General features: G+C 48.6%; 97 protein-coding genes and 2 pseudogenes (1 of these 99 only partly in view). 29 read left to right on the forward strand and 70 right to left on the reverse strand.

All coding sequences use genetic code 11. From position 1 onward, the window contains the following. A protein-coding gene (locus ACJJJB_RS13335; RefSeq protein WP_020411375.1) for an NADPH-dependent 2,4-dienoyl-CoA reductase crosses the window boundary here: on the forward strand, window positions 1-1,169 show its 3' portion. 868 nt of this gene lie to the left of the window's left edge; only the last 1,169 of its 2,037 coding nucleotides appear in the window; the start codon falls outside the window, past its left edge; the stop codon is at window positions 1,167-1,169. 153 nt (window positions 1,170-1,322) lie between these two features. On the opposite strand, the gene ACJJJB_RS13340 is transcribed toward ACJJJB_RS13335, so the two are convergent. Both ACJJJB_RS13340 and ACJJJB_RS13345 read right to left on the reverse strand, forming a co-directional pair. Further along, a complete protein-coding gene (locus tag ACJJJB_RS13340; protein WP_445365033.1) occupies window positions 1,323-2,594 on the reverse strand; it encodes an MDR family MFS transporter in 1,272 nt (423 codons plus the stop codon). 440 nt (window positions 2,595-3,034) lie between these two features. Continuing rightward, window positions 3,035-3,172, reverse strand: a complete 138-nt coding sequence (locus ACJJJB_RS13345) for a hypothetical protein (protein ID WP_157533297.1) — start codon at window positions 3,170-3,172, stop codon at window positions 3,035-3,037. Here ACJJJB_RS13345 and ACJJJB_RS13350 point away from each other — a divergent pair. Next, window positions 3,171-7,958: a CapA family protein gene (locus ACJJJB_RS13350; protein WP_445365034.1), complete on the forward strand. Its 4,788-nt coding sequence runs from the start codon at window positions 3,171-3,173 to the stop codon at window positions 7,956-7,958. The genes ACJJJB_RS13345 and ACJJJB_RS13350 overlap by 2 nt on opposite strands. 8 nt (window positions 7,959-7,966) lie before the next feature. On the opposite strand, the gene ACJJJB_RS13355 is transcribed toward ACJJJB_RS13350, so the two are convergent. The 6 genes from ACJJJB_RS13355 to ACJJJB_RS13380 form a co-directional block, all read right to left on the reverse strand. Next, window positions 7,967-8,656 (reverse strand): TIGR02466 family protein, encoded by a 690-nt coding sequence (locus ACJJJB_RS13355; protein ID WP_020411378.1) that lies wholly within the window; start codon window positions 8,654-8,656, stop codon window positions 7,967-7,969. 59 nt (window positions 8,657-8,715) lie between these two features. Next, the gene (locus ACJJJB_RS13360) at window positions 8,716-9,633 is read right to left on the reverse strand and encodes a transglutaminase-like domain-containing protein (RefSeq protein ID WP_445365035.1); all 918 of its coding nucleotides are present in this window, start codon (window positions 9,631-9,633) and stop codon (window positions 8,716-8,718) included. Between the two features lie 11 nt (window positions 9,634-9,644). After that, entirely contained in the window at window positions 9,645-10,865 is a 1,221-nt protein-coding gene (locus ACJJJB_RS13365; protein WP_445365036.1) for a beta-barrel domain-containing protein, read from the reverse strand. Window positions 10,866-10,917: 52 nt separating this feature from the next. Further along, window positions 10,918-13,119: a type I secretion system permease/ATPase gene (locus ACJJJB_RS13370; protein ID WP_445365037.1), complete on the reverse strand. Its 2,202-nt coding sequence runs from the start codon at window positions 13,117-13,119 to the stop codon at window positions 10,918-10,920. Next, on the reverse strand, window positions 13,116-14,543 hold the full coding sequence (locus ACJJJB_RS13375) for a TolC family outer membrane protein (RefSeq protein WP_444946319.1): 1,428 nt from the start codon (window positions 14,541-14,543) through the stop codon (window positions 13,116-13,118). The genes ACJJJB_RS13370 and ACJJJB_RS13375 overlap by 4 nt, the downstream gene beginning before the upstream one ends. A gap of 152 nt (window positions 14,544-14,695) precedes the next feature. Further along, on the reverse strand, window positions 14,696-17,239 hold the full coding sequence (locus tag ACJJJB_RS13380; protein ID WP_445365038.1) for a BapA/Bap/LapF family prefix-like domain-containing protein: 2,544 nt from the start codon (window positions 17,237-17,239) through the stop codon (window positions 14,696-14,698). 272 nt (window positions 17,240-17,511) lie between these two features. On the opposite strand from ACJJJB_RS13380, the gene ACJJJB_RS13385 reads away from it, so the two are divergent. After that, complete coding sequence (locus ACJJJB_RS13385; RefSeq protein WP_444946317.1) at window positions 17,512-19,083, forward strand: carboxylesterase/lipase family protein; 1,572 nt, start codon at window positions 17,512-17,514, stop codon at window positions 19,081-19,083. Between the two features lie 11 nt (window positions 19,084-19,094). Further along, window positions 19,095-19,643 (forward strand): histidine phosphatase family protein, encoded by a 549-nt coding sequence (locus ACJJJB_RS13390; RefSeq protein ID WP_444946316.1) that lies wholly within the window; start codon window positions 19,095-19,097, stop codon window positions 19,641-19,643. 337 nt (window positions 19,644-19,980) lie between these two features. Here ACJJJB_RS13390 and ACJJJB_RS13395 read toward each other — a convergent pair whose 3' ends face one another. The 6 genes and pseudogenes from ACJJJB_RS13395 to ACJJJB_RS13420 all read right to left on the reverse strand — a co-directional run bounded on the left by ACJJJB_RS13395 (window position 19,981) and on the right by ACJJJB_RS13420 (window position 24,994). Beyond that, entirely contained in the window at window positions 19,981-20,913 is a 933-nt protein-coding gene (locus tag ACJJJB_RS13395) for a hypothetical protein (RefSeq protein WP_444946315.1), read from the reverse strand. A 1,080-nt stretch (window positions 20,914-21,993) separates the two neighbouring features. Then, entirely contained in the window at window positions 21,994-22,410 is a 417-nt protein-coding gene (locus tag ACJJJB_RS13400; RefSeq protein WP_444946314.1) for a hypothetical protein, read from the reverse strand. Window positions 22,411-22,547: 137 nt separating this feature from the next. Then, complete coding sequence (locus ACJJJB_RS13405) at window positions 22,548-22,775, reverse strand: glutathione S-transferase N-terminal domain-containing protein (RefSeq protein WP_444946313.1); 228 nt, start codon at window positions 22,773-22,775, stop codon at window positions 22,548-22,550. A 167-nt stretch (window positions 22,776-22,942) separates the two neighbouring features. Continuing rightward, a pseudogene (locus ACJJJB_RS13410) lies at window positions 22,943-24,128 on the reverse strand (IS3 family transposase). 72 nt (window positions 24,129-24,200) lie between these two features. Beyond that, the gene (locus ACJJJB_RS13415; RefSeq protein ID WP_444946312.1) at window positions 24,201-24,524 is read right to left on the reverse strand and encodes a hypothetical protein; all 324 of its coding nucleotides are present in this window, start codon (window positions 24,522-24,524) and stop codon (window positions 24,201-24,203) included. 77 nt (window positions 24,525-24,601) lie between these two features. Continuing rightward, window positions 24,602-24,994, reverse strand: coding sequence for a hypothetical protein (locus ACJJJB_RS13420; protein ID WP_353376676.1), 393 nt, complete (start codon window positions 24,992-24,994; stop codon window positions 24,602-24,604). A 316-nt stretch (window positions 24,995-25,310) separates the two neighbouring features. Between ACJJJB_RS13420 and ACJJJB_RS13425 the strand changes: the two are divergent. After that, window positions 25,311-26,252: pseudogene (locus ACJJJB_RS13425) on the forward strand (IS110 family RNA-guided transposase). A gap of 21 nt (window positions 26,253-26,273) precedes the next feature. Here the strand turns inward: ACJJJB_RS13425 and ACJJJB_RS13430 are convergent. From ACJJJB_RS13430 to ACJJJB_RS13500, 15 genes are all read right to left on the reverse strand, one after another. Next, window positions 26,274-26,807, reverse strand: coding sequence for a CC0125/CC1285 family lipoprotein (locus ACJJJB_RS13430; protein WP_444946311.1), 534 nt, complete (start codon window positions 26,805-26,807; stop codon window positions 26,274-26,276). Between the two features lie 110 nt (window positions 26,808-26,917). Continuing rightward, on the reverse strand, window positions 26,918-27,805 hold the full coding sequence (locus ACJJJB_RS13435; RefSeq protein WP_445365039.1) for an IS3 family transposase: 888 nt from the start codon (window positions 27,803-27,805) through the stop codon (window positions 26,918-26,920). Beyond that, a complete protein-coding gene (locus ACJJJB_RS13440) occupies window positions 27,757-28,110 on the reverse strand; it encodes a transposase (RefSeq protein WP_445365040.1) in 354 nt (117 codons plus the stop codon). The genes ACJJJB_RS13435 and ACJJJB_RS13440 overlap by 49 nt, the downstream gene beginning before the upstream one ends. 618 nt (window positions 28,111-28,728) lie before the next feature. Further along, entirely contained in the window at window positions 28,729-28,899 is a 171-nt protein-coding gene (locus ACJJJB_RS13445; RefSeq protein WP_020411070.1) for a hypothetical protein, read from the reverse strand. Between the two features lie 550 nt (window positions 28,900-29,449). Further along, window positions 29,450-29,854 carry an SMI1/KNR4 family protein gene (locus tag ACJJJB_RS13450; RefSeq protein ID WP_444946308.1) on the reverse strand — a complete coding sequence of 135 codons (405 nt, stop codon included), beginning with the start codon at window positions 29,852-29,854 and terminating at the stop codon, window positions 29,450-29,452. A gap of 105 nt (window positions 29,855-29,959) precedes the next feature. After that, window positions 29,960-30,319 (reverse strand): DUF5992 family protein, encoded by a 360-nt coding sequence (locus ACJJJB_RS13455; RefSeq protein WP_444946307.1) that lies wholly within the window; start codon window positions 30,317-30,319, stop codon window positions 29,960-29,962. 106 nt (window positions 30,320-30,425) lie between these two features. After that, a complete protein-coding gene (locus ACJJJB_RS13460; RefSeq protein WP_444946306.1) occupies window positions 30,426-30,917 on the reverse strand; it encodes an ankyrin repeat domain-containing protein in 492 nt (163 codons plus the stop codon). Window positions 30,918-31,027: 110 nt separating this feature from the next. Continuing rightward, the gene (locus tag ACJJJB_RS13465; protein ID WP_444946305.1) at window positions 31,028-31,189 is read right to left on the reverse strand and encodes a hypothetical protein; all 162 of its coding nucleotides are present in this window, start codon (window positions 31,187-31,189) and stop codon (window positions 31,028-31,030) included. An 813-nt stretch (window positions 31,190-32,002) separates the two neighbouring features. After that, window positions 32,003-32,302, reverse strand: coding sequence for a hypothetical protein (locus tag ACJJJB_RS13470; RefSeq protein ID WP_444946304.1), 300 nt, complete (start codon window positions 32,300-32,302; stop codon window positions 32,003-32,005). 147 nt (window positions 32,303-32,449) lie between these two features. Then, window positions 32,450-32,860 (reverse strand): hypothetical protein, encoded by a 411-nt coding sequence (locus ACJJJB_RS13475; RefSeq protein ID WP_444946303.1) that lies wholly within the window; start codon window positions 32,858-32,860, stop codon window positions 32,450-32,452. A gap of 83 nt (window positions 32,861-32,943) precedes the next feature. Then, a complete protein-coding gene (locus ACJJJB_RS13480) occupies window positions 32,944-33,372 on the reverse strand; it encodes a DMP19 family protein (RefSeq protein ID WP_445365041.1) in 429 nt (142 codons plus the stop codon). Window positions 33,373-33,432: 60 nt separating this feature from the next. Then, entirely contained in the window at window positions 33,433-33,717 is a 285-nt protein-coding gene (locus tag ACJJJB_RS13485; protein ID WP_444946302.1) for a DUF6881 domain-containing protein, read from the reverse strand. A 325-nt stretch (window positions 33,718-34,042) separates the two neighbouring features. Then, window positions 34,043-34,264: a hypothetical protein gene (locus ACJJJB_RS13490; protein ID WP_445365042.1), complete on the reverse strand. Its 222-nt coding sequence runs from the start codon at window positions 34,262-34,264 to the stop codon at window positions 34,043-34,045. 120 nt (window positions 34,265-34,384) lie between these two features. Beyond that, window positions 34,385-34,792, reverse strand: a complete 408-nt coding sequence (locus tag ACJJJB_RS13495) for a hypothetical protein (protein WP_157533421.1) — start codon at window positions 34,790-34,792, stop codon at window positions 34,385-34,387. Window positions 34,793-34,866: 74 nt separating this feature from the next. Next, entirely contained in the window at window positions 34,867-35,370 is a 504-nt protein-coding gene (locus tag ACJJJB_RS13500) for a hypothetical protein (protein ID WP_444946300.1), read from the reverse strand. A 369-nt stretch (window positions 35,371-35,739) separates the two neighbouring features. Here ACJJJB_RS13500 and ACJJJB_RS13505 point away from each other — a divergent pair, with 369 nt between their 5' ends. After that, window positions 35,740-36,738 (forward strand): integron integrase, encoded by a 999-nt coding sequence (locus ACJJJB_RS13505; RefSeq protein ID WP_445365043.1) that lies wholly within the window; start codon window positions 35,740-35,742, stop codon window positions 36,736-36,738. Window positions 36,739-36,837: 99 nt separating this feature from the next. Here ACJJJB_RS13505 and aroC read toward each other — a convergent pair whose 3' ends face one another. Together aroC and prmB are read right to left on the reverse strand one after the other, a co-directional pair. Next, complete coding sequence (gene aroC, locus ACJJJB_RS13510) at window positions 36,838-37,914, reverse strand: chorismate synthase (protein WP_445365044.1); 1,077 nt, start codon at window positions 37,912-37,914, stop codon at window positions 36,838-36,840. Between the two features lie 175 nt (window positions 37,915-38,089). Next, on the reverse strand, window positions 38,090-39,013 hold the full coding sequence (gene prmB / locus ACJJJB_RS13515; protein ID WP_353376082.1) for a 50S ribosomal protein L3 N(5)-glutamine methyltransferase: 924 nt from the start codon (window positions 39,011-39,013) through the stop codon (window positions 38,090-38,092). 307 nt (window positions 39,014-39,320) lie between these two features. On the opposite strand from prmB, the gene folE reads away from it, so the two are divergent. After that, a complete protein-coding gene (folE, locus tag ACJJJB_RS13520) occupies window positions 39,321-39,863 on the forward strand; it encodes a GTP cyclohydrolase I FolE (RefSeq protein ID WP_020412734.1) in 543 nt (180 codons plus the stop codon). A 65-nt stretch (window positions 39,864-39,928) separates the two neighbouring features. Continuing rightward, window positions 39,929-40,273, forward strand: coding sequence for a 5-carboxymethyl-2-hydroxymuconate Delta-isomerase (locus ACJJJB_RS13525; protein WP_020412733.1), 345 nt, complete (start codon window positions 39,929-39,931; stop codon window positions 40,271-40,273). A 4-nt stretch (window positions 40,274-40,277) separates the two neighbouring features. Here ACJJJB_RS13525 and ACJJJB_RS13530 read toward each other — a convergent pair whose 3' ends face one another. From ACJJJB_RS13530 to ACJJJB_RS13560, 7 genes are all read right to left on the reverse strand, one after another. Further along, window positions 40,278-41,147, reverse strand: coding sequence for an alpha/beta fold hydrolase (locus tag ACJJJB_RS13530; protein ID WP_445365045.1), 870 nt, complete (start codon window positions 41,145-41,147; stop codon window positions 40,278-40,280). 133 nt (window positions 41,148-41,280) lie between these two features. Continuing rightward, complete coding sequence (sixA, locus tag ACJJJB_RS13535; protein ID WP_445365046.1) at window positions 41,281-41,733, reverse strand: phosphohistidine phosphatase SixA; 453 nt, start codon at window positions 41,731-41,733, stop codon at window positions 41,281-41,283. Between the two features lie 32 nt (window positions 41,734-41,765). Then, window positions 41,766-42,296, reverse strand: a complete 531-nt coding sequence (locus tag ACJJJB_RS13540; RefSeq protein ID WP_282952721.1) for a DUF4389 domain-containing protein — start codon at window positions 42,294-42,296, stop codon at window positions 41,766-41,768. 12 nt (window positions 42,297-42,308) lie between these two features. Further along, window positions 42,309-43,340, reverse strand: coding sequence for an NAD(P)H-dependent glycerol-3-phosphate dehydrogenase (locus tag ACJJJB_RS13545; RefSeq protein ID WP_026305013.1), 1,032 nt, complete (start codon window positions 43,338-43,340; stop codon window positions 42,309-42,311). A 257-nt stretch (window positions 43,341-43,597) separates the two neighbouring features. Then, the gene (htpG, locus tag ACJJJB_RS13550; protein WP_020412728.1) at window positions 43,598-45,517 is read right to left on the reverse strand and encodes a molecular chaperone HtpG; all 1,920 of its coding nucleotides are present in this window, start codon (window positions 45,515-45,517) and stop codon (window positions 43,598-43,600) included. A 99-nt stretch (window positions 45,518-45,616) separates the two neighbouring features. Further along, the gene (locus ACJJJB_RS13555; RefSeq protein ID WP_020412727.1) at window positions 45,617-46,819 is read right to left on the reverse strand and encodes a serine hydrolase domain-containing protein; all 1,203 of its coding nucleotides are present in this window, start codon (window positions 46,817-46,819) and stop codon (window positions 45,617-45,619) included. 240 nt (window positions 46,820-47,059) lie between these two features. Then, window positions 47,060-47,662 (reverse strand): peroxiredoxin, encoded by a 603-nt coding sequence (locus ACJJJB_RS13560; protein ID WP_282952720.1) that lies wholly within the window; start codon window positions 47,660-47,662, stop codon window positions 47,060-47,062. Window positions 47,663-47,964: 302 nt separating this feature from the next. Here ACJJJB_RS13560 and ACJJJB_RS13565 point away from each other — a divergent pair, with 302 nt between their 5' ends. Beyond that, window positions 47,965-48,207: a bacterioferritin-associated ferredoxin gene (locus ACJJJB_RS13565; RefSeq protein ID WP_342664458.1), complete on the forward strand. Its 243-nt coding sequence runs from the start codon at window positions 47,965-47,967 to the stop codon at window positions 48,205-48,207. 68 nt (window positions 48,208-48,275) lie between these two features. Here the strand turns inward: ACJJJB_RS13565 and ACJJJB_RS13570 are convergent, their stop codons facing one another. The 4 genes from ACJJJB_RS13570 to ACJJJB_RS13585 all read right to left on the reverse strand — a co-directional run bounded on the left by ACJJJB_RS13570 (window position 48,276) and on the right by ACJJJB_RS13585 (window position 52,055). After that, window positions 48,276-49,814 (reverse strand): sensor histidine kinase, encoded by a 1,539-nt coding sequence (locus tag ACJJJB_RS13570; RefSeq protein ID WP_020412724.1) that lies wholly within the window; start codon window positions 49,812-49,814, stop codon window positions 48,276-48,278. Beyond that, complete coding sequence (locus ACJJJB_RS13575) at window positions 49,795-50,502, reverse strand: response regulator transcription factor (protein WP_282952718.1); 708 nt, start codon at window positions 50,500-50,502, stop codon at window positions 49,795-49,797. The genes ACJJJB_RS13570 and ACJJJB_RS13575 overlap by 20 nt, the downstream gene beginning before the upstream one ends. A gap of 99 nt (window positions 50,503-50,601) precedes the next feature. Beyond that, the gene (locus tag ACJJJB_RS13580; protein ID WP_020412722.1) at window positions 50,602-51,336 is read right to left on the reverse strand and encodes a spondin domain-containing protein; all 735 of its coding nucleotides are present in this window, start codon (window positions 51,334-51,336) and stop codon (window positions 50,602-50,604) included. Between the two features lie 23 nt (window positions 51,337-51,359). Further along, on the reverse strand, window positions 51,360-52,055 hold the full coding sequence (locus ACJJJB_RS13585; RefSeq protein ID WP_020412721.1) for a spondin domain-containing protein: 696 nt from the start codon (window positions 52,053-52,055) through the stop codon (window positions 51,360-51,362). 1,143 nt (window positions 52,056-53,198) lie between these two features. On the opposite strand from ACJJJB_RS13585, the gene bfr reads away from it, so the two are divergent. Next, on the forward strand, window positions 53,199-53,690 hold the full coding sequence (gene bfr / locus ACJJJB_RS13590; protein WP_020412720.1) for a bacterioferritin: 492 nt from the start codon (window positions 53,199-53,201) through the stop codon (window positions 53,688-53,690). Between the two features lie 108 nt (window positions 53,691-53,798). On the opposite strand, the gene grxD is transcribed toward bfr, so the two are convergent. After that, a complete protein-coding gene (gene grxD, locus ACJJJB_RS13595; RefSeq protein ID WP_026305012.1) occupies window positions 53,799-54,131 on the reverse strand; it encodes a Grx4 family monothiol glutaredoxin in 333 nt (110 codons plus the stop codon). A gap of 316 nt (window positions 54,132-54,447) precedes the next feature. Between grxD and ACJJJB_RS13600 the strand changes: the two genes are divergently transcribed. From ACJJJB_RS13600 to ACJJJB_RS13615, 4 genes are all read left to right on the forward strand, one after another. Beyond that, complete coding sequence (locus ACJJJB_RS13600; protein WP_020412718.1) at window positions 54,448-55,632, forward strand: aspartate aminotransferase family protein; 1,185 nt, start codon at window positions 54,448-54,450, stop codon at window positions 55,630-55,632. 24 nt (window positions 55,633-55,656) lie between these two features. Then, window positions 55,657-56,571: an ornithine carbamoyltransferase gene (gene argF / locus ACJJJB_RS13605; protein WP_020412717.1), complete on the forward strand. Its 915-nt coding sequence runs from the start codon at window positions 55,657-55,659 to the stop codon at window positions 56,569-56,571. An 853-nt stretch (window positions 56,572-57,424) separates the two neighbouring features. Beyond that, window positions 57,425-60,361 carry a ribonucleoside-diphosphate reductase subunit alpha gene (locus tag ACJJJB_RS13610; protein WP_020412716.1) on the forward strand — a complete coding sequence of 979 codons (2,937 nt, stop codon included), beginning with the start codon at window positions 57,425-57,427 and terminating at the stop codon, window positions 60,359-60,361. Window positions 60,362-60,826: 465 nt separating this feature from the next. Continuing rightward, complete coding sequence (locus ACJJJB_RS13615; protein ID WP_020412714.1) at window positions 60,827-62,092, forward strand: ribonucleotide-diphosphate reductase subunit beta; 1,266 nt, start codon at window positions 60,827-60,829, stop codon at window positions 62,090-62,092. Between the two features lie 156 nt (window positions 62,093-62,248). On the opposite strand, the gene ACJJJB_RS13620 is transcribed toward ACJJJB_RS13615, so the two are convergent. From ACJJJB_RS13620 to ACJJJB_RS13630, 3 genes are read right to left on the reverse strand one after another with little or no spacing between them, the layout of a single operon-like run. Beyond that, entirely contained in the window at window positions 62,249-62,995 is a 747-nt protein-coding gene (locus ACJJJB_RS13620; RefSeq protein ID WP_282952715.1) for a LytR/AlgR family response regulator transcription factor, read from the reverse strand. 12 nt (window positions 62,996-63,007) lie between these two features. Further along, entirely contained in the window at window positions 63,008-64,021 is a 1,014-nt protein-coding gene (locus tag ACJJJB_RS13625; protein ID WP_020412712.1) for a sensor histidine kinase, read from the reverse strand. Window positions 64,022-64,042: 21 nt separating this feature from the next. Then, window positions 64,043-64,759, reverse strand: coding sequence for a hypothetical protein (locus tag ACJJJB_RS13630; protein ID WP_020412711.1), 717 nt, complete (start codon window positions 64,757-64,759; stop codon window positions 64,043-64,045). Window positions 64,760-65,196: 437 nt separating this feature from the next. Here ACJJJB_RS13630 and ACJJJB_RS13635 point away from each other — a divergent pair, with 437 nt between their 5' ends. After that, window positions 65,197-65,583: a DUF2750 domain-containing protein gene (locus ACJJJB_RS13635; protein WP_445365047.1), complete on the forward strand. Its 387-nt coding sequence runs from the start codon at window positions 65,197-65,199 to the stop codon at window positions 65,581-65,583. Window positions 65,584-66,267: 684 nt separating this feature from the next. On the opposite strand, the gene ACJJJB_RS13640 is transcribed toward ACJJJB_RS13635, so the two are convergent. After that, on the reverse strand, window positions 66,268-66,798 hold the full coding sequence (locus ACJJJB_RS13640; protein ID WP_445365048.1) for a redoxin domain-containing protein: 531 nt from the start codon (window positions 66,796-66,798) through the stop codon (window positions 66,268-66,270). Between the two features lie 72 nt (window positions 66,799-66,870). On the opposite strand from ACJJJB_RS13640, the gene ACJJJB_RS13645 reads away from it, so the two are divergent. Beyond that, on the forward strand, window positions 66,871-67,785 hold the full coding sequence (locus tag ACJJJB_RS13645; protein ID WP_444946296.1) for an alpha/beta hydrolase: 915 nt from the start codon (window positions 66,871-66,873) through the stop codon (window positions 67,783-67,785). An 85-nt stretch (window positions 67,786-67,870) separates the two neighbouring features. Here ACJJJB_RS13645 and ACJJJB_RS13650 read toward each other — a convergent pair whose 3' ends face one another. Next, window positions 67,871-69,088, reverse strand: coding sequence for a hypothetical protein (locus tag ACJJJB_RS13650; RefSeq protein ID WP_282952711.1), 1,218 nt, complete (start codon window positions 69,086-69,088; stop codon window positions 67,871-67,873). Between the two features lie 418 nt (window positions 69,089-69,506). Continuing rightward, a complete protein-coding gene (locus ACJJJB_RS13655) occupies window positions 69,507-71,696 on the reverse strand; it encodes a hypothetical protein (RefSeq protein WP_445365049.1) in 2,190 nt (729 codons plus the stop codon). 494 nt (window positions 71,697-72,190) lie between these two features. Here ACJJJB_RS13655 and ACJJJB_RS13660 point away from each other — a divergent pair, with 494 nt between their 5' ends. Beyond that, window positions 72,191-72,958 carry an SIMPL domain-containing protein gene (locus ACJJJB_RS13660; RefSeq protein ID WP_020412704.1) on the forward strand — a complete coding sequence of 256 codons (768 nt, stop codon included), beginning with the start codon at window positions 72,191-72,193 and terminating at the stop codon, window positions 72,956-72,958. An 85-nt stretch (window positions 72,959-73,043) separates the two neighbouring features. On the opposite strand, the gene ACJJJB_RS13665 is transcribed toward ACJJJB_RS13660, so the two are convergent. Beyond that, window positions 73,044-73,712: a DNA-3-methyladenine glycosylase I gene (locus ACJJJB_RS13665; RefSeq protein WP_444946294.1), complete on the reverse strand. Its 669-nt coding sequence runs from the start codon at window positions 73,710-73,712 to the stop codon at window positions 73,044-73,046. Window positions 73,713-73,938: 226 nt separating this feature from the next. Here ACJJJB_RS13665 and ACJJJB_RS13670 point away from each other — a divergent pair, with 226 nt between their 5' ends. Continuing rightward, window positions 73,939-75,396, forward strand: a complete 1,458-nt coding sequence (locus ACJJJB_RS13670; protein ID WP_445365050.1) for an amidohydrolase — start codon at window positions 73,939-73,941, stop codon at window positions 75,394-75,396. 134 nt (window positions 75,397-75,530) lie between these two features. Here ACJJJB_RS13670 and ACJJJB_RS13675 read toward each other — a convergent pair whose 3' ends face one another. Then, on the reverse strand, window positions 75,531-77,714 hold the full coding sequence (locus ACJJJB_RS13675) for a S9 family peptidase (RefSeq protein WP_445365051.1): 2,184 nt from the start codon (window positions 77,712-77,714) through the stop codon (window positions 75,531-75,533). 79 nt (window positions 77,715-77,793) lie between these two features. After that, window positions 77,794-79,170, reverse strand: a complete 1,377-nt coding sequence (locus ACJJJB_RS13680) for an SLC13 family permease (protein ID WP_020412700.1) — start codon at window positions 79,168-79,170, stop codon at window positions 77,794-77,796. Between the two features lie 452 nt (window positions 79,171-79,622). Between ACJJJB_RS13680 and ACJJJB_RS13685 the strand changes: the two genes are divergently transcribed. The 3 genes from ACJJJB_RS13685 (at window position 79,623) to ACJJJB_RS13695 (ending at window position 81,643) form a co-directional block, all read left to right on the forward strand. Then, window positions 79,623-80,297 carry an outer membrane beta-barrel protein gene (locus ACJJJB_RS13685; protein WP_445365052.1) on the forward strand — a complete coding sequence of 225 codons (675 nt, stop codon included), beginning with the start codon at window positions 79,623-79,625 and terminating at the stop codon, window positions 80,295-80,297. Window positions 80,298-80,483: 186 nt separating this feature from the next. Continuing rightward, window positions 80,484-81,083, forward strand: a complete 600-nt coding sequence (locus ACJJJB_RS13690) for an SLATT domain-containing protein (RefSeq protein ID WP_020412698.1) — start codon at window positions 80,484-80,486, stop codon at window positions 81,081-81,083. Window positions 81,084-81,124: 41 nt separating this feature from the next. Further along, window positions 81,125-81,643 (forward strand): TrmH family RNA methyltransferase, encoded by a 519-nt coding sequence (locus ACJJJB_RS13695; RefSeq protein WP_445365053.1) that lies wholly within the window; start codon window positions 81,125-81,127, stop codon window positions 81,641-81,643. An 81-nt stretch (window positions 81,644-81,724) separates the two neighbouring features. Here ACJJJB_RS13695 and ACJJJB_RS13700 read toward each other — a convergent pair whose 3' ends face one another. From ACJJJB_RS13700 to purL, 3 genes are all read right to left on the reverse strand, one after another. Then, window positions 81,725-82,606 (reverse strand): aldo/keto reductase, encoded by an 882-nt coding sequence (locus tag ACJJJB_RS13700; protein ID WP_020412696.1) that lies wholly within the window; start codon window positions 82,604-82,606, stop codon window positions 81,725-81,727. 206 nt (window positions 82,607-82,812) lie between these two features. Further along, entirely contained in the window at window positions 82,813-83,136 is a 324-nt protein-coding gene (locus ACJJJB_RS13705) for a TfoX/Sxy family protein (protein WP_020412695.1), read from the reverse strand. Between the two features lie 394 nt (window positions 83,137-83,530). Further along, on the reverse strand, window positions 83,531-87,397 hold the full coding sequence (purL, locus tag ACJJJB_RS13710; RefSeq protein ID WP_445365054.1) for a phosphoribosylformylglycinamidine synthase: 3,867 nt from the start codon (window positions 87,395-87,397) through the stop codon (window positions 83,531-83,533). 413 nt (window positions 87,398-87,810) lie between these two features. Here purL and mltF point away from each other — a divergent pair, with 413 nt between their 5' ends. Further along, complete coding sequence (gene mltF, locus ACJJJB_RS13715) at window positions 87,811-89,289, forward strand: membrane-bound lytic murein transglycosylase MltF (protein ID WP_020412693.1); 1,479 nt, start codon at window positions 87,811-87,813, stop codon at window positions 89,287-89,289. Here mltF and ACJJJB_RS13720 read toward each other — a convergent pair. The 6 genes from ACJJJB_RS13720 to mtnP are packed head-to-tail and all read right to left on the reverse strand — an operon-like array spanning window position 89,286 to window position 94,654. Then, window positions 89,286-89,930, reverse strand: coding sequence for a TIGR04282 family arsenosugar biosynthesis glycosyltransferase (locus ACJJJB_RS13720; protein ID WP_026305009.1), 645 nt, complete (start codon window positions 89,928-89,930; stop codon window positions 89,286-89,288). The genes mltF and ACJJJB_RS13720 overlap by 4 nt on opposite strands. After that, window positions 89,923-90,597: a TIGR04283 family arsenosugar biosynthesis glycosyltransferase gene (locus ACJJJB_RS13725; protein ID WP_020412691.1), complete on the reverse strand. Its 675-nt coding sequence runs from the start codon at window positions 90,595-90,597 to the stop codon at window positions 89,923-89,925. Before ACJJJB_RS13725 ends, ACJJJB_RS13720 begins: the two co-directional genes overlap by 8 nt. Beyond that, window positions 90,597-92,072 (reverse strand): dihydrolipoyl dehydrogenase family protein, encoded by a 1,476-nt coding sequence (locus ACJJJB_RS13730; protein WP_444901130.1) that lies wholly within the window; start codon window positions 92,070-92,072, stop codon window positions 90,597-90,599. The genes ACJJJB_RS13725 and ACJJJB_RS13730 overlap by 1 nt, the downstream gene beginning before the upstream one ends. A gap of 9 nt (window positions 92,073-92,081) precedes the next feature. Further along, on the reverse strand, window positions 92,082-92,765 hold the full coding sequence (locus tag ACJJJB_RS13735) for a TVP38/TMEM64 family protein (protein WP_020412689.1): 684 nt from the start codon (window positions 92,763-92,765) through the stop codon (window positions 92,082-92,084). A gap of 36 nt (window positions 92,766-92,801) precedes the next feature. Continuing rightward, window positions 92,802-93,749: an arsenosugar biosynthesis radical SAM (seleno)protein ArsS gene (gene arsS / locus ACJJJB_RS13740; RefSeq protein WP_445365055.1), complete on the reverse strand. Its 948-nt coding sequence runs from the start codon at window positions 93,747-93,749 to the stop codon at window positions 92,802-92,804. A gap of 5 nt (window positions 93,750-93,754) precedes the next feature. Then, window positions 93,755-94,654 (reverse strand): S-methyl-5'-thioadenosine phosphorylase, encoded by a 900-nt coding sequence (gene mtnP, locus ACJJJB_RS13745; protein ID WP_282952696.1) that lies wholly within the window; start codon window positions 94,652-94,654, stop codon window positions 93,755-93,757. Window positions 94,655-94,898: 244 nt separating this feature from the next. Between mtnP and ACJJJB_RS13750 the strand changes: the two genes are divergently transcribed. Together ACJJJB_RS13750 and ACJJJB_RS13755 are read left to right on the forward strand one after the other, a co-directional pair. Then, entirely contained in the window at window positions 94,899-95,465 is a 567-nt protein-coding gene (locus ACJJJB_RS13750; RefSeq protein WP_445365056.1) for a DUF2239 family protein, read from the forward strand. Window positions 95,466-95,477: 12 nt separating this feature from the next. Then, window positions 95,478-96,866 (forward strand): MATE family efflux transporter, encoded by a 1,389-nt coding sequence (locus ACJJJB_RS13755; RefSeq protein WP_020412685.1) that lies wholly within the window; start codon window positions 95,478-95,480, stop codon window positions 96,864-96,866. 109 nt (window positions 96,867-96,975) lie between these two features. Here ACJJJB_RS13755 and sucD read toward each other — a convergent pair whose 3' ends face one another. The 9 genes from sucD to sdhC all read right to left on the reverse strand — a co-directional run bounded on the left by sucD (window position 96,976) and on the right by sdhC (window position 108,208). Next, window positions 96,976-97,848 (reverse strand): succinate--CoA ligase subunit alpha, encoded by an 873-nt coding sequence (sucD, locus tag ACJJJB_RS13760; protein WP_226645469.1) that lies wholly within the window; start codon window positions 97,846-97,848, stop codon window positions 96,976-96,978. Window positions 97,849-97,850: 2 nt separating this feature from the next. Continuing rightward, entirely contained in the window at window positions 97,851-99,017 is a 1,167-nt protein-coding gene (gene sucC / locus ACJJJB_RS13765) for an ADP-forming succinate--CoA ligase subunit beta (RefSeq protein ID WP_282952692.1), read from the reverse strand. A 163-nt stretch (window positions 99,018-99,180) separates the two neighbouring features. After that, a complete protein-coding gene (lpdA, locus tag ACJJJB_RS13770; protein WP_353376065.1) occupies window positions 99,181-100,623 on the reverse strand; it encodes a dihydrolipoyl dehydrogenase in 1,443 nt (480 codons plus the stop codon). A gap of 65 nt (window positions 100,624-100,688) precedes the next feature. Further along, complete coding sequence (gene odhB / locus ACJJJB_RS13775) at window positions 100,689-101,882, reverse strand: 2-oxoglutarate dehydrogenase complex dihydrolipoyllysine-residue succinyltransferase (RefSeq protein WP_282952690.1); 1,194 nt, start codon at window positions 101,880-101,882, stop codon at window positions 100,689-100,691. Window positions 101,883-101,928: 46 nt separating this feature from the next. Continuing rightward, complete coding sequence (locus ACJJJB_RS13780) at window positions 101,929-104,763, reverse strand: 2-oxoglutarate dehydrogenase E1 component (RefSeq protein WP_020412680.1); 2,835 nt, start codon at window positions 104,761-104,763, stop codon at window positions 101,929-101,931. Window positions 104,764-104,971: 208 nt separating this feature from the next. Beyond that, window positions 104,972-105,676: a succinate dehydrogenase iron-sulfur subunit gene (locus ACJJJB_RS13785; RefSeq protein ID WP_020412679.1), complete on the reverse strand. Its 705-nt coding sequence runs from the start codon at window positions 105,674-105,676 to the stop codon at window positions 104,972-104,974. Between the two features lie 19 nt (window positions 105,677-105,695). Further along, window positions 105,696-107,468, reverse strand: coding sequence for a succinate dehydrogenase flavoprotein subunit (sdhA, locus tag ACJJJB_RS13790; protein WP_282952689.1), 1,773 nt, complete (start codon window positions 107,466-107,468; stop codon window positions 105,696-105,698). Window positions 107,469-107,471: 3 nt separating this feature from the next. After that, window positions 107,472-107,840 carry a succinate dehydrogenase, hydrophobic membrane anchor protein gene (gene sdhD, locus ACJJJB_RS13795; RefSeq protein WP_026305008.1) on the reverse strand — a complete coding sequence of 123 codons (369 nt, stop codon included), beginning with the start codon at window positions 107,838-107,840 and terminating at the stop codon, window positions 107,472-107,474. Then, the gene (gene sdhC / locus ACJJJB_RS13800; protein ID WP_020412676.1) at window positions 107,834-108,208 is read right to left on the reverse strand and encodes a succinate dehydrogenase, cytochrome b556 subunit; all 375 of its coding nucleotides are present in this window, start codon (window positions 108,206-108,208) and stop codon (window positions 107,834-107,836) included. The genes sdhD and sdhC overlap by 7 nt, the downstream gene beginning before the upstream one ends. 437 nt (window positions 108,209-108,645) lie before the next feature. Here sdhC and gltA point away from each other — a divergent pair, with 437 nt between their 5' ends. The 5 genes from gltA to ACJJJB_RS13825 all read left to right on the forward strand — a co-directional run bounded on the left by gltA (window position 108,646) and on the right by ACJJJB_RS13825 (window position 115,263). Next, window positions 108,646-109,935, forward strand: coding sequence for a citrate synthase (gltA, locus tag ACJJJB_RS13805; protein WP_020412675.1), 1,290 nt, complete (start codon window positions 108,646-108,648; stop codon window positions 109,933-109,935). 308 nt (window positions 109,936-110,243) lie between these two features. Further along, window positions 110,244-110,780 (forward strand): hemerythrin domain-containing protein, encoded by a 537-nt coding sequence (locus ACJJJB_RS13810; RefSeq protein ID WP_282952687.1) that lies wholly within the window; start codon window positions 110,244-110,246, stop codon window positions 110,778-110,780. A gap of 538 nt (window positions 110,781-111,318) precedes the next feature. Next, a complete protein-coding gene (locus ACJJJB_RS13815; protein ID WP_026305007.1) occupies window positions 111,319-113,349 on the forward strand; it encodes an FAD-dependent oxidoreductase in 2,031 nt (676 codons plus the stop codon). Beyond that, window positions 113,350-114,702 (forward strand): cytochrome c3 family protein, encoded by a 1,353-nt coding sequence (locus ACJJJB_RS13820; RefSeq protein ID WP_020412673.1) that lies wholly within the window; start codon window positions 113,350-113,352, stop codon window positions 114,700-114,702. A 12-nt stretch (window positions 114,703-114,714) separates the two neighbouring features. Next, window positions 114,715-115,263, forward strand: a complete 549-nt coding sequence (locus ACJJJB_RS13825; protein ID WP_020412672.1) for a Tll0287-like domain-containing protein — start codon at window positions 114,715-114,717, stop codon at window positions 115,261-115,263. Window positions 115,264-115,343 lie beyond the last annotated feature (80 nt).

The following is a 115,343-nucleotide window of genomic DNA, read 5'->3' on the forward strand; positions in this document are numbered from 1 at the left end:
ACCGTATCAATGTACCGGAAGTGGCCGAAGAAGTTCTGGCCTCCGGACAGGCCGATATGATCTCCATGGCGCGCCCATTCCTGGCAGATTCCGATTTCGTCAACAAGGCCGCAGAGGGCCGCGCCGATGAAATCAACACCTGCATTGGCTGTAACCAGGCCTGCCTGGATCACACCTTCCAGCTGAAGCTCACCTCCTGCCTGGTCAACCCACGCGCTTGTCATGAGACTGAGCTGAACTACCTGCCTGCCGAAAACGTGAAAAAAGTTGCTGTTATCGGTGCCGGCCCCGCCGGTTTGGCTGCCTCCACTGTTGCCGCCGAGCGCGGACACCAGGTAACCCTGTTTGAAGGCAGCGACAAAGTCGGTGGCCAGTTTAATATCGCCAAGCAGATTCCCGGCAAGGCAGAATTCCAGGAGACCCTGCGCTACTTCAAACGCCGCTTGGAAGTGACTGGCGTTGAGGTCAAGCTCAACACTATCGCTACCGAAGAAGACCTGCAGTCTTTTGATGAAGTGATTATCGCCACCGGCATCGAACCACGCACTCCACCGATCCCAGGTATTGAGAGCGACAAGGTGCTGGGATATTTGGATGTACTGAAGCACAAAAAACCAGTCGGCGAAAAAGTGGCCATTATTGGCGCGGGTGGTATCGGTTTCGACGTGGCGGAATACCTGACTCACGACGGGCCCCACTCCACTGAAGAGGAAGTAGTTGCCAGCGATAAAGAAGAGTTCTTTAGTGAATGGGGTGTGGATATTGAGCTGGAACAGCGCTCTGGCCTGAAACCCCGCGAAGCAGTAAGCACTCCGCGCCAGGTTTACCTGCTGCAACGCAAAACTACCAAAGTGGGTGCGGGCCTGGGTAAAACCACTGGCTGGATTCACCGTGGCAGCCTGCAACACCGCAAGGTAGAGATGATTGCCGGTGCTCTTTATGACAAAATTGACGATAAAGGACTGCATGTTCGCATAGGTGAAGAAGAGCGACTGCTGGAAGTGGATAACATTATTATCTGCGCCGGCCAGGAACCCGCTCGTAAACTCTATGAAGCGCTACAGGAGCGCGGTGTGAAGACCCACCTGATCGGTGGGGCCGACGAAGCCGCAGAACTCGATGCCAAACGCGCTATTGACCAGGGCTCACGCCTCGCAGCAGAGATCTAAAAAATTCCCCGGCAATATTCTTGTCGGGGAATTTCTCTATCAAATCAGAACGGGAAACTCCATCTGCTTATTACTGGATTTCCCGTTTTTTATGCCTCACAGATACCTTTCTATTTATATATCCGAAAAACGTTTTATTTAGGGTGCCTTTTACTATCCAGTGGCTTTGGCACTTTCACCTGAAGAGATTGTCGGCTCTTCCCGTTCCGGCCAGTGTGGGCGGGAGAGGTAAGCTGTTGTGCGATAAAGCACGAATACTACACCGCAAAGCGCGAGCAACATCCAATAAAGCGTCGGTCCACCCCACCACTCTAAAACCACCCCTCCAGCCAGTGGGGCCAAGGCCCAACCGAGAGCGTAAAAGGAAGAGGCCCCAAAATAGGTACCGCGTAAATGCTCAGGCGCCAACCGGTCTATCTGTACACTCATAGTTGGAAAGAGAATCGCTTCAGCCAAACTGAGGACAAAGGTCGCCCCCATCCAGCCCCAAAACCAGTGCACCGGATTGAGGGCAAACCACATTTGTGCCGCGGCTAATATCACCAGCCCGATCATAATTCGCCCATTAATATCCAGCTTGCGCATCAACTGCATAAGTGGAAACTGCAATAATACGATGGTCATTGCGTTCACAAAAATCATGCTGGATATCAGCTCAACCAATCGCGGAGCCTCTGCCCGTGTCAGATATTGCACCAGACTGGAATCCATATGGGCATAGATAAACATCGTGAGGATATTGGCAACAATCACAACCATAAACACCTGATCCCTGCGCAATATCGACAGGGTACTGCCTAAATCGACAGAGCCATCACCATTGCTCTTTGCGATCTGTCCCGTCTCTGTTTTTGCAAATCCCCAAATAAACGCCAGTGCCAGGAGCAAATAACTGAGAGAAGTTAAGCCAAAGGTGGACTGCTGCGCACTGAGCCCCGCCCATACACCAACAATAGGCCCTAATGCGGCTCCCGCATTAATAAGGAAATAACGCAGCTGCAGGGCCAACTCACGACTTGCCTGGTTATCCATTAAGTCACCAATCAAGGCGCTTGCTGGCGGCTCCCAAACAGCACGACCGATTGAACAAAGGGTCATTGCCAGAATAAATCCCGGTAATGTCTGGGTTACTGCCAACAGGGCAAAAGAACATAAGTTAATTGCAGAACCCAGTAACAGAATATTTCTACGCCCATAACGGTCAGATAGTGCACCCACATAAAAGCCCAGCAAAGCCGCACCAACTGCTGAAGCACTGAGAATTAAACCTATTTCCGCTGCCCCCAACTCAAACTTATTAAAGAGAAGAATGGCCAGAAAAGGCCAAACCATAAAGTAAGTGCCACGGCTAAAAAAACTGCCTATTAATATTATCCAGACCAGAGGAGGAAAACTCCTGAGGTTCTGCCACCAATTCCAACGCATTACCTAATACTCCACATCAATTTCTTCCTTGTTCTCAAATAGCCCTTTCAGGCTCTTTGAACTCCGCGCCAAACAGCAAGACCTAAGCAAAAACCAGGGAAAACAGCCTTTCTCACAGGCCTAATGCCCATGTATCGCCTTTAAAGTCGACAGGGTAATCAACCGCGAGGGCCAATATCTTATTGGTCGGTTAATAATTTTCTGACAAAAAACCCGAAAGGATCGCCTTTCGGGTTTTAGGGATTGGCAAGCGTATAACCTGCAAAATCATTCAACCTGGATATTAACCCTCCTAAATAGCCTGAGGGTTAATTATGAGAACCTTCGGCACTTTGCGTGCCTTCCATTCTTCAGCGCGGTATCCCCAATACTATCCAAGTTAATTAGTTTTGAAAACCCAATTTTTTTTGTTCATGAAAAATTTATCTGGGAACAACTTATCATTCGATATTTCTCCCATTACCGGCAGGATCTGTACGTAAGTCTATACTCCAGCAGGAAAGTCCTCCCGTAGTTATCACAGAAATAAAAACCGTAATTTCTGCCAACTCGGAATCCAGAGAGAACAATAGCGACATGTCCCTATCCAGCATGCTGATGCAGGCGCGCCCCTTGGTAGAGCGGGCACTGCGTGAGGTCAGTCCACCCTATACGCTTTTTTTTTCAATTAGTAATGCCAAGCATCGTGCTGAAGTACGACATTCTCATGCAAAAGATTTTCCAAGTGCTTGGCAGGAGCTCGCTCAAAATACCCGTAGGGCTGCACAACAGTCAAAAATGGAGCCCTGCTGGCTGCGAATAGATTGGGTGACCCGCAGGAGTACGATGACTCTGGCCGGTTTGCATGAACTTCTACAGGACACCAAGCGCTCCTACTTCCGCTACGGTCTCGCACTGGATGTCAATTGCAAAATTGCTTTCCTCGAACAGGAACTCAATGGAAACGCCATGCTCTATGGCGGCAACAAAATCGACCACGCATTCCTCAACGAAAAGAATTTCCTCTCCTACTATAAAAAACGTTTTCCTCAGCAGGGCGACCTGAATCTATCTGAAGAGCGCAGCGTCGTGCTTCTCTCTACTGAAGGGCTGTTCTGCGAAAAAGATCAGGAACCTGTGTACTTATACGAAGCGGGATTAAATGCCGGGCGACGGATTATCGACAAACTGGGCGACGAGCAGGTAACAAAGCTTATTAGAAGCGGCAGTCATTACCTGGCCAACCAGGTAAAACCCAATGGGCTTTTCCATTATGGATGGCATGCCTGCTTCGACAGGGAGATCAACACCTACAATAACCTGCGCCACGCGAGCAGTACTTATGCAATGATCGAGGCTTGGGAGGTCACCAAAGAGCCATCCCTGATAGCAGCCATTCAACGTTCACTCAAATTACTCACCGATAAATTAATTAAACCAATAGCGCTCAGTGACGGGCAGGTGGGTGCATTCCTGGTTGAGCCGAATAACGAAATCAAGCTTGGTGGCAATGCAGTAAGCCTACTGTCCCTCGTAAAATACTCAGAGGTGGTACAAACCCAAGAATATGCTGAGCTCATGGAACAACTCGCGGTGGGTATTGCATTTATGCAAAACCCCGAAAATGGCCAATTTTGTCATGTTCTTGAATATCCCAGTCTCAAAATAAAGGACCAGCATCGGGTTATCTACTACGACGGGGAAGCCGCGTTTGGTTTAATGCGCCTATATGACTGGAGCAAGGACGAGCGCTGGCTGGCTGTAGTGGAAAAAGCATTTGACTACTTTATCGTATCCGGCCATTGGAGAGCCCATGATCACTGGCTGAGCTACTGTGTCAATGAACTTACCATTTATAGGCCAAAAGAGAAGTACTACCAGTTTGGCATCCGTAACTTTACCAACTACCTGGATTTTGTCGAAAACCGGATTACGACCTTTCCAACCCTTCTTGAGTTAATGATGGCCGCCGAAAAAATGATTGTGCGGCTGGGGCAACAGAGTGAATTCCAGTACTTACTGGACCAGGTTGACCTGGAGCACTTTTACCGAGCGTTACATAAACGAGCGGCTTACTTACTCAACGGTCATTTCTGGCCTGAATTTGCCATGTTCTTCAAGAACCCAGAAAAAATCCTGGGTAGCTTCTTCATCCGACATCACGCTTTCAGGATAAGAATTGATGATGTTGAACACTATTTATCTGGATTCGTTGCATACCGCAAATTCCTTATCGCCCAAAATGCTTCTGAGCAGCCTATCAATCAACCGGCTGAAACAGTAGACAATGTCAATGAAGAAAAAACAGCACAATTAGAAATAGAGAACCTACCAGTACTTGCCTGGGGCGGAGATGTAAATCTAGGCCGACGCCAACACTATCGCACTGCACAATTGGGAGTCGATGAGGTTCTCGGGAAAATTCCCGCACTTAAGAACGCTGATATCAGTGCAGTAAATCTGGAGTGCGTTGTCTCCACCCAAGGAGAACAGGGAATCTCCAAGGGCGAGAGTTCTTCCTACTACTATCGCGCAAGGCCGGAAATGTTGTCAGTGCTTATTGCTGCTGGAGTTGATATCGTAACCACTGCTAATAATCACAGTGGAGATTATGGTCCCGAGGCTCTTTTGGAACAGGAACACTGGCTGGACATCACCGGCATAGGCCATACAGGTTCCGGCGAAAACCTGGATGAAGCTCTACAGCCGGTATTTAGGCCTGCCGGCCCCCTTAATGTGGCCCTATTTTCGATAGATGCGACTCAGCCCCGTTTTGCCGCTGGGCCAACCTCTGCCGGTTGCGCATACTTGCCATTATCCTTGCCCGAGCTCTGGAGAGAGACTTTAGGCCCCCGGATTTCAGCCGCTCGCACACAAGCCCAAGTAGTAATTGTGGCTGTACACTGGGGAGCAAATCGCGAAACCTATCCCAGTAAAGAACAAATTGATGTGGGCCATGCCATTATTGATGCCGGGGCAGACGCCATACTCGGAACCAGTGCTCATAATTTGCAGGGTATCGAGGTTTATCGCAACCGCCCTATTATCCACGACGCGGGAGACTTACTATTTGATGCCGTTCGTAACAGCCTCGCGGATAGCGGCATCTTTCGTCTGCAACTCAGTACACATGGAGTCGAGCAGATTACCTTTGTCCCGGTAGGAGTTGGCTTTGGTTTTAGTACGCAATTGTCGAGGGAAGAAGCGGTGAATCTTAGCCGACAGTTTTCCAACCAGTGCTTACCGCTTGGTACCAAACTGAGCTTATGCGAGGAAGGCACCGCAATCCTAAGACTCACGCCCCCCAGGCGCGATCATGTTAATCTTCCCAGCTTCTCAAAGACTCTCTACCAAATCACTGCGCTCCAGCAGCAACCATCTCTCAATCCGCGCTGGCAGGTAAAAGCTGTTCCCGTGGATGCACAAACCACTTCAATTAAAATAGGCCCGTTGGAATTGTTAGGAGTGCGTTTCTACCCAAGAGAGGTCAAATCCCGGCAGATACTGTGGGTGGAATCCTTCTGGAGAACAGACAATGAAATCCAGGAGGACTTTCGCCTGGATTGTCGTGCAGTTCCAGTGGTGAAAACCACAATGCCCTACTGGGGCAAATCCATGGACCATGATCCATGTGACTGGCAACTGCCTACAAGTCGCTGGAAGCCCGGTACTATCTACCGTGATCTATACGGCTTAAGGCCACCAGCCAGTAGAGACATCACTGATGTGGATCTTCAACTTCATATCGGTCTTGTTTCCAATAGCACTAAGATCAAACCAGTACCTATTGCTGGTATGATCACAAAAATAAATTTTTCCAGGAACGGGGAAAACCGCAAACGGAAAATCCCACAGTATCGATCAGAATTCCCATCCATAATCTACGATCACCCACCAGGACAGACTTGGAATGCGAAGCAAATTACTGCAATTGCCGGTGGTACATGGCTAGTGCCCCCACCCGAGGGATGGTTTGTACGTAGTGTTATTTCCGGTAGTGCGTTTATCGAAGATTCCCTGGATCCAATCTTATTTGTTGCCCATACCAATCTCGACCGTATGTATCACGAGCAAAGCTCAAAAACGTCCGCAAAATTTTGGGATTTCCATCAAAAGTTACCTAGTTTTGCTCACCGTATTGCAGGAGCCATAGTCGCACGACCAGTCGAAGGATTACCAAAGGAGCTCCCGATTCTGAAAGTGGATGACCCGATCAAAGCTATTATTGAGCTGGGTCTCGCAGCAAGAGATCGATTTGACGGAGAGGTAATTGCACTTACAGGCACAGCCGGAAAATCCACCACGTTAAAAATGATCGGGCAAATGCTGGGACCAAGGGACCAAGTATTGACCAGTCTGGGAAACTATAATTCCCGTGTAGGGGCACCTTCTATGCTGGCTAGCCTGAGTAAGGATCACGAGGCAGCGGTTATAGAAGTTGCACAAAGTGCACTGTGGATGAAACGGGGCCCTATCACTCATCGTATTAAACCCACCATATCACTGATCACTGAAATCGGTATTTCCCAAACGGATCGGAAAGTAAAAAATGTGGAGGACACTGCTAGGTGGAAGTCAAGGATATATGATGGTTTGGTGGGATCCGCAATCGCCATCGTCGGTGAACACCTTCAGTGTTTTGACTATGTACTAAACAAAGCCAAGAAACATGCACGAAGAGTAATTATTTTCGGCGAAAGCGCTAATGCCGAAATCCGGATAATAAATACTCGAGCGGACGAATTAGGTAGTTGGGTAAGATTACAATTACCAAGCAGGGAACTTGAATTGCGAGTGCCCATACCCAGCATTGGAATGTTACATAATGCCTTAGCCGCAATCAGTGTCGCTTATGCCCTTGGCAGAGATCTCGATGAAGCCGCTATGCGATTACAAGAACTTCACCTTGATGAAAGTCATTTACAGCGATTAAGCTTGAATATACGGGGCCAGTCTATCACGTTAATTGATGACAGCTGGAACGCCACTGTAAGCTCTATGTTAAATGCCTTCTCTGTATTTTCGCAAAGTATGGTAAAACAAGGGGGTAGAAAGGTTGCCGTTCTGGGAAGAATCGTACACCTCGGTGAAAAATCCAAGGAAATACATGCCAGCCTGGCTAAGCCATTACTACAAAGTAAAGTAGATTGGGTTATTACCCACGGGGAAGACATGCTATATCTACGAGAATGTCTACCACCAGATATTTTGGGCCCTCACTTTTCCGACGCTCCTGCATTAGTGGATCATATTACAGGATTCTGTCAAAACTTTGACCTTATCCTGGTTAAGGGCTCAAGAAGAGACTCGGACTTCGGTAAAATTCCTGCCCTCTTACAAAAAACATCATTAAAAATATCAGATGAAGCCTCTATGGCGAAATAGGCACGAATTTATCCCTGATCCATCACCTGATCTTCAGAGAACATTACATCTCCTAGGGAAAGCATACTTGCACTACGCCGCTTTAATGTACTGGTTTCCAATTTTACATTAAAGGCAATGCAAATTCTTAGTGAGTTATCTTCTACAGGGTTTACATAATGTAATAACCAATTAGGGAACAATACCATTCTCCCAGCTCTCGGCATTACCCTGACTCTACCGCCAAAATTGCTATTAGGTAACTCAGTAGTTATACATAGCATTCTCGGATCAAGAAATTCTATAATGCCGCTACTTTTACTTTTCTCCTGAGATAACACAGAGCGCACATAATAAACACCCGACCATGTGCAAGATTCATGATTATGTATTTTTCGATAGCTATCTGCACGTGAAACATTTGCCCAGGCATGGGCGTACATATCCTGGGCAGCAGGGCTGTATTTCCCCCGAGTGACCTTCATTGTCATCTCCCGGGTAACTGAAACTATACGCTGCTTTACAATAGTTACTTCTTTGTATGGCCATTCGAGTAAGTCTTTTTTAGAGTCCCAACTTCCAATATTAGAACGTTTGGCAGCAGGAATAGATGATTCCTTACCGAGGATAATATCCGTTAACTGCTCATTAACCCTCTCCGAGTCAGGCCAATCTTTGACCAAAATTGGAGTTCCGAAAGCCGACTTGATCTTATACATGGCACTGCACCTCCAGTTTGTCTATGCCTGATAGTAATCTTTTCTCCCCCATTCAATTCTCAAGACCCTCGAATGATTTCAACTTTCCAATTGATTGTTACTTTCGGTCTCTCCTCATGTGGCTGAAACCTTTCAGGCCATACATTAGACCAGACCCAAGTAAAGTCCCTGGTTAAAGTAATCTTACTAACTCTTCCACTTCCAAATCCATATCCAAATTTGCTATCTATTGCTAAATTTGGATCTACCGGTAACCACCTACCATTGAAATAGACCTCTGCAGCATGGTGATTAGGTTGAGAAAACTCATTTCTACTGGCAAATAGAAATTCAGAGGTAACTCTAGCCGGATAACCCATTGACCTCGCCAAAGCCGTAAAAAGAGCAGCGTATTCTGTACAATCACCGGTCTTGTGAATAACTGCATAGTATGCACCTTTGGTTGACTGTACCCGATATTCAATTATATCTTGGGGCGCTTGAAATGCAGCCAATAAGCGTTCTTCATCACTTTTCGAACTGGACTGGATTTTCTGGGAAAGTAACTTAACTGGTGGGGACTCTGACTCTATATATTTCTGCGGCCTGATATAGCGTCCTTTCGGGTAGGGGATTGTACCTTTTGGCAAATTTTTATAATTGTACTCTTTTAGCTCCATTTCAAAAATAACTGATCTCGTTACTGATGATTGCGCAGGCACATCAAATTTAAATTCAACATATCTTGTATCGCCCCTTTTATGCCTTTTATATTTCAGCACTTCTGGGTGCTTGTAGCGAACAGAGAGCAGCCTCTGCTGAACACCATCCTCCACCGGAACAGAAATACGATGAATATATCCCGAAATATCGCGATCCAATTTATTATTTACAGTTACAGATGCTGTAAGCGCTACAACCTTGGATTCATCGGCATAAGCACAAAGTGTGTACTGTATACAGAAAACAAAAATAAACTGTATTGTTAATTTCTTCATCAACATACCTGCTACCGCTCTCGCATTGCCTCCTTGGCACGACTTATTGGTTTCATCAGATAATCAAAAATCGTTTTTGACCCAGTCTTAATATCTACAGAAGCGATCATTCCTGGCACTATTGAGAACTTCTTACCCACAGCATTCTCCAGCGAATCAGAAGTTGTTAAAATAAAAACCTTATAATAAAACTCATTTGGTGCCACCTCATCCTGTATAGTATCGGGTGATATCATCGTAACCTCGCCAGACAAGCCACCATAAATCGCATAGTCATAAGCGGTAATTTTTACTTTGGCAAGCTGTCCAGGATGAATAAATGCTATATCCCTTGGAGATATTTTTGCTTCAATAAGTAACTGGTCATCCAGAGGTACTATTTCCATCAGTTTTCCATTAGGTGGAATAACTCCTCCAATGGTTGTAATTTCAATAGCTTTTACGATACCTCGAACTGGAGATCGATGAGTAAGCCTGACTAACGTATCTGAGCGCCCCTCCAGTACAGAAGCCAAAACTTCCACTTCAGCACTTACTTTCGCAAGTTCCTCCCGAGCTCTCACCATATATTGGGAGTTAAGCTCACGAATTTTCGTTTCCAACTCCGCTTTTTGCCTTCGCAATTTAAGAACATCGACACTACTAGCAGCACCTGAATCTACTAGGCTGCTGGTCATGGCCAGTTCCCTCCTAACCAGATCCAAAGACTCTTTTGATCCTCGCACTGACTCCAGCAATCCCTGCTTCCGAATATCAAATAATTTTCTTTCCTTAGCTTGCAGTTCTTCATGCCCCACCAACTCCTCAGGAAAGCGTAGAGGCGTCTGGTTCACTTCAGCACTTAATCGAGCCACCTTCGCCAAGGCAGCTCGATACCTTGCTGAACTTTCATCCATATTAGAGCGGACTTTTGTCGGGTCTAGCTGGGCCAGAACTTGCCCTTTCTCTACAATATCCCCTTCAGAAACTTTTAGCTGTGCCAGTATGCCACCATCTAGGGATTGAATAATTTGTGCTCGTGAAGTCGGCACAACCTTCCCGCTGCCAGAAGATACCTCATCTACACGCGCCAAGTATGACCATATAAATAAGGCAATGATCAACAAAAAGAACACCCAAACCACGGTCCCCGATCGAATCAAGGAGGATTCATCTACATCATCACCGTACTGTTGCTCATGAATCTGATGATCAATATCCAGCAACGCAACTCGCCGCTTATCAATAGCCAAAATTATTCCTACTGCAGTTAACTATTACCTATATCATTCATTTCTTACATAGTTAGGAGATTTTCTCTCCTTCAGTTGATGTCTTTCTTTGCGACCGGGTTAATACTTCCAATGCCTTCTCTTTTGGCTCGTCAAGGACAACATAACCATTATTAAGAACAATAATTCGCTGAGCAAAGGTCAGGATATTGGTTCTATGTGTCGCGACAACAACAGTCCTTTCAGCGGCCCAGTCTTGTAAATTCCGAATGAATTTTCTCTCTGTTGACTCATCAAGTGCAGCTGTAGGCTCATCTAGCAAGAGAACATTGGGATGTCGCAACAGCATCCTTGATAAAAGTAGTGATTGCTTCTGCCCCCCGGATAAACCAAAACCACCTTCTTGTATTAAATAACCTATACCTTTGGGAAGTTTATTAACAAAGTTGCTCGCGCCGCTCATATTAAGCGCCCAGAGAATTTCCTCATCATTTGCATTGGGAGCTCCCAACGTAAGGTTCTCATGGATGGTCCCATGAAATAAAGTGGCTTCCTGCCTAAGAAGACCAATATCCCTACGGACATCCGCGGGATCAATATGCTTAATACTGACATTATCCAGTTGCAACTGTCCTCGTTGAGTTACAATTGCACCCGCCATTGCATGGAGAAATGTAGATTTCCCTGAACCATTTTTCCCAAGAATTGCAACTCGTTCTCCTGCATATATTTTTAACTCGGGTATGATAAGAGCAGGGTCCTGCCCCTCCTCGCCATATTGAAAAACTGCATTTTTGAAGTGAAAATTCCCAGTTATCGATGTTTTCTTCACTCTTTTTTCTAATTGAGGATTATCCACCGGCAATTGCATTAGATTGTCAATGCCTTGCATTGCAAATTTTGCCTGCTGCCAACGGCTCAAAACTTTTGTGATATTTGCCATGGGAGCCATCATTCTTGAACCCAGGATTGATGCTGCAACCAATGCTCCTGTAGTCATAGTGCCGCTCATAACCATCGGTGCACCAAACAGTACAATGACCGCAAATACTGATGATTGAACATTATGAGTCCAGGCAAGTAGCATCCCCACAAGAGACCTCAGCTTTAGGCTCGCATCTGCGGTTATCGTGTTAAAGTGGTTCCACTGCCCCTGAAAATACTGCTCCGCCTGTAGTGATTTGATATCCTCTACCCCCTGAATCGTCTCTATCAATATGGCGTTACGTAGTGAGGATTCCTTTATCGACTCCTGTGAAAGCTTGGCTAATTTTGGCTGAAGTAATAGACCCGGAATAAGCAAAAGAAAAACAGCCAGTAGAGGTACCAAAGCTAAGGCCCCTGCAATCCACCACATTACAATTAAAAACAACAGAAAAAATGGTAAGTCAGCAATTGCCAAAATTGTAGTGGATGTGAATATTTCTCTCACTTTTTCTAATTCACGAATTTGTGAAATAAAAGTACCAGTAGATTTTGGACGGGCCTGCGCTTGAATTCTTACGGCATGCCCAAAAACCAAATCAGACATTCGGATGTCCGCACGCTTTCCAAGAAGATCTGTAATCTTCACTCTCATTGAACGCATTACAAAATCAAATATAATAGCAACCAAAACGCCACTAAATAGAACATAAAGAGTGGGAATAGATTCCGCTGGAATTACTCTGTCGTACACCTGTTTGGAAAAAATAATGCCCGATAAAGCCAGAGTGTTGGCGACCGTGGTAGCCAACATGATATGTCCATAGGGTTTTATATCCCTAAGTATTATTTTACGAAGCCAATGTTGATTATCTGTTTTAATATAATCATCTATCCTGGTATCTCTTGTTGTTTGCCTCGGCCTAAGGATTATCAGACTAACAATATCTTTGCTGATCTTCTCTAGAGGTAAAGTACTTTTAAGCCCCTGGTCACCACACAGCATAAATCCAACGTTCAAGTCACTGGAAATGGTTTCAATTACCGCTATCTGACCACCACGCAATTGAGCTACGAGTGGTAGGCGCCATGGGTTAATATCAGTATCTTTTAGGGTACAAAACTTTATCGTCAAACCAGCTTGACGTGCCATTCTTCTTAGTGTGTGGTCCACTGGAGAGTTCTGATCCCATTGTCCGGAAATTCGGATACTTTCGGGTGAACACTCCACTCGATAGAGGCGAGCCACATAGGTTACTGCTTCACACCATGGATCAAAATCCATAGTGTCAGTCTTTATTCCTTCACTTTCATCGAGAGATCTTAAAACATTACTACTGTTTTCACTCAAGGAAGGACCTCCACACCCTGTATTTGCCGCCCATCAAGACTGAATGCACTACGTAATCCACCGCGACTATACAGACAATCAATCTTAAGGAGGTGAAGATCAAAAATAGTATTGTTCTTTTCTATACGTGCCAGGTGTAATTCCTGCTCTGCATTGAGCAGGTCAAGTAAAGTACGGGTACCGAGTACTTCATATTGCTGTTTATACAAATCCCGAGTTTCAGCAATCGCACTTTCTCTGGAATTCAAAGCTTTGAGGCTTTGCATCAGCCCGGCAGCCTCTTCCTGGGATTCCTGATACTTTTGTATAGTCAATAACCGTATTGAATCTTTCGCTGCATCTGCCGATAAGAGTGCAAAACCAGCGCCTTCTTTGCCGGCCGAAATTTTACCTCCTTGATAAATCGGCATAGACACATTGAAGAAAACTGCACTTTCATTCGTGTCAAAAGCATTCGCATCAACGTAGTCCTGATCAAGGTACTGGTTAATGTTGGCGTCTAATGAGAAGGTTGGCCATGCATTTGCTTTAGATTCATCCAGGCGCGCCATTGCTTCAGCCCTGTAAGATTCAGCAATAAGCACCTCAGGTACCGCAGATAGGTCAAAAGAATCCAAGTCACAAGCCTGAGTCACATCATCTGGTACTGACATGGAGACACTAAACTTTTCATCTAACCCCGTTAAATTCTGCAGTGTACTTCTCCACCTACGTAAAAGAGCTTGAATTTGTTGCCTGGACGCTTGCGCTGCGTCAATTCGCGACTGGGCCTGGAGAACATCAGATCTGGAGCTAGCACCTTTTTCTTTTCGAATCTTTACAAGATTTGCGATAGCAGACACCCCATCAACCTGCTCATCAGAGCTCTGCAATAGAGCCTGATATCGTTGCACCTCTATAGTTGCTTTAGCAGTTTGTCTAGCTACTTCTTCTATCGATTTTAAAATTTGAGCTTGGGATCGTCGCACGCCCGCTCTAGCCTGTCTTACATTGCTGGAAACTTTCCCAAAGTCAAACAGCATTTGGGTGACGTTTAACTGAATTGCATGTCCGTCACCTTCTCGCTTGTACTCGGTATCTTCACCAGCAACTATCCCAGCACTCAATTGTGGGAAGTAAGCGGATCTCGCTGCTTTAACTCCCTGTCTTTGCTGGTAGAGATAGCCGATCGATTCTGCAATTGATGGATGCCAACCAACCGCTCGGTGAACAGTATCAAATATACTGAGCTCACTTTGTGCTACCTCATCCTTATAAACTCGATAAGTAACATTTTCTGCTCTCTTATCTTGCCCTTCCCCGTGCCCGACAATTGTTTTTTCCGCTGATACAGAGTTGACAAATACTTCCTCTCCGACTACTTCGGATAGAAATAGAGTAGGGATAGAGAGTGCAAAAAATGACAGTTTTTTTAATACATCCATGTTTTCACACTTGTCATTGACAGTTTTGAGATCCCACAACCTGGAATTAAGAAGCCATATAAGCAAGACTTTTCCCAAGCCTCATAAAAGTTTAGCTCAAAAAAAACCGGGCCTTTTAGCCCGGTTTTTTTGCTTAACTTGAACTTCTCACCTCACATATCACTAAATCCATTTTGCTGCCATATATCTCCCATCGGATCTTCAATGACTGCGTAATTTTCAGGACTGGTTAGAGAACCAATATCTGTCACAGTCGTCTGATGCTCTGATTGTCCAGATACATCATAAGAAAGATTGAGCTCTATCAGCTGAATATCCCGATCACCAGAATCTAGTAACTCATCCAGTAAGGACTCTTCTACTGAGTCAAACCGCTGATAGTCATTGGCAAACTCTGCCAACCCGTCTGCAGTCATTACCTGTTGATAGTGGTTATCAACACCACTATCAACAAAGTCCAGCTCAAGCTCAGCCAGTTGCATCATATCCAACCGGGCAGAACCTTCCTGCTCGCTTCCATCACTGACGGACTCCTCAACCTTTGAAGCAGAAGCATATCCAACGGTATCGAGATACTCCTCAAACACACTGGGGATCGCAATAGCTTCCAAGGAAATGATTTCATCAATGTCAAAATCTATTTCCAAATCCGGGAATCCCGGCGGTAGCTCACCACCCTCATAGTCGTAATCGGCATCCGCATCACAATCGGCATCCGCATCGGCATCGGCATCGGCATCGGCATCGGCATCGGCGTCAGCATCACAATCCGCATCGGCGTCGGCATCCGCATCGGCATCCGCATCGGCATCCGCGTCGGCATCGGCATCCGCATCGGCATCGGCATCGGCATCGGCATCGGCATCGGCATCGGCATCGGCATCGGCATCGGCATCCGCATCCGCGTCGGCATCGGCATCGGCATCGGCATCCGCGTCAGCATCCGCATCTGCATCGGCGTCGGCATCGGCATCGGCATCCGCGTCGGCATCCGCATCGGCATCCGCATCTGCGTCGGCATCGGCATCGGCATCTGCGTCGGCATCGGCATCCGCGTCGGCATCCGCGTCAGCATCGGCATCGGCATCCGCGTCGGCATCCGCATCTGCGTCGGCATCGGCATCGGCATCGGCATCGGCGTCAGCATCCGCATCCGCGTCGGCATCAGCATCGGCATCGGCATCGGCATCGGCATCGGCATCGGCATCGGCATCGGCATCGGCATCGGCATCGGCATCGGCATCGGCATCGGCATCGGCATCGGCATCGGCATCAGCATCCGCATCCGCGTCGGCATCCGCATCCGCGTCGGCATCCGCATCCGCGTCGGCATCGGCATCGGCATCGGCATCGGCATCGGCATCGGCATCGGCATCGGCATCGGCATCGGCATCCGCATCTGCATCCGCGTCGGCATCTGCGTCGGCATCCGCGTCGGCATCTGCATCCGCATCTGCATCTGCGTCGGCATCGGCATCCGCATCTGCATCCGCGTCGGCATCCGCATCCGCATCCGCATCCGCGTCGGCATCCGCGTCGGCATCCGCGTCGGCATCCGCATCTGCGTCGGCATCGGCATCGGCGTCAGCATCCGCATCCGCATCCGCATCCGCGTCGGCATCGGCATCGGCATCGGCATCGGCATCGGCATCGGCATCGGCATCCGCGTCAGCATCCGCATCCGCATCCGCATCCGCATCCGCATCTGCATCGGCGTCGGCGTCGGCATCCGCATCCGCATCCGCATCCGCATCCGCATCCGCATCCGCATCCGCATCCGCATCAGCATCAGCATCAGCATCAGCATCAGCGTCGGCATCCGCGTCGGCATCCGCATCCGCATCCGCATCCGCATCCGCATCTGCGTCGGCATCGGCATCGGCATCGGCATCGGCATCGGCATCGGCATCGGCATCGGCGTCAGCATCCGCATCCGCATCCGCATCTGCATCGGCGTCGGCGTCGGCGTCGGCGTCGGCGTCGGCGTCGGCATCCGCATCCGCATCCGCATCCGCATCCGCATCCGCATCCGCATCCGCATCCGCATCCGCATCAGCATCAGCGTCGGCATCCGCGTCGGCATCCGCATCCGCATCCGCATCTGCGTCGGCATCGGCATCGGCGTCAGCATCCGCATCCGCGTCGGCATCGGCATCGGCATCGGCATCGGCATCCGCATCCGCATCCGCATCTGCGTCGGCATCCGCGTCTGCATCGGCATCGGCGTCGGCATCCGAATCTGCGTCCGCATCTGAATCCGGAGGCACAAAGCCGCCCCCACGGTTACTATCGTCATTTGATGCTACAGCGATGACAACAACACCGAGAGCAATCAAAGCAGGGACAAACCACGGAACGGCAGGCGGAGGAGGGGGAGGAGGCTCACCAGCTGGGCCGCCGGCAACGGTAAAAGCTGGTATCAACCCTCCCGAAGCCGCAAGGAATAAGGGCTCTGAACCCCCAGTTACAGTCAACTCACTATGATCTCCATCACTGTCTTCATGATAGAAACCAAATAAAGTGAAGATTTGACCCGTCTTTAAAACTATTACTAGGTCATTTCCTTCCTGAGATAACGAGGCTATCTCGTCTGGATCTACCGGCAATTCAACCAAGCCTGTCGCGGTTAACTTCAAGCTATCCAGTGGCTTCTCAGCAATCAAGCCCGTAGACTTGTCAAAGATTTTTACGATCATGCTCTCACCAACTTCAAACGGTGCAACTTCCTAAATACACTGTTCATGGCCTGAGCTAAAAGACGGAAAATTCCCCACCTTGAGCCCATCCGTGACTAGATTCGTCAATGCATCTCCTTGCCAGGATCCCTCCGGAAAATAACTGTGCCAAATTTTTTCCACACACTCTTTTTGTATGGACGTAAATTAAAATGATTTCAAGGAAAGTCTGAAGAATAACGCCGACTAAATAAGTGCAACGTTAGAGAGAAATACAGTAGGAAAAACTACTCATGACAACGGACCCAAGTATTAGAAAGCTCACAAATAAGAGGTCAACACCTGTCATTGATACACCTGCTGGACCGATTATTGGCAAAGTAGACGAAGCTACAAGAACCTATAAATTTCTAGGTATACCCTATGCTCGTCCCCCAATTAACGACCTCCGCTGGAAAGCACCCGAACCTATGCCAAATTGGAGTGCGCCATTTGATGCAGCGCAATTTGGAACGCCAGCTGCACAAAATCCCTCAAACCTGATGCAGGTCCGGGGAAAAAATGGAGAGATTCCTGATAGAGAAGAATGTCTTTATCTAAATATTTTCTCGCCACCTATAACCCAAGGAAGAAAGCTACCTGTAATGCTCTGGATACATGGTGGAGCTTTCTATATGGGGTCAAGCTGCCAAGATATATATAATGGGTGCCATCTTGCCTCAAACGGCAGAGCAATAATTGTGACATTCAATTATCGTCTTGGCGCTCTAGGCTTTCTACGTTTAAAAGACATTTCTGACATCCCATCTACAGGCAACGAAGGTCTATTGGATCAAATAGCAGCGCTCAAATGGGTGAGAGATAACATTGAAGCCTTTGGCGGAGATCCGAACAATATCACTCTTTTTGGTGAATCTGCCGGCGCAATGAGCATCACCTCTCTATTAGAGGTAACTGAATATCATAATTTATACTCTCGAGCGATTGTACAAAGTGGCCACCCAAGGGCTACTCATTCGATTTCCAGAGCCAATAACATGGCAGCTGCATTCATCGAGCATCTTAATAACATAAGCGGTGGAATACCAATACACAAATGCTCTACAAAGTTACTTCTTCAGGCACAAAGCGAAATTCTTAAAGATCCACGCATGACACAAAACTGGGGGCAACTTCCATTTAAGCCAGTGCTAGACGAAAGCTTATTAAGAAAAAGACGGCCGTCTTTAGTAAATATTAAAACTAATACAGCCCATCCAATTCTTCTTGGCAGTAATTTAGAAGAGTGGAATCTATTTAGTGTTACAAATCCTGAAACTTTCACACTGAATTATCACTCAATCTGCAAAAAGTTGGAATGGCTGCTACCTGAGAGCACACTAAAACCTATTATTGATTACTATTACCAGCAGGCTTTATCTATTAAAAATAATCCCTGGCCAGAATGGAGTAAAACCTGGAATTTGATGTTGACTGATATGGTTTTTACCCTACCAGGGCTTAGGTATCTAACTCAACATAAAGGACAAAGTTTCCATTATCATTTCGCCCAACCATTAGCGGCACAGCCCTTTTTAGGTGCGTGTCATGCTGCAGAACTAGCCTATCTATTTGGTACTCATGGTGAAGCGTCTTTACAGGAATTATATCGCGATGAGCCAGCCCCGCACACCTTAAGTAAAAGTATGCAAGAAGCCTGGCTGAACTTCGCTGAATGTGGCAACCCGGGAAACAACTGGCCAATATTTACAGGAAAGCAAAGCCAGCGCATCGGTAACCATCCACATTTCACGAATTTCAATACAGCAGAACTGCTATCATTATGGCAAAATATACCAGATGAAGTATTAAACCAGTATCTATAATCCCAAATAACATGCCCAGAATTTTACTTGCACGACATGGTGAGGCAGCTAAAGGAGATAATATCCTTGATCCACCCCTCACCAAGTTAGGATTTATACAAGCTGAAGAGTTAGCTCAAAAACTTGCTATTCAAGGAAGATTAAAAATCACGAGTAGTCCTAAGCTGCGAGCCAAGCAGACAGCAGAACCCCTAGCAAGAATATGGGGCGCTTCAATAGAAGTGGTCAACTTAGTCACTGAGATACCAACACCCGAAGGTATTCTATCAAGTCAACGCCTACCATGGATACGCTCTCTTCTGAATAAAGAATGGACTATAAGTGATAAACAGCAAAAAGAGTGGCGCAATGGAATTCAGAGATATTTACTTAGCATTACTGAAGATACTATAGTTTTTTGTCATTTTATGGTAATAAATTCAATCGTTGCTTATATTCATAAAAGCCAAAAAATTCAACAGTTTCGACCAGAGTATACGTCAATAACTGAACTAACAATTCAAAATAATCAGTTATATTTAGTAAGCTTGGGAAAAGAGAAAGACAGCCAAATTCTTTAGCATACGCTATTTAGGTCAGGATGCTAAACTCTCTGATAATAAGTTAAATTCTATTGAATCAAGTAGAACAGCATAGTTTTATAGTCTGTGCCTATGAACAATCACCATCAGCAACCAAGAACACAATAAATATTCAATTCAAATTATAAAAAATGATCTATCCATCTTATTAATTTTCTGCGACAAAAACCAAATAAAGTATAATAAGCAGTTGGCAGCTCACAGCAACTATAGAGGATAGTGTTTGATATTTGCACCACCAGATCCCCTTCAGTGAAGGGAGCAAACTTATAAATGGAAATATAAATCTGTACCTTATTGGGAGTGTTGATACCCCCTAAAGACCTTCACTCATAGTTTCATTACATAGCTCAACATATTTTTCAGCTTTACGCTGAACAAAATCATCATTACTTTCTCTAATAAGAGCACTGAGATCAAGAGATTTATATTTAAACCCGACTGATCGTCCCAAACTTTCTATTAATTCATTACAGAGCACTGCAACACAAGAAAGCCTAACCCAGAGGATTGGAGTTCCTCTAAGACATAGCCCAGACATAACATTAATAAGGGGGGAAATTTTCTCAACAAAATTATATTCTTTTAGGGCATCTGTAAACTCTGAAAAAGACATACACCTCGCTACTGACTCGCCTTCATTAATGGTAAGCGCATTTCCTATACTTGATAAAGTATCAAAGAAAATATGCTCCTTTTGTACTTTCCAATTAGCATTTGGGTGATGACTAGTTATTTTTGAACCGGACAACATCAGAAATAGCGATTTTTTGAACTCAAGCAACTTAACAGAAGACTCATCTACAGCAAAATCAGCATAAGCAACTTTACTCTCTATCAGCTCTGACAAACAGAGCAGTCTTGCTAGCCTGTAAATGGTGCTTTTTCCATAATGGCCATTCAAATCAATTTTATAGGGTTTTTTCGGAATATTCGTAACTCTGGCTTTAAAATCACGGGCAGCCAGAAGAAGCTGGAACTTAAGGGGACCAATAGCTTGATACAACCTGGCCCTCGCCTCAAAATTGTATCTTATATCAGCTTCATTCTCCTTCAAGTATACTTCTACATCCTTTCTAATTAGGCCATCTTGCACACTCTTAAAATCACTTAAAGATCTATCTAGCTCATTTTTATATTTCTGAAGATCCTTTTCCAATCTATGAGCAACTAGTGACTTAGTCAACCATATAGCAGTGAGTGAAGAAACGCCTAAAGAAGAAATAAATGTGGGTATATCTAAATCCATGAACTAATACCTCCTTGCTTAGTCTTCACACTGATAATCAGCCAACTTTATCCGAAATCAGTCAAACAATCTAACCATAAATTTTCCACCTACTCCATACTAAATATAAGCAGCAATCGGATACTTGCAGAATCTTCCAAAGTGAAAGTCGTTACCCATCCTTATTGAATAAAATTCTGATATGGATTTCTATATATTCACACCTCTTCACTTCCCAACAGCGTTGGAAGATTTTACTTCAGCTAATCCATGATAAAAATCTTTTAAACCAGAAAATTTCCTAACTCATAAATTGCAAATTGAATATGTACGGTTCTGTTTGCTTCCAGTATGTCGGCCATACAACATCATCCCAAACTAAAGCCGATGTATAAGCGATTAGACGACGCTGGTAAATCTAAGAAGATCGCTCTGATTGCCTACATGAGAAAGCAGATTACGATCCTGAATACGATGGTGAAAATTAACACTTACTGGGATGCAAGTATGGCTTAAAAACTTGACGAGCAACCATAGTCGCTTGTTAAGTATTTGCCAACACCCCAGCCAACCAAAAAATGGTGCTGTACGTTAAAGCTTTAAAGCTGATTAAAAATATAACTTGTAAAATAGATAGTTTAGAATGTATACCAAAATCAATAAGTTCATAGAGTTTTTTGGGAAAGTACTTTTTTATACTTAGTATAACCATAATTACTGCCATACCTACATAAAGTAACACGACACCCCAAAAAACCGTTCTGGTTCAACATCAATACTGATTGTTTCTGAGAGACCAGCTCGTTTATAGACAGATACCTTGCCACTCACAACAGCAAACACGCAATAGGCTAACGTGAAAATAGTAAACAGCAGATGAATGAATCCAACTTTCCGTGGCATTGCTACCCCATACTCTAGGTACTTAACGCTTTAAACAGCGGAATAAAAACTGGAGGTTTTTGTGCCCACCCGGATTAACTTGTTAATTTCCCAGTATCTAATTTGTAGGGACATCTCATATTTCTTTCGAGATAGAAGACTGGTAGTTACCCTCCATACAAACCCTTAGAGGGAGGGCAGATATTAAAAAGGTTGCAATCAGCTTCCTAGCTTTCTAACTTGAATTTGGCTTGGAACCAAAGGCAATGAAGGGTCGAGTTCACCCTGCACACGTAGTGCCCATTCTCGTATGCGACTACGACGGAAAAGTCCGTCTCCTCCTGTAAGCCCAGCCTCATAACCAAAAGCAAGGAGCGCATAGACAGAGAGGTCTGCAACACTCACTTCACTACGATTACACATAAAAGGACCTCTCTCAAGCGCTTTACTCAAACGTGCACCGACATGACGTGCAGCAGCCATTATGCTGTTTCCTGGAGCATTTTCAGCTTCCCTGCGGACAAAAGGAGCCCACCGAAGGACTAGAGGCCATACAAAACGCCATGCGCCGATTGCGTTATCTGGTACCGTGCGATTCATGGCACAACCGAGGCGCCAAGCGTTGATCAGCTGCACAGGAAGTGCTAGCGATAAAGCCGGTCGCACAAACCTAAAATTTGCAGGAATCATGCAATGCTGGACCCAATCATCAAGTTCGTTAATGCACGGATCACCGTCTACAGGGTACAGGGGACGCTGAGGGAAGCGTTCATCTAGCCAATGAGTATTTCTTGTGAATCATTTTTGCTTTCACCATCAATTGTCAAAACAGGCACGGTATGCCCCATCGGAAGTGTTTCCCTCATATTAAACGGAGATACATAGACAATTTCGTAAGCGATCTTTTTAAAAGCGAGAAAAGCTTGGACTTTAAGACCGTATGGACTGGTAGCGAAAGTGTAGAGCACGACTTTTGGGGTATTGAATTCCATGCTTTCCATAATTAGCTCCTTCTATACCAGTGGTTTAACAGCTCGTTTAAAAAAGAGTGAGCCAAGGTGTCAGTAGAATTAACGCCGGCCACAGTGGCCTGCGGACTTAGCACGTAATTGTACCAGCAATTTGAGTGAAAGGTGATCTTGCCCCGATAAAACGGACACACTACTTTTCATACTGCTATTCGCTCATATTCTATTAATGATTGATAGCCTAAAGCTGAATGCAGCTGCTTACGGTTGTAAAAATCATTAATATATCGAGCCAGAGCATACTTTAAATGGCTCATTGTCTGGAAGCTAGTTTCTCTAATCAGTTCAGCTTTTAAGCTATGGAAGAACGACTCCATATGAGTATTATCCGTATATTTACCCGCTCTACTCAAGCTATGCTGGATTCCATATCTTCCCAACTCTTTTTGATACTCGGACCCTCTGTTCTCTACACCTCTGTCCGTGTGTAATATTAATCCCGGTTGTGATCCTCTTTTCCTTCCAGCATTCATCAGGGTTTTTCGGGTTAATTCTGTTGCTCTCTTCGTGTCTAAACTCCAACCGATTACTCGGCGAGAATACAAATCCATCACCACTGACAAGTACTGCCATTGACCCTTAACCTTAAGGTAAGTTATGTCAGCAACCCAAACTTGATTCTTGCTTTTAGGCACAGCTCCTTCCGGTCTAAGATTCTCCCCAGAGGCTAGGAAACGCATTATTCCTGGTGCCCTACGTGTCACTCTCGTAACTCTGGCTACGACTCCTAATTCCTGCATCAGCCGGGCTACGCGCTTATGGCTAACTTCATAGCCCTTGGTCAGCAGGGCTTTCCAAATTCTTGGAATACCATAGCGCCCTGCAGAGTCATCCGAAATCTTTTGAATCTCTGAACTTTTAGATCATCATCTTGGTGTTTTCGGTGCGATCGCGGCCTCTTCAGCCAATCATAATAGCCACTGCGCGATACTCCTAGCCACTGACAAGTTCTTTTGATACCTAATGCTGATCCGAACCTCTGGATAAATCGATATCTTGCTGATGTTCCTCTGCAAGAAACCGTTGCCACTTTTTTAGCAAATCAAGCTCCTGCTTTAATTTACGATTCTCCGCCTCTAAACGCTTTACCCTAGAAAGTTCCTTTTCTGTTCTAGAGACTACATCAGTAAGCTTTCTTCGTTTATCTGCCACAATCTTCCCTTCCTGAAACTCTTTTCGCCATCGTGACAGCATGAAAGGGTGAATGTCGAGAGTTTCAGCCACTTCCTTAACTTGAATGCCCTCTATCAAGCTAAGCATTACCGCTTTCACTTTGAATTCGTTTGAATACTGCCAAGTCTTTCTAGGTTTGTTGTATTTCGGCATAAGACACCTCGTCTGTTTGACCTTGGTGTCCGTTAAAACGGGGCAAGATCAATGTCCATCTTGATCGCCTTGTTAGGTGCTTTTGCATAAAACCAAAATGCTGACACTGCCGCCTTCACTATAATATGACAGGGTTTCTTTGATAGGCTTACAGGTATTGCTATTCTCTAAATATAAATCGATATACTTTTCAATATCTCGAAAATATACCTCTTGACCTTCTGTATCATTCTTCGAACTAAAAGTATGGTAAGTATATATAAAATAATACGTTCCCTCTCCATACTTTGAAACCTTTCTTTCTTTTGAAAAGTCATCTAGCTCAACGTGGTGTGGCGTTCGTGAGCAAGAGATCAGTAGAAAGGATAAAGCTATCAATAAAACTCCAATTTTCATTGGCCGGTGCACCTAACGCTCAAAGCAGCGGCGCGCGTCAGCGCGTCCAGCCCGCAGGGCGATGCTGCCTTTGCTTGTTATGAGCTTGGTGCAATTGGGAAACCCTCTGGCTGTGCTTCAAATTCAGATTGTGGCCTTTTATCTTTTTCTCTAGTAGCAAAGACTTGGCCACTTTTATTGATTTGCAAATATACAGTGCCGTTGAAGTATTCACCATCTTCGCCGCCATACGTAATCAAATTTCGGCCGTATTTCCATTCTCCGATTTCGGAACTGACAACCAAACTGCTTGAGGTAAATACAATAACTTTTACTTCGCCAGGGGAAATATGAGTGATACTTCCCCCGCTATTTAAAGATATTGATACACCAGTATTGTTATAGATATCTATCTCTGCGATTCGAGGGCAACCACTCAACACTATTGCGAGTAGTGTCATTAGCGCTGAAAGTTTTATTCGTCTTGCCATGCTAGTGCTCATAACGCCCCGCACAGGGGCAGACAAAAAAGCGCAGCGTTTTGGCTGTCCCAGCGACCAACGGGAGCGATTGCTGCGGCTTGTATGGTTGTTCTTGCCCGGTTCTGATGTTGAAAATCCTTTTCCCTAACGGGTAAATTGAGACCCACCTTCGGCGGCCACCGAAGGCCTTGTTTGCCACAGTTCGTTGCTGCGCTGGTTCATAAAGACCGCTAACAAGTAGGAACGTGACAGACACTCATTAGGCATAACTCGAATAGTCATGTGGGCCTCGAGCCCGAATAGCAAGGCGGAGATAGCTTATCTTATGGAACCTCAAGAGATCAATGTCGGTATCGATACTAGCAGCAAACAGCTCGATATTTTTGTGAGACCAACTGGCCAATTCTTTAGTGTTACCAATGATAAAGATGGTATTAAGGACGCCATTAAACGACTGCAACCCCTTAAACCCAAAAGAGTACTTATCGAGTCCACCGGAAGGCTTGAACTGGAGTTTGTCTGTTCTGCCCACAAAGCGGGGGTGCCGATAGTTGTTTGCAATCCTTCGCAGGTAAGAAACTTTGCAAAGTCAGCGGGGCGACTCGCCAAAACTGACAAGCTGGATGCTGTCGACATTGCTCACTTTGGAGAGGCAATGAAGCCAAGATTATCGTAGTTAAAACCTGAAAAATTAACGAATATCAGTGACTTACTCGTTGTAAGAAGCCAGTGCTTGGAGATGAGTACAATGCAAAAGAACCGTCTCAAGCGAATGCCTAAATCTGTACACAAACCTATTCAAGCCATATTGAAAACCATCAAAAAAGAGTTAGAAGGAATCGATAAGCAGCTGGATAAACTCGTCAGCAGTATTGCCGAATGGCGATAAAAACGTGACCTATTGTTAAGCGCTAAAGGGGTAGGAAATGTATTGGCCTACACCCTGATGAGCGAATTACCTGAATTGGGGAAACTGAACCGAAAAGAGATTGCTGCACTTGTTGGTATCGCCCCTATGAACCGAGATAGTGGGAACTTTCAAGGTAAACGCTATATTCGTGGTGGACGGCATCGTGTGCGCACGGTCCTGTTTGTTTCCATAATGTCGGCGATCCAGTGCCACCCTAAATTAAAGCCAATGTATAAACGCTTAGTCGACGCTGGCAAACCTAAAAAAGTGGCCCTCATTGCCTGTATGAGAAAGCAACTTACCATTCTGAATACGATGGTAAAAAACAACACATATTGGGATGAGAATATGGCTTAAAAGCTTGACGAAGAACCATAGTCACTTGTTAGGTGCATCTTGAATACCGTGCTTTTGCTTGAGGCTATTTGCAATAAACTGTGCATTATATGCGAAACCCTCAGGTTTTTCGTTGAAACACACTATTGTATTTGAGGTTCGGGGCTTGGAAATATTGTAAGTTTGGCCACCCGATACAGTAGTTGTTGCAGTGCCGTATGTATTAGCTTTGTAGGTGGTGTTATTGCCGTAATTGTATGCAGAGCCATATGTGTTGGCATTTACATTGGTTGTTGCTGTGGTAGGAGTTGTATAAGTGCTGTTTTTTGAGTACTGCTGTGCATCAACGATAACGAAATATTTATACCCATGCTCCAATGCTAATTCGGCGCTACGAAGCAACGCATAATCATTGGCCTTATCTCTTCCGGTGTAACCATTACCTTTGAAAGTAACGGTAAACACATTTGTGTCTAGTTGTGTTTCTGAGAAGCCACCAGTCATACCCTGCGGTTGGTAGGCGGTTGCACAACCACCAAGGGCCAAAATAATTGATAAAGTTACGATGATTCTCATGTTCTCTCCTTGCACCTAACGTTGCCAGCAAGGGCAGCCGAAGCAGAGCGTAGGCTGTCCAGCCCAGCCGAAGCCTCCCCCCTTAAAGTAGACGCCACCTTATATTCATCTTATGCGGCCATTCTTTCATATTCATCTGGGCTTTTGAACCCAAGTGAACCATGTCTTCTTTTAAAGTTATAGTACCTATCAAGATACCAAGATAAGTTAGTTCTTAGCTCCTCAACGGATTCAAAATTAAACCCTTTGAAACTCTCAGTTTTCAGTGTTTGAAAAAATGATTCTACATACACATTATCATTCATAAATCCTGGACGGTTCATGCTCGGCTCAATACCCAGTTCTTTGAGTCGGTTTTGGTATGCATAAGCACCGTACTCAGAACCTCGGTCGCTGTGAAATATTAGATCTGATTCTATATTTCTGCGACGGACAGCTTTATTTAGCGCTGACAGTGTTAGCTCAACGGATCGAGTATCCGACAGCTCCCAACCCAACACTTTCCGGGAGTAAAGATCGATAATCACAGCTAAATATTGCCATTGCCCATTGATCTTCAGATAGGTTACATCACCAGCCCATTGAGAGTCTGGTTTACTCGGCATACCATTCTCTCTTTGTAAATTTTCAACCTTAATGCAAGGATTTCCAGGCAAAGGGTGTCGACGATAGATCCTTCCAGCTTTCCCCACGATTCCAGCCTCTCTCATAAGGCGTTCAACGCGCTTGTGATTTATTCGTTCACCATTAGCTTTCAGCTCTGCGCTAATTCTTGGACTTCCATAATTACCATCATGCTGCGCATAGATAGCTTCGATACACCCAAGAATTCGTCTATTTTCTATGTCTCGAGTGCTCTCATCACGGTTGAGCCACTTATAAAACCCTTGGGGTGAAACATTCAAGTATCTACATAAGTACCTGACACCAAAGTCCGATCGATTAAGAGCTATGAACGAGAATCTTTCAGCTTTGGATCTTTCAGGTACATTTCCCACTTTTTTAGGAAATCATTCTCCTTTTGCAATTTCTCAACCTGCTTTTTTAGACGTCTTATCTCTTTGTCATCAGTTTGAGACTGAGTTTTCGTTGTCTTGGTCATACTTATTCTACGGCTGGGCTTCTCGACCAGCTTGCCTTCTCTACTTTCCTGTCGCCATCTATACACCATTACTGGATGCAAACCAATAATATTGGCGATAGTGGTCGTATCTACTTTCAGTTGATTAGTGAGAGCTACCACTCTAACTTTGAACTCTGTTGAATATTCAACAACCCGCTCTTCACTCAGTATTTTCGGCATTTTCTCCTACCCTATTCAAAAGGTAGGCGTCTACTCAATGGGGGAAGGTTTCAAAGGCAGTCCAAGCCCCGCAGGGGCGACAGCAGCCTCTTGTTATGTGATGGCAACTACTCCACTCTTTTCTTTCGTTCCCCAAAAGAAGTTGCACCATATATAACGCAGAAGAATACCGATGCAAGAGCATAGTACCTGGCAGACTCATTCCATAGGCTTCGATACAGCTCGACCTCATTTACTTTCTCACAAAGTTCGAGCGATTCAATTATGCAACTCTCTAGTCCTGACATAACTCGTTCTGCATAACTTATTTGATAGCCAAGCATAGAAATACACCACACGGCTACTCCGATGCTAAATACGGAAAGTACCTTTCTGTTACGACTTAATTGCCTGAACATTTTGAGCTTACTCTTTTAGTCACAAATGCCCGCAGTTGCGTCTGGTTGGAGCGCAGCGGAAAACCAGTCCGACAACCTGCGCTTGTTAAATGCTGAACTCACAGCCTACTCAAATACTCAATTTGAACTTCACCACCGATATAAGGACCATCATCACTACAATCGTTCGCTGGTTCATCGAAATTTACCCACACGCTTGTGATAATTCTGTCCTTGCCTTTTATAGTTCTCTGAGTACTTTCCACTGATTCTTCTTTTCCAATAGCTTCCTTACAAATTCTGGCTGAATTGAAACAGTTCCAATCGCCCCATCTGGCCACCAAAAATGTGGTTCAATCTTTACTCTATCACCATCTTCAAATTTCATTATGCTTTCGATTGCTACTGGCATTTAATGCCTCAATAACGGGCAGACAAACCGAAGGTTTGGCTGTCCAACCGAAGGCGACCGTTGATTGATTTGTTAAGTGTAGCTATATCAAAAAACCATCATCTACAAAAAATTTAAAAAATATAGGACAAATTATACCGTAAGATAATAGCCGTTATTAACTATGACAAAATAACAAAGCTGTAAAATTAAGATTATTATTCCAGCTTTTATAAACCTATCTTTAGATTTACTACCTAGGTTTTTTTACAAATACCGAACAATAAAAAAAATATACCTATAGGTATTGTAATAAATACACCCAACATTTGAGGTACTACTATATACATACCCGTAAAAGCCTCAAAATAAGGGCTGTAGAAAGTATATACCCCTATTATGTATAGTAATAGAGACACTATGAATAGGTATAATATGTGAAATGGATTAAATTGTTTCATATGACACCTAACGCCGTTATAACTGGCCGGAACGTAGTTGGTTTATTTGCGCTACCGTAGCGACTAAGAGCAAACGAAGTAACTTAATGACGGTCAGGTTGATAACCTTGTTATACGTTTTTAACCACATCTTCTTGCTCTTCCTTACACAACTGAATGTACTCTTCTATATCTGCTGCAAGCTCTAGATCACTAATATCTCGAGAGTCAAATTCTTCCTCGTGATCAGCAAAATAGATTGTCTCGTCATGCACTTTTAAGTTTAAGAACATGAAATTTCCAAACCCATCATGGCCAATCGCTAAAAAATGGGGCGGCCAAAGATTTCCATAAAAGTGACATTTTCGAAGCTCTAGATTAGTTGTTGTAATCCACTCTAGCTCCTTCACTAAATTATCTTCTACACAATCAATTTCATCCAATGGCTTAAACGGATAGTTCAATAAAGCCGACTTGTAGAACTCTGGTAAAATTAGGCCTAGTTTGTCCTCAATTTCCTTGAAGTAAGTTTCCATCACCATCTCTCTTGAACGTATAACGCCCGCAACACCGGACCGTTTGGAGCGCAGCGAAAAACGGGTCCGCGTGCTTGCGTTTGTTATACCGCCCTCATCACATCTCTATATTGGAGAAAATGCAATGTAGGCCGCGTGCGAGCATGTTTCAACATCTTCGTAGGTATAAATATTAACTTTTTTTCCAGTCGTGAATGCAACCATAGCCATTGAAAAAGCTCGATTATGAATATTTTCATCATTGCCGTTGTTGCCAGCAACCGAGAGCGGAAAACTAATGGTTGTATCTTCACAGGCGTAGTTACCGTCTCCATTAGCTACCGTGACATTGAAACTTTTACCGTTTGCTGCCGTATTGGTGATAGCAACCACATTGACTGATGTTGCTAACCACCTTCCTTCAGCAAAGGAAGGTGTTGAAAATGCGGCTGAAACAGCAATCAATGGAATCAAAAACTTCTTCATTCTTACCTCTATTTTTTACTTTGATAGATATAACGTCTTTAGCAACGGAAAATTGCGGAGCCGAAGGCGGCATAATTTTTCCGATTGCCTAAACTTGTTAGGCGCCTCACCACTTTAACCCTTTTAGGTTAATAAGTTTTGCTGACTGACTCTCTTTATCTAGCAATACTTCATACCCCACATAAGAGAAGTAGTCCTGCAGAGTCTCTGCTGGCTCAACGTAGCCTAGTAAAAGTTCTGCCACGTTATGCTCATTGTTAATTGCAGCCTCACTTAAAGCAGTATCTCCATCTGGAGTCTTCTGCCTAGGATTGGCACTTTCCTTGAGTAGAAATTCACACAGCTCATAATAACCGAGGCTTGCAGCTTCAGACAAAGGATTGTTGCCAAATTCATTAGCCGTATTGATTTCAGATCCACGCGCTAACAACCATGCGACTTCATCTAGATGATCTTCAACTGCTAAATAATGAAGCACAGTCTCTCCAATCCCATTCTTAGCGTGTACTATCTCCGGGTCTTCCGAGATGAGTTTTTCGGCTAGAGACTTGTCCTGCATTACCGCGTTAATGAGTAAATCAAAATTTTCCTTGCTCATCAATATCCTAGTCGCTTAACGCCCGGCTTTGGAGCTGGCTTGGAGCTGCGAAGCAGCGGAAAGGCAGTCCCAACCCCGAAGGGGCGACAACAGCCGCTTGTTATGTGACTTTAGTATGACCACTTGCCTTCCTCGACCAATATGGCTTGGCCGGATTCCTCGTTTATTTCCAATATGCCATCGGAATAGATGATGAAATGCCCTTTATCCCCAGTGAACTGATAGCCCTGAAATTGGCAGGGTGTAACTCCATCTTTGCATAAGGAGTGCATTGTTTCTCCGGTGAAATTTGAAACCGAGTCTGACACCAAATTTTTTACCTTAAACTTTACAGAGCTACAACTTACACGGCCTTCTGGGCATGATCCTATTTCGATTTCGTAGGTTGGTGTAATCAGTGTTTCCGCGAAAGCGGATGAGGATGAAATCAATAGAAATATTACTAAAAGTCGCTTCATACTTATTTCACATAACGCCCGCAACAGGGGCGACCAATGCTGTGCACATTTTGTGTGAAACTGGGAGCGCAGCGACCTGCACAAAATTTGCACTGCGTTGGGCGTCCCGCGGAGGCCCCAAGGGCCGGAGCAACCTGCTTGCGCTTGTTAGTGGCAATCACTGTAAGATGTATCCGTAAATCGCTAACCCTAACACTGCGAGCACCACGACTAAAAACTTTAGCTGGCCATTGTGTACTTCTGCGTTTGTAATTGGTTGAAGCTTTACCGTAAATAGTGTGAATAGAGAGAGTATAACGCTCGCGGAAAAACAGATAAGAAGCGGTAGTACACTTACCATAAACACTGAAATAAACGCAGATAGGCCAGTTATTGCCCACAAAGCCTTTTTTGCTTTTTGCCACTGTGTTGGCTCAACGCTGTGGTAACAGCAGCTTGAACATCGTGCAGGACCAAGTGAATGCGCCCCAATCTTTGAAAAAGCATTGACTCCAAAATTTTTGCAATGTGGGCACTGAAATCTCATTCTTGCTTACCACTAACGCCTAGCACACGGGCGGCCGAAGCAAAGCGTAGGCCGTCCAGCCCACATATTTCGTGGGCAATCGTGCTGCTTTTTGTTATGCATTAGCCTCTCCGCCAGTCTTTAATAGTTGCAATAAGTAGGGCTATGAAAATTACTAGAAGGAAAAAGGCAATACCATAGCCCACAGCACCATCTACTTTTGCTCCTTTGGCCTCCCAATGCCCATAGGTTATAAGCTGGTATAGCATTGCAAAAGATATGAAGCCACTAGTAAATACAGCTAGTAACATATGCCGCAAATTGAAAAGCTTTTTCCCAAAAGCAAGCTCCCCCCATGAAGGAGTCTCGATTTTTCTATCGAGGCCTTTACGACGCCATCGGCGGTCTTTGAGATTAGACATAGTTTTTATTCATAACGCCTCCGGCAGGGGCAGCTTACCTTGTGCACATTTTGCGCAGGTCGCTGTGCTCCCATTTTTGCGCAAAATGTGCACAAGGTAAGCTATCCCGCAGAGGGCCGCAGGCCCAGAGCAAATTGCCCGGCTTTGTTAAGGGCGCTCACTGGCTAATAGCTCCAGTAGCTTCGCATTGTATGCCTGAGCAAAGTATTTATTGTATTCATGGCTGCCTATGTCTAGCGCAAAATTTTTATAGTGGAGCCCGGTGCCACAAATAAGGAAAGTATTGGGCGCAAAATCCTGTAGGCTACCCTTGAGAGCCAACTCCGAAATCCCTGGGACTTTGTACCCTTCGCCGGGAATGTAAACTTCAACAAATTGCTTGTGATCCTGACGATAGTCACTAAGGGCCTCTTCAAAACCACGGTTAGCAGACGCTATAGGATCATTCGCTATTGCGATCAATTCGTTACTTTTCGATATTTCGACCCAAACCCACGAAACTAGTCCAGCTAATAGAGTCACACCTAAGAAAAATACGTTTTTTATGATATTGTTCATTCTGCCCCTTAACGTCACTAGCAAGGGCTGAGGAGCCTAAGCGACGAGGTCCAGCGCGAACTTGCCTAGCTTTGTTAAATGTTTTACAGGAGATTGTTGTTTTTTGCATACGCGTACATCAACTCTTCCAAGTCGTTAGGATATTTATAAAAATCAGAATCTAGTGAATCTAATTTTAGAACTCCACTTTCCTCAAGCGCCTCAAGTTCCTGTTGACGAACTTCTCGGTCTTTAGGTGGACCCATCTCACCAAAATTAGCATTCGCCGCTTCGACAATGCTAGCCGTTTTTGACGCACCAATTTTATGCAAAGACGCAACAGTTTCGATGGAGATATCTCCAGCGGAATTCCAAAAGAACTGATTAAACCCTCCGTTATTCACTTCCGCTTCCAACATCCATACGCAAACCATCACTAGCTCATGCTCATTTAGACTCTCTGATCCAGCCCCCAAATACTTATCAATTATTGGATCAACTAGCCCCATCAACTCGTCAAATCGTTCTGTCATAGCTCTTTGTACATTTAACGCCCCAAGCTGAGGCGCGAAGCGTCCGACAGCCTTGGCTTGTTATGCGATGCCACGCACATACTTTTGCCACAATGTTTCGAACTCGTCTCTGGTTATTGATTGGCCAGAGAGTTCATCTTGTGAGTTTATTACATCTAAGCTTGGCACTTCACAAATACCTAGCTCTGTATCTTTTGTTGATCCTTTGTCAGATGCGTAACCTATACTTCCATCTCTGAAAAACTCTAGCTTACGTGTTTCGAAATTATCATCTGCGATTTCTGATACTAATCGATATGGATAATCTTCAGAATCTTGAATCCAATCAACATCGATGTATCTCACGAAACTCTCCTAAAGCGCATAACGCTTTGCTCAACGGCGCGCGCGGTTTGCGCGTCCGGTGGATGGCCGTAGGCCCGTAACGAATTGCAGCAATTTGTTAGGTGTTTCTAGCACGATCGACTCTCTCGATTAACTCAGTGATAACGGGGTTTTTAGATAATGGGATAAACCTCATTGGAAGGTTAAACGCAAGCTCCTTGCCGATAGCGCCATCTGAACGAACTTGTAACACAACCCTTTCCGGTGAATTCATCTGGGCGTAACTAATATTAATGATATCTTTGAGCAAGACTCTTTGCTCTTTCCCTCCTTTACGGAAGAGCAATCATTCACCCTCGTCATAGACCTCATCAGCTAGATCCCAGAGTAACTTTTTGAAGAAGAAAAAGCCAAAGACAGCCATGAAAACTGGTACAGCTAAGAACATTATGGACTCCTTGGCTGCTCCGGCTGCCAAAGACGTAACTAGAAAGAAAGCAAGAAACCCAAACCATATGCTTAGAAAAAACTTCTTAAAATAGAATGTTGATCCTGATATTTTCTTCATACTAACTCTGACACCTAACGCCCATAGCATGGGCCGTAGCAAAATGGCGCTTTTTTTGCGAAGCAAGAAAAGTGACAGTTTGCGGAGGTCCAGCCCGAAGGGCGAACATGCCTGTGCTGGTTATGTGTTTGCACCTTGAGTCAGCCTTAATGAATTTACTCTTCTAATCATTACTCCAATTAATGTAGCAATTGATATTTCTACAATTGTTATTGGGGCATCGATTATCCATGTTTTAGGGTAATAGATTGTTTCTAATAAAATTGCCAAAGTAGCAGTGCTAAATAACCAACAAATGACACAAGTAATAGTACAATGAAGAAACGTAAAATCTTCCTGTTTCTTAGCTAAAATACTCAATATTACGATAGATAAAAGACTAGATGCACCATAGCTTAATAAAAAGAACTCCTTGGATTTTCCATATTCTAAAGCAGAGATTCCCCAAAAATAGCTTATACAAGTTGAAAGTGTAGTAAGCGAAATAAATAGTAATATCGAAAATTTTAATATTCTAATCCAGTTCAACTTGACTCCTTCTTATTGGCACATAACGTTGCAAGCAGCGGTGCGCTGTAAGCGCATCCGCCTGCCTTGCCTTGTTAGGCATTTTGGTACGCTGCCCAATGCGATTTAAAAATTGAACCATCATGGTCGTTTATGTTCGTCTTGTGCTCAATTTCGAAGTTCTGTGATTTCTTTGTGATGGCCGATATCAATTCAAACAAACCTTCTATTGCATCCTGATTCCATTCCGGCCCCATGCGATAATCTAGCGCGAGGCTGTTAGAGAACACGAACAAGCCAAGTTCCGGTAGCTCTTTGCCGCTCGGACTTTTTACATTTCCGAAACAAAGATGAAAAGGTTCAGCTTCACTGGACACAACCAGTTCCGAAGGGTTATCTTCTAATGAGATCGGAACCTCACATTGCTTCGATACAGACCAATAATAAGTATTTTCCGAAGATATGCATCCCGCGTGATTTCTTAGAATCTCATATCCTAGAATTACTTCCTCAGCCGTAAGATTGGCTATTTCAATATCGGGTAGAGAACCATCATTCTCTCCAAAAATTTCTATCAATTCACTCCAATCTTCAATCATCGCTGATGCCTAACAGTGTATTCAAAAGCAGCTGCATTATATCATTTGACAATATATCCCAAGATAAGAAATTACCAAAGCCAGGAAAGATATTTATAAATCAAGGAGTTGGGCGTCAATGACATAGTAATACTCAAGTGGATATATTGCAGCTGCATCATATTTTGTTATTTTGTTGCTTTTGATCACAGATGTAAATCATTCAAAATCAATAAGTTAACGCTCATATTACTGTGGATATGTGCAGCTGCTTTTGATCTTAGGTATTGACAATCCAGAAAAACACCAAATACTGTATATAAAAACAGATAAAAGAAATTATCATGGATGATATTCGCCCTAAGCTACCCCCCTAAACCAGAACGTTTTATGGATATCTTGCGTCAGCATATTCGCAAGCAGGGACTATCGTACCGAACAGAGCAAACTTACACGCATTGGATAAAGCGGTTTATTCACTTTAATCGATTGAAGCATCCTGCCGGTATGGGGCCGGCTGAAGTTGAGACTTTCCTTACCCATCTCGCTGCTCATGATCTCTGCGCATCCAATGCTCAAAGAGTGGCATTGAATGCTATTGCTTATCTCTACAAGCAGTTCTTAGGTAAGGACATCCCAGACTTGGATTTTACGATTGCCAAGAGGCAACGGCGGCTGCCTGTTGTTTACAGTCGTGAAGAAGTGGCTACGGTTCTTAGTCATTTACAGCGGGTCTTCAGATTACAGATTGAGCTGATGTATGGCTCAGGGCTTCGTAGTGCCGAATTACTATCTCTCCGAATAAAAGATGTGGACTTTGGTAGCAATAATATTTTTGTCCGCGGTGGAAAAGGAAATAAGGATCGAACTACCCTTCTTCCACAGGGAATAATCCAAGATCTACAACGTCAAGTTAAATATGTATCTCTTCTTCATCAGCAGGATTTACTGACCGGCTACGGTTTAGTTTATCTGCCGGATGCACTCGATCGCAAATACCCCAGAGCCGCCAAACAACTTGCTTGGCAATACCTGTTTCCTGCTAACACTATCAGTAAATGTCCCCGTTCAGGCATATACCGAAGACACCATATACACTCATCCACATTGACGCGCCAGGTAAATAGTGCTGTGAGAAAGGCGGGAATCAACAAACCGGCACGCTGCCACGCATTCCGGCATAGCTTTGCCACACATTTACTCAAAGCTGGTTACGATTTACGCACTATCCAGGAATTATTGGGGCACTCTGACATTAACACTACTGAAATTGACACCCATGTAGTGAATCATGGTAACAAAGGCGTATTAAGCCCCTCAGACCGCCTTCGTAGTATTAATAAAATTAAGGAGACCGGAGCTAACTATTTTAATGGGGCCTTGGGTTAAATTAGAGGCTCCTTAATTTCTTTACTGTATGTTAACGGCTAAGGCACTGGATACCGGCTCTTGCGGTATCCCTATAGCTAAAGATCAGGAGCGCTCGAACTACCCAGGTGTTACATCACCATTTTGTGCGCGATGGCGCAGGGCATGGTCGATAAGTGTAAGAGCCATCATGGCTTCCGCAATAGGTGTCGCACGTATTCCCACACAGGGATCGTGGCGGCCCTTGGTAACTACTTTAATAGGGTTGCCAGACCGGTCGACACTGCGCCCTGGAATACGCAGGCTAGAAGTTGGTTTTAGAGCGATATGGGCAATTATATCCTGACCACTGGAAATGCCCCCTAGCACGCCACCAGCATTATTCGATAGGAAGCCATCCTCTGGGGTGATTTCATCCCGGTGCTCGGTGCCTTTCTGCTCCACGCAGTCAAAGCCCGCTCCAATTTCCACGCCTTTTACCGCATTAATACTCATCAGGCCGTGGGCAAGGTCTGCATCCAGGCGGTCAAAAATAGGCTCACCCAAGCCAGCTGGTACACCGCTGGCGTGCACTGAGATGCGCGCACCAATGGAATTTCCCTCTTTGATCAGGTCTTGCATATAGGCTTCCATTTCAGGAACTCGCTCTGCATCCGGGCAGAAAAAGGGATTAAGTTCCACTTGCTCCCAATCCAGTTTTTGTACCTTAATCGGGCCCAGTTGAGAGAGGTAGCCTCGCACTTCAATGCCGTATTTTTGCTTCAGCCATTTTTTGGCGATGGCCCCGGCGGCAACCCGCATAGCAGTTTCCCTGGCGGAAGAACGGCCACCCCCACGGTAATCACGAATGCCGTATTTCTGCCAGTAGGTGAAATCGGCATGGGCCGGTCTTACCTGCTCGGCGATATTACTGTAGTCCTTGGAGCGCTGATCGGTATTTTCAATTAATAGGCCAATGGGCGTGCCGGTGGTTTTCCCCTCGAAAACACCGGAGAGTATTTTTACCTGGTCGGGCTCGCGGCGCTGGGTGGTATAACGGGAAGTACCGGGCTTGCGGCGATCCAGCTCTAACTGAATCTCCTCTTCGCTAATCTCCAGGCCCGGAGGGCAGCCATCAACAATACAGCCCAGGGCGGGCCCATGGCTTTCGCCAAAGGTGGTGACACAAAACAACTTGCCAAAGGTATTGCCCGACATAGACGACTTTTCCAGCTAGTAGGTGGTTAAACAGGAGTTGGCCTCAAGTGAAGCCGCACATTATAAAGGAACCCCGGGGCCCAGCACGCGGCCAAGAACAAAAAGCACAATTGCTCCGCGCATCTGGCTCCAATAACAAACCCGGCAATGTAGATTGCCGGGTTGGCAAAAGAAATTACTCTTTTTCGAAGTAAGGTTGGTAAGCGAGCAGTTCTTCGCGGCTGATGACAAAGACACCGTGGCCTCCATCCTCAAACTCAGGCCACATAAAGGGTACCTCGGGGAAAGCTTGCTCCAATGCCTCCCAGCTATTGCCCACTTCACAAACCAGCAAGCCCTCTGGCTGCAGATGGTTGGCAGCCTCTCGCAACAGGCGACGGGTAAAATCCAAACCGTCCTCTCCTGAACCCAGGGCGATTTCTGGCTCTGCGCGGAATTCTTCTGGCATTTCTGCCAGGTCACGAGCATCTACATAGGGCGGGTTACAGACAATCAGTTCATAGCTGAACCCCTTCAGGCCGGCGAAAAGGTCCGACTGTACAGCGCGCACGCGCTCATTCAAGTTGTGGCGATTAATGTTAATTTGCGCAACTTCTATGGCACCCTCAGAGATATCGCTCAGGTCGACCCGCGCTTCAGGGAAAGCTTCTGCGCAGGCAATTCCGATACAGCCACTTCCGCAACAAAGATCCAAAATCGCCAAGGGCTCTACCTTGAGCCAGGGCTGGAAGTTGTGCCGTATCATCTCCCCAATAGGCGATCGAGGTACCAGCACCCGATCATCCACATAGAAAGTCATATCGCAGAAGTGCGCTTCATGGGTCAAATAGGCAGCTGGTACCCGCTCGGTAAAGCGTCGCTCCAGGATAGTGAGCACATCGCGACGCTCCTCCATCGTCAGGCGTGCCTGCAATATCTCCGGCTTACTATAAGGTGGCAGGTGCAGCGCGTGGGTGACAAGCAATACCGCCTCATCCCAGGCGTTATCGGTGCCATGACCATACCAAAGACCAGCCTCATGGAATCTGCTGGTGCCCCAGCGAATGTAGTCCAAAACCGTGGTCAGCTCGTGCAGGCTGGATTCACGCCTTTCTATCATCGAATCTATCCTTAACTATGTATCTCATCAGGGCCTATTGTCACTCATTGGATGGCCTCTGTTGTGGCAATTCTATAGCTGTACCCAATGGACCTAGGCTATTTATCCACCCAACTACTTTATCAGTCGTTTAAATAGAGTAACTAGGCCTCACTCCATCTGCCTTCCCGAACAAAAAATGGCCCCTGGCACTGGCTATCAAACTGGTGTCAACAGGCCTCTGGGTCCGCGCGGATCTTTACTCTCGGGTTACAAACGCTTAGGGTAGCGCACCCGCCCTTCGGGCTGAGATGTTGGAAAGAGCAGCATGAACGAACACTACGCGCGAATTATTGAAGCAATCGGCGAAGATCCGCAACGCCCAGGACTCAAGGACACCCCTGAGCGCGCCGCCAAGGCCATGGAATACCTGACCCGCGGCTACAGACAGACCGTCGAAGACGTGGTCAACGATGCACTCTTCCCCTCCGACTGCAGTGAGATGGTGCTCGTTAAGGATATCGAACTCTATTCCCTGTGTGAGCACCACCTGTTGCCATTTATCGGCCGCGCCCACGTAGCCTATATTCCCAATGGCAAGGTTGTTGGCCTGTCCAAGGTAGCACGAATTGTCGACATGTTTGCGCGCCGCCTGCAGATCCAGGAGCAGCTTACTGTCGAGATCGCCGAGACCCTGCTAAACGTCACTGGTGCTGCCGGTGTCGGTGTTATCATCGAAGCCAAACACATGTGCATGATGATGCGCGGAGTGGAAAAACAGAACTCTGTGATGAAGACTTCGGCAATGCTCGGTACTTTCCGCAGTAACCAGGCTACGCGCAACGAGTTCCTCTCCCTGCTCCGCCAGTAACAGGGTCGACTCACCAGCACAGAGCGGCTCAAAAAGAGCCGCCAATGTTCACGGAGTGAATTGCTATGCCCCACCTGATCATAGAGTATGCGAAGAATCTGGAAGACAGGATTTCCGTTGCCGCCCTGGTCAGCTCCGCACAGGAGGCAATGAACCGCTCCGGGCTATTTGCATCGCACAACATCAAGACCCGTGCCAAGGCTTACGAGCAATTTATCGCCGGCGATAATGGCAGCAGCTTTATCCATGCCGAAATCCGGCTATTGGAAGGCCGCAGCTCCAGGGAGCGAGAAGCACTGAGCTCGGCAGTGTTCAATTGCCTGTGCCAATTCGCCGATGGCGTGCCTGCGGTCTCGGTAGAAGTGCGGGAAATGGACCCCAGCTGCTATTCAAAGCGCGTGCCCTTCTAGCTCATTAGTCGGCCTCGCCGCGCAAGAAAGGCCCAAACCACTCCGCAATGCCCTCGGCTCCGTCCTCCATATGCAAATGGTGACTGCCAGGCAGCTCCCGCACTTCAATATTGTCATAATCAGCCAGAATTGGGCGCAGCTTCTTAATCATATTTGTAATCCCCCCCTCCGCCAGAACCAGGCGTACCGGCATACTGAGCCGTGAAAGAAAGGCCCGAATCTGCACTTCATTGAGCTTCGCGGTGGAAGCCGCCATCAGCTGGGGATCATTACTCCAGGTAAAACCACCGTCCAAGGGGCGAGTTCCACGCTCAGCCAAAACCCGTGCAGCCCATTCAGAAAGTGGGAAGAGGCCATTCATACGAGCTTCCACGGCTCCCTCAAAGGTCGGGTATACCTTTGCCTTGCGGTGCCTGTAACGAGCGCGCTGGGCGATGGCCCTGGCAAGGATATCCGGCGATTCCTCATCCTTTGTGGCCGGGGGCACCAAGCCATCAATCAATGCGAGGCGCTTTACCCTGTTGGGAAAAGCCCCGGCGGTAATCACGCTCGCAATGGCTCCTCGTGAGTGAGCGAGCAGGGAAAAGTTTCGCCAACCTAGAGCCTCCGAGGCACCGATAATATCCTCAGCCTCCTCCCAGATGTTGTAATTGGCATGAGGAGAACGATGGTAGCTGCGGCCATGCCCAGCCATGTCCATGGCAACCAGGTTAATTCCTTCAAGCAGGGGGGCAAGTCGATTAAAACTGGCACAGTTATCCAGCCAGCCATGCAAGGCCAAAACTGGTTCACCAGAGGGGTCACCCCACTGCCGTGCAGCAATAGTTTTACTCTCAAACTCGAGGGTGATTTCGCTGGCGACGCTTTGCTTCATAAGCGGTAATTCCACTGGGTAACTGGTTTTGATAAGACAAGATGGTGCTACTGCTCTGTCATAACTGCAATGACACTTGGCACCAGCGAGCTAGTGATTTAGGTGCAAGCATGGGAGGAAGATTAAATGGCGCCTACTCTGCGTGTTGCAGCCAATCAAGCTCAGCACAGCCATTGGCCCAAACTTCAGCACTCACACAGGCAAGGCTTGAAGTACCCATGGGATACTCATTACCGCTACCGCAAAGGCCATTGAGCAGGCTGCCAACCAACGGCTGGTGGCTAACCAATAGAATGGGGAAGTTATCCTGCTCCTGCAAAAGGTCAAGCAACTGTTGGGGATTGCTATCCCCGATTAGTAGTGGCTCGGTAACAACGGGCAGGCCCAAATGAGCGGAGACAATATCAGCTGTTTGCTGGGTTCGAACAAAAGGACTGGCCCAAATAGCGTGCACAGCCGATAACTCTTTTGAGCGTTTTTTGCATACCTGCGCCACTTGCTTGCGCCCACGTTCCGTCAGGGAGCGAGCGGCATCATTGCCAAGCATCGGCTCGGCCTTGCCATGGCGCAGGATAAACAATTGCATTGACATAGCCTCAATTAGAGCTGAGCAGGTAGCTAGTTTTTCTCGCCGCGCTCGTCAGATTCGCCTTTCTTTTCAGCAAAAGAGGCCGGCGGCTCATCAGCACCCTCTTCTACCAGCTCAGGCTTTTTATCATCGGCAGGTTCATCACTACCGAGAATAATGGCATCCTCAGCCTCTTCCTCTTTTTTTGATTCCGCTTTCTTGACCGGTTCAGCTTTTTCCTCTGTAGCGACCACCTCCGCAGAGACTTCTTCAGCTCCTTCATAACCGGAGAGATCTTCTACATCGGATTCCGGCCACTCCGCAAAGGGGAAGGGCTTCTCGTCTGAGTTGTAAATCAAAAACTGTACAGCCTGGTAGATATACGAGGCGAGCTGATCGCCAAAACGACGCAAGTTATCGTTAGACTTACCGCCGATAATCGAAAACAGGAACTGCAGCACCACCACAGCCAACAGTACCCAGCCGGCAATCTGCAAACAGATGCCAAACAGCACCATATAGATCAGTCGCACCCATTGATTACCGGAGGTCAGGTTGCGCTTCAATTCATCATTTTTCATAAGAGGCTTCCATCAAGGCTTGGCCGAGTAGGCCACATCAAACGTTTGTGCGCCCGACATTAAATTACGAATTACCTCTGGGATCGGTCGCTCTTCAAATAATATGGCGTGAATCGCGGAAACCAAGGGCATGTAGACGCCCATTTCATCAGCTTTCTTTTTTATCAGGCGAACAGTGTTTACGCCCTCGGCCACCTGACCGATTTCTGCGACAGCACGATCCAGGGGTTTGCCCTTACCTACCAAATAACCCACGCGATAATTGCGGCTGAGATCGGAAGAGCAAGTCAAAATTAAGTCGCCAACACCGGCTAGACCGATAAATGTCATGGGATCTGCGCCCATCGCCTCGGCAAAGCGCATCATTTCGGCAAGGGAGCGGGTTATTAAAAGGCTAATGGTGTTTTGCCCGCGGTCCAGTGCTGCGGCCATGCCGGTTACTATCGCGTAAATATTTTTCAGGGCACCGGCCAGCTCTACTCCGAACACATCATTACTGGAATAAACCCGAAAGGTTTCCGAATGCAGGGCTGATTGGATATCTTTGCACAGGGCCTCATCTTCACTGGCAACTACTGTAGCTGTGTAGTGGCCCGCGACAATTTCCTTTGCGAAATTAGGCCCGCTCAGCACACCTACACGCATGCCAGTCGTTTCCTCGCGCAGGATATCGCTCATTAATTGGAAGTGATCGTGCTCAATACCCTTGGTAGTGGAGATCAGCATGGTGCCCGGCTTCAGTAGCGGCGCTACGCGGCGTACCACCTCGCGGAAAGATTTACTGGGAATTGCTACAAACACAATGTCACAGCCTTGCACAGCTTCGTGCAAGTCGCTGCTAATACAAAGCTCCGGGTGTAAAGCTACACCAGGTAGGTACTTACTGTTCTCCCGAGTTTCCCGGCAAGCTTCCGCGCTCTCCGAATCCCGCATCCACTGGCGGGTGTCGTGACCATTCCCCGCTACGATATTGGCAATTGCGGTCCCGAAACTGCCGCCGCCCAATACGGCTATGGAGAGGGGGTTGGAAGTTTCCTTTTGCATAGTGATACCGATAAAGCTTCTCTCGTGGCCTGGGATTATAGAGGTATGACCCTCCAAGCCCAAAGGGTTCAATTTACGGGAATTTGTTCGTAAATTTGCAAAACAACACGGAAAAAACAGAAAACGGCCCTCTGCTTAACCACCCATCCAATAAACTGGTGGGTTGGTTACGCAGGGGCCGTACATCAAAAGCGCGCTGGCGCGTTGCAGATTTTAGCGCGCGGGACTTACAGGGCGAGCCCGTAAGCCATGGTTACTTAGCCGTGCATTTCCAGCAGAAGCGTATTCAGGCGGCGCACATAATCTGCCGGATCCGCCAACTGGTTACCTGCCGCCAGGTTAGCCTGGTCCATCAGGATATTGGTGAGATCCGCAAAGCGATCTTCATCCGCTTCCTGATCCAGACGCTGCACCAGCGGGTGGGACGGATTGATTTCAAAGATCGGCTTGGCATCTGGCAGGGCCTGGCCGGCTTGTTCCAGGATACGACGCATCTGCGGGCCCATATCCTGATCGCTCACTACCAGGCACGCCGGAGAATCCACCAGACGTGTAGTAGCGCGTACGGACTCAACGCGGCCTTCCAGAACGTCCTGTACCCGCTCAACCAGAGCACCGGACTCTTTCTCGACTTTTTCGCGTTCGGCCTTGTCTTCATCGCTCTCGGCTTCACCCAGATCCAGCGCACCTTTGGCGACATCTTGGAACTGCTTGCCGTCGAATTCGTTCATATGGCCCACGAACCACTCATCCACCTGGTCAGTGAGCAGCAGTACCTCGATACCTTTCTTGCGGAATACTTCCAGGTAGGGGCTGGATTTGGCTGTAGCGAAATTGTCGGCACACACATAGTAGATCGCCTTCTGGCCATCCTTCATGCGACCTACATATTCTTCCAGGGATTGATCCTGCTTCTCGGTATCGGTGTGGGTGCTGGCGAAGCGCAACAGCTTGGCGATTTTCTCTTTGTTGGAGAAATCTTCAGCTGGGCCTTCTTTCAGTACATTGCCGAACAGCTCCCAGAATTTCTGATACTCATCGCCATCTTTCTTCGCCAGCTTGTCCAGCATATCCAGTACACGCTTGGTTAGCGCGCTCTTGATCGCATCGGTATTGCGATCTTTCTGCAGGATTTCACGGGATACATTCAGCGGCAGGTCGTTGGAATCCAGAACACCTTTCACAAAGCGCAGGTACAGCGGCAGGAACTGCTCGGCATCGTCCATGATAAAGGTGCGCTGTACATACAGCTTGAGGCCACGAGCGGCATCGCGCTGGTACAGATCGAACGGTGCGCGCGCAGGAATGTAAAGCAGGCTGGTGTAATCCAGTTTGCCCTCTACGCGGTTGTGGCTCCAGGTTAAAGGGTCATCAAAGTCGTGAGAGATATGCTTGTAGAACTCCTTGTACTCCTCGGACTTCACTTCGGAGCGCGGGCGGGTCCACAGGGCCTGGGCAGCGTTTACCGCTTCAAACTCTGGCGCTTTCTCTTCTTTCGGCTCTTCACCTTCCTCCGCAGCCGGCATTTCCTCTTTCAGCATTTCCACCGGAATGGCGATGTGATCGGAGTACTTTTTAATGATGGAGCGCAGGCGCCAGTTATCGGCAAACTCCTTCGCTTCCTCTTTCAGGTGCAGAACCACTCGGGTGCCACGCTGGGGCCATTCAACGGTTTCCACGGAGTATTCCGCTTCACCGTGGCACTCCCAATGCACGCCCTGGTCAGCATTCAAACCGGCGCGACGGGTGAATACGTCGACTTTGTCAGCGACGATAAATGCTGAGTAGAAGCCCACACCGAACTGGCCGATCAGGTGCGCATCTTTTTTCTGGTCTCCGGTCAGCTGCTGCATAAATGCAGAGGTGCCAGAGCGGGCGATGGTGCCGAGGTTTTCGATTACTTCATCGCGGCTCATACCAATACCGTTATCGGTAATGGTGAGCGTGCCCTCTTCCTTGTCAAACTCAATGCGAATGCGCAGGTCTGCATCTTCGCCCAGTAAATCGGGCTTGGACAGCGATTCAAAACGCAACTTGTCAGCGGCGTCAGAAGCATTGGATACCAGCTCGCGCAGGAAAATCTCCTTGTTGGAGTAGAGCGAGTGGATCATCAGGTGCAGTAGCTGCTTGGCTTCCGTCTGGAATCCATGGCTCTCTTTTTGGGCCTCAACGGTCATCTAGTAAGTCTCCCCATACACGTCAATCGGAACAGGGAGCAGATATGAGGCCCTTCTGGCAGGTTTCAAGGGGAGGGATAAGAGGTCCTCCAGCGGAGATTAACGATCTCCGCTGGTTTTTACTGTGGCAGAGTTGCCTTTGCCGGTAATATCGATCACGAAATTGGCGGTGAGATCGGAGATTACACGAGACTCCGCATTCATCAGGATAGCGATACCAATCTTCAACTTCTCTGAATAGGCCACCGCAGCGCGGAAACCAGCTACCCAACCCCCGTGATAAATAATACGGTCATCACCGATGGTATACAGACGCCAGCCCAGGCCGTAGCCGGCATGAGACAGGTAGTCCCGCCAGATACGGTGGCGCATATGGCGCTGAGTAGCGACCCGTTCGGTGGTCATATCCTCAATCATCTCTGGGGACAGCACTTTTGGGTAATATCCCATTTGGGCCTTCAGCCATTGGGCCATATCGGAGATGCTGGCGTTAACGCCAGCTGCCGGAGCGGCAAAGTAATACTCTTTCTCTACCTTAACCGGGCGCCAGCCACTGCCGGTTTGTACATGGGGCGCAGCGCGGTTATCAGAGGCCATAAAGCTCTCCCAGCCCACCGAGGCATTCTGCATTTTCAGCGGTACAAAGATGCGCTGTTTAAGCTGGCTGGCAAAAGACACACCCGTTGCTTCGAAAATCACATCTTCAATCAGGCTGAATAGCACATTCTGGTAGCCGTAACATTTTCCCGGGGTACAGCGCGGATCAATATTGGCAAATTTCGGCAATATCTTACTGAGCGGCTTGTTGTCCTCAAGATAATTGTCGTACGCATTGGGAGTCAGGCCGGAAGAGTGGCTGAGCAAATGCTCTACCTGTAATTGCCGCGATAGGGTTGACGTTTTGAAGCTCAGATCCGGCACATAGTTGACTACCTTGTCACTCCAATTGAAGCGTTTTTCGTGCTCCAAAATGGTGGCCATGCTCGCCGCAAAGGTTTTTGAGACAGAAGCCAGGCGGAACACAGTGTCGTTATCCACTTTGCCGGCCTTACCCCTGATCCGCACGCCATAGGTATCCATGGCGACCACGCGGTTTCCATCGACAATAACGTAAGCGCCCCCAGGAATTGACTTACCCGCCATCATCTGGCGAAAGTAGCGGTCAAATGCCTTGGCCCTGGCGTCAATATCCACTGCCCGCGCAGGCAGGGACAGCCCGCACAGAAGTAGTGCCGAGAGAAAAATACGCGCCTTCCCGGCACGTAGGTGGTAGACGATATTTGAAAGAATTGCAGGTCTCATACGCAAATCGAGCCGCCAAAGCAATCCGGTACTTGCAGATAAGACTAGCAGCCAACGGGCAAAAACTCTATTTAGGCGCCACGCAGGACTGACTGCAGAATTCTAGTCGCTAATCTCAGACTCCGCGCGGACACCTATGCCAGTTCCATAAAGCAATACAATGGCACTTATATAAACGAAAAAACCGCCTCTCGGCGGTTTTTTCGTTGTGGGGATACCCCCACAGCGAGGGCCCTAAGCTTAAAGCTTTTCGGCGTTCTCGCTCAGGTAAGCCGCTACACCTTCCGGAGAAGCGTTCATACCCTTGTCACCTTCCTGCCAACCAGCGGGGCAAACTTCGCCGTGCTCCTGGTGGAACGCCAGAGCGTCAACCATGCGCAGCATCTCGTCAACATTACGGCCCAGCGGCAGGTCATTGACTACCTGGTGACGAACCATACCTTCCTCGTCAATCAGGAAAGAACCACGGAAAGCAACGCCAGCATCTGCTTCTACGTCGTACGCCTGGCAGATTTCGTGCTTAACATCAGCAACCAGGGTGTACTTAACCGGGCCAATACCACCGTCATTTACCGGGGTGTTACGCCATGCGTTATGAGAGAACTGGGAGTCGATGGAAACACCAATTACTTCAACGCCGCGCTTCTCGAACTCAGCAAAACGGTGGTCGAAAGCGATCAACTCGGAAGGACATACGAAGGTGAAGTCCAGCGGGTAGAAGAAAACTACTGCTTTCTTACCTTCAATTGCTTCTTTCAGGTTAAAAGTATCGACGATCTCGCCGTTACCCAATACCGCTGCAGCGGTGAAATCCGGAGCCGGCTTACCTACCAAAACTGCCATGAAAACCTCCTCAATCCAATGATGGGTTGTTGATAAAGAGTGAAGTGTTCAATTTATACGCAACAGCTATAAATCGAATAGGGATTAATAGTGGAGCGCTATGATACACACCCACCTATTACAGGCCCATAAATTTTTTAAATCAGCCTGATAGCAGAATGGCTATGCGTGAACTGAACCACAAAAGGGAAGGAATACCCATCAGCAGGAGTAAAAAAAGATCAAAGTGACTAAATTACACTCTTTCTGAAATCTTATTGACACTCATTCTCAATTGCAATAGGATTTACATAAGTCTAATATTGAACAGAAATCGACCAGAGCCCACAACGATGTATGTATGTATCTGTAAAGGTATAACCGACCGCCAAATCAAAGAGGCAGTCTATGATGGCTCCACTTCAGTTAAGGCGTTGAGGCGCCAACTGGGTGTCTCCTCTCAGTGTGGTCGCTGTGCAGAACAGACCAAAGAGATCATCGACGAGACCATGAGCGGAGGAATGATTAACTCTGCCAACAACGGATTGTTTTACTCCGCCAACTGATTTCTTCTTTCGACCTGCGATCGCCCCCTTGGCGATCGCCACTCCACTTCTTCTCTCTCAATCTGCGCTCAATACTCTTTGGCTCGGTCCGACTCTTCCATATGACCGCATGGCGCGCCCCAACGGCGGTGCAGCTGAAATTCAAAAGCGGTGCCAAAGTTTTCCCTGCTACGCACGTAAATATCGGCTCGATGCAAAGCCAACAGTCTTTTGGTGATTGCAAGCCCAAGTCCTCCCAGCCCACGGCTGCTTTTCTTGCTATTAGCAGCCCGATAGTGTGCGTCGAAGATATTAGGCAGGTCATCAACGGGAATCCCCATGCCACTATCCTTCACACTCACTGAGACCTGGTCACCGTGTGGCCGCAGCTGCACGATAATCTCATCACCCGAGCCACAGTGACGCAGGGCATTTTCTACCAGGTTGGAGAAAACCCGTTCCAGCTTTTCAATATCACCATAGACGACGATACTTGAATCCTGTGGTATTACCGCTGCGTGCACACCCTGCTCGAGCGCTTTTATAGTAAATTTTTGCAGTACGTCCTGAATTAATTCAGCCAGTACAACCCGCTCTATCTTCATCGGCACATCAGCACTTTCCAGGCATGCCAATTCAAACAGTTGCTCCACTAGCCGATTCACTTTCTTACTACTGCGATAAGCCGTTTCCACATAATGCCGGCTGTCATCCGGGTTTAGCTCTTCGCGCCGGATCAGCCAGGTTTCCAGGTACCCTTGTAACGATGAGAGCGGTGTACGCAGGTCATGAGAAATATGGGTCAGTAATTCACGACGCATTTCATCGATGGTCTTTATACTCTGATACTGCTGCTTTAACGATGTAGACAATTCATTGAAAGCACTTCCAAGGCGTTGAACCAAGTCATTCTCTTCAGTATTCCAGGGGGTTGATGGCAAATCCCCTTGCAGGCCGGCAGCGCGAAAATGCTGCATATCTCTAGTGAGCTTTCGCAGAGGACGGGTAAGCAGTGCAAACACCCATAGGGAGGCAATCAAGCTGAGTATCAGGCATCCTAAAAAAACCGCTGCCACCCAGCGCAGCAGATGATTTTGCCAAACTCCCTGAACCACATCGTCAAATAGCTCACTGCCAATAATGACATACATGTAACCTAGCAGTTGGCCATCCCGCTCTACTGGAGCTGCGGAAAATACTTTTAGGCGCTCACTATCACGAGGGTCTGGGCCGTAAATTGTTCGCTGAATACCCGTCGATCTATCTAGAAATACCCGAATAGGGTCAAGGTCAATAAATTGACGCTTGATCTTTGCCGGCTCGGCGGAATAAGCAAGGACTTCGCCTTCAGGGCTCAACAGGTAGAATTCAAAGTTTGGCCCCAATACCATGAGGTCGTGAAATAGGTGATAAAGACCTTCTTTATCTGGCTGACCATCGACAAAAAGTGCATTTTGCTCTGCCAGATGTCGAGCTAAATCCCGGTGTAGGTTTTGCGCTACTTCACTCTGGTAGGCTGCAACTACACAGCCCATAAGCAACAAGAAAAACACCCCCACAACTATGAAACTACAAAGCAGCAACAGGATCAGGCGGCGATAAAAAGCATCACGCAATAATGGCATCATTGAATTTGTAGCCCACTCCCCAGACTGTCAGTACATATTCCGGTTGTGAAGGATTTTGCTCTAACTTGTTGCGCAGGCGATTGATATGGGAATTCACGGTATGCTCATAACCACTGTGTTGATAGCCCCAAACTGCATCCAGAATTTGCGTTCGCCGAAACACTCGACCAGGGTGACTTGCGAGATAATAGAGAAGGTCAAATTCCCGCGCAGTTAATTCCAGTGGCTGTAAGTCCAGCTTTACGAGCCGCCTGCTACAGTCGATATGCAAGCGACCACAGGTGATCATTTGGTTGTTTCTGCTACTTACTTGGGCATTGAATTCAGAGCGACGCAATAAGGCTTTTACCCGTGCCTGCATCTCACGCATACCGAACGGTTTAGATAGGTAGTCATCGGCACCCATCTCTAACCCTAATACCCGATCCAGTTCAGAGTTACGTGCGGTGAGCATCAGAATTGGAAGGGCGCTACCGACATCACGCAGGCGACGGCAAATCTCCACCCCATCCAGGCCCGGCAACGTCAGGTCCAACAGCAACAAATTGAATTTCTGGTTTAAGGCTCTCATCAGCCCCTGCTCACCGTTATCACAGGCGGTTACCGAATAACCTAAGCTCTCCAGATGCATGCACAACAATTGGAGTATGTCGTGATCATCCTCGATTATCAGAATACGCTTGTTCATGCGTGCCCCACCATTTCTGGCCTTCTTCCCCTGGCAACTCCCCCAGAGGAGGAGTTGTACTCGGGTCTCAGGCTATTTGTCGCACCAGCAGCGTAATTGTTACTCTATTCGGGTAATACTCAGAAGCATGGCTGTTTGATCAAAGCGATGAGACTGATCCAAAGTCGATTCAGCATAACCATCTGCCCGACTGACAACCCCAGGGTGACGTGAAACAAAATTCACATCCTCCCGCTCTACGTTAAAACCCTCACCACCATCGGCGGGGCCTGGGATAGTACCCACCAGCTCGCTATTGAATTCAGTACCCGCATCATATATCGGAGCCAGGCGCTGTAAAGAATCACCCACCGCCAGGGATGACACATCAATTCGAGTAATACCGCTAAACGCATCATTGGTATTGACCAGCATGGTGGCAATCGTCAGCAGCACCTCTTCTTGTTCAGCAAATTCCAGGCTGAGGCTTTCACTGGCACCGGGACCAAGCGGTGCTTCCGCACTCATTGAAGCGAAACCGCCGGAATCCTCCAGTTCCATCCTGAATTCGCTATTGTCACCACCTTCAGCGAGCAACTCGAGACCAGCACTGGAGGGCTCACCAACGACCCAGCCATGCAAGGCACTATCGTGGGCCACTATTGCCACCGGCGACAGCGGCTGATTGTGGGTTAAATTGGTTACTGTTATCTCAAACCCCATAGTAACGGGGTCAGGGGCCGGTGCAGGATTATCTGTCGCGTTGGAGCGGCTGTTATTATCATTGCTACAGCCGACCAGCAAGGCCGTGATGGCCAGAGGCAACAGTAAGGAGCCCAACTTGGTTTTATTCATAATGATTTCTCCCGTTGGCTTACTTACTGAACCGTTACAACAACCTTGGCTACTGGGTTAAGCCAGCGGTGAATGCGCGCATCCAGATCGCTGTTACCAGCATCCGGGTCGGTATCACCAACGTTGCCACGGTGAATATGAATCAGTTGGTTAACTTCTTCTGAGGTGACACCAGTACCTCCGACACCACCATTACCATCAGGGCTGGCTGGAATACCTGCAACAAAGGGTGCACCGCTGCCCTCAACAACTAACTCATTGTTAGCCTCGGTGCCGGCATCATAGGCATTGAGATATAGGGTATAGCTACCGGGTTCAGTAGGAATTTCCCAGGCATCGAGCCCAACAAAACCATCATTAGTTGGCAGCAACATGGCGGTGATAGACAAAAACCCATTACTGCCGGTGTCAAACGCCTCAATATCTACGCTGCTGCCAGGAGCCAGTAATCCCATTGTTTCCATATTGACTGCCCCCATTGCGCTGGCAGCGGCAGCAAGGCCGCTGATATCTCCGCCTTCGGCCATCATCTGCAGTTCTGGGCTCGCACCGGAGCCAACTTCAAACAGATGAAACTCATCAACATGGGCTGAAACCAGCAGCGGTGTGAAATAGATGCCGTGGGTAAGATTCGTAACGACTACTGAAGTGGTTTGTGCCTGAACTCCCGTCGCCATAGCGGCCAATGCCAAGGTGCCGAGAATGGATTTTATTTTCATAGCTATCCCCAAAATCTGAGCTTTTATAAGTAAAGGGCCAAACAGCCTCCTTTAAGCTAAGGGGGAAATATCCAATATTGATCACCGAATCATCACATTTTTATCACAGGTGCTCGGCACGCTTTGCATTTAGGCTCGACGCATAGATTATCTCCTGTGGGAGAGGAAAACTGCTTAGTATTGCCATTAATTCTATAGGTACTTAAAACCGGTTGATTTCGCCCTCTATGATCAAAACGATAACAACCTGAAATTAACGACTGGGGACAGCATTAGCGGTATGGGCTCTACGGTATAAGAGAAAAATTCTGGCACCTTCGTAGCAGGATACAAGCACAATCTCAGGCAGTTAGTGCTACTGGGTACCTATAGAGTAGCAATTACACTGATATAGCCCTGCAGTAAAAAGTTAATCAATCTATATATACGTATTTTACTTATTGCCCTACTCACCCCCACCGGTCAGTGATCTCATCCTAGTGAATAATGTCACTTCACGATAAGTTGGTAGGAACTTCTCTCAACTTTACACTCCTGCCTGTGAAAGCAGCCCTGACATTCGAATATTTGAATTCCATATTCTACTGCGCTCTATTACACCAAGCCCGCGCACTGGCCATGCCGCCTTAAGCCCTTCTTCTAGCATACGGATTAATTCGGGATCAATTAACATTAAGGCAAAAGTTAATACCAGGTCCGAGCGCCTCTACCTAGTTTGCCCCCTTATAAATTACGCTGCATATTTTACTATTTATCGAATTACACTTTCCTGAAAATCGCATTTCTTTTCTAATTGGCCTATCGCCTTAATCAACCTTTATTTATATCTGCAACTAAGTATCTCCCACATATGCAACCTAAACAGGAATCATTTTCGTTGCGATTTTCTGCTAAATTAATGTTTAAACCCTTGTTTTTCCTGCATTCTTCAACAAATATTTTTCCTTGACTTGCCGCAAATCGCAACGCAAACTCGGCCCGGATTGCAGTTGCCACCCTAAAATAATATGTGGGAAAACGGTCAGCCGCAGACTTTAGTGACTAAACCTATTTAGTAACTTTTTATTTCTACTTATCAGCGACTAACAATTAGGAATTCTCTGCTGGCCATATTGAGCTCGCAGGGCCACAGGAGCAAAAGCTATGAAGGGCGATCCCAAGGTTATCGAACATTTAAACAAAGTGCTCGGCAATGAGCTTGTGGCAATCAACCAGTACTTTCTGCATGCTCGCATGTACGACAACTGGGGGTTAAAAGAGCTTGGCAAGCAGGAATACCACGAATCCATCGATGAAATGAAACACGCCGATTGGCTGATCGAGCGTATTCTTTTCCTGGAGGGTATTCCGAATCTACAGCACCTGGGTAAATTACTAATCGGTGAAAACACCGAGGAAATGCTCAAGTGTGATTTAAAAATCGAATCCAAAGCCATTCCCGATTTACGTGAAGCTATCGCTTACTGCGAATCAGTACGCGATTATGGCAGCCGCGAGCTACTGGAAAAAATCCTTGAGTCTGAGGAAGAGCACGTAGATTGGTTGGAAACCCAACTGGAGTTGATCGACAAAGTTGGCATTCAAAACTACCTGCAAACTCAAATGGAAACTGCAGCCGGCCACTCAGGCAAGTAATTAAAGTCTTCTCACAGGCATAAAAAAACCGCAGTTTCCGCTGCGGTTTTTTTTCTCACAATGCACTGTCGCTTTCGCCAGACAGAAACATTGGAACAAAAGCGAAAGTTAACCTTCGCCTTCGCCCTCCGCTGACGCCTCATCAATCAAGGTTTTCAGCTCGCCGTTCTCGTACATCTCCATAATGATGTCACAGCCACCAATCAACTCTCCTTTTACCCACAGCTGAGGGAAAGTCGGCCAGTTGGCATATTTCGGCAATTCGGCACGAATATCCGGGTTAGATAGGATATCCACATAAGCAAAGCGCTTACCGCAGGCCATCATCGCCTGGGAAGCACGCATGGAAAAGCCGCACTGGGGGGCGTTAGGGCTACCTTTCATGTAAAGCAGGATGGCGTTGTCAGCAATCTGCTGTTTGATGTTCTCCAGTGTATCCATAAGCTTGAGAAACCTCAGGTGGTAGAAGCAAAAAATGATCGTGTGTTCCGCATCGGCACCCAGCCATTGCGCACGGGCCGGTATTGTACCCCAGCGCAGGGAGGAATAAGTACCCATAGCCCAGCTCGAAGCAAAAAAACGCCATGTCTTGCCTGAAATATCGCCCGCTTGGCTATCTCAAATGGATAGCACACGCGACACAAAGCTTGTGGTAGTATTGTCAAATCCGTAATAGATGCGGAATGAACACACCAATACAAAATTTTCTGCGGCAAAGATTTTGAAGCCGATGACCTGGAATTAAGGAGAACCCGCAGTGAGCACCCCCACACTGATGGACAACTATGGCGAGAGAACCCTGACACTGGTCAGGGGGGAAGGCAACTATGTGTGGGATAACGAGGGTCGACGATACCTGGACGCTATTTCCGGCATCGCCGTATGCGGCTTGGGACACTGCCATCCTAAGGTAACCGAGGCCATTCAGGACCAGGCCAATACCCTGTTGCACGTCTCCAACCTATATAACATTCCGGCACAGCAGCAGCTGGCCGATCGACTGGTATATATGTCGGGCATGGACAACGTATTCTTTTCCAACTCCGGGGCGGAGGCCAACGAGGCCGCAATCAAGTTAGCGCGTAAACTTGGCAACGAACGCGGACTATCAACACCGCGCATTATTGTGATGGAGGGGGCTTTCCACGGCCGTACCCTCGCGACCCTCACAGCAACAGGCAATGAAAAAGTCCAACAGGGTTTTGCCCCCCTGCCAGAGGGTTTTTTAAGGGTCCCGTTTAATAATATTGACGCAGTTACACACCTGGCCGAACAGTATGACGATATCGTCGCCGTGCTGGTGGAGCCGATTCAGGGCGAGGGCGGAATCCGTGTACCCGCTGCAGATTACCTGCCAAAACTACGCATGCTATGTGACCAACATGACTGGCTGCTAATGCTGGATGAAATACAGACTGGCAACGGCCGTAGCGGCAGGATGTTTGCCTACCAGCACGCGGGTATAGTCCCGGACGTACTGACCACAGCCAAAGGACTGGGAAACGGGGTACCTATCGGCGCTTGCCTGGCCCGAGGGAAAGCTGCAAGCCTGTTTACCGCCGGCAGTCACGGCTCCACCTTTGGCGGTAACCCTTTAGCTTGTCGCGCCAGCCTCGCAGTATTGGAAGCACTGGAAAGTGAGTGGTTACTTGAACGTGCCGAAAAGCTTGGCACACAGCTAATGCAGTCTCTGCAACTGCAACTGCAAGACTGCCCTGCAGTGTTGGAAATTCGCGGTCTCGGCCTGATGATCGGTATAGAGCTGGAACATCCTTGCTCAGAACTGGTTGAGCAGGCCCGAGCATATGGAATCCTGATTAACGTGACAGCAGGCAATGTACTCCGACTATTACCACCTCTCACCCTCACCGACGCCGAGTGCCAGCAGTTGGCAGGTGATATCAGCACCTTGATTCAACAATTTGCGCTGCAAGCAGTCTGAAGCACCAATTAAGGAGAGCAGCTTATGGCAACCAGACATTTCCTCACCCTAATGGATCTGTCCTCAGAGGAACTAAAACAAATTATTGAGCGCGCAATCGAGCTAAAAACACTGCGCAGCCAGGGCATAACCACTGACCTTTTCCGGGGTAAGGTACTGGGAATGATTTTTGAAAAATCTTCCACCCGAACACGGGTCTCCTTCGAGGCCGGTATGGCGCAAATGGGCGGCAGCGCCCTATTCCTGTCACCGCGGGATACCCAACTTGGACGCGGAGAACCCATTGAGGACAGTGCGCGGGTGATTTCACGCATGGTAGATATGGTGATGATCCGCACATTTGGCCATAAGACTCTGGAGCTCTTTGCCGCCCATTCACGGGTACCAGTCATTAATGCCCTGTCTGACAGTTATCACCCCTGCCAGCTTCTCGCCGATATCCAGACTTTTGTCGAGCATCGAGGCAGCCCCTCGGGCAAGGTGGTAGCCTGGGTAGGCGATGGCAATAACATGTGCCACTCCTACATCAATGCCGCTCGCCTGTGCGACTTTGAGCTGCGGATCGCCTGCCCCCAAGGCTATGAACCGGATGCCGAAATAGTCGCCGCCGCTGGCGACCGGGTAAAAGTTGTGCACAACCCTGTAGAGGCGGTGCGTACAGCCGATTGGGTTAGCACTGATGTCTGGGCCTCGATGGGACAGGAAACGGAACAGCAGGTACGCACCAAGGCTTTTGACAACTTCCAGGTAAACCATGAACTGATGAGCTACGCCAAAAGCAACGCAGTTTTTATGCACTGCCTGCCTGCCCATCGCGGCGAGGAAGTAAGTGCCGAGCTGCTGGAAGATGAAAGCATCTCCGTTGTCTGGGACGAAGCAGAGAATCGCTTACATGCACAGAAAGCATTGATGGAGTTTCTTCAGGAGTACAGCGCCTGAGTATTTTTTGCGCCGGCCGGTTGCGCATCATTTCGCAATACCGGCCACCTTGAACAACCATCCACTGCCACCAATCGACCGGAAATGCCCAGCCACTTTATCTCGGTCCCTGTCACGTAACGCATAATTCATCTAGCTGCTCACACTTGTGACACTAAATTCATTATTTAGATAAATATTCACCAATGCATACCTAATAAACAAGCCCGCGCCAACATTAAATTCACGCCACAAAGTTGATCATCTTAGTACCAATTTGCTCAAATTACGGTCATATAAAAATGGTTATTGCCGTTGTTAATTTAGAACGCCTTCGCTATTAAAAAAAATTGTAAGAGCTTGTATTTAACCCACTCCCGAAGTGCCTAATCCCATGCAGCCCAGCTATGGCGGGCTCTGCCGCGGAAGTGGCTACTGACTCAACCAGCCTACCCACAATTTATCCACAAACAACTACAAAGTTATTCGCCTTGAACTGACCCGCCTACCGCATTATCTTGTAGCGCACTCGAGGCCGTACCCCTATATATTGGGGTAGAGGGCTAAGGGCATCCCCAATTCAAGGGGCAAATTCCGGCGCCTTGCCACACTTTTTGGCGGTGGGCGTCAGACGCTGCTTTTTTCAAAGCAGAATCAGAGGTAAGCGGGCGGAAAGGAATTATCCGCCGCAGGCAGCAGCCGGCAGACCTTAACTGTGCGCCGGTCATCAAGCCGCCTGTTTCCAGTATCCCCCACAGAGTGGGAGAAATTACTGAATGCGATGGACCCGCTCCGCACATGCCACGTAGTCCAGTGGCCGCTGTTCTAGTGAACACACGCGGACAGACAACAAAACAACCTTTCGGAGATTTACATGCACACAGAGACAGGGCGCTCTCAAACCGTGCCTGCGGAAAAGTCGGGCACCTCAAGCGACCAGGCTACTGGCGGCACCACTCTGGCCGCTACTGCACCGGGACAAATCCGCGTAATTAAGCGCAATGGTACCGTTGTCCCCTACGACGACAGTAAAATTTCCGTCGCCGTTACCAAGGCCTTTCTCGCTGTTGAAGGCGGCACCGCCGCTGCGTCCAGCCGTGTCCACGAACAAGTTGAAGAACTGGTTGGCCAGATCAGCTCTACCTTCAAACGCCGCATGCCTTCTGGCGGCACGATTCATATCGAGGAAATTCAGGACCAGGTAGAACTGGCCCTGATGCGCGCCGGCGAGCACAAGGTTGCGCGCGACTATGTACTTTACCGCGAAGAGCACGCCCGTCTGCGCGCTGAGAAAGTGAAAACCGCTCAGCAAACTGAGCAAGCTATCGATGCCCACCCCAGTATTCGTGTAAAACTCGACGATGGCAGCCTTGTCCCCCTGGATATGGAGCGCCTGCGCACTGTTGTCAGTGAAGCCTGTGAGGGCCTCAAGGATGTAAACGCCGACGCCATCCTCAGTGAAGCGCTGAAAAACCTGTACGACGGTGTTTCCGAAAACGATATCAATACCGCATTGGTGATTACTGCGCGTACCCTGGTTGAGCAGGAGCCCAATTACACCTTTGCCACTGCCAGCCTGCTGCTGGACAAGCTGCGCTCAGAAGCCCTGCGCTTCCTTGGTGTTGCAGAGCGCGCCACCCAGCACGAGATGGAAAAGCTCTACGCCTCCACCCTGCCCACCTACGTGGAAAAGGGTATCGAACTGGACCTGCTGGACCCGGCGCTGGCCACCTTCGACTTGGAAAAACTCGGCGAAGCTTTAAAAGGCGAACGCGACCACCAGTTTACCTACCTGGGCCTGCAGACCCTGTACGACCGCTACTTCCTGCACAGCGATGACATTCGTTTTGAGTTGCCGCAGATCTTCTTTATGCGTGTCGCCATGGGCCTCAGCATTAATGAAGAAAATAAGAACGAGCGCGCGGTAGAGTTCTACAACCTGTTGAGCTCCTTCGACTACATGAGCTCCACCCCGACCCTGTTTAACGCCGGCACCCTGCGCCCGCAGCTGTCCTCCTGCTACCTGACAACGGTACCGGACGACCTGCACGGTATTTACGGTGCTATCCGCGATAACGCCATGCTGTCCAAGTGGGCCGGCGGTCTCGGCAATGACTGGACGCCAGTGCGCTCCCTGGGTTCCTATATCAAAGGCACCAACGGCAAGTCCCAGGGTGTTGTGCCCTTCCTGAAAGTGGCCAATGACACCGCAGTAGCAGTCAACCAGGGCGGCAAGCGCAAGGGCGCTGTGTGTGCTTACCTGGAAACCTGGCACCTGGATATCGAGGAATTCCTCGAGCTGCGCAAGAACACTGGTGACGACCGCCGCCGCACCCACGATATGAACACCGCCAACTGGGTCCCCGACCTGTTTATGAAGCGCGTGTTCGAAGACAAAGAATGGACCCTCTTCTCCCCGGCGGATTGCCCGGACCTGCACGACCTGTTCGGCACCGCATTCGAAGAGCGCTACAACCACTACGAACAACTGGCTGCCGAAGGCAAGCTGCGCCTGTTCAAGAAAATCCGCGCACTCGACCTGTGGCGCAAGATGCTGGGCATGCTGTTCGAAACCGGCCATCCCTGGATTACCTTTAAAGACAGCTGCAACCTGCGCAGCCCGCAACAGCACGCCGGTGTGGTACACAGCTCCAACCTGTGCACCGAGATCACTCTCAACACCAAGGCCGACGACGAAATCGCCGTGTGTAACCTGGGCTCCGTCAACCTGGCTCAACACATTGGTGAGAACGGTGAACTCGACCGCACCAAGCTGGCCAATACCGTAAAAACCGCGGTACGTATGCTCGATAACGTTATCGACATCAACTACTACGCGGTTGAAAGTGCACGACAGTCCAACATGCGTCACCGCCCGGTAGGCATGGGCCTGATGGGCTTCCAGGATGCGCTGTACAAAGCCGGCATCGCCTACGCCAGCGACGAAGCCGTCGCCTTCGCCGACAACACCATGGAAGCGATCAGTTTCGAAGCCATCTCCGCTTCCAGCGATCTGGCTGCCGAGCGCGGCAAGTACCAGACCTACGAAGGCTCCTTGTGGAGCAAGGGTGTTCTACCACTGGACTCTATCCAGATCCTGGCTGAGCAGCGCGGCCAGCAGTTTATCGAACAGGACACCAGTTCCACTCTGGACTGGGACGGCCTGCGCGAAAAAGTAAAATCTCAGGGTATGCGAAATTCCAACGTGATGGCGATCGCCCCTACCGCGACCATTGCCAATATCACCGGGGTTTCCCAGTCGATCGAACCGACTTATCAAAACCTGTATGTGAAATCGAATCTGTCCGGCGAATTCACCGTAGTGAACCCCTACCTGGTACACGATCTGAAAGATCGCGGCCTTTGGGATCAGGTCATGGTTAACGACCTGAAATACTACGAGGGTTCCGTACAGAAAATCGATCGCGTACCGGAAGACCTGAAAGCGAAATACCGCACCGCGTTTGAAGTGGAACCGCGTTGGATTGTGGACGCCGCCAGCCGTCGCCAAAAGTGGATCGACCAGGCCCAGTCCCTGAACCTTTATATTGCCGGTGCCGATGGCAAGAAGCTGGATCTGACCTATCGCATGGCGTGGTTCCGCGGCCTGAAAACCACTTACTACCTGCGCGCCCTGGCTGCCACGACCACAGAGAAATCCACCGTAAACAGCGGCACCTTAAATGCGGTAAGCGCACACGGAAGTAACGGCATGGCCGCTGCAGAGCCTGCTGAACAGGCGGCACCGGTTCCAGCTGCGGTACCTCAGGCCTGCTCCCTGGACGACCCGGATTGCGAAGCCTGTCAGTAAAATTATTGCCCCTTTTTTAAGGGGCTGCACTAACTCTCGGGGGAGAGCGTCGTAACCGCACGTGCGGGCATGACCATGCGCAGCGACCCCGGCCCGCCCGGTACCAAAAAGCCGGAAGAAGTTACGGGCCGGGGATCGTCTGCGACCTGCAAGCAACAGGAATTTTCCCAAAGTGCAAAATACAAAATTGCTGTAATACACCGACTTTAAGCATCGGAACTCCTTTGCCCAAGCAGCCTTCCCAGGCTCTAAAACCCGGAAAAATACGGGTAAAAAGCAAAGCAGTAATTGATCTGGCACAGTAATTTTGTGCCCGGGCAGGTAGAAAATACCTACTCCAAAGAATTATTGCCGGAAAAAAACCGGTACATCACCCCTGGCCCCTCCCTGCGAGTATCGCGCCAGGAAGATTGAAGAAAATTAATATCGAACTTTCGATACCGAGACCAATCAAAAGGGCCAACTATGCTGAGCTGGGACGACTTCGAAACAAAGCCCCAACAACCTGAGAAAGCAACCGAACCGCGACCGGCGCCGGAGACCCAGGCGAAAGCTGTGCAAGAACCCAGTGCTTCTTACACAGCGGAAGCAACAGCTCCCACAGCCACTCCGGCGTCGCCTGCGGCCCAAAGTGGCTCCACAGCTGTTGAAGCTGCACGGGCAACAGTTGCCAATATGGACCCAGCTCCCGGCCTGGAAGAACTGGAAATGGGCGCAGCCCGTATCCAGGTGGATGAAAAGCGTATTATCAATTGCCGCGCTGACCTCAACCAGTTAGTGCCCTTTAAATACGACTGGGCCTGGCAAAAGTACCTGGATGGCTGTGCCAATCACTGGATGCCCCAGGAAATCAACATGAACAAAGACGTGTCCATGTGGAAAGACCCTAACGGTCTCACCGAGGATGAGCGTCGCATCGTGGAGTATTCCCTCGGTTATTTTTCCACCGCAGACTCCCTGGTTGCCAACAATCTGGTGCTGGCGATCTACCGCCATATCACCAACCCGGAGTGCCGCCAGTACCTGCTGCGCCAGTCTTTTGAAGAAGCTATCCACACTCACGCCTACCAGTACTGTGTTGAGTCCCTGGGCATGGATGAAGGTGAAGTCTTCAATATGTACCGCGAAGTGCCTGCAGTTGCCAAGAAAGCAGCCTGGAGCCTTTCCCATACCCAGGCAATCGGTGATCCCAACTTCAAAACCGGCACTGTTGAATCCGACCAGGAGCTGCTGCGCAACCTGATCGCCTTCTACGCCGTCACCGAAGGCATCTTCTTCTACTGCGGTTTCAGCCAAATACTGTCTATGGGTCGCCGTAACAAAATGACGGGGGTTGCCGAACAGTTCCAGTACATTCTGCGTGATGAGTCTATGCATCTTAACTTCGGCATCGACGTGATCAACCAGATCAAGCTGGAAAACCCACACCTGTGGACTGCAGAATTCCAACAGGAAGTAACCCAAATGATTCTCGAAGGTATGGAACTCGAGGTCGCCTACGCCCGCGATACCATGCCCCGCGGTGTGCTCGGTATGAATGCGAACATGATGGAGGAATACCTCCAGTTTATCGCCAACCGCCGCCTCAGCCAGCTGGGCTTGAAAGAGCAGTTCCCAGGTGCCCAGAATCCATTCCCGTGGATGTCTGAAATCATGGACCTGCGCAAAGAGAAAAACTTCTTCGAAACCCGGGTTATTGAATATCAAACCGGTGGCGCACTACAGTGGTAAGCGCCTCCTGGTAAGCGAATTACTAAAAAAGGAGAAAGTAGTCGCTCACAGGAAGAGAAGTATTGAAAACGGGCTTGATGCCCGTTTTTTTTATCCTAATAATAGCCTGCTGAAGGTTCTCCCTAGTATTCACCCCACAAATACTTCTGCCTAAGTTTAACTATCAAGCCAGCGCCGAAAAGCAGAACTTCTTGTCTTGCTAGTTATGAGAGGTTCGTTCAAACCTGAGAGATGAACGGCGAGAGTGTCTTTACCGTAAGCCTCAAAGCGCTGCACATACTGGATATTGACAATATCGCTACGATTGATTCGAATAAATTTTTGAGGGTTCAGCTGGGACTCAAGATCAGTCACCGACTGTTGCACTAACGGGTGAATCATCCCTTTTTTATCGTGCGCAACAATAATTCCTTGCTCAGCCCTTAGGCAAATAATATCTTCTACCCATAAAACCTCTACACCTCTGCCCTTTCTCAATAGAAATCTATATCTAAATCCAGCGCCGCCAGCCGGCTCTTCCTTGGCATAATTTTTATCTGAAAAACTACTCTTTAACTGCTCGAAAGACAGCATAGCACCGGTAAAACGCTTGTAAGAATATGGCTTAAGTAAATATTCAATTCCCATATTTTGAAAAGCATTCATCCAATAGGAATCATGGGCGGTGGTATATATAACCGGGCAGGGTAAATCAATCTCACTCAACACGTGAAACACCGGCCCATCGAGCAGCTCTATATCTGAGAATATAAGATCTAACTCGATTTCCTCCAGGAAAAATCTCCGAACCTTTTCAACCTTATCCAACGGACCCAAGATTTTGGCTTGAGAGTTATACTTCAGTATATAGTTCTTTAGTTTCTCGGCCGTTAACGGCTCATCCTCAATCAATAGAATATTCATCGAATGATTACATTAGTTACAGGCTAGTGGAAGGCGCAACATGAATTCACCATCCTTTTGCATGACTTCTATTGACCTACCTAGGATCATCTCCGATCTTTTCCTCAGGTTTATTAGTCCTAACTTTCCCGAAGGAACCGTTGTAACTTTTGGCCTTATTTTATTTCTCACCTCAAGCCAGTGATCAGTCACTATTACTTTAACCCATAAAGGATTCTCCCTATCCCCCTGGTTATGTTTGATTACATTTTCCAGCGCCAACTGAAGAGAGCAAGGTAAAGTTACATGTTGATATAAAGTATTTCTTCTACATTCAACATCTAATTTGTACGCATGAGAAAACCTTTGCTCCACCAATGACATATAATCCATTGCAAAAGTAATTTCACGATCAAGACTTATCGTTTTGAAATCTTGACACTCTAAGACATAGCGATAGATATTTGTAAATTTATCTAGAAACTCATCAGCTACCTCAGGATTGGAACCTATAAGTGCCGACAGAACATTAAGATTATTAAATAAGAAATGAGGATCCAGCTTCTGCTGCATGGCTTCAAGCTGCTTCTCCAAAAGTAACTTTTGCACTCTCTCCAAATCTAGACGTTGCTCATTAACCCCTTTAATTAGCTTAAAGGAAATAACTGCACCACAATTTAAAACATGTAAAAAAATCAAACTCAACGCAAGTAAGGACACATGTCTTTTATCTATCTCCTGGATACCAAAGAACAGCTCCAAAGACAAAGTAAGAAATATTGCCAGGAAAAGGTAGATAAAGCCGCTAATTACAAAAACTGCAAGGAAGAATTGGATGGATATATTATCCTCTTTTTTACTTGGTATTAACGTGCCATATACTTTCAACGATAACCATTGAGAGAGAAAGCACTGCAATACAATCCAAATTGGTGCATCATAATGTATAACGATGGCATTTCCCGGAGTAGCTTTTATTGTAGCAGAGTACAAGACAACCAAAATTGAGAAACACGTCGTCAAAAAAATAATGGCTGCCTTGCTCATCTTTATACTTTACTTATTTATTTACTGCGGAAGACGCATAATAACCTGACCATTGACATCGAGAAACTCTAATTTTGCCTCACCATCTTTGGTAACCATTAGCTGAATACGTTTGTTTCCATCAATATCATTTAGCTGAAGCTTCGAATCCCCATTTAGGGTACCGTAAAAAGCCCTTCTAGTCCCGCCAAGCTTTTCTTCTTTATACCGCTTTGTTAACCATGCTATTCGCTCTTTATCGCCAAGCCTTTTAGCCTCACTAAACTCCTTAGACAGATCAAAATCCATATCCTGATCAGGACGGTCCATTACTGTAAGGCCCGTGACCATATAATCAGAACTTTCAATGTGTTGCACCATTAGAGTTTGATCTTGATTATATCTATCAAAAGATAGATGTAACCCATGGTTAGTTATACCACCGTCCTGACTTCCTCGAAATATAAATCCCCCATTTTCAGTCCCCTCATCATTGTAAAAAATCATCCCAGGCCTAGAGGACTTTGATCGAAATACCTCTCGCCCATACCTTTCGACCCCTGGCGCCTTATCTGAGTTTGCTAGAACCATACGATTTAATCCGTTCTTTTCTACAATATTGATTCGCTCGACAAAAATCTCTTCAAACTCAACTGTATCCCTCTTAAGCCCCATTAAGCCGCCCAAAAAAAGTACGCTTAATGCTAGTAGTACATTAATTTTGCTTTGATGACTTGATACTTGTCTTTGATTTTCCATGTTAACTACCTTACCTAAATAAAACCTCAAAGTTAGGGGGTAGAAGGAAAGTGTTCTAGAAGAAAGCTGTGAACGGGGGGAGAACCTAAATAAACAGGGGGAAAAGCCAAATAAGATGTGCTCAAGAGGCCTTTGAGAAACATCGAGAGGATTGTTTTTGAGATATGTACAGTCAGATAACAATAGCAATCACCATGTATAGATAGTGACTTTGGGAATACAGCATATAGTGAGTCCCTATTCTTACTACCTCCCTCAAACTAGATTTATGTTCCACTAAAGCCCTTATAGATCACCATTGACGCCTATCAATAGGTTAAACAGTTTGGACAAGATTCAAAATTGGCGCATAATAACTCATACTAGCTGCACTCAACCCCCAAGAAGACGCTGTCTGTCGTAGCCGCCCGTCTTAAATTTATGATTGTGAATTCTCTATGAACACCCTTGATTTGAACGATATTGCTACCTTGAGCTGTGAAGATCGCTATGAGTATTTCCTGAGCATAGCCGGAGAAGAGCGGGAGATCTGGATACTGATCGATAGCCAAAATTGCTTTCTTAAAATACACACCGATGAAGACGGTGGCTTTGAATATCTACCAGTATGGCCAAGCGCTGAATTTGCCCAAGCCTATGCTGAGAATGAAGCAGGCCTCACCCCTAAAAGTATTCCCTTACCACAGTTTTTAAAGAAGTGGCTTTCCGGCTTAAAAGGTGACGGCATTGAAATAGGTGTGTTTCCTGCGTCGGATAAAAGCGTATGGATTACTAACTCAGAGGAGCTAGAGGTCGATCTGCGGGAAGAACTGAACAACTTCTAAATGAGCCATTCATATTGAAGCTATCGTTTCAAGAATCTGACAAAGAAGCTTAATTCCATTGAATAAAAGTAAGATAACAGGCTAAACACCTGTTTTCTTGCTTAGGAAATAGACATTTACAGATTCGCCGCCTGATATTTATATATACGATTCACTTGAGACGCTGCAATGAAAATCAGGAATGAAATAAGTTTCGACACCACCAAAAACCAAAAGGCGTAGAAAGATATAAAAATCGGCTTTGCTCACTCATAGCAGCGCAGTCGCCAGCGCAAAGAATTCGGCAAAGCAAATAGTATTCGGCTAGATAACTTTTACGTCATCCAAACCTCCCCACAAGTCGACATCCGAATTCAAAGTAAAATCCACAACTCCCCCTCTAGAGAGCAGATAGATATTAACTCCCTGATCCAGAGACCACCAATCATGTAGGGTAACCAACGCTTTATCGAGAAATTGATACTGAGTAATAATCTCTCTACCATAAACAGATATAGTTTTTTGTTAAGGCCATCAATAAATATAAATTTTCTACTAGCAATTAGAGTAAGCTTGGAATCATTAACTTTAGATAGCAAAGCGTTCATCACTACCCTCCCCCCTTAAATTCAAGACCTCTAACTTTACTATGAACTTTTAATCCAAAAAGCAGTCTCCCCAAATTAGCTGTGTATTTAAAAACTCCTAATATGTTCCCCTAATTGGGTAATGATTATCAGGATTTCGAATAAACTCGATACCCACCAATAGCGTTTGCAAGTCAGGCCTTGCAAAAGGTGCATTGGAAATATCGACTATTTGCAGCCTTCCTGATTCGTTGATGACAAAAACACCCGGTTCAGCAAAGGACCTGTCTGTTTCTTCTGGGGAGCGGGGTTTTGAAATATAGAGCCCAAGCTGCTGCATTTGGGGTATTGATAAACCGTAACCGATAGTAAATCCCGGCTGAATTGTTTCCATATGCAGAGAAGCTTTTTCCTCGGTATCGGCAGAGACAGCAACCACGTCAATACCCTCCGCATGATAGCGGGGTAGTAGCACACTCAATACACGCAAATACTTGGTACAAAGAGGGCAGTGCTTACCTTGGTAAGCGACTACCATCTGCCAATGAAAACTACCGTCGGGCTTCCCCAGCACCAACTCACCTCCGCCAAGTCGCTGTACCTTTATGGAAGGGAAATCTCTACCAGAAGCAAGCTTTATATTGCTCATTAGCACCCCACTTGAGAATATAAGTAGAGACCTAGTCAACCAATGAATCCCACCGTTAGTATAGGAGACTCGATGAAAAAGCCCCTTATTCGTTTTCTATCAACGCTACTAGCAACCGGACTGCTAAGTGGCTGCCCTGCTAACCACCAAAGTAACTCTTCTCCTGAAAATCATTCCCAACCACTCGAGTTTTTGCCTGCCCTGAAAGGGGACTACTTTAAGTTGGATTCAACGATTATTGGGCGCCCCTACCATATCTATACTCGCCTGCCTGAGGGCTACAATTCAAACGAGGATACAACTTACCCGGTAATTTATCTCCTCGATGGGGATTCCCTGTTCCCAATTTTGGCTACTAATCACCTGTTTATGCATTACGACGATTACGCCCCCGAGGCGATTATCGTAGGTATTGCATACGGCTCATTTAAACCCGAGATCAATCATCGCAGTTTTGACTTTTCGCTACCCAGTGACAGTGACACACTTAAGTACGGCGGTGCAGCACAGTTTCTCAACTTTCTAGAGCAGGAGCTCTTGCCAGCAGTTGAAAGCCGCTACGCAATAGACCCTCAGCAACGGGTTCTCTTCGGTCAAAGCCGCGGGGGGCATTTTGTACTGTACACGGCCTTTACTAAGCCCGACTTATTTCAAGGCTTGATAGCTAGTAACGCCACCTTTCTTCCACAGCAGGAGTTTTTCCATAGGGAACCTGTACAAGCGACAAGAGAGGATCTGACTCTGGTAGTAACCAGTGGCTCTAAAGACATGCCAAACCTACGCAATGATGCACTCTCCTGGCATAAGCACTGGAAAGAACGAGAGAACACTCCCTGGCGCATTGCATTTACAACGATTCCGGGCGGTACCCATGCGGCAAACAGTACTGACAGTTACCGTTTCGGCATCCATGAGATTTTTGCGGAAGAGATCGAAGTATCTCGTATGAAAGCAGAGAACAATTTACAAGTGGCAGAGGATCACTAGAGCTAAAAATTAATAGCAGTAAATATGTGATTCCCGCAAACTAAAAAGCCCGCTTAAAAGCGGGCTTTTTAAAACGATGAGCTAATTACTCTGTACAGGCAGCAATACGACCAGCCGTATTTTTACCGGCACCACAGTTCAGGCCACCGGGGATACCAGTGTAGTCTGGGGCCATAATACCGCCGTTACGCTGAGCATCATGGTCAGTATAGAGGCTCGCCAGGTTATAAGAGCGTGCAGTACCTTTGTGATCATTATCACAGGAGAAGATCGCGCTACCGTATGCGATACCCAGGAAGGTTTTGTATTCTTTTAGGTTTGAGTAGAGGTTGCGCTTCCCTGAGCCAGAACAGTTCATCTGAGACGCCAGGTTAATATAACCGTCGTCTTCACCGCCCAACAACAGGGAACTTGCAGTTGCAATGCCAGGAAAGCCCGCATAACCGCCAATGGTATAAACCGGTGCAGCCAAATTTGTACCTACATAGTTACGCACCGCATAAACATCATTTGTCTGCAGATAGCGCACCGCTGAGCACTCTCGACCTATAAACAGATCATTGACCACGCTTTCGATCCAACTACCGTTACACAGCCGATCGACAAATTCTGTGCCGGTAATAGCACCACCAGTAGTGAAAATTGCAGCAATACCACTAATCGCTTTATTAAAGTCAACCTCAACCGCATAACGGTCATCTAAACCAGCTACGTTATAGGTCTTGGTTTCGGTTTTACATCTCTTCCAGAACCATCTGCCAGTACAAACCTTTGAGCTTTCAGTAACAGTATTTGTGTCAAACTGGTTATAAGCGCGATTGTAGTAAGGAGATCCGGGTACAGCATTGCCGGTGAGGTACATCATTTGCGCCGCACCCTGGCTATGAGCAATCACCCAAAAGGTATCATCGGCTTCACACTGATTATCATGCTGGTATCCATCTCCCTTACCACTGCGAATATCAATGATCTGCCGGGCAATCTCACCTGCTGTACCATCATGCCAATAGGGCATTTCACCCTCATCGGTGGAGTTATATCCAACTACTCCGTAGTTGCCACCGTTCATGCGCAACTGCTGGATAAAATTACTACCATTGTATTTATCAAAGAAGGCCTCGCTCCAATAATCCAGGGCTGGCTGTTCCAGCTTACCTTGAGAATCAGTGCGCTGTTTAATATGCCCTTCGGTACCATGACCATGGACGAGAATATAGCAGTTGTCAGCTGCTGCAAAAGCTGACGCCATGAGCCCAGCAAGTGCAAGAGAGAGACTTACACCCAATCGTTTGTAGAATGTCATTGTTGTATCCTTATATTTTTTCCCAGCCCCACTTCACACTTCCAAAAAATTATTTTTATTGGCCGGAATACTATTTTTGGACTGGCAAACTTATCTGGAGAAGATATTGCGGTAATAGGACTTCAAGCGCCAAACGAGAACCCGGAGCGACATGCTTGCAGACCAGTTAGTCAGAAGGCAAGAATTCAGGCAGTTAACCAAATATATTTTAAAAAACTTATAAATCTTGACCAAAGCCCTGGTAAATCAAACAGACCGCACAGGAAGAACCCCACATCTGGATAGATTTTTTGTCCAAATTTTAACCAGGCCGAAAAATAGCAAATGTGAAAAAGGGGGCTTCCCCCCCTTTTTAGTCAACAAACCCTCTATAAAAAGCGCGCAGAAAATTAAAACTGCTGATCAAATTACAATCGAATTAGTTAACGCTTTTTGAGTGATAAATCATCGCCTGCCACGTATTCTGCTGACCACCACCATAGTTTTCAAAAGTTGGGTTCTTGATGTAACTCCAAGCTACCTTGCCACCACCCATATACATAGGCTCATCCAATCCACCCCAACCATGATTAGGCAACTGAATCGGCCCTTCAAGAACATTCAAGTCCGCATCAATTTCCATCACATAGTAGGCCTTGGGAACCAAGAGACGTAATGACTTTGGGCTATAAATTCGATCAAAGGGTAAGTTATCCGAGATACACTGGAACTTGGCATATCCGAATAAATAACGACCATTTTTTAAGTCAACTAACTGAGGATCACTAACCTGGCAATCATTATCCTCTACCAGCCACTTAAAGCCTTGCCCACTAATGCTTCCACTACCATTGACCTTAGCAATACCAATGCGTGTCAGAGAGGAAGGATCCAGAGCATCTCCTGAATAAAGTCCTTGACGCTCAATTGAAGGAAACTGGGCTTTCTCTGGGTACCAATAATTGTAAGACATATAAGAGAGGAAGCAGTTATTTTCATCATAATCTGAACACTCCTCGTCAAATGGCCCCTCTTTGCTAGGGTCTACACCCACTTCATCTTGTAGAAACCGATCCATATCGGCATCAGCAATAAATTTTGGAGAGACAATTAATGACAAATTAGTATCTGCATCCAGGGGCACAACAGTATGCCCTCCACCATTGGAGACCATTGCCGCGGTTGAAGGTACAAAATGGTTAAAATAGCCTTCAGAACTCGAACTTGAGGTTTCCATTTTAATCGCGATAGTTCCAAGCTGACCGTGAGTGCTGCCAATCCAGTCATTCCAGTCGCTAGTGCATAGAGCCCCATATTTCTCATTATCGGGATTATAGAATGCCCGGATATTGACAACATGGCCATCGCCACAAGCCCAATACCAACCGCGATTATCCGAACCACTCATATTCAGCGACCAATCATTTCGATTGATAACCGTTAAGCCCGCAGAATAATGTGAGTCCCCTTCATTATCGAATACACGGGCTGAGGCCGAAAAAGCATAGCTAGACCTCCCCTGGCTATCTGTATCCACGTAAACCAATTCTTCTGTTCCCACATGAGATCCGCCATGCATTTTATTTACTACATAAGCATCGGGCGTTTCACTCAGAGCTTCGCTCTCCCACTCCAGCAGCCATATCTGATCATTATATTTGTAACCATTGTCACGAATATGTTGTAAAAGAGCATCGTGATCGGCAGAGGATAAATTATCTATGATATATTCCATTTCCTCCTGCATTTCAGCACCTTTAATGGTAGTAAAGGAAGGTGATTCACCGAAATCAGTATCAGGGAACGTGCTTTTCAAACCGGGGAGAAAATCATCAAATTTTAATGTCGGGTGCTCAGTGAAGAAATCAATGAATTTTCCATGATTAGTGGCCACCATTAAGCCAATTTCATTACTTATTCGTGCTTCAATTTTGTCAATATTATCTTCCATTGTCATCCAACCGCTACCATACTGCTCCACAAGGTCCCCTTGAACCTCGTAGCGTTCATGCGCCTGGTAATCTGTATTACAAAGTACTGCCACTCGGGAGCAATCTTTGCTCGCGGCAATACCATGGGATTCATGGCATTGTTTTAAAATTGTCGCATTGCCTGTCTGGTCGAAGCTGGAGGTTTCGGGGTTATATTTTAGTTCATACACGGAACCATAGGTGGTATCGTCAGCGCTGGTCCCCTCAGATAAAGTTGTTGAGACAAACATTCGGGGAATCTCGGTGTCCGTCGCACAGGTAGCTACATAGTTACGAATAGGGATATCAATGTCATTTTCATTCTGCTCACCATCTGTCCGAGCAATATAGTGAGCCATTTGATAGACTTCTTTGGCGTTATTCATTGCATCAGGCAAGGTCACATCCACAGCTGTCAAAGTGGCAAATCCAAGCTCAGTGACTTCTACATCACCGACCATCACTGAAGTACCGACATTATCTGATATTGGCGTATCACCTGCGCCTCCTTGCCCATTTCCGGAACCCTGTCCACTACCACCATCTCCTGCAGGTTGGTCAGTATCAGAAGATGAGTCTCCCCCGCCACCCCCACCACAGGCGGTCAGAAGTGTTGCCAAGGTAACTGCAAGTAATTTCTTGTTAAATAATGTTCCCATGAGTTCTGCTCTTCCAGAAAGTCGCTACAAATATAGTTATTGGCTGGGCCTAGCCAGGTTGTCCCACCTAGAAACAACGGCCGACCTTAAAGGCTATGCAATCGATTTTCTGCGAAGTAGCTAAAGCAAAAAGTGACTACTGGTTCAAAGTAAGCCTGAGGAATAAATATGCATAGGATAAAAACCTGGAAAAAGTATAGATAAAAGCTTTTATATAGATGAAATTAGCCAGAAAAATTCCCTAAAAAGACTTTCCTAAGCCCCCGGGCGACCCAAAGTCATCTAGAAAAGTTATTTGATAAAAATCAGAATTTATTTCCCCAGAACGCCTAACACTCAACTTGTCACACTTTGGCAATTTAAATCAGTTTTTAGTGATTTTGGTCACTTATGACTAATTAATGACCTCGGAGGGGTTTGCAAATATAATTACAACTTCAGCTAATTTTTAATATAAGCCCACCAACAACGACTTTTCAAAGTGAGAAATCAAAATGAACAGGATGCTACTGTTATTTACCTTTCTTCTATCCAATATCTGCGTAGCAGAACCAGAGATAAAGGGTTCTCCCCAAGAATTACGCGGAATCCTATATCCTGCAGACAATATTGTCACAATCCGTGGTAGCGCTGAAGAAACCGCTTATTCTGACCGTGCCATCATCAGCTTAGTCGTTACTACCGAAGAAGAACAATTATCAGATGCCATCACAGCAAATCACTCTCTTCGTACAAAGCTACGACAGAGCCTCATTACAACAGGCATTGATCAAGATAAAATCAAGAACTCCAGATTTTCTTCTTCTCCACAATTTGGCTGGCTAGGCAAAAGGCCTAACAGCTACAAAGTAATGAATCGAGTAGCAATTACAATAGAGGGAGAAGATCAGCTACAAGCTGTCGCCCGGCTCGCAGATCAAAATAAAGAGGTTATGATTGTAAACACTGCATTTGAGCATTCAAAAGAGAGGCAGACCAACAAAGAGGTACAGTCTCAAGCCCTACAAAATATTTTACAACAGAAAACCGACTATGAGATGGCTTTGGGTGTAAAACTAATACCCGTCGGCATTCGGAAAAATAACACGTACTTTCGAGCCACCGGTGGTGCCATGGCTATTGAGGAAGTCGTAGTCACTGGCTCCAGAGTACAACAGGATGACCTTTACTCTTTCGAGCAGGAACCTTCCTTTGATGAGATTCTATATGAAGCAGATCTTGCAGTAGATTTTAGAATTCAGTCTGAGTCCAGAACCCAATAAATCAGCCTTTGAATAAGGGCTTGACTTCGGTATCTGAATGAAGCGCTGGATAGCTATCACCACCCCCTATCCAGCACCCCTAAACTCACCCTACAGATAGTGACAATATCTGGCTAATTTCATTCAAACTGCGATTGGATTGCATTTGCCAGGTTTCAATTGCTTCTTGCAATGCTGCCCAGTCCTTTTTTGAAGAGGGAGATTTATCCACTACTCCCTCCCTGACAAGCGCCCTTATGGTATCGCTAGCAAAAACCAGAGTATCTACCCCCATTCGGCGTAAGAATACTTGAGCAGTTTTACCTCCCAACCTATCTCCGCCCCTGCGCAGATACTTTAGATTCTCTATATAATTAGCTGTATTCCAGCTGGAAAAATAGCTTCCCAGACTGCCGTGCTTATTAGACAGCTGCCAAAAAAAATCTGCATTCCTTGGTATCGATCGTGTTTTCGTCCAATGCTTTATCATTCCCTCCTGGTGCATCAGGTCATCAAGTACCTCTTCCGGCAAGTACCGGCAAAAAGATAGGTCAAACCCATGAAAGATATTCTCAATACCTGGCCATTTTTTCTCCACCACCTTCCAGCTAAATCCCGCCTGAAAAACAGCCCTTGAGGCGGCAGATAGCCACTGACTATTGGGAATAGACTGGATCTGCTCCGCCGCCTTGGGTTTTGTCAATCTTGCTTCAAGGCCTGCCTCTCCTCCAAATCTATCAATTACCGGAGCCTCAATATCTAAAAAATTACGCATGTAAAAATACTCCGTAAAAATTCATACCGACTTATATCAGCCTAAAGCAAGGACGACTAGTAAAATGACAAGAGACTTTTAAATAGGGACTCACTCCCAGCCTGATTTCTGGTGAGTAAATTAGGACTCACCTGAGTAATGAAAACAGAGAAAAACTCTCCCCAAACTGATACTTTGTATACACCTACTTTCTTGAATATCTATTTTATAACAGCAGGAGTTCCATATGGTCCGACGTACACTCCCCGCCCTTATTTTTGCTATCTCAGTTGCTACAGCAGATGCTTCAGGGCCTGAATCACTACCAGAGGATGCTAGTTGGGTTAGCAGCCAATCTGAACAGATGAAATCCCAGGCTATTGAACTCGCTGATCACCTGTGGAGTTTGGCCGAGGTAGGTTATCAGGAAACCCTCAGCAGTGCGGCCATCCAAGCTCAGTTGAAAGCTGCGGGTTTCAGGATCGAAGAGGGTATCGCAGACATACCCACTGCTTTCGTCGCCACCTTTAAAAAGGGACGAGGAGGACCAACCATTGGACTACTGGCAGAAATGGATGCGCTACCCGGAGTCTCCCAAAAAGCGGTGCCCTACCATAGCCCGATTGAGAAGCAGAACGCTGGGCACGCCTGTGGACATCACTTGTTTGGCGCTGGATCAACAACAGCAGCGGTTATGCTCAGTCGTTGGTTACAGGAAACTGACACGGACGGTGAGATTCGCCTGTATGGTACGCCAGCTGAGGAGGGAGGCTCTGGCAAGGTCTATATGGTAAGAGCTGGCGCTTTTGAAGATACCGACATAGTTCTACAGTGGCACCCGGGTGACCAAAATGAAGCTCACCCACAATCCAGCCTGGCAAACAAGTCTGCAAAATTTCGTTTCAAGGGTATTGCCAGCCATGCAGCCGCTGCACCTGAACATGGCCGCTCCGCTTTGGACGGCGTCGAGGCTATGAACTTCATGGTAAACATGTTGCGTGAACATGTACCAGACAGCACCCGCATTCATTATGTAATTACAAATGGTGGAATGGCACCCAATGTCGTTCCAGCCAATGCAGAGGTCTTTTACTATGTACGTGATCGCAGTGCTGCAGACCTAGAGCCAGTATGGTCACGCGTGGAAGAGATAGCGCGCTCTGCCGCCCAAGGCACAGGTACTGAAGTGGAGTGGGAGGTAATTCATGGTAACCATAGTCTTCTACCAAACCAAACGCTGAATCGCCTTATCGATTCCAGTATGCGGCAATTTGGCGGTATCCAGTACTCAACCGATGAATTGGAATTTGCCAAGAACCTGGAGGGACTTACTCACCGCCCCGGTCGTCAAATCGGTGACCAAGAAAACATTGTCGACTATAACCCTAGCGAGGCCCCCTTCCCCGGCTCCACCGATGTGGGGGACGTAAGTTGGAATGTGCCTACAGGCGGTTTTACCACCGCAACCTGGGTTCCGGGCACATCAGCCCATACCTGGCAGGCCGTAGCGGCAGGAGGGACAAGTATTGGTCACAAAGGGATGCTTTTAGCTGCAGAAACCCTGGCACTCACTGGAATTCAATTACTGAAGTACCCTGAACTGGTGGAACAGGCTAAGCAAGAGTTCAGCCAAAAGCGTGGAGAGAGCTTTGAGTACATCCCCCTTCTCGGCAATCGCAAGCCACCGCTTGACTACCGCAAATAAGTAAATTTCACTCTCTCTTGAATTAGAAAAGGGAAGCAAGCCTACCAAAAGCTTTGCCTCCCTTATTTCCAAGCTGCAACTTTCGCTACATCCTCAAAGTGGAGAAGTGCGCGTTTCTTAAAGTGAGACTCCAGTTACTCTGCAGGTACAGCAACTGCCTCCTGCCCGATGAGATCCAGATAAAAGGCATACTGCAAAGCAGTTTCATGGTAACGGCGAAAGCGACCGGAAGAGCCGCCATGTCCGGCCTCCATATTTACATTGAACAGCAGCCGGTTTTTATCAGTTTTAAACTCACGTAACTTAGCCACCCACTTCATAGGCTCAAAATACTGTACCTGGGAGTCATGCAGGCCAGTAGTTACAAGCAGATTGGGATAGTCTTGTGCCTTCACCTGATCGTAGGGTGAATATGACAGCATATATTCATAGCTATCTTTATTATTCGGGTTTCCCCATTCATCATATTCGTTGACTGTCAGAGGAATAGACTCATCCAGCATAGTGGTCACAACATCGACAAATGGTACTGCCGCAGTCACTCCCCGATATAACTCCGGAGACATATTCACGACGGCCCCCATTAACAGACCACCGGCACTACCGCCTGAAGCGAATATCTTATCTGGAGCGCCATACTTCATCTTAGTAAGGCCTTTGGTTACATCGATAAAGTCCGTAAAAGTGTTCTTCTTATTGAACATCTTTCCATCTTCATACCAAGCCCGCCCCAATTTTTGGCCGCCGCGAATATGAGCAATCGCAAATACAAAGCCGCGATCAAGCAGTGAAATCACAGAAGAGCGGAACCAGGGGTCCACCGTACTACCATAGGAGCCATAAGCGTACTGCAGTAAAGGGTTAGAACCATCCTGCCGGAATTTATCTTTCCGATACACAAGAGATACCGGCACTTTTACCCCATCGCGGGCAGTAATCAGAATGCCTTCACTTTGATAGTGCTCTGGATCAAAGCCACCAGGAACTATATCTTGCTTAAGCAGCTCCAGATTACCGGTATCTAGCTCGGCCTCATAAACACTATTTGGTGTCGTCAAACTCGAATAAGATACCCGTACGCTATTAGAATCCAGGTTGGGGTTCGCGCTCAGGCCCAATCTATATACTGGATCATTAAAACCTACCTGAATATCTTTATTGTTCTCGAGATTGATAATCCTAAGACCCGTTTGACCAGCTTTTCGCTCTATCACAGCAAGGTGATGGTTAAATAAGGTGAAATCTTCCAATAAAACATCGTTGTTGTGTGGTATCACCTCCTGCCACTTAGACTTATCTGCAGCATCTGCCAGTGCAGCTTTCATCAAGCGGAAGTTTTCAGCTTGCCAATTGGTCAGGATATAAAATTCATCTCCCAGCTTTAGAGCTGAATATTCATGATCCTCTTCGCGGGGATGCAAAGGTGAAAAGTCAGTGAGCGGGGCGTTAGCATCCAGGATTGACTGGCCACTGCTGGTTGTGGAACTGTGGTGAATCCTCACCAGCTCCCCATCTCTTGATTTGGAAATCCAAGTATAAAATGCTTTGTCACGCTCTTCATAAACAACGACATCTTCACTTTGCGGCGTCCCTAACTTATGGCGCATTACCTGATAACCAAGCAAGGTCTGGCGGTCTTTATTAATGTAGAAAACTGTCTGGTTATCGTTAGCCCAAACAGCTACCGGGGAGGCATTCTCCAACTTATCAGGCAGCAATTCCCCAGTTTTCAGATCTTTGAAACGAATAGTGTAAACACGACGCCCTACATTATCCTCCGGATATGCCAACAACCTATTGCTGGGAGACACCCCTAGGCGCCCAACACTGAAATAACCTGAATCTTTCGCCAGTTGGTTGACATCCAGCATCACCTCCTCAGCAGCTTCCAGGCTACCTTTACGGCGTGCATGAATAGCATATTCTTTTTCCGGCAGGTAACGGGTGTAATACCAGTATCCATTGTGGTACACAGGTACAGTTGATTTATCCTTCTCCAGTCGCCCCGTCATTTCCTCAAAGAGTAGTTCCTGCAACTCTTTAGTGTGGCGCATAACAGTATCAGTATAAGTATTTTCCGCCTCAAGATGCGCGATGACTTCTGGAGCCTTGCGTTCATCATCGCGCATCCAATAGTAGTTATCTATACGCTCATGACCGTGCACAATCATCTTATGAGGCACTTTTTTAGCAACTGGAGCCGATGGCTGCTCAGAAGGTGTTATTGCATCTAAATTAGCGTTAGCTGTCTCATCACTGGACTTGCCACAAGCGGCAAGGCCCAGGGCGAGTACTAACGTCGCGGTGGTGGTTTTCATTGATTCTTATTCCTCTACAGTTCCATTTTCTTATTCAAAATACATGACCAGACGATCAAAAAAGCAACTGCCAGCCGCTCTATGCCAATATCAATCCACACATCCCCGCAATAATGAGTGAAGCGGTCACGCTCAGCACTGCACCCTCCCGCACCATATCCTGCATACGCACCTTTCCTGTGCCATAGGCAATGGCATTAGGCGCCGTGGCAACTGGCAGCATAAAAGCACAACTTGCGCTCATAGCGGCGGGAATCATCAACACCATGGGATCGAAACCTGCGGAGGTGGCCGCTACAGCGAGGATCGGCATTAGTAAAGTCGCCGTAGCTGTATTACTGGTAATCTCTGTCAGGAAAGTAACCCCAAGACACAAAATAACCAACATCAACCACAGCGGCATTGCAGTCAGGAATGAGAGCCCATTCCCAAGCATGTCGCTCAACCCTGAGGCAGTAAAGCCCTTGGCAAGGGCAATACCACCAGCAAAAAGCAGTAGCATTCCCCACGGGATTGTCTCAGCAGTCTGCCAATCCAGCAGACGCCCCCCTTTGCCATTCGGTACCATAAACATGGCTACCACTGCCGCGAGGGCGACCGTACTATCCCCGGCAGCCCCAATTCCCAGCCAATCACTCCAGCCACCAAATGGTGCGTTGCGCGTAACCCAAAAAAAGATTGCCACTCCAAAAACTATCAGTGTGCGCTTTTCTTCAGCCCGCCACTCTCCAATCACCGGCGGTTCAATTTTATTTTTCAGATGCACATTACGGGTTAGCCAAAGAGCCATTATTGGTAAAGTTACCAGGGCAACCGGCACTCCCACCTTCATCCAACCCAAGAAACTGAATTCCCTGCCAGTCACCTCTTCATAGATTCCCATAAAAATCACATTAGGGGGGGTCCCAAGGGGCGTGCCCACCCCCCCGAGGCTGGCTGCGTAAGCGATACCAAGGATTAATGCGATAGTAAGACGTTCATTTTTTATGCGGGAGAGGATTGCCAAAGCAATGGGTAACATCATTAGGGTTGTGGCAGTGTTGGAAATCCACATGCTGAGGAACCCGGCAGCCAGCATAAAACCCAAAACCAAGCGCCGGCCACTGGAGACCCCAAAGAGACGCAGCATATAGAGGGCAAGGCGCTCATGGGCACCACTCTTTTCCAGGGCCTTCGATAAAATAAATGCGCCCATCAGCAGTAATATCACATGACTGCCCAAAGAGGCTGCTACCATTTTGTGGTCTGCAACTCCAAATAAGGGCAAAAGCACAAAAGGTACCAAAGACGTGGCGGGAATAGGCAGGGCCTCAGTAATCCACCAGATTACCGTCAGCAACGTAATTGCTGCGGTAACTGCAGGCAGATACTGCATCCCTACCATGGATAAAAAGAAGTAGAAAGCCACTGCCAACAATGGCCCCAAAACTATGAAGCGCTGCCGCGCAATCGACATACCTGCCCCCAAAATGCGTAAGGGTAAATTTGTTATTGGTTTATCTATCCTTTCGGGTAATCAGATTCGGTGTCCTCAGCCCTCCAGGTGGGCACACAAAATACAAGAAAGCAGACACTAAGCGCAGTAGTTTGAGATAAGAAAATCCAAAAGTATCCGCAGTACACAAAACCCTATCAGTCGCTGTTTAAATTTCACTCAATCGATAACAACAATGCCATCAAAAGAGCAAATATTCACTTACCAGGAAAGCCCGACAGGCCTACAAATTGGAAATGAGGCACTTTTAGTAAATCAGGCGCAAATGTACAATAGTGACAATTTATTATTTTGTTATTTTCTTTCCAAGCAAAAGCTAAAGACCTCCACATAAGCCAGGGACCTCAACGAACCCTATTATTTTGTAGGAGGCACTGATTAAAGGCTTGAGCATCTGCTTCTAGAGGTACCCTTTGAAATACACCACTCTTGTTACCCTTATTGCGCTGACCAGCACCGGCGTTTACGCTGAAGAAAAACCTTTCTACTTGAAAGCTTCACTCGGCCATACAGAGTTCGATTCAGAAAGCTCCTACGCACTTAGAGAGAACCTTAGTTCTACAGGTTATGCCTTTATTTTTGGCTACCGGGTAAATAGCTATATTGCTGTTGAGGGGGGTATGACTGATCTGGGAAGTATCCGCAGAGACTATGAATCTAATGTTCACGGCCTCGAATGGTACATTGACGATGATGATTTCATAGTGGAAAACTATGATTACAAAAGTAAACAGGAAGCTGAATATAACTCCTATAGCGTAGGATTAGCTCTCACAGCACCAATTCAGCAAAACCTAAATGCTGGTATTCGCCTTGGTGTTCACCAGTGGTGTGAAAACAATAGCGGCCAAAGTGAGACCTCCGGTACTCTCAACTGGTATAACGGTGATCGTGAGCTGCTGGAGGTAGAACCCTACTATAGGTCTTACAGCTGGGACAATGAAAAGGATAGCGGCAGCAACCCTTACTATGGTGTGGAAGTGAATTGGACCACTGGTGACTGGAGTATTAGCCTGGAGCACACTGTCTACGAGATTCAAGATGATAAAGCCAACTTCTCTGCAGTGGGCGTAACCTATAGTTTCTGATCCCACGCCAAGAGACTGGGGCTTTGTTCGGCAGGTACTCACTTACTGTTTACACGGGGCCCCACACAAAACTTGCCTATAAAACATACACGCCCATAATTCCTCCCCTCCCTTTTCCTGTACATATCATGATTATCCGGCAAACTATCACCCTCAAAGTGAGTGCAAAACAGGCGGAAGGGATTCATGAGTTCGATACCCAATACAGTTGAAGTACTGGATAAATTGCGTTGGAACGCACACCTGTGTAAGCACAGCCACTTCCGGGCCTCTATGAAAGGCCGAAACCTGCACGTGCTCTGCGGTGTACCAATCGTAGTAGTTAACTTGTTCTTAGGCTCCCTGTTCTTTTCCCTGATCAATGCTGAACTGCCTGACTGGACCAAATGGACTGGCGCTGCACTGGCATTAATAGCGGCGCTGCTGGGGGGAATTCAGACTTTTTTCAATTTCAAAAAGAACTACGAAGGTCATCGTCAAGTAGGCAATGAATACCTGGCGATTGCCAGGGAGTGTGAGCGCCTGATAGCACTCTACTTCGACCGCATCCTCGACCTCGAGCACCTTTCCAACAAGGTCTCCGAGCTAAACACCCGCTATAGTGAAATCAATCAAAGAGCCGAAGAGTTTATTGTATCGGACAAAGTCTACCGCCAGGCCATGCAGATCCAAAACCAGAAAGCCAGTCGCGAACCCTCCCTGGTGGAGAGAATGCGTAAGCTGCAGAGTAGATCTCACGTAGAAGCCAAAATAGGCTCACAGACATCAACAATAGAACACCCCTGAAACATTTTAGGGACCTGGCAAAGAACTTCAGCAGTAGTAACATGCAAAAAGAGCACAACGATCATTCACCTGGCAGACATAAGTTTTCTCTCTGCTACCTCGCCACTGACATCCGTACCCCCAGCAACGTGGGGGGGCTCTTTCGCATTGCCGATGCTTTGGGCGTGGAGAAAATTTACCTGGCAGGAAAGAGCCTAGTACCGCCAAACTCCAAGATCCGCAAAGTTTCCCGTTCAACAGAACAGCAGATCCCCTATCAATACGAGAATGATGCCCTAAAAACTGCCCAACGATTGAAAACAGAGGGGTATCAAATTATCTGCCTGGAAATTACATCACATAGTATTGAATTAAGTCATGCCCCAGTTACCGGGGGTGATAAGATCTGTTTGGTTCTAGGTTCGGAGAAAGATGGAATTGGTGAGGAATTATTGAAGATAGCCGATGCAACTGTACATATAGTTATGCAGGGAGTTAACTCCTCAATGAATGTGACATCGGCCTGCGCTATTGCAAGTTATGAAATTCTGCGCAAGATAACTTCTAAACATCAAGATTGAAATGGAGAAATCCAGAAAATTTAATTTAACAAAGAACCTGACATCAAAATCAGTAGAGTTGTAAATTTCTTAAGTTCTCTCTTAATCCGGCACTTTTAAAGTCATATTAATTTTATGTACATAATCCGGGTCACCACCAAAACGTTTATTACAATTCAAGCTGTTTATTACCTGAATATCTGCATTACTCAGATTAAAATCACTCAACAAAAAATTGGTCCTAATATTCTCTAAGGACTCCGATTTGGGCACTACAATACGGTGCTGTTGGATATTCCACTTCAAAATTACCTGTGCAGGCGTAGCTGAATACTTATCGGCGATTTCGGCTATCACCGGATCCACAATTGGCTTTTCAGCAAGAGGCACACCGCTCCAACTTCCCGATCCTAGAGGAGAGCAACAGCCAATAGCAATTTTGTGAAACTGGCAGTAATCGACCAAAGGCTGTTGAGTAAAGTATGGATGCAACTCTATTTGATTAATAACCGGTCGCACTTCAGCAAAGGTCGCAATCTGCTCGATATCCGATTTGCGAAAATTTGATAAGCCCAGCGCCCTTACCTTTTTCTGCTGGTATAATGCCTCCATAGCCTCCCAGGTTTCACGCGTATAAGCGGGAACAGGCCATTGAATCAAATACAAGTCCAGGTATTCAAGCTGCAATCGCTCTAGGCTCCGAGCAAAGGCATCATGGGTTTTTGTCCCACCCTGCTCCGTATCCCAAACTTTACTGGTAATAAAAAGTTCTTCCCTGGGTAGGCCAGACTCCTTTATTGCACGGCCCAATGCCCGCTCATTTCCGCAAATCGAAGCGGTATCAAACAACCGGTAGCCAATAGCGATAGCTTTTAAAATAACATCAGTGACGTACTCATCATCCTGCTGCCAGCTGCCCAGCGCGGACATTCCCATTCCAATCTGGGGAATTTCCACACCATTATTTAATTCGATAAAATACATGATCGATACCCTTAGCGAATACCGCGACCGAGTGTCACAGCAATCTCCTACGGCTTCTATTAAAAGTGCTCGGCGCTGATTGTAGATGGCACAGTGTTTTTTAGCGAGAAGGCTTACTGAGGGGAAATAGCAGATAAAGCTTCAGAACCGGAGTGCAATTGTCGGCTCTTTTTTCTCACCGTTATGCTGGCCTCGCTATGTTAAAATTACTTGGGAGGCAGAGAACCGGCAAACTCGGCACCGCGATTTACCCAGTTATCCAAATCTTCCGCAACGGCATCCTCTTCAACATACACCATACCTTTAAGGGGCCTGCCGGTAAAATCCATTGGCCTGGTATAGCGCTCCGCCAATGCATCCTGGTAATTGTCCGGCCCAACACGAACCATTAGCTCTTCCCCAACTACACCACAAGCCATATTGCCATTTAACATAAATGCCAGGCCACCAAACATCTGTTTCTCACTCAGACCTTGATTTCCCTGCAGTAGGTTGCGCACTTTTTCTGCCAATGTTTCATTGTACGCCATGACAATCTCCTTAATTACTTTTGCTAAATGGGGAAAAATGCTTTGGGTACTGCCGTGATCCGCTCTGGTTAGAAACTGGCGGACAAAAGATAAATTGAGAGGGAATGATGAGTGCCCTTCCACGCTGCAAGCACCCATAGCAAACAGAAAAGTATTCAATAATCGATACAGATAACTGCACCATAGCGAAAAAAGTTATTTCGAATAATCGTTTAAGTGTAGCAGGAAATATCAAGTCATCTTCTGGCATGGCGGATTAGGCGCCATGGACATTTAAAAACTGTGAAAGCCTAGGAGGGAAATCGTGGCGACAACGACAATGTCGCCACGACAAACATCGGGGCACCTTGGGATTTCCACCCATCCGAAAAGTACCACCGACAGAAGATCTGACTTAGTCGACAAACACCCGCGCATTGCGGAACAAGCGCATCCAGCCGGAATCTTCTTTCCACTCATCTGGATGCCAGCTGTTGCTGACAGCTCGGGCAACACGCTCGGGGTGCGGCATCATAATAGTCACGCGGCCATCTTCAGAACTCAGGGAGGTAATACCATTGACCGATCCGTTGGGATTGGCCGGGTAAGTTTGGGTGATTTCCCCTTTGTTATTCAGGTAGCGCATCGCGATAGTACCGGAAGCTTCACACTTCTCCAGCGCCTGCTGGTCGGCAAACTCCACGCGCCCCTCACCGTGAGCAACGGCAACCGGCATGTAAGTACCCGCCATACCTTTAAACAACACGGAAGGTGAGTCTTCAATGCCCACCAGTGCGAAGCGCGCTTCATACTGCTCAGAGAGGTTTCGCACAAAGCGCGGCCAGTGATCCGCACCTGGAATCAGCTCTTTGATCACTGAGAACATCTGGCAACCGTTACACACCCCCAAGCCGAAGGTATCGTTGCGATTGAAGAAGCCCTCAAACTGATCGCGGGCACGATCGTTAAACAGGATGGTTTTAGCCCACCCCTCACCAGCACCCAGTACGTCGCCGTAAGAGAAGCCACCACAGCCCACCAAACCCTTGAACTCATCCAAAGCGACACGACCAGACAGGATGTCACTCATATGTACGTCGACAGCGTTAAAGCCAGCGCGGTGGAAAGAGTGCGCCATTTCCACCTGGCTATTCACGCCCTGCTCTCGCAGTACAGCAACTTTCGGGCGAACACCTCTAGCGATATAGGGTGCGCTGATATCGTCGTTGATATCGAAAGTGAGGTTTACTGTCAGGCCCGGGTCTTCTTTGGCGATTACAGCAAATTCCTGCTCGGCACACTCGGCGTTATCGCGCAGGGATTGGATGCGGAAGCTGGTTTCCGACCAGATCTGCTGCAATTCAGCACGGGAGCGCTTGAAGATTTCAACACCGTTATTGGTGATGCACAGGTGTTCGTTATTGTTCAGGTAACCGATCTTGTGGGTGGGTACACCCACAGCGGCAAAGCGCTGTACCAGCATATCCGCTTCACAGGCGGGAACCTGCAATACCGCACCCAGCTCTTCACTGAACAGCGCCGCAATCGGGTCTTCACCCAATTCGTAGATTTCCACATCCATACCCACGCGGCCGGCAAAGCCCATTTCCGCCAGGGTTGTAAACAGACCGCCGTCGGCGCGGTCGTGGTAGGCCATGATCAGGTCTTCATTCAGAGCCTGCTGTACCACCTCGAAGAAACCTTTCAGCTTCTTGGCATCATCCAGGTCTGCGGGCTTGTCACCCAGCTCGTTGTAGACCTGCGCCAGACAGGAACCGCCCAAGCGATTTTTGCCGGCACCCAGATCGATAAACAGTAACTCACTCTCACCTTTATCGGTGCGCAGCTGCGGTGTCACTGCCTTGCGGACATCAGTTACCGGAGTAAAGGCAGAAATTACCAGAGACAGCGGTGCGGTAACCGCTTTCTGCTCGCCCTCTTCCTCCCAGGCAGTGCGCATAGACATGGAGTCCTTGCCCACCGGGATGGTAATGCCCAATTCAGGACACAACTCCATACCCACCGCTTCTACGGTTCGATAAAGTTTTTCCTCTTCACCCGGATGGCCCGCAGCACACATCCAGTTGGCGGAGAGTTTGATATCGGACAGTTGCTTCACTGGGGTACAGGCGATATTGGTAATTGCCTCACCCACGGCCAGGCGGCCCGAGGCCGGCGCATCCAGCAATGCCACCGGAGTGCGCTCACCCATAGACATGGCTTCACCGGCGTAGCTGTCATAGGCAACGGTAGTTACCGCGCAATCGGCCACCGGCACCTGCCAGGGTCCGACCATCTGATCGCGGGAAACCTGGCCGGTTACAGTGCGGTCACCGATAGTGATCAGGAAGCTCTTGCTAGCCACTGTAGGCAGGCGCAGCACCCGCTCAGCCGCTTCATTCAGATCGATATCGGCAGTGGAAAACGCCTTGGTTTCCACCTGGCGAGTTTCTGCCTCGCGGTGCATGCGCGGCGGCTTGCCGAACAGTACCGACATCGGCAGATCCACCGGCTTGGAATCGAACTGCTTGTCATTTAAGAGCAGGTGTTTGTCTTCGGTGGCCTCACCAACAACGGCGTAAGGCGCGCGCTCGCGCTCACAGATTTGCTCAAAGCGCTCCAGGTCTTCCGGCATAACCGCCAGTACATAGCGCTCCTGGGATTCGTTACACCAGATTTCCAGCGGGCTCATACCCGGCTCATCGCAGGGCACATTGCGCAATTCAAAATTGCCGCCGGTACCGCCATCTTTCACCAGTTCGGGGAAAGCGTTGGACAAACCACCCGCCCCCACATCGTGGATAAAAGCAATGGGATTACTCTCACCCAGCTGCCAGCACTGGTCGATAACCTCCTGGCAGCGACGCTCGATTTCCGGGTTCTGGCGCTGTACCGAAGCGAAATCCAGATCTTCAGAGCTGGAGCCGCTGGCCATACTGGAAGCGGCACCTCCACCAAGGCCAATCAGCATGGCCGGGCCACCCAGCACTACCAGTTTGGCCCCAGGGGAAAATTCGGGCTTCTCTACATGCTCTTCGCGGATATTGCCATAGCCACCAGCCAACATAATCGGCTTGTGATAGCCGCGGCGCTCGCCGTCAAAATTCTCTTCGAAAGTACGGAAGTAACCACAGATATTTGGGCGACCAAATTCGTTGTTAAATGCCGCACCGCCGATGGGACCCTCAATCATAATATCCAGGGCGGTCACGATACGCTCGGGTTTGCCGTAATTGGACTCCCAAGGCTGCTCCCAGCCGGGAATCTGTAGGTTGGAAACTGTAAAGCCGGTCAGACCGACTTTCGGCTTGGATCCGCGACCCACCGCACCCTCATCACGAATTTCACCACCGGCACCGGTACCGGCACCGGGGAAAGGTGCGATCGCTGTAGGGTGGTTATGGGTCTCCACCTTCATCAGCATATGGATAGCTTCATTACTGAAGCTATATTCCTTGCTTTCCGGATCGGGGTAGAAACGACCGGCTACATTGCCCGCCACAACTGCGGCATTATCGGCATAGGCAGACAATACATTGTCACCTCCTTTACGATAGGTATTCTTGATCATGCCAAACAGGGAATGCGGCATCTCTTCGCCGTCGATAGTCCAGGAGGCATTAAAGATCTTGTGGCGGCAATGCTCGGAATTCGCCTGGGCGAACATCATCAACTCTACATCAGTCGGATTACGCTCCAGTTCTTGGAAACTGGTGAGCAGATAATCAATTTCATCTTCGGCAAGAGCCAGGCCCAAGGTAACGTTGGCATCCTCAAGCGCCTCGCGGCCGCCCTTGAGGATATCCACTCCGCGCAATGGGCGCGGTTCTTCTTCGACGAACAGCTGCTCCGCTTGCTCAAAGCCGGAAAACACCACCTCAACCATGCGATCGTGCAGCTGTGAAGCCAGAGCCTGGCGTTCAGCGTCAGTTAATTCCACGCCAGTAAGGTAGTAGGCAATTCCCCGCTCCAGGCGATGGATTTTTGTCAGTCCAGTATTGTGGGCAATATCCGTGGCCTTGGAAGACCAGGGGGAAATAGTACCCGGACGAGGCGCCACCAGGATCAGCTCTCCTTTGGGCTCATGCTGTTCCTCAGTCGGACCATATTGGAGCAGCCGCTCAAGCAGCGCCATCTCCTTGTTATCCAGTGAGTCGCTATCTGCAAAGTGCACGAACTCAGCGTAGAGGTCGTCTATGGTCGGTTGCAGCGCGCGCAGTTGATTGAGCAGTTTTTTATGGCGGAATTTCGACAGTGCGGGAGCACCACGCAGAACTAGCATTGCGGGAGGTTGCCTCTTGTCTGAATGAGAAAAAATGTGCAAAAGAAGGATCGCACAAGGCCCCGAAAATTTGAGAGGCGCAATTGTACCTGAAGCATCGCCAGTCCAACACACCCGCCGACCACTTGCATATACATGAACCAATTAGCAATCAATATGTTCAAAAGGCGAGCAAACTTATTGCTTAAAACCTCCTAAACAAGAGGCGAAAGAAAACTCCTACAAAAGTCCGGCAGGGTTTTCAAGCGCATAGATCACAGTGTCCAAATGCCAAATTGGGCAGATTGACGCCGGATAATGTAAAATTGGCGGACTGTGCCAGCTTTGGCCATAAAAGCCCTGGCGAACCGAACTTCACCGGGCCTTAGGCATAACAGCAATAAAACTAACGGACGAGCTAGAGGGGACAGCCTATGATGATGAAAAGCCGCGTGCTGCGCTATGTCCGCCGCCTGTTAAAAGGGCTGGCCATGTCATGCTGCGCCTCCCTGTTAGTTGCCAGCAAAGCACCGAGTACTCTTGAGCGGATCAAGGCCTCTGGTGAGCTGGTTGTGCTGTCACAAAATGGCCCCACTACATATTACGAAGATGCATCCGGTAATCCCACTGGCTTTGAATATGGAATGCTGCGGGCCTTTGCCGAAGAGCTCGGCGTCAAGCTGGTAATTCGCGACGTTCACGATCTAGACGAAATGTTTGAGCGCCTGCGTGACCCGGAAGAGGGTGCACACTTCGCTGCCGCTGGCCTTACCGTCACTCCGGAGCGCCGTGAGCAGGTACGCTTTACCCCCTCCTACTTCGAAATCCGCCAGCAGGTTATTTATCGTGTTGGTGAGCAGCGCCCACGAAAGACCAGCGACCTGGAGGGCAAGACTGTCGCCGTAATCGCCGGCAGTGCCCACGCGGAGGAACTGAAAAAACTCTCCCAGCGCTACCCACTGTTAGATTGGGAAGAAGTGTCTGATGTGGATGCAATGGAGCTGGTAGAGATGGTACAACAGGGCAAGTACAGCTACGCAGTAGTGGACTCCAATGCTTATGCGGTACACCGCGGCCTTTATCCAAACACCGCTGTTGCTTTCAATCTCACTCAGTTCCAACCGGTCTCCTGGGCTTTCCCTAAGAGCGACGATGACAGCCTCTACCAGAGTGCCCGCCTGTTTATGTTGCGCGCAAACACCAATGGCATGATTGCGCAGCTGCGCGAAGAGTTTTTTGGCCATGTCAGCGACCTGAATGTCGGTGGCGCCCAGGCATTTGCCAAGCGCAGCCGAGAGCGTTTACCAAAGTGGCGTGGAGCGATGCAGAAAGTGGCAGACCAGTATGATCTGGACTGGCACTTGTTGGCGGCGCTCAGTTACCAGGAGTCCTACTGGAACCCACGCGCGCGCTCCCGTACCGGAGTCCGTGGCCTGATGATGCTTACTCTGAATACCGCCAAAGACCTCGGTGTTAACCGGCTCAATCCCGAGGAGAGCATTGAGGGAGGTGCGCGCTATATAGTACAAATTCGCAATAAACTGCCTGAGCGCATTCGTGAGCCCGACAGAACCTGGATGGCACTAGCAGCCTATAACGTGGGCTACGGCCACCTTGAGGACGCCCGCGTCCTCACCGAACGTATGGGCGGCAACCCGGATCTGTGGCCCGATGTGCGCGACCATTTGCCTCTGCTGGCCAAGCGTCAGTATTACAAGACCACCAAACATGGCTACGCACGTGGCTGGGAGCCGGTAACCTATGTGCAGAATATCCGCCATTACCAGGCCCTGCTGAGTTGGAGCAGTCGTATTGAGGAGCAACGCCTGGCTGCAGCCAATGATGCAAATCGCGAAATTCTTGCTGACGGCAGCGCAATAGAAGCCGAAGCTAGCGCAGCTCCGGCACTCTAGCCCAGCCGTATTAAGTCCCGCCAACCTTCTGGCAAAAAAGATAAATCTCCCGGCTCATCAATATCTGCCAGCGCCTCCAGGCGCTGGCAATTCATTCCACACTCCCAAAGTCTATCCAGAGTCTGCCGGGCAACAACCTCAGTACTCCAGTGAATATCCTCAAACAGCCGCACCTGTATTTCCTTGAGCCCTAATAACGCATAGCCACCATCTTTTGCCGGATACATTACCGCATCAGACACCTGTAGCTCTTCTGCAGCAGCTCGCAAACGCTGCGCGGTAAGGGACGGACAGTCGGTACCAAGCAAAAGAAGCCCCTGCCCCAATGCTCGTGCGTTTCCCGTAGCATGCCAAAGGCGCTGACCAAGGCTGCCTTGGGACTGCCCATAAACAGTGACTCCCGCAGGCAATGGGAAACCCCGCCAAAAAGCGTGGGACGGATCAGGTGTCACATGCAGCTCCACGGGTCCCAGCTCAGCTCTCACACACTCTTCAAGGGTATGGCGCAACAACTTCTCCGCAAGCGACGCGGCTCCCTGCTCCCCCAGTGCCGGAATAAGACGGGTCTTGGCATAACCAGCCAGTGGAGCCTTAGCCATCACCACAAGGCGCAGGAACTTCCTCGAAAGACGACTACTCATAGCGCCTAGCCAGGGTATCTGCAGGCACGCCGCGCCAATAAGCAAAACGCAAGCGCCACATCAGCAATACCGTGCGCAACACCCCAAATTTTTCCCAGCGTCGCCCAGAGGTTGAGACTCTTTGATGGAGACAATAGGGACGGCTTATTTTTAACAACTGCCGACTTAGCTCAACATCCTCCATCAATGGCTGCCTGGCATAACCGCCAATTTTTTCAAAAAGAGTACGCCGGACAAAAATCGCCTGGTCACCAGTGGCGATACCACTTAGACGTGAACGCCAATTAATCAGGTTGGAAATTAGGGGAAACCACAAACTCCGCCCTTCAATACGAATATTAAAGCGGCCCCACTCTGCTCCCTGAGCCACTGCCGATGCAACCGCACTCAATGCACCCTGGGGCAGGCGTGTATCCGCGTGTAAAAACAGCAGCCAGTTCCCACAGGCAATGGCTGCACCTGCATTCATTTGCGAGGCTCGGCCGCGCGGGGAAGTAATTACCTGGAACCCCTCAGCAGTAGCAATTTCCACACTGCCATCAATGCTACCACCATCCACCAGGATAATTTCACAGCTGGTAAAAGCCTTAAGTTCTTTTAACTGCACAATTAAATCGGGCAGTTGCTCCCGCTCATTCAACAGCGGAACTACAACAGAATACTGCACTAACCCCGTCTCCAACGATGAAACACTTCGAGCCAACGCAACAACCCCTTGGGCGCATGGGCTCGTTTCCAGTTTCCTGCAACAAATTTATTGCCTTCAGTCATAGTCGGATAGATATGAATGGTAGATAGGATTTTATTCAGTCCAAAACCCTGCTTCATAGCAAACACAAACTCGGCTATAAGCTCCGCAGCATTCTCACCAACAATTGAAACACCCAGTATTTTATCTTTACCCGGTACTGTAAGCACTTTAATAAAACCCCGTGCCGCGCCATCCACGATAGCGCGATCCAGATCATCAAGGTTGTAGCGAGTTACCTCATAGGCAATAGCACGCTGCTCCGCCTCATGCTCACTAAGCCCAACGCTGGCCACCTCTGGATCAATAAAGATTGCCCGAGGTACCAGTGAATAATCCACAGCAAATTTCTTGATATCGCCGAAAAGGCCATTCACTGCTGCATACCAGGCCTGGTGCGAAGCCATATGGGTAAACTGAAATGGGCCCGCGAGATCCCCAGCTGCAAGAATATGGGGGTAACGAGTGCGCAGGAAGGCATCCGTTGTCAATTTACCATCTTGCAGTAAGTCCAGTTTTTCCAATCCAAACCCTTTAGTCCTGGCACGCCTGCCAAGTGCCAGGATAACTTCATCAAATGTCACCTGTGTTTCACCCACGGCATTACGCAAGTTTAATACCCCCTCTCGGCGATCTTCACTTCCAGTAAAAGAGACCGCCTCATGCCCAGTGAGAAGACACACTCCTTCAGATTCCAATGCCAGGGAAACAGCTTGCGACACTTCGTGGTCCTCCTGGGGGAGCAAACGTTCATCTCGCTCTATCAAGGTAACTCTTGACCCCAAGCGGGTGAATGCCTGAGCCAACTCACAACCGATGGCACCACCTCCCAGTAATACCAATCTATGCGGTGCCTTATTCAACTGAGCAAACCTATCCCAGAGTGTTTCGCTAGTCAGATAATTAACCGTGTCGAGGCCGGGGAATGGTGGCACTGTAGGTTCAGCACCGGTGGCCAGAATAATGGCTCGTCCCCGTAGGGACTTTTCACCACCACTATGCAACGTGATATCGACTGTCCAGGGATCTACTAATCGCGCGTACCCTTTTATTACTTCCACACCGAGATCTGAGTAACGCTCCACACTATCGTGAGGCTCAATCTGCTGGATAGATTCACGCACATGGCGCATCACCCCGGGAAAATCAATCTCCGGTTCCGGCAGGCGCACACCAAAATTACTCGCAGTGCGCGCGGAGTGTGCCACACGAGCACATTTGATCAACGCCTTACTGGGCACACAGCCGGTATTCAGGCAGTCCCCGCCCATATTTCCCGACTCGATCAAAGTCACCTTGGCTTTTACCGCCGCAGAAATGTAGGCACTCACCAAGCCCGCAGCGCCTGCACCAATAACAATGATATTGCGATCAAACTTTTTGGGTTTTCTCATTGGAGTCACTCACTTGGCCTCACGGCGACGTTTAAGCCAGTTGAGGAAGTATTTTGCCAATAGCGGGAATATACCCAATAGGGCAAAAGACAATAACAATTGCGGAGAAGCGATATCCTTCAGATTGTCTATACGAGCGAGTTGTGTGCCGGCATTAACGTAAACAATCGTAGCCGCCAGCATGCCTAATTGGCTCACCCAATAAAATGTCCAGACTCGAAGGTGGGTTAATCCCATCAGAATATTGATCAGAAAAAATGGGAAGATTGGTACGAGACGCAAAGCAAAAAGATAAAAGGCGCCCTCCCTCTCAATACCGTTATTTACAACCTGCAGGCGTACAGCAAACTTCTCTTGAACATAGTCACGAAATAAATAGCGGGCCATCAGAAACGCCAGGGTGGCTCCAATACTGGAAGCGAAGGATACAATGACAGTGCCCCACAACAAGCCAAAAATAGCACCCGCGGCAATAGTGAGAATCGCAGCACCGGGTAAGGATAAACCGGTTACCAAAATGTAAAAAACTAGAAACAGGAAGCTCACCAGAAATGGCGATGAGGCTTTCCATTGCTGAAACTGCTCACCGCCTTCCTGCAGCTTTTCCAGGCTCAACCAGTGGTGTAAATCAAATGCGTAAAAAGCAATCACCAATATCACGATAATCGCCAGCAGCAGTATTTTTTTTCTCATGGCATTCCCGCCCTCCGGCTATTAAACCCTATCCCCTTACAGTGCCCCACCGCAACTGCTGCCCTGCCCCGCAGTACAGCCATAGCAATGATCAGCCACACAAACTGCCGAATCTTTAAGATCAGCTTCGAGTAAATCACGCAGATGCAATCGGCCTGGCACTGGTATATTCAACTGCTGGTTAAAGTCGCAGTCATATAAATTCCCCTGCCAGTCAACACTCACCAGACTGCGACACATCACGCCCTCAAGATTAGATGCAGAGTAGCTCTCCCGAAGCAGCGTCATATAGTCTTTAAACTGCCCTTTGGAAATCAGCATGGAACCGAAGCGTTTGATGGGCATATTGGCGAGAGCAAAGAGGTGATTAAATTCAATTCCAAAATGCGCGGCCAACTCTCGTCGATAGTCTGCCTCCAGGGCCCCCTGCTCCGGGGGTAAAAAAGCACCCTGGGGGTTATAGACCAGGTTAAGCTGAAGGCCAGTTTCCGACTTGCCATAGCCCAAGGCATTTAGCTTCTGCAATCCGGCAATACTTTTATCAAAAACCCCTTTGCCTCGCTGCTTATCTACATTTTCCATGGAGTAGCAGGGTAGAGAGGCAACCACTTCCACATGGTTCTGCGCGAGAAACTCTGCTGTATCCTGCTGTCCTGGCTCAAATAATATTGTGAGATTGCAGCGATCTATTACATGCACACCCAGCGCCCGTGCAGCTTTCACCAAAGACCGAAACCCGTTGTGGAGCTCTGGTGCACCCCCAGTGATATCCAGGGTTCGCACCCCCCTTGCCTTGATAACGCCCAGTAGTAACTCCAGATTGTCGTCCGACATCATCTCGGTACGATTGGGACCTGCATTCACATGGCAGTGCACACAACTCTGGTTGCAGCGATAACCGATATTTATTTGCAGGGTTTCAATAGCCTCACGGCGAATCGCCGGGAAGTCCGATATTTCCAGTAACGGTAATGTTTCGTGCATTCCCCTCAGTGCTCCATTTCTTCAGGCACTGCTTCTGTCGGCGTAAGTAGCGGCTTTATTACAGCTTGTTTTTCCTCTGGCATCGCATCGACAGGTGTCACCAACCCGCTCGCCAATGCAGTATGGGCGGCGGATTCAGGTTGCTCAGTACCGAGCAAGCGGATTGCCTCTGCGGCAATCTTTTGAGCACGGGCGGCATTTTGCTGCAAATTGGCGATAGCCACGTCCGCTGTCACCGCCTCTTCCCGAGGGTGCCAACAATCATAATCTGTTGCCATGGCGAGAGTTGCATAAGCCATCTGCGCTTCGCGGGCGAGTTTTGCCTCCGGCATATTGGTCATTCCGATCACCGAAGCATTCATACTGCGATACCAGTGCGACTCAGCTCGGGTAGAGAACTGGGGTCCTTCAATACAGATATAACTGCCACCTCGATGCAACCTGATCGGCTCTTCTCCCTGGGTATTGGCAAAAGCCCGCGCCAGGCTATCCGCCACAGCAGGGCATACCGGATCAGCCATGGAAACATGGGCTACAGCACCATCGCCAAAGAAAGTACTCTCCCGTTTGCGGGTCATATCGATAAACTGATCCGGGATCAGCATATCCAGTGGACGCACCTCTTCCTGGAGGGAGCCCACGGCAGAAAGGGAAAGAACATAGCGTACGCCCAACTGGCGCAATGCGTGGATATTGGCTTGATAGGGCACCTGGGAGGGAATCAGCCGATGACCGCGTCCATGGCGGGCAAGGAAAGCAACAGGAATACCATGAAGCTTGCCGCAGGCAATTGCATCCGAGGTGCCACCAAAGGGGGTCCCCATCTGGACTTCCTCCACCTCGGTTAACCCTTGCATCTCATAAAGACCGCTACCGCCGATAACACCGATTAAAGCCCTGGCCATGTCCACTCCTAAACAGTTGGTTTTTCCGCAGTATAGGAGTGCTCCTAGACCGTGTATATCACTGACATGTAAACAAAAATTAAGCGCGAGCAAAGCGGTCAACCTCAGCTTGGGAGGCCCTTCCCCATTGGGTCACATCAAAGGCAGAGGGCATGCAGAGAAACATTCCTTGTACATATGGTGATCAATGCACTATATTTACCCGGACATAAATATTTAACCCGGGTAAATATAGAGAAGTACTTTGGCTACTGACTATATCGCTATCGACCAGCAACAGATTGTTGCGCGGGGGACATTGGAAGTAATTGTGCGCCGGGTGAAGAGTATGGGCACAACCCATGAGCCCATGGTCTTTGAAGCCGATAGCTGTAAACGGATAGAGGTGGATTGGCACGGAGATACCGAGGAAGTACTGGCAGCCTTATCGGTGGATGTACCGGCCCCGAAAACTAAACGTGGACGCCCCAAGTTAGGCGTTATTCCCAAGGAGGTTACCCTGCTTCCCCGTCACTGGGAATGGCTGGGTCAGCAGCCTGGCGGTGCTTCTGCCACTCTTCGTAAGCTGGTGGAGCAGGCACAAAAGCACGTTTCGCTTGAGGAGAGAATCACCGCAAAACAGCATCAACTCGATAGATTCATGCTGTTAGTTGCAGGAGATACTCCAGGCTTCGAAGAGGCCAGTCGTGCACTGTACAGAAACAGCAAGGTCGGCTTTGAAAAAGCCATTCAATTTTGGCCTGAGGACCTCAAACAACTTTTATTGAGTAAGTTTAATGAGGTCGCAGAGATGCACAGCGGCAATTTGTAAAGTGAACTTACTATGACTCATCAACACGACAATATTTTTGTTAACGGCGCCTTACTGCCGGTTTTCTTTAAGACTGCTGCGCCTATTATTCTGATAATGCTGGTAAACGGCTCGTTTACCCTATTAGATGCCTATTTCCTGGGGAAATATGTAGGAGCTGAAGCATTAGCCGCAGTAACCTTAACATTCCCAATGTTTATGTTACTGGTAGCACTTTCTTCATTAATCTCCAGCGGATATTCGAGTGTATTGGCCAGATTACTCGGCGCGGGAGAAAAAGATAAAGCGAGGCAGGCATTTTCCCAAGCTATTACACTGGCTCTGGTGGTTTGCACTGTGTTGATGTTGTTATTTGTGGCTTGGGGTAAACAATTAACACTATTAGTTGCCAATGGCTCAGCAGATCTAGCAGGGATGGGGTACACCTATTTAACGATATTAATCTTCCTTTCCCCAACTCTGTTTATCAGTTCTGTGAATTCCGATACTTTGCGATGCGAAGGGCAACTGTCGCTAATGGCGATGGTTTCCCTTGCGTCGGTAATGCTCAATATTATTTTCAATTATATTTTTATTGCGCACTTGGAGATGGGGGTGGCCGGCTCTGCTTATGGCACTGCCCTTGCACAGGCAATCGCCCTTTTGATAGTGGCGTGCTATCGCCATTATGGCCGCACGGTGATTGATACACAGATTATCCGGATCTCAAGCAGGCGTGATTTTTGGCCTGGATACCTATCTTTGGGCTTACCATCCAGCTTAAGTTACATCGGTGTATCACTCACATCTATTGCTGTAATTTTTAGTATCCAGGCCTGGGGGGTTAGTAACTACGATGCGACAGTAGGAGCCTATGGGATCACTACCCGTATTATGACCTTTATCTTCCTGCCACTTCTCGGGCTGAGCCAGGCATTTCAGACTCTGATCGGCAATAATGTTGGCGCTAAAAGCTGGTCTCGGTCCGACAGCAGTATCAATATCGCTTTAACAGTAGCGTTCGGTTACTGCCTCGCTTTACAGCTTGGCGTGTTAATACTGAAAGACTCTTTGGGAGCCTTATTTGTCAGCGATAAACAGATTATTACAGAGGTTGCACGTATCCTGCCCATGATGACGCTGGTCTATTTTTTGGCCGGACCACTCATGATGATCAGCACATTTTTCCAGGCTATAGGCGATGCCAAACGTGCCGCCATTCTCGGAATTGCAAAAACTTACGTTTTCGTTTTGCCACTCATTTTGATTTTACCCCCACTCATGGGCGAAGTGGGAATATGGTATGCGGGTCCAGTCGCGGAACTCATGCTGCTTATATTAACGGCTTTTATCCTTTATCAGCGGGGACGCAATCACGGTCAAAAATATGGTTTATATGGTACTCAGCAAACATCCGGCTGATTATTTCCAATCCAAATAGAAAAACATTCCTGAAATATTTTTGAGATCAAATAAAAAAGGCCGCTTCGAAAGAAGCGGCCTTTTCACAGACAAGGTACTTACCCAGCTCTTACCAGCCAGTAACTTCCTTCAGAGCGTCGCCAATCTGAGCCAGGGAGCGCACGGTTTTAACACCCGCGTCTTCCAGAGCAGCGAACTTCTCGTCAGCGGTGCCTTTACCACCGGAGATAATCGCGCCCGCGTGACCCATGCGCTTGCCGGGAGGAGCCGTTACACCGGCGATATAGGAAACGACCGGCTTGGTAACATTTTCCTTGATGTAAGCCGCCGCTTCTTCTTCAGCAGTACCACCGATCTCACCGATCATAACAATCGCTTCGGTCTGCGGGTCATTCTGGAACATTTCCAGGATATCGATGAAGTTGGAGCCCGGGATGGGGTCGCCACCGATGCCCACACAGGTGGACTGACCGAAGCCGTAGTCGGTAGTTTGCTTAACCGCTTCATAGGTCAGAGTACCGGAACGGGAAACGATGCCCACTTTACCCGGCTTGTGGATATGACCCGGCATAATACCGATCTTGCACTCACCGGGAGTGATCACACCCGGGCAGTTCGGGCCAATCAGGCGCACACCCAGCTCGTCGCACTTCACTTTAGCGTCGAGCATATCCAGGGTCGGGATACCTTCGGTGATACAAACGATCAGTTTGATACCAGCGTTGGCCGCTTCCAGGATGGAATCCTTACAGAAAGGCGCAGGTACGTAGATTACGGAAGCTTCTGCACCGGTCTCTTCTACCGCTTCTTTCACGGTGTTGAATACCGGCAGGCCCAGGTGAGTCTGGCCGCCTTTACCCGGAGTTACACCACCAACCATCTTGGTGCCGTAAGCAATCGCTTGCTCGGAGTGGAAAGTACCCTGGGAGCCGGTGAAGCCCTGGCAGATTACTTTGGTGTCTTTGTTAATCAGTACTGACATGATTATTTACCCTCCGCAGCTTTAACCACTTGCTGAGCCGCATCGGTCAGGCTCGTAGCCGCGATAATGTTCAGGCCACTGTCGCTCAGAACCTTGGCGCCCAGGTCTGCGTTGTTACCTTCCAGACGCACAACAACCGGTACTTTAACGCCTACTTCTTTTACTGCGCCCACAACGCCTTCGGCGATCATGTCACAGCGAACGATACCACCGAAGATGTTGATCAATACCGCTTTGACATTCTCGTCGGACAGGATGATCTTGAACGCTTCAACAACACGCTCTTTGGTGGCGCCGCCGCCAACATCCAGGAAGTTAGCCGGCTTGCCGCCGTGCAGGTTGACGATGTCCATGGTACCCATGGCCAGACCAGCGCCGTTTACCATGCAGCCGATATTGCCATCCAGCGCTACGTAGTTCAGATCGAACTTGGCAGCGTGCGCTTCACGCGCGTCATCCTGAGAAGGATCGTGCATTTCGCGCAGGTCCGCGTGGCGGTACAACGCGTTGCTGTCGATAACCACTTTGGCATCCAGGCAGTGCAGGTTGCCTTCGGTGGTGATTACCAGCGGGTTGATTTCCAGCAGGGCCAGATCTTTTTCCTGGAACATTTTTGCCAGGCCGAGGAAGATCTTGGTGAACTGCTTAACCTGAGTCGGGTTCAGGCCCAGTTTGAAAGCCAGCTCGCGTGCCTGGTAAGGCTGAGCACCCACCAGCGGGTCGATAGTGGCTTTGAGGATTTTTTCCGGGGTCTCTTCCGCTACTTTCTCGATCTCAACGCCGCCTTCGGTGGAAGCCATGAAAACGATACGACGGGTAGAGCGGTCAACAACGGCGCCGAGGTACAGCTCTTGATCAATGTCGGTGCAGCTCTCAACCAGGATACGGGAAACTGGCTGGCCATTTTCGTCTGTTTGATAAGTTACCAGACGCTCGCCCAGCCACTTCCTGGCAAACTCTTCAATTTCTGCCTTGGAATCTACCAGCTTTACACCGCCAGCCTTACCGCGGCCACCAGCGTGCACCTGGGCCTTTACTACCCACTTATCACCGCCAATTTCGTCAGCCGCTGCTACTGCCGCTGCCGGGGTTTCCGCTGCAATGCCTTTGGAAACCGGCAATCCGTATGCCGCAAACAGTTGTTTGCCCTGATACTCATGCAAGTTCATAGTCAATACCAATTCACATATAAAATGTGTTTACTAATTGCAGATCTCTCTGCACCTGAAAGACAAAACTCAAAATTTCCGTCGTTGCAAATTTTGAACTTCGCAAATGAAACCGGGGCAGCTAATTAATGAATAATTAGTACCCCGACATCGAAAAAACTTCTTACTTACGCTTCTTGCGATTTACGGTATGAATCGCATGGCCGTTTACGCCCAATGCCGCTTCCTTCACGGTCTCGGACAGAGTCGGGTGTGCGAATACGGTCATACCGATGTCTTCGGCGCTGGAGCCGAATTCCATCGCGATCGCCACTTGCTGAACCAGATCGGCAGCAGATGGGCCAACGATGTGGGCACCCAGTACACGGTCAGTTTCCGCATGCGCAATGATTTTCACAAAGCCCTGGGTATCGTTGGCGGCCATGGCACGACCGTTGATCGCAAACGGGAAGCTGCCTACGTTGTAGGGCTCGCCATCAGCCTTCACCTGCTCTTCGGTACGACCGACCGCAGCGATTTCCGGGTGAGTGTAAATAACATTGGGGATCACGTCGTAGTTCATCATTGGCTTCTGACCGGCGATGCGCTCAGCGACTACAACACCTTCTTCAGAAGCCTTGTGCGCCAGCATCGGACCGCGTACCACGTCACCGATCGCCCATACGCCCGGTGCAGAAGTCATGCACAGGTCGTTGACATAGATGAATCCACGCTCATCCATCTTCACGCCGGCATCTTCAGATAACAGGCCTTCGGTGTAAGGACGACGGCCAACGCAAACAATCAGCTTGTCGAAAGTTTCCTGGTGCTCTTTACCATCTTTATCCTGGTAAGTAACAACCACTTCCTCGCCCTTCACTTCGGAGCCGGTTACGCGGCAAGCGAGGCGGATATCCAGGCCCTGCTTTTTGAAGATCTTCTGGGATTCTTTGGCAACCTGTTGGTCCATGATCGCCAGGAACTTATCCATCGCTTCCAGAACAACCACTTCAGAGCCCAGGCGGTTCCATACTGAACCGAGCTCCAGACCGATAACGCCGGCACCGATAACGCCCAAACGCTTGGGCGTTTCAGAGAATTCCAGAGCGCCGGTGGAGTCGACAATAATTTTATTGTCTACCGGAGCAGGCGGAATATTTACCGGTACAGAACCGGAAGCCAGAATGACATTTTCGGCTTCGTAGATAGTGCTGTTGCCTTCGTCGTCGGTAACTTCCACTTTCTTGTTCGCCAGCAATTTGCCGGTACCGAAAATGGAGGTCACTTTATTGGCGGTGAACAGGCCCGCTACGCCGCCAGTCAGCTTCTTAACGATCTCGCCCTTGCGCTCGATCATCTTGCTCACATCCATCTTGACCTTGCCGACTTCAATGCCGTGCACGTCGAGAGCGTCTTTGGCCTCGTGGTACTTCCAGGAGCTGTCCAGCAGTGCCTTGGAGGGAATACAACCTACGTTCAGGCAGGTACCGCCGTTTACGTATTTGCCTTCCTTGTTTTTCCACTTTTCAATACAAGCAGTCTTCAGGCCCAGCTGAGCGGCACGGATGGCAGCGACATAACCACCAGGACCAGAGCCGATTACGATTACGTCAAATTTTTCCGACATGATCAGTTCCAGATATTTCTAATGCAGTGTGATCGAGGGGCCCCATAGGCCCCAGAACTTATTTTTTAAACTTCGAGCAAGATACGCGCTGGATCTTCGATCATTTCCTTGATCGCTACCAGGAAGCCAACCGCTTCTTTACCATCGATCAGACGGTGGTCATAGGACAGCGCCAGGTACATCATCGGCAGGATTTCCACCTTGCCATCTACCGCCATTGGGCGCTCCTGGATCTTGTGCATACCCAGGATTGCAGTTTGCGGCGGGTTCAGGATCGGAGTAGACAGCAGGGAACCGAATACACCACCGTTGGTGATGGTGAAGGTGCCGCCGGTCATCTCTTCAATAGACAGCTTGCCATCGCGGGCGCGAACGCCCAGATCGCGGATATTGTTTTCCATATCCGCCAGGCCCATATTTTCGGCGTTACGCAGAATCGGCACAACCAGGCCTTTCGGCGAGGAAACCGCTACACCGATATCCTGGTAACCGTGGTAAACGATATCGTTGCCATCGATAGACGCGTTCACCGCCGGGTAGCGCTTCAGAGCCTCCACCGCAGCTTTTACGAAGAAGCCCATAAAGCCCAGGCGAGTACCGTTGTGGGTCTTCTCGAACAGGTCTTTGTAGTTCTTACGCAGGTCCATGACCGGCTTCATATTCACCTCGTTAAAGGTGGTGAGCATGGCGGTGGACTGGGATGCATCCAGCAGGCGCTCGGCAATACGCTTGCGCATGCGGGTCATAGGAACACGCTTCTCTACGCGCTCACCCGGGGTCACAGCCACTTCGGCAGCGGCGACGGGGGCAGCAGCTGCAGGTGCAGTACCCGCTTTCATGACATCTTCTTTGAGAACACGGCCACCTTTACCAGTGCCTTCCACACCAGCCAGATCAACGCCTTTTTCGGCCGCCATTTTCTTGGCGGACGGCATGGCGATTTTCTCACCGGCAGCGGGTGCTGCAGATTCAGCAGCAGGTGCTTCGGCCTTTGCTTCCGCCGGAGCGGCAGCGGCGCCGGCACCCGGCTCAAACTTGGCGATCACTTCATTGGAGAGAACCGTGTCGCCCTCGTCCTTAATGATCTCGGAGAGAGCGCCGTCTGCCGGCGCAACCACTTCCAGTACCACTTTGTCGGTCTCAATATCCACGATCAGTTCATCGCGGGACACGGCTTCACCGGGTTTTTTATGCCAGGTGGCGACAGTACCGTCCTGAACGGATTCCGGGAAAGTTGGCGCTTTAATCTCGATCGTCATTTTTCCTGTTTCCTGAGATTGTCTCTGCTTAAAATACTGCCGCCCGTTACTTGACGGTCAGCGCCTCGTTGATGAACTTATTCTGTTCTTCTAAATGGGTGGACATATAGCCCGCCGCAGGTGCCGCCGACGGGGCGCGGCCCACGTATTCCAGGTCCAGCTTCGGATGCGTTTCCGCCAGCAGGCGACGCAAGTGATGCTGACTGTGGTACCAGGCGCCCTGGTTCATGGGCTCTTCCTGACACCAGGCAACACTCTTAATGTTCTTAAATGCGGATACCGCATCCACGAACTCCTCGTCCGGGAAGGGGTACAGCTGCTCGATACGTACGAACGCCACATCTTCCTGTTCGCGCTCCATGCGCGCTTCCAGCAGGTGGTAGTACACCTTGCCGGAACACAGGATCAGACGTTTAACCTTTGCCGGGTCCACCCCCTGGTCTTGAATCACATTTTGGAAACGACCTTCAGCCAGTTCTTCCAAGCTGGAAGTAGCGAGCTTGTGACGCAGAATCCATTTAGGGCTCATAATCACCAGCGGGCGGCGCATCGGGCGCACCGCCTGGCGACGCAGCAAGTGGAAGATTTGTGCCGGGGTAGTGGCGTTACACACCTGGATATTGTGCTCGGCACACAGCTGCATAAAGCGCTCGAGGCGCGCGGAGGAGTGCTCCGGACCCTGGCCTTCATACCCGTGTGGCAACATCAATACCAGGCCGCACATACGACCCCATTTGTGCTCACCGGAAGTAATGAACTGGTCGATCACGACCTGGGCGCCGTTGGCGAAGTCACCGAACTGAGCCTCCCACACCACCAGGGATTTTGGCGTGGTAGTGGCATAGCCGTATTCGAATGCCAGTACCGCTTCCTCAGACAGCAGGGAATCGTACATGTAGAAAGGCGGCTGGTCCTCGAACATATGCTGCAAAGGCACATAGCTCTGGCCGTCTTTCTGGCTGTGAATTACCGCATGGCGGTGGGAGAAGGTTCCGCGGCCCACGTCCTCACCGGTAAAGCGGACCATAAAACCCTCTTCCAGAAGGGTGCCGTAGGCCAGGGTTTCCGCCATACCCCAATTAAGCGGCAGGGCGCCACCGGCCATCTTGCGGCGATCATCATAAATCTTGGAAACCTGACGCTGCATCACAATGCCATCGGGCACCGTGGTCATACGATTGGCGACGTCCTGAAGTTTCGGCATTGCGAAACCGGTGTCTGCAGGCACCTGCCAGTCGTGGCCCAGGTAGGGACTCCAGTCTACAAACATGGACGAGTCCGGCTGCTTAACCAGACCAGTGGCCACATCTTCACCCGCATCCAGCTTATCGCGGTAGTCGTTCGCCAGCTTGTCCGCTGCAACCTTGTCCAGGATGCCCTCTTCCACCAACTTCTCGGAGTAGAGAGTGCGAGTGGTTTTGTGCTTGCGGATGGTCTGGTACATCAGCGGCTGGGTGCCGGATGGGTCGTCGGTCTCGTTGTGACCGCGACGGCGATAGCAGACCAGATCGATGACGATGTCTTTCTTGAATTCGTAACGGTAATCGACAGCCAGCAGAGCCGCCAATACGACCATTTCCGGATCGTCGCCATTCACGTGCAGCACCGGTGCATCGATCATTTTGGCGGGATCGGTGGAGTACTCAGTGGAGCGGGCATCTTCGCGCTTGCTGGTGGTGAAGCCCACCTGGTTGTTCAGTACGATGTGCACAGTACCACCGGTGTAGTAACCGCGGGTCTGGGACATCTGCAGGGTTTCCTGCACAACACCCTGGCCGGCAAAAGCCGCGTCGCCATGGATATTGATCGGCATTACCTTCTCACCAGCAGCATCTTTGCGGCGGTCCTGACGGGCGCGCACAGAGCCAACCACTACAGGCGCACTGATTTCCAGATGCGATGGGTTAAAGGCAAGGGCCAGGTGAACTTCACCACCGGGGGTCATTACGTTGGAGGAGAAACCCTGGTGATATTTCACATCACCAGAGGTATCGAGGGTTTTCTTACCTTCGAACTCCTGGAACAGATCCGCAGGGTTCTTGCCGAGGATATTCACCAGGGTATTCAGGCGGCCGCGGTGGGCCATGCCGATCACAATTTCCTTCACCCCGTAAGTGCCGGAGCGGCGGATCAGCGCATCCATCATCGGGATCAGGCTCTCACCGCCCTCCACACCAAAGCGTTTGGTGCCTGGGTATTTGGAATCCAGGTGACGCTCCAGGCCTTCTGCGGCAGAGAGACGCTGTAGAATTTCAATTTGGATATCGGTGCCAAAGTTGGCCTTGGACTGGCTGCGCTCCAGGCGCTGCTGGAACCACTGCTGCTCTTCCAGATTGGAGAGATGCATGATCTCCGCACCCAGATTGCCACAATAAGTCCGCTCCAAGCCCTCTACGATTTCACGCAGGGTCGCCTCTTCTTTGCCAAGGAACAGGCTACCGGTATTGAAGGTCGTATCGAAATCACCTTCAGTCAGGCCGTGGTAGCTCAACTGCAGGTCGGGCACCTGTTCGCGGGCCATCAGGCCGAGCGGGTCCAGGGTAGCTTTCTTATGGCCGCGATGGCGGTAGGAATCGATCAGCTGCAGAACCTTGATCTGCTTGCGCTCGTGCTCAAGATTAATAGAGCCGGAACCGGAGCCTGGTGCCGCCACAGGGCGGGCGCGATGCTTGCTGAGCAGTTCGAAGTGCTGGCGCACTGCGGCGTGGGAAACGTCGCTGCTACCGCCAACGCGGGGGAGGCTGTCGAAGTAATTGCGCCACTCCTCCGGTACACCGTTGGGGTCGTGCAGATAGGTCTCGTAAAGCTCCTCCACGTAGGCGGCATTGCCCCCGGAGATATGGGAGCTACGCCACAGCTGCTCCATGGTACTTTCGTGCATTTTGATGCCTACCTCGATTGCAGTGGGCTCTTATTTGCCTAAGCCACTGCGCTTTCCTTTCACTCACAAAAGGGGAGGCGCATAAAGCCACCTCCCCTTTTCAATTAGTTGCCGGTTCTCACCGGCTTTATCATTAGATAAGCGCCTTACCTGGCACCGGACCCACTACAAGTGGCCCCTAACGGGTCGATTAATGACCCGGATTCCCCTATACCGCACGCGTCAGCAGCATATTGCGAATATGGCCAATGGCGCGCGTTGGGTTCAATCCCTTTGGACACACATTCACACAGTTCTGGATACCGTGGCAGCGGAATACGCTGAAAGGATCGTCCAGGTTTGACAAGCGCTCGTCAGTGGCCAGATCGCGACTGTCCGCCAGGAAGCGGTAAGCCTGCAGTAAGCCGGCCGGGCCTATAAACTTATCCGGATTCCACCAGAAAGACGGACAGGCAGTGGAACAGCAGGCACACAGGATACACTCGTACAGGCCATCGAGCTTTTCGCGATCTTCTGGAGATTGCAGGCGCTCAATCGCCGGAGCCGGAGTGTCATTTTGCAGGTACGGCTCGATCTTTTTGTACTGCTCGTAGAACTGCTCCATATCCACGACCAGGTCGCGGATTACCGGCAAGCCGGGCAGCGGACGCAGGACCAGCTTACCTTTAGGGGCAGCTTCAGACAGTGGCGTAGTGCACGCCAGGCCATTGCGGCCTGAAATATTCATACCGTCGGAGCCACACACACCCTCGCGACAGGAGCGGCGGAACGACAGGGTCGGATCCTCGGCCTTCAGCAGCTCCAGAACATCCAACACCATCAGGTCCTTGCCCTTGGTGTCCAGCTCATAGTCCTGCATATACGGCGCTTTATCGGCTTCCGGGTTGTAACGGTAAATGCTTACTTTCAACATACTCTATTCCGCTCCCGAATCAGTAGGTCCGAGCTTTCGGTTCAAAGGCTTCCATGGTGTTCGGTGCGAAGTTTACCGCACGCTTGCCGACACGTTTCTCAGCCGGGAAATACATGGAATGACACAGCCAGTTTTCATCGTCGCGCTCCTGGAAGTCTTCGCGGGCATGGGCACCGCGGCTCTCAGTGCGGGTCTCCGCGGCAATTGCAGTAGCCTCAGCAACTTCCAACAGGTTCTGCAGCTCCAGGGCTTCAACACGGGCAGTATTAAACGCGCGGCTTCTGTCGTCCAGGCGCACATTTTCAATACGCCCACGCAGATCAGCCAGCTTCTTCACACCTTCTGCCATGTAGTCGCCGCGACGGAATACGCCGAAGTGATTCTGCATCACACCCTGCAGCTCTTTGCGCAGGTCGGCAGCTTTCTCGCCGGTTTCGTTGGTTTCCAGACGGTTCAGACGAGCCATAGCGGCTTCGATATCGGACTCGGAAGCTTCGCGGTGCTCGATACCTTCGCGCAGGGCCTTCTCGATAAACAGGCCGGAAGCCCGTCCGAATACCACCAGGTCCAGCAGGGAGTTGCCACCCAGACGGTTAGCGCCGTGCACGGATACACAAGCAACCTCGCCACAGGCATAGAAGCCGTCAATGATCTGGTCGTTGCCGGCAGCGTCCTGGGTCAGGGCCTGACCGTGAACGTTGGTGGGAATACCGCCCATCATATAGTGACAGGTCGGCACTACCGGGATCGGCGCCTTAACCGGGTCGACATGTGCAAAGGTCTTAGATAGCTCACAGATACCGGGCAGACGGCTGTTGAGCAGCTCTTCACCCAGGTGATCAAGCTTCAGGAATACGTGATCGCCTTCCGGGCCACAACCGCGACCGTCGAGGATCTCCAGCACCATGGAGCGGGCTACAACGTCGCGAGACGCGAGGTCTTTCGCATTGGGGGCGTAGCGCTCCATAAAACGCTCGCCGTCTTTGTTGATCAGGTAACCACCCTCACCGCGACAGCCTTCGGTCACCAGAACACCGGCACCATAAATGCCAGTTGGGTGGAACTGCCACATCTCGATGTCCTGAACCGGCATACCGGCACGCAGGGCCATACCGACACCGTCACCGGTATTGATGTGTGCATTGGTGGTGGAAGCGAAGATACGACCGGCACCACCGGTAGCGAATACGGTCGCCTTGGACTTGATAAATACCACTTCGCCATCTTCGATGCACATGGCGATAACACCAACAACGGCACCATCCTGGTTTTTCACCAGGTCAATGGCAAACCATTCATTCAGAAATTCGGTTTTATGTTTTACGTTGTTCTGGTACAGAGTGTGCAGCAACGCGTGGCCGGTGCGGTCAGCAGCGGCACAGGTACGGGCAGCCTGACCACCACGGCCGAAGTCTTTGGACTGGCCACCAAAAGGACGCTGGTAAATACGGCCTTCTTCAGTACGGGAGAACGGCAGGCCCATGTGCTCCAGTTCGAACACGGCTTCCGGACCTACGGAACACATATATTCGATCGCTTCCTGGTCACCGATATAGTCGGAACCCTTAACGGTATCGTACATGTGCCAGCGCCAATCGTCATTGGGGTCGGAGCTGGCGATCGCACAGGTAATACCGCCCTGGGCGGACACTGTGTGAGAACGGGTTGGGAATACTTTGGTAATTACCGCAGTCTTGTAACCTGACTGGGCCATCTGCAGGGCAGCGCGCATACCAGCACCACCACCGCCAATTACAATCCCATCAAAAGAAATAGTACGCATATTCGCCATTGTTTATACACCCCAAAGAATTTCAATGCCCCACACCGTGTACAACACGGCAACCGCAGCCAGAACCACTTCTACGAACAAGCGCAGAACAGTGGCTTTACCGCCCATCATCCGATTGGTGATGTAATCGGTAACCACGGACCAGAGGCCAATCCAGGCGTGAATAATGGTGGAAAGCAGAGCAACCAAGCTGAATACGCGCATCCAGCGCTGGGCGAACAGCTCAGACCAGGCTTGGTAGCCAAAGTCTTTAGTGAAAAAGATAAAGCCCACTATAAAGAGGACATACGCGAGCAGTATCACTGCGGTAACTCGCTGGTAGAGCCAGTCGAAAGTGCCGCTACGGCCGAAGCTAGTTACTGTTCTTACCACAACCATACTCCCACTAAAAGAATAAGGATTACACTCACCACCAGCACCGTAATAGCACTGCGACGGCCGCCCTCAAGGCTCTCACCCATACCCATATCCATAAACAGGTGACGCACACCCGCCACCAGATGGTATATAAGAGCTGCCAGAGAGGCCCATAGGATGAGCTTGGCTGGAATACTATTAAATGCTGCCGCGACATCGGCGAAGCCTTGCTCTGATTCCAGACTGGCATCGAGCATGCAGAGCAGAAGCGCTACAACGGCGAAGAGCACAACGCCAGAAATTCGATGCAAAATGGAAACCAAAGCGGCAGCGGGAAGCTTTATAGTGGAAATGTCTAAATTGACAGGTCTGTTTTTGTTCACAGGAAAAACACCTTGTTGCCCTGAACGACCGGGCGCCCGTTAGCTTTTCAATGGAGGGACGAGCTGCTTGCTGATCACTTTGCACTCGACCTGTTGAAGCCTTGTACAAAGTAGCCGTACCATGGCGCAAGCCGCGCGGATTATAGGCATTCAATAGTCAAAACACAACGAACGCCTGGGAAACTGCCGGCTTTGGCGGTCTTCATGACCTGTCATTTGGCGCCGCGGGATTTCCGCAGATTTTCACGCCTCACTCCAGGCAAAAGCTCTACAGGCCCGCCCTGTCGCCAGATATCCTGTTGCCCGCAGACTGACCGTCCACTCCTTTTGGTTTGACAATTTGAGGCCCGGCACTTAAGTTTGGCCCGCTCAAAAGGCTGCCAGCACCCGAAAATCCTAGGAAAAGGCCGCCATAAGAACAGTTTTAGGAGTCCGCAATGTCCGATAAAAAAGCGCAACTCACAGTCGATGGTATCGACGGCGCGATAGAGATGCCCGTACGATCCGGCACCCTCGGCCCAGATGTTGTCGATGTCGGTAACCTGACCGGCAAAGGCTTATTCACCTATGACCCGGGCTTCGTATCCACTGCCTCGTGTGAATCCAAGATTACCTTTATCGATGGCGGCAAGGGCCAACTGCTGCACCGCGGCTACCCCATCGAACAACTGGCAGAAAAATCCGACTACCTGGAAACCTGCTATCTGTTAATGAACGGCGAACTGCCAGATGCCGAGCAGAAAAAGAAGTACGTAGACACCATCATGTCTCACACTATGGTACATGAGTCCCTGGTTAGCTTCTTTAAAGGCTTCCGTTACGACGCCCACCCAATGGCCATGATGTGTGGCGTAGTAGGCGCCCTCGCCTCCTTCTATCACGACTCCCTGGATATCAACAATCCACAGCACCGTGAAATTTCCGCACACCGCCTGATCGCAAAAATGCCAACCCTGGCTGCCATGTGCTACAAGCACTCCCAAGGCATGCCCTTCATGTACCCGGATAACAGCCGCAGCTACTCCGAAAACTTCCTGCACATGATGTTTGGCAACCCTTGCGAAACCAGTAAGGTCGATCCGGTTGTCGCCAAGGCGATGGATATCATCTTCCTGCTGCACGCAGACCACGAGCAGAATGCCTCCACCTCTACAGTGCGCCTGGCCGGCTCCTCCGGCGCCAACCCGTTCGCATGCATCTCTTCCGGTATTGCCGCCCTGTGGGGACCTGCACACGGTGGAGCCAACGAAGCTGTACTGAACATGCTGCAGGAAATCGGTGATGAGAGCCGCATCGATGAGTTTGTTAAACGCGCCAAAGACAAGAACGACCCCTTCCGCCTGATGGGCTTTGGCCACCGCGTTTACAAGAATTTCGATCCGCGCTCCCGCGTAATGCAAGGCATCTGTGATGAAGTTCTGGGTGCTATGGGTGCAGAGAATGATCCGCTGCTGAAGATCGCCAAAAAGCTGGAGAAAATCGCCCTTGAGGACGATTACTTCGTGGAGAAAAAGCTCTACCCGAACGTAGACTTCTACTCTGGCATTATTATGAAAGCGATCGGTATTCCCACCGATATGTTCACCGTAATCTTTGCCACTGGCCGCACCGCAGGCTGGATCGCCCACTGGAATGAAATGATTTCCAACCCGTACAAGATTGGCCGCCCGCGCCAGCTCTACACTGGCTACACTCAGCGCGACTATGTCCCCCTGGAACAGCGCTAATTAGCTCCCCAAAAAAAGCCCGGTATCACCGGGCTTTTTTATGCGTCTTGAACAAATAAATATTCAACACAATTTTAATAGCGCAATAGTGGTTTCACGCAAAAAATGTGACGCGCACCTCATTTTTTAAATTTTGCTCAAATCCCCTTCCCTATTTGGCAGTAAATAAGCTGTCATCCAATGTAAAATCCGCCGCTCCCCGGCCATAGCGAAATAACACTGTGTTCCCACTCGGCAGTTACTTTCCATCCGCGGAACTCCTTACTCGTACAAACACAAAACCACAATACTAATTAAGGGCACAGCATATGCTTAGCTTTATCTCCGGTATGTTCCGAAGTAGCAAGTCGGAAGAGTCTGCCGACCTGGAAGAAAAATACACCCGCAGTACCTATGCCGGCTCCAAGGGCGCCCGCACAATCTCTTATGACCCAACATTAATTAAAGCCCTGGAAGACGATCACCGCCACCTGATCGGAATTTTTCAGCGTATGTGGTCTGAGGGTTTTGAAAAACAGAACTACCGCCAGCTATCGCAACTATTAACCCAGTTTAAGTCTGGCTTTCAAGCGCACCTGATCAAGGAAAACGTGCGTTTCTATGTCTATCTGGAACAAGCACTGGCCGGCGATGCCCACACGCTGCAGGTAGTTAAAGACTTTCGTACTGACATGAACGAAATTGCCAATGCTGTGGTGCAATTCTGTAAGCGCTACAACCACGAGGCATTTACTCCAGAGATGGTTCGCGATTTTAAGATGGACTACCAAAAGATTGGCGAAGCACTTACTCGCCGTACTGCATTGGAAGAAAAAGAACTCTACGTTCTTTACCAACCCTCCTGACAAAAGCTTCTCCAATCAGTGGAATATACTGTTACTTCAGCTCTACAGGAATTGGGCGCAAGCCGCTGAGTAAGCAACAACTTATTGAATAAAAATCCACGGGAATTTCACTGCGGCCCACAAGGACGGGGCGCAATTTCCCAACCCTCAAAAAATAAAGCACCACTGCATCTCCACTTAATCAAAGACTCACTAGAAAATAGTTTCTTACAGGCTCCCCCCACTAAAGCAATTTGTCAAAATTCATCGAACAAGCACCTGCTCTACTTATTTGCAATTTGGGCAAGCCCCAAAAAAGTGCGCAATTACAATAACTTAATAAAACTTTCCATCCAGACCTCCCTTAACTTCCTATTCTCTATCGTCATTCTTATTCAACACTAGACGTTTATTTAATTTTGTTTAACCATAGGGGAATTAGAATTTAAAAAAAATTTCCGCGATGGGATATTGGTCTAAGAAGTTCTGATAGCTTTGTGGCTTAAAAACAAGAATGACAAAAAGGCCAGTAGTAAAAGCCGGAGTACTTGGGGGAAATATGACTGAACTAGAAAGTTCAGCTGCTCGACAATATACGCCAGATAGCACCCACACCAGTGATAGCAGCTATCCGATTTATGTGATTGTGGGTACCGGGCCCGTCGGGGTCCGCTGCGCACAAAAACTCCTGGAATTCTGTGACGAAGCTCAAATTGTTATTTATGGAGCAGAAATAGAATCACCTTATAACCGAGTAAAGCTCTCACAATATCTCTCTCGCCATGTGGATCGGGAGGAGCTCGACAACCCAATCCTCGGAAAGACTGATCACAGGCTTGCCGAATATATCGACCGGAAAATTGTGGCGATTGATCGCGCAAACAAAACGGTCACCGATGCCGAGGGCAATATACAACCCTATACCAAGCTGATCCTTGCTACAGGCTCCAATCCGACCATTCCTCAAATCCCCGGAGCGAACCTACCCAGTGTTTATCCATTTCGCAGTCTGCGTAACACGAATGACCTGATTGCCCTACGTGAGCGCCACGCGGACATTTGCGTTATCGGCGCCGGTGCGCTCGGGCTTGAAGCCGCAACCGCACTAAAGACCCCAAAAAATTCCGTCACCCTACAATCACGCGGTAAATTACTCAGTGGCCTGCTTGGTGAAGAGGGAGAGGAGTTTCTGAAGTCCTCCTTGTCAGCACTCGGCGTTGAACTTAAAGTCGGCGATGCCCTTAAGGCGATTGAGCAGCACGAAGAAAAAAACATTCTGCAGTTTTCTGATGGTGAGTACCTGAACGTAGATGCCATAGTTCTATGTACGGGTATCCAGCCTGAGGTCACACTCGCCCAACAAAGCGGTCTGGAAACCGAGCGGGGAATTGTTGTTAACGAGTGGATGCAAACCTCCGATCCCGACATTTACGCAATTGGAGAGTGTGCTGAGCATGACCGTAAGGTTTATCAGCTGGTGCGCCCCGGTTATGAACAAGCTGAGAGTTGCTGCTCACATATTCGCCGCAATCATGGCGGTGAGGTGCTAGAGCGCCCCTACTCCGGAAGTTACACCGATATCCAGCTTAAAATTGCCCATATTCCCTGTGCAATTATTGGGGATGTCGCCTCGGACAATCTCAAGCAAGGGGATGATGTACAGAGCTACATCTACCGCAACCGCTTCAAGGGAATTTACCGGCGCCTGTTTGTCAGGGATGGGCTTATCCTCGGCGCCGTCTATATTGGTAGCTGGGATGAGGCCAGTAGTCTGCGCCAAGCCGTGGCCCAGGAAGAAAAAATTAGTCAACGCGCCTTCAGTGACTTCGAAAGTGAGGGGCGTCTATTTGGCAAGAAAAAAACCAATAGCATCAAGGATTTTCCTGATGGCTATCTGGTGTGCCAATGTAATTCAGTCAGTAAAGGGGAACTTTGCAAAGCCATTTCTGATGGCAAGCGCACTCTCAACGAGTTACAGCAGGCCACCACCGCGGGTTCTGTATGCGGCAGTTGTCGCCCTCTGATGGCAGAGTTATTGGATGCTCCTGTTCCCAACCTGGTGATGCGCCATGCCAAAGGTATACTAATTACCTCGCTCATATCATTACTCCTCATAGCGCTGGCATTTTTGATGCCCTCCCCCCCAGTCTCAGACACCGTACAATCGGGACAACTCTGGGACAAATTGTGGTATGACAATTTCTGGAAGCAGGTTACCGGTTACAGCATATTAGTGCTGTGTATATTTACTGCCGCTCTCAGTGTACGCAAGCGCTGGAAAAAAATAACTCTCGGGCATATGGACCATTGGCGTTACGCACACAGTTTGATTGGCGTTGTCGCCCTTGCAACACTTGCAGTGCATACAGGGTTTCGCCTTGGGAAAAATCTCAATCTGGTCCTGATGTTGGTGTTTTTGGGGGTAACTGCAACCGGCTCACTGGTCGGTGTCTTTATGGCTCGCAATCATCACTGGACGGATCTCAGGCTGCGCGAACACCGCAAGTGGTGGTCTCGCATTCACTACGCCCTGCTCTGGGCGCTGCCGGTACTCCTTGCTTATCATATTCTCGCTGTTTATTACTTCTAAATGAAATCTTATCAATTTAAATTCTGGCATTACGGCCTGTTGCTGACGCTCACTGTTGGTTCATTGGCTGCGTACAACCTAACCGTAGCCGATAAGTCATTATTCGTAACCGGTGAGCCTACCCATGGGCACCATCAAATAGAACTCGCATGTACTTCCTGTCACGCAGATGGTTTTGCTGGACAAGATGCAATCCAGAAGTCCTGCCTGAATTGCCATGCGGAAGAACTGGAGCTCGCCGACGACTCCCATCCGCGGAAGAAGTTTCTCGATCCCAGAAATGCTCAATTACTAGAGACTCTTGATGCGCGTCAGTGCATTAGTTGTCACACAGAACACAAGCAGGAAATTACTCGTGAAATGGGTGTAACCCTAGCCGGGGATTTTTGCTTCCACTGCCATAGCGATATTGCCGAGGAACGCAGTAGTCACCAGGGTATGGGCTTCGAAACCTGTGCCAGTGCCGGCTGCCATAATTATCATGACAATGGCACTCTCTATGAGGACTTCCTGATTGCCCATGTTGGGCAACCCGACCTTCTTGATGAGGCAAAACTGCCAGCACGCACCGCAATGGCTGCCTGGTTGCGGAAAAACCCGAACAAAGAACCGCTGCAATTGACTCATGCTGACCTGAAAGTTGAAAGTAGGAGTACAGAAATTGCAGCTGCTTGGGCGCAAAGCGCTCACGCTCAGGCAGACGTGAATTGCACCAGCTGCCACGCTGACGGGAAAATGCAATTTAACAGTGTGGAAATTCTTGAGCAGTGTGCCAGCTGTCACAGCGAGCAGAAAGAGTCTTTCACCCAAGGCAAACATGGCATGCGCCTCTCTTCCAAACTGCCCGAAAATTTTGCTGAACAGGTCGGCGCCATGTCTCCTCAACTGGCCAGGACTCCTATGCAGAGTAATGCATCAGGTGAGTTAAACTGTATCAGCTGTCACGGCCCTCACGAAGTAGACCTGCAATATGCTGCAGTAGAGGCATGCCTCAGTTGTCATAGTGATGAGCACAGCCTGGCCTATAAAGAGTCCCCCCATTTTAATGCGTGGGAGTCTAACCCCGAGCAGGGTGCCAGCTGTGCAAGCTGCCATCTCCCACGGGAAGCCCATAGTGAACAAATCGTGGTGAATCACAACCAGAACCATAATCTCCGCCCCAACGAAAAAATGTTACCGGTTTGCCTAAATTGCCATGGGGCTGAGTTTTCCTTGGCAGCAATGGCAGACAAAAAATTGATCTCTCAGAATTTCAAGTATAAACCTGCGGATAAACACGAGACATTTGACTTGATTCGTGACCGTATTGCGAAGATTTCCAACAGCAAAAATAAGCAAACACAATCCCAATAGGAGGGGAACACTATGCGTATTGCCGCTTGTTTTATCGCCGGACTGGCACTGCTCACTGGCTGCGAAAAAAATCAGGGAGTTGCGCCCGAGCGAATGGCGGATGCCATCTTTGCCGTGATTGAGGCGGATCGAGCAAACTACACCAACAAGGTAGTTAACCGTTTGCAGAATGAAGAGAAAATTCTGGACGCTGACGAACACTGGCAGGATAAAAAATTACTGCCGCTACCCGCGCAAATGATGCGTATGGGAGCCGAGCGTGTTGCAGAAAAAGACTCTGGTTTTAACTATGCCCTGCTATCCCTTTGGCCTGTTAACAAGCAGAATAAACCGCGCACCGATATGGAAAAAGAAGGGCTACAGTATGTAATCGATAACCCAGGTAAGAATTTTTACGGCCGTGAAAAACTGGGCGACACAGAATACTTTACTGCAGTCTATGCTGATGTCGGCGTATCCCCCGCTTGCGTCAGCTGCCACAATGACCATGTGGACAGTCCACGAGACAACTTTGAACTGGGAGAAACTATGGGTGGTGTAGTTATCCGTATCCCGCTCTGACTTAAAAATAGCACAATTTTAAAGGGGCCTTCATTGGGCCCCTACGCCTTCCTATGCTCAACGCATCAGTACTTGGGCCC

The organism is Microbulbifer variabilis, assembly GCF_052468405.1.

Coding starts and splice junctions, on each gene's coding strand:
- ACJJJB_RS13340 (WP_445365033.1), bottom strand. CDS start 2,594: ATGCGTTGGAATTGGTGGCAGAACCTCAGGAGTTTTCCTCCTCTGGTC.
- ACJJJB_RS13350 (WP_445365034.1), top strand. CDS start 3,171: ATGTCCCTATCCAGCATGCTGATGCAGGCGCGCCCCTTGGTAGAGCGG.
- ACJJJB_RS13345 (WP_157533297.1), bottom strand. CDS start 3,172: ATGTCGCTATTGTTCTCTCTGGATTCCGAGTTGGCAGAAATTACGGTT.
- ACJJJB_RS13355 (WP_020411378.1), bottom strand. CDS start 8,656: ATGTATAAGATCAAGTCGGCTTTCGGAACTCCAATTTTGGTCAAAGAT.
- ACJJJB_RS13360 (WP_445365035.1), bottom strand. CDS start 9,633: ATGAAGAAATTAACAATACAGTTTATTTTTGTTTTCTGTATACAGTAC.
- ACJJJB_RS13375 (WP_444946319.1), bottom strand. CDS start 14,543: ATGGATGTATTAAAAAAACTGTCATTTTTTGCACTCTCTATCCCTACT.
- ACJJJB_RS13380 (WP_445365038.1), bottom strand. CDS start 17,239: ATGATCGTAAAAATCTTTGACAAGTCTACGGGCTTGATTGCTGAGAAG.
- ACJJJB_RS13385 (WP_444946317.1), top strand. CDS start 17,512: ATGACAACGGACCCAAGTATTAGAAAGCTCACAAATAAGAGGTCAACA.
- ACJJJB_RS13390 (WP_444946316.1), top strand. CDS start 19,095: ATGCCCAGAATTTTACTTGCACGACATGGTGAGGCAGCTAAAGGAGAT.
- ACJJJB_RS13395 (WP_444946315.1), bottom strand. CDS start 20,913: ATGGATTTAGATATACCCACATTTATTTCTTCTTTAGGCGTTTCTTCA.
- ACJJJB_RS13405 (WP_444946313.1), bottom strand. CDS start 22,775: ATGGAAAGCATGGAATTCAATACCCCAAAAGTCGTGCTCTACACTTTC.
- ACJJJB_RS13415 (WP_444946312.1), bottom strand. CDS start 24,524: ATGAAAATTGGAGTTTTATTGATAGCTTTATCCTTTCTACTGATCTCT.
- ACJJJB_RS13420 (WP_353376676.1), bottom strand. CDS start 24,994: ATGGCAAGACGAATAAAACTTTCAGCGCTAATGACACTACTCGCAATA.
- ACJJJB_RS13430 (WP_444946311.1), bottom strand. CDS start 26,807: ATGAGAATCATCGTAACTTTATCAATTATTTTGGCCCTTGGTGGTTGT.
- ACJJJB_RS13440 (WP_445365040.1), bottom strand. CDS start 28,110: ATGCCGAAAATACTGAGTGAAGAGCGGGTTGTTGAATATTCAACAGAG.
- ACJJJB_RS13445 (WP_020411070.1), bottom strand. CDS start 28,899: ATGCCAGTAGCAATCGAAAGCATAATGAAATTTGAAGATGGTGATAGA.
- ACJJJB_RS13450 (WP_444946308.1), bottom strand. CDS start 29,854: ATGGAAACTTACTTCAAGGAAATTGAGGACAAACTAGGCCTAATTTTA.
- ACJJJB_RS13455 (WP_444946307.1), bottom strand. CDS start 30,319: ATGAAGAAGTTTTTGATTCCATTGATTGCTGTTTCAGCCGCATTTTCA.
- ACJJJB_RS13460 (WP_444946306.1), bottom strand. CDS start 30,917: ATGAGCAAGGAAAATTTTGATTTACTCATTAACGCGGTAATGCAGGAC.
- ACJJJB_RS13465 (WP_444946305.1), bottom strand. CDS start 31,189: ATGCACTCCTTATGCAAAGATGGAGTTACACCCTGCCAATTTCAGGGC.
- ACJJJB_RS13470 (WP_444946304.1), bottom strand. CDS start 32,302: ATGTCTAATCTCAAAGACCGCCGATGGCGTCGTAAAGGCCTCGATAGA.
- ACJJJB_RS13475 (WP_444946303.1), bottom strand. CDS start 32,860: ATGAACAATATCATAAAAAACGTATTTTTCTTAGGTGTGACTCTATTA.
- ACJJJB_RS13480 (WP_445365041.1), bottom strand. CDS start 33,372: ATGACAGAACGATTTGACGAGTTGATGGGGCTAGTTGATCCAATAATT.
- ACJJJB_RS13490 (WP_445365042.1), bottom strand. CDS start 34,264: ATGAAGAAAATATCAGGATCAACATTCTATTTTAAGAAGTTTTTTCTA.
- ACJJJB_RS13500 (WP_444946300.1), bottom strand. CDS start 35,370: ATGATTGAAGATTGGAGTGAATTGATAGAAATTTTTGGAGAGAATGAT.
- ACJJJB_RS13505 (WP_445365043.1), top strand. CDS start 35,740: ATGGATATCTTGCGTCAGCATATTCGCAAGCAGGGACTATCGTACCGA.
- aroC (WP_445365044.1), bottom strand. CDS start 37,914: ATGTCGGGCAATACCTTTGGCAAGTTGTTTTGTGTCACCACCTTTGGC.
- prmB (WP_353376082.1), bottom strand. CDS start 39,013: ATGATAGAAAGGCGTGAATCCAGCCTGCACGAGCTGACCACGGTTTTG.
- folE (WP_020412734.1), top strand. CDS start 39,321: ATGAACGAACACTACGCGCGAATTATTGAAGCAATCGGCGAAGATCCG.
- ACJJJB_RS13525 (WP_020412733.1), top strand. CDS start 39,929: ATGCCCCACCTGATCATAGAGTATGCGAAGAATCTGGAAGACAGGATT.
- ACJJJB_RS13530 (WP_445365045.1), bottom strand. CDS start 41,147: ATGAAGCAAAGCGTCGCCAGCGAAATCACCCTCGAGTTTGAGAGTAAA.
- sixA (WP_445365046.1), bottom strand. CDS start 41,733: ATGCAATTGTTTATCCTGCGCCATGGCAAGGCCGAGCCGATGCTTGGC.
- ACJJJB_RS13540 (WP_282952721.1), bottom strand. CDS start 42,296: ATGAAAAATGATGAATTGAAGCGCAACCTGACCTCCGGTAATCAATGG.
- ACJJJB_RS13545 (WP_026305013.1), bottom strand. CDS start 43,340: ATGCAAAAGGAAACTTCCAACCCCCTCTCCATAGCCGTATTGGGCGGC.
- htpG (WP_020412728.1), bottom strand. CDS start 45,517: ATGACCGTTGAGGCCCAAAAAGAGAGCCATGGATTCCAGACGGAAGCC.
- ACJJJB_RS13555 (WP_020412727.1), bottom strand. CDS start 46,819: ATGAGACCTGCAATTCTTTCAAATATCGTCTACCACCTACGTGCCGGG.
- ACJJJB_RS13560 (WP_282952720.1), bottom strand. CDS start 47,662: ATGGCAGTTTTGGTAGGTAAGCCGGCTCCGGATTTCACCGCTGCAGCG.
- ACJJJB_RS13570 (WP_020412724.1), bottom strand. CDS start 49,814: ATGATGCCATTATTGCGTGATGCTTTTTATCGCCGCCTGATCCTGTTG.
- ACJJJB_RS13575 (WP_282952718.1), bottom strand. CDS start 50,502: ATGAACAAGCGTATTCTGATAATCGAGGATGATCACGACATACTCCAA.
- ACJJJB_RS13580 (WP_020412722.1), bottom strand. CDS start 51,336: ATGAATAAAACCAAGTTGGGCTCCTTACTGTTGCCTCTGGCCATCACG.
- ACJJJB_RS13585 (WP_020412721.1), bottom strand. CDS start 52,055: ATGAAAATAAAATCCATTCTCGGCACCTTGGCATTGGCCGCTATGGCG.
- bfr (WP_020412720.1), top strand. CDS start 53,199: ATGAAGGGCGATCCCAAGGTTATCGAACATTTAAACAAAGTGCTCGGC.
- grxD (WP_026305012.1), bottom strand. CDS start 54,131: ATGGATACACTGGAGAACATCAAACAGCAGATTGCTGACAACGCCATC.
- argF (WP_020412717.1), top strand. CDS start 55,657: ATGGCAACCAGACATTTCCTCACCCTAATGGATCTGTCCTCAGAGGAA.
- ACJJJB_RS13610 (WP_020412716.1), top strand. CDS start 57,425: ATGCACACAGAGACAGGGCGCTCTCAAACCGTGCCTGCGGAAAAGTCG.
- ACJJJB_RS13615 (WP_020412714.1), top strand. CDS start 60,827: ATGCTGAGCTGGGACGACTTCGAAACAAAGCCCCAACAACCTGAGAAA.
- ACJJJB_RS13620 (WP_282952715.1), bottom strand. CDS start 62,995: ATGAATATTCTATTGATTGAGGATGAGCCGTTAACGGCCGAGAAACTA.
- ACJJJB_RS13625 (WP_020412712.1), bottom strand. CDS start 64,021: ATGAGCAAGGCAGCCATTATTTTTTTGACGACGTGTTTCTCAATTTTG.
- ACJJJB_RS13630 (WP_020412711.1), bottom strand. CDS start 64,759: ATGGAAAATCAAAGACAAGTATCAAGTCATCAAAGCAAAATTAATGTA.
- ACJJJB_RS13635 (WP_445365047.1), top strand. CDS start 65,197: ATGAACACCCTTGATTTGAACGATATTGCTACCTTGAGCTGTGAAGAT.
- ACJJJB_RS13640 (WP_445365048.1), bottom strand. CDS start 66,798: ATGAGCAATATAAAGCTTGCTTCTGGTAGAGATTTCCCTTCCATAAAG.
- ACJJJB_RS13645 (WP_444946296.1), top strand. CDS start 66,871: ATGAAAAAGCCCCTTATTCGTTTTCTATCAACGCTACTAGCAACCGGA.
- ACJJJB_RS13650 (WP_282952711.1), bottom strand. CDS start 69,088: ATGACATTCTACAAACGATTGGGTGTAAGTCTCTCTCTTGCACTTGCT.
- ACJJJB_RS13655 (WP_445365049.1), bottom strand. CDS start 71,696: ATGGGAACATTATTTAACAAGAAATTACTTGCAGTTACCTTGGCAACA.
- ACJJJB_RS13660 (WP_020412704.1), top strand. CDS start 72,191: ATGAACAGGATGCTACTGTTATTTACCTTTCTTCTATCCAATATCTGC.
- ACJJJB_RS13665 (WP_444946294.1), bottom strand. CDS start 73,712: ATGCGTAATTTTTTAGATATTGAGGCTCCGGTAATTGATAGATTTGGA.
- ACJJJB_RS13670 (WP_445365050.1), top strand. CDS start 73,939: ATGGTCCGACGTACACTCCCCGCCCTTATTTTTGCTATCTCAGTTGCT.
- ACJJJB_RS13675 (WP_445365051.1), bottom strand. CDS start 77,714: ATGAAAACCACCACCGCGACGTTAGTACTCGCCCTGGGCCTTGCCGCT.
- ACJJJB_RS13680 (WP_020412700.1), bottom strand. CDS start 79,170: ATGTCGATTGCGCGGCAGCGCTTCATAGTTTTGGGGCCATTGTTGGCA.
- ACJJJB_RS13690 (WP_020412698.1), top strand. CDS start 80,484: ATGAGTTCGATACCCAATACAGTTGAAGTACTGGATAAATTGCGTTGG.
- ACJJJB_RS13695 (WP_445365053.1), top strand. CDS start 81,125: ATGCAAAAAGAGCACAACGATCATTCACCTGGCAGACATAAGTTTTCT.
- ACJJJB_RS13700 (WP_020412696.1), bottom strand. CDS start 82,606: ATGTATTTTATCGAATTAAATAATGGTGTGGAAATTCCCCAGATTGGA.
- ACJJJB_RS13705 (WP_020412695.1), bottom strand. CDS start 83,136: ATGGCGTACAATGAAACATTGGCAGAAAAAGTGCGCAACCTACTGCAG.
- purL (WP_445365054.1), bottom strand. CDS start 87,397: ATGCTAGTTCTGCGTGGTGCTCCCGCACTGTCGAAATTCCGCCATAAA.
- mltF (WP_020412693.1), top strand. CDS start 87,811: ATGATGATGAAAAGCCGCGTGCTGCGCTATGTCCGCCGCCTGTTAAAA.
- ACJJJB_RS13720 (WP_026305009.1), bottom strand. CDS start 89,930: ATGAGTAGTCGTCTTTCGAGGAAGTTCCTGCGCCTTGTGGTGATGGCT.
- ACJJJB_RS13730 (WP_444901130.1), bottom strand. CDS start 92,072: ATGAGAAAACCCAAAAAGTTTGATCGCAATATCATTGTTATTGGTGCA.
- ACJJJB_RS13735 (WP_020412689.1), bottom strand. CDS start 92,765: ATGAGAAAAAAAATACTGCTGCTGGCGATTATCGTGATATTGGTGATT.
- arsS (WP_445365055.1), bottom strand. CDS start 93,749: ATGCACGAAACATTACCGTTACTGGAAATATCGGACTTCCCGGCGATT.
- mtnP (WP_282952696.1), bottom strand. CDS start 94,654: ATGGCCAGGGCTTTAATCGGTGTTATCGGCGGTAGCGGTCTTTATGAG.
- ACJJJB_RS13755 (WP_020412685.1), top strand. CDS start 95,478: ATGACTCATCAACACGACAATATTTTTGTTAACGGCGCCTTACTGCCG.
- sucD (WP_226645469.1), bottom strand. CDS start 97,848: ATGTCAGTACTGATTAACAAAGACACCAAAGTAATCTGCCAGGGCTTC.
- sucC (WP_282952692.1), bottom strand. CDS start 99,017: ATGAACTTGCATGAGTATCAGGGCAAACAACTGTTTGCGGCATACGGA.
- lpdA (WP_353376065.1), bottom strand. CDS start 100,623: ATGTCGGAAAAATTTGACGTAATCGTAATCGGCTCTGGTCCTGGTGGT.
- odhB (WP_282952690.1), bottom strand. CDS start 101,882: ATGACGATCGAGATTAAAGCGCCAACTTTCCCGGAATCCGTTCAGGAC.
- ACJJJB_RS13780 (WP_020412680.1), bottom strand. CDS start 104,763: ATGCACGAAAGTACCATGGAGCAGCTGTGGCGTAGCTCCCATATCTCC.
- ACJJJB_RS13785 (WP_020412679.1), bottom strand. CDS start 105,676: ATGTTGAAAGTAAGCATTTACCGTTACAACCCGGAAGCCGATAAAGCG.
- sdhA (WP_282952689.1), bottom strand. CDS start 107,468: ATGGCGAATATGCGTACTATTTCTTTTGATGGGATTGTAATTGGCGGT.
- gltA (WP_020412675.1), top strand. CDS start 108,646: ATGTCCGATAAAAAAGCGCAACTCACAGTCGATGGTATCGACGGCGCG.
- ACJJJB_RS13810 (WP_282952687.1), top strand. CDS start 110,244: ATGCTTAGCTTTATCTCCGGTATGTTCCGAAGTAGCAAGTCGGAAGAG.
- ACJJJB_RS13815 (WP_026305007.1), top strand. CDS start 111,319: ATGACTGAACTAGAAAGTTCAGCTGCTCGACAATATACGCCAGATAGC.
- ACJJJB_RS13820 (WP_020412673.1), top strand. CDS start 113,350: ATGAAATCTTATCAATTTAAATTCTGGCATTACGGCCTGTTGCTGACG.
- ACJJJB_RS13825 (WP_020412672.1), top strand. CDS start 114,715: ATGCGTATTGCCGCTTGTTTTATCGCCGGACTGGCACTGCTCACTGGC.